The organism is Streptomyces sp. NPDC058470, from assembly GCF_042721055.1.
Classification (GTDB): domain Bacteria; phylum Actinomycetota; class Actinomycetes; order Streptomycetales; family Streptomycetaceae; genus Streptomyces.
Genome location: NZ_JBHXMF010000021.1, coordinates 1 through 85,407, shown reverse-complemented (window position 1 = coordinate 85,407; position 85,407 = coordinate 1). Strand labels below are relative to the sequence as shown.

The window sequence follows — 85,407 nt, the reverse complement described above, 5'->3', positions numbered from 1 at the left end:
GCCAGGCCCCTGCCGTCCGCGCTGCCGCGGTCCCGCTACGCCCCTGCCCTCCGCGTCGCCGCGGTCCTGCTACGCCCTTGCCGTCCGTGCTGCGGCAGCCCCGCCAGGCCCTTGCCCTCCGCGCTGCCGCGGTCCCGCTACGCCCCTGCCCTCCGCGCTGCCGCGGTCCTGCTACGCCCCTGCCGTCCGTGCTGCCGCAGCCCCGCCAGGCCCCTGCCGTCCGTGCTGCCGCGCTCCTGCTTCGCCCCTGCCGTCCGCGCAGCCGCGGTCCCGCTACGCCCTTGCCGTCCGTGCTGCCGCGGCCAGCAGCGAGGCCCAGTCCGGAAGCTTGACGATGCCCCGCCCGAGCGAGGCGCCCAGTTCGGCCTCGGCGCGCTCGATCGCCTGCCATCCCGCCCACTCGACGGGCGTCAGCCCCTCCGCGCGCAGCGCCACGAGCGGATCCTCGGGCACTTCCCGTCGTACGAGCGTCTCGGCGTCCTGGAGCAGCGAGGTCACCGTCTCCTTGGCGCACGGCCGGTTGGTGCCGATGACGCCGGTCGGACCTCGCTTGATCCAGCCCGCCACGTACTCACCGGGTGCGATCGCACCGTCCCGTACGACGCGTCCCGCGAGATGCGGCACCGTGCCGAGCTGCGCGTCGAACGGCAGCCCGTCCAGCGGCACTCCGCGATAGCCCACCGAGCGCAGCACCAACTGCGCGTCGATGTCCTCGTACCGACCCGTGCCCGTGACGCCGCCCTGCCCGTCCGGCACCGTCCGCTCGAAGCGGACCGAGCCCACCCGCCCGCCGGCTTCTTCGCCGACGAGCAGTTCGACGGGGCGCAGGAAGAAGCGCAGCCGGATCCTGCGCGCGGCGGGATCCCGTGGGGGCGCGGAGGCCCAGCCCCGCAGCACCTCCACGTTCCGGCGGTTGGCGGCCGGCAGCCCGGAGGGATCGGTGTAGGCCGGATCCAGCTCCAACTCCCGTGGATCCACGACGATTTCGGTGTCCGGCAGGGCGCCCAGCTCGCGCAGCTCCTTGGTGGTGAAGCGGGCCTGTGAGGGGCCGCGCCGCCCCACCATGCTGATCTCCGTCACCCGGCTCGCGGCCAGCGCGGTGAGCGCCGACTGCGGCATGTCGGTGGGGTTCAGCTCGGCCGCACCGCGGGCCAGGATGCGGGTGACGTCGACGGCCACGTTCCCGACGCCGATGACCACGGCGGACCGTGCACCGAGCACGAATCCCTCGGCCGCGGAGTCGGGGTGCGCGCTGTACCAGGACACGAACTCGGTCGCCGACCAGCTGCCGGGCAGCTGCTCGCCGGGCACCCCGAGGTGGCGGTCGGTGGCGGCGCCCACGCAGTAGACGACCGCGTGGTACAGCTCGCGCAGCCTGGATGCAGGCAGTGCGTCCGGGCCGATCAGGACGCCGCCGAGGAACCGCACCCGCTCGTCCTCCAGGACCGACCGCAGATTGTTCTGGAGGGACTTGATCTTCTCGTGGTCGGGCGCCACGCCGTAGCGGACCAGGCCGTACGGGCAGGGCAGCCGGTCCAGTACGTCCACCCGCACACCGGGTACCTGACTCTGCTGGACGAGACCCTGGGCGGTGTAGACCCCGCTGGGACCCGAGCCGACGACGGCGACACGCAGCACGCGGAACTCCTTGTCCGAAACCTGAACAGTTCGAGGAGATCGCTGATGGCTCTTCCAGGATCGCACCACTGGTGCTCCGCTGACAGGGTCGGCGCACGGCTCGTGCGAGCGTGTCCGTTCGTATGGAATGTGATCATGCGGTTACGTTCCGTATGTGCTAGAAGCATCCTCTCTTAATCTGTCCGATCGCCTGGGTGACTCCGACCATCGCGGTCCCGACGGTGCCGTGTCGGTGTCGCCAGCGTGGCAAGTGCGCGAGCGCGAAGGGGTGACCTCCTGGTTCGACGTCCGGCTCGCCTTCGCCGACGGCGCCCGGGTCGACCTGCTCGCCGTGGTGTGCGGGGGCGCTGTGTCGATCGAGGACGTGCGGGCCCAGCCCCCGCTCTCCCTCGGTGACCTGGATCTGCTCGCCGACTGGATCGAGGAACCGCTCGCCGAGGCGTGCGGCGCGCGCACCGCGCCGACGTGCGAAGGGGCGTGCGGGGAAGGGCTCCCGCACGAAGCGCCATGCGGGGAAGGGCTCTCGCACGACAATTCGTGCGGGGAAGGGCTCGCGCGCGACGCGTCCTGCGAGGAAGAGCCCTCGCACCGCGCCCGGCCCGCGTGGCCGCGCGGTGTCGAGGGCCGTCGGCTCGTCGCCGAGGAGTACCTCGCGGCTCAGGGCGACGGCCGCGACCCGGTGCTCGCGGTGATGGATGTGACCGGGCACAGCCGCCGCAGGTCGCTCAAGTTGATCGCCGGGGCACGCGACGCGGGGTTCCTGACGCCACGTCACGTGCGCCGCTGAGGACGACAGTTGGGCACGGCGGTCGCGGCACCGACGCCGATCGCCTCCGACAGTGCGACGGTGACCGGGTGCGGTTACGACATGTCCTGCATCCTGCCGATCTCGCTCGTCTGCTGTGCGATCACGTCGTCGGCCATTTCCTCGATCTGGATGTTGTTGCCCTGGGCCTTCACATCCGTCGCCATCGTGATCGCGCCCTCGTGGTGCGTGATCATCAGCGTCAGGAAGAGCTGGTCGAACGCCTTGCCCTTGGCCGCGCGCAACTTCTCCAGCTGCGCCTCCGTCGCCATGCCGGGCATCGCCTCGTGGGCGTGCTCCGTGGCGGCGCTCTCCCCGTCGTGCGCCTTGAGCCAGCTCTCCATGGTGGTGATCTCCGGCCCCTGTGCGGCCGCGATCCGTTCGGCGAGCGCCTTCACCGAGCTCGACTCGGCCTGTTTCGGGGCGAGTTCGGTCATCTCCAGCGCCTGAGTGTGATGCTCGATCATCATCCGCGCGTATGCGAGGTCGGCCGAGTTGGGGGTGTCGTCGTCCGTCCGTTGTTTCGCGGCGTCCTCGGCGGAGAGAGTCTGAGCCGCCTCACCGGGCTTGCCGGGCACGATCACCGAAGGCCCGCTCGTCGTGGGGGACTTGGTCTCGGTATCGGAGTCACAGCCTCCCAGCGCGAGCACGACGACCGCCAGCGACGCTGTGACCAGGGACGCGTGGGACGGACGGCGGAAGAGCACGGTGACCTCCTGAGGCGCACGAATGGGCGAACACCTCAAGGGTGTTGAGGACTTTCCTAGCACGCTTGTGAACCTGGATGATCAGAAACTTTCATTACGACTGCGTTGCCTTCTGTTGATCGGTGCATGGCGAAGACGATACTGCGGGGTGTGCGTGAACCGTTCGACTGCGAACGGCTACAAGGGAGGATGCAGTGACCCTGTTGAAAGACCCCCGAACGCGGCGCAGACGCCTCGGAGTTGCCGCGGCCGCGGCCGGACTCCTGGCCGCGCTGCTCACGGCCGGCCCGGCGGCCGCGATCCCCGACCCCGGGGACAGTCCCGCCGCGCAGGAGAAGGTCTCCCAGAGCGACGAGGCTGTCGCCGAGGCGGCCATAACGAGTGGCGAGATACCCGGGCAGGACGAGATCCTCCACTCGGACAACATCGAACCCCTCGCGAACATCCCCAAGGATGCTCTGCCCAACTTCAATTCGGACCTTGCCTTCCAGGGCAACTACGCCTTCGCCGGCAACTATGACGGCTTCCGCATCTTCGACATCCGGAACCCGAAGGCGCCCAAGACGGTCGCACAGGTGCTCTGCCCGGGCTCGCAGAACGACATCACCGTCTCCGGCAACCTGCTCTTCCTTTCCACCGACTCCTCGCGCAGCGACAACTCGTGCGCCAGCACGACGCAGCCCGTGACGGAGAAGTCGTCGTGGGAGGGCATGAAGGTCTTCGACATCACCGACAAGGCGAACCCGAAGTACGTGGCCGCCGTCGAGACCGCCTGCGGCTCGCACACCCACACGCTGGTGCCGGAGAAGAAGAACGTCTACATCTACGTCTCCTCGTACTCGCCGAACGCCACCTACCCCGACTGCCAGCCGCCGCACGACGGCATCTCGGTCATCAAGGTGCCGCGCAACGCCCCCGAGAAGGCGGCAGTGGTGGGCTTCCCCGTCCTCTTCCCCGGTGAGGGACCGGACGGCGGCGGCAACCCGGGCTCGCCCACCAACCCGGGTGTCTCCAAGACCACCGGCTGCCACGACATCACTGTCCTGCCGTCCAAGGACCTCGCCGCGGGCGCCTGCATGGGCGACGGCATCCTCTTCTCCATCAAGGATCCGGAGAACCCGAAGGTCATCGACAGGGTCCAGGACAACGTGAACTTCGCGTTCTGGCACTCGGCGACGTTCAACCAGGACGCCGACAAGGTGGTGTTCACCGATGAGCTGGGCGGCGGTGGCGCGGCCACCTGCAACGCGGCCATCGGTCCGAATCGCGGCGCCGACGGTATCTACGACATCGTTGGCAAGGGTGACAACCGCAAGCTCGTCTTCAAGAGCTACTACAAGATCCCCCGCTACCAGGCCGACACCGAGAACTGCGTCGCCCACAACGGCTCGATCATCCCCGTCGAGGGCAAGGACATCATGGTCCAGGCCTGGTACCAGGGTGGCGTGTCCGTCTGGGACTTCACCAACTCGGCCGAGCCTAAGGAGATCGCCTACTTCGAGCGCGGCCCGCTGAGCACCAGCACGTTCTCGGTCGGCGGCTCCTGGTCGGCGTACTACTACAACGGCTATATCTACTCGAACGACATCATCAAGGGCTTCGACGTGCTGAAGCTCAGCGACCGGCGCACCGACCCGGCGAAGCGGGTCAAGCTGCCCGAGCTCAACGTCCAGACGCAGCCGGACTACTTCGACTGATCGTTCAGTCGATCGGACCGGTCGTCGGACTCACCACCGGAATCACCACCGGACTGACGACCGGACTGACGACCGGACTGACGACCGGGCTGATCGGCCGGCTTTCGGTCGGTTGCGAAGAACCGTGACAGGTCCGTGTCGCACGTCCCGCCGGGCACCTCGGTGTCCGGCGGGACACCCAACGCCTTTTCCAGTCCGTACCGTTTGAACAGTTCGGCCCGCAGCGTCGGGATCGACATCGGGACGCCCGGCACCACGGCCGCGTACACCGAGCCCATGAGCAGCGCGCGCAGCATCGGGTAGTCGGTGGCGGCGTCGGGCGAGCCGAAGCACGCGACGGTCTCGCCGAGCAGCTGCGCGAGACGCTGCTGATCCGGGCACTCCACGAATCCCTCGGGCTGGAGGATCCCGGCCATGTGCTGGCGCATCAGCACCGGCTGATCGCGGGCGAGTCCCAGAATCGCGTCGATGGCCCGTGCCATCCGCTCCCGGCCGTCCTCGGTGTGCGGCTCGCGCTCCAGCGCCTCTTCCAGCGTCCGGTGCATCAACCGGTGCACGGCGGACTGCACGAGCTGGCGCTTGCCGGGAAAGTAGTACGACACCAGTCCGCGCGCCGATCCCGCGCGATCCGCGATGTCGCCGAGCGTGGTCGCCTCGTACCCCTGCTCGCTCACCAATTCCACCGCGGCCTGCAGGAGTCGTTCCCGGGAACGCCGCCGCAACTCTTCGTTGACGGACTGGCTGCGCGGGGACATTCTGAAACTCCTGCGTTGACTGGCTGTCAGCCAACTATACTCAGGTTGTCCGGACCAAGCCCCTCCGGGGGCTGTTTCGGGCTGCCGTCCGCCTCGGGTGACGCGGGGGATCATCCGAGGCGGACGTGCGGGGCGTGAGCGGTCTCCTTAGAGTGGGCTGGAGTGCCGAGGAGGCGGGTGGACATGGATCAAGATCAGATCCTGGCCAGGATCGCGGCGATGGTGGACGACGAACGACGCCTGCGCGACGCCCTCGCGTCCGGGCAGATCGACAGCTCGACCGAGCACGAGCGGCTCGGACAACTGGAGCGCGATCTCGACCAGTGCTGGGACCTGCTGCGCCAGCGGCGTGCGAAGTCCGAGTTCGGTGAGAATCCGGACGAGGCACGGCCCCGTCCTTCCTCGCAGGTCGAGGACTATCAGGGCTGAGGCGACGCTTGAAGGAGCGGCCCAGAGCGCGAGCCGCGCCGGGGCGTCAGCCGATCAGGTCGAGGACCGGCCGCAGCCCTTCCGGACGCTCGGCCACCGGCAGATGGTCCACGAAATGTATGGCGCAGCCCAGGGCCGTCGCACCGCCGTCCGCGCGCCGGTCGTCCCCGACCATCAGCGTGTCCTCGGGCGCCACCCCCAACGCGTCGCAGGCGACCGCGAACAGCCGCGTATCCGGCTTCTGGATACCGTGTTCGTACGACAGGACGTACGCGCCGATGTACGGGTCGAGCCCGTACGCACGGAAGACGGGCCGCAGATCCCAGCCGATGTTGCTGACCACACCGACGGCGATCCCGCCCTCGCGCAGCGCGCCCAGCACCCCCTCCACGTCCGGGTAGGGCCGCCAGGCGTCCGGGACCATATGGCGTTCGTACAGCGCGTCGTGCAGCCGGGGATCGGGCAGCGCCACCCGACGGGAGAGCGCGGTGTAGGCGACCCGGTGCGACTCGGCGCTCTCGTCCCGGATCGCCCACATACCGCTGAGCTCGTCCGGCAGCGGCTCTGCCGGGGAGGCCCCGCCGGGGAGCGCGCCCGCCGACTCCAGGTCCTGGGCGGCGCGGATCAACTCGGCCTCGGGCAGCGGGATGTCGGCCTCCGCGAGCACCGCCCGTAGCCAGGACTCGGTCGATTCGACGCGGAAGAGCGTTCCGGAGAAGTCGAAGAGCACGCCTTTGATCGTCATGAGGGAGATCCTTCGCGGCGCGGCCCGCACTGGTCAAGGCCGCCTTGCGGCAGGCCACCGTTCGTACGAGGCCATCGCCAGCGCGACCATCAGCGCCCCGAGAAGCCAGCCGCCCACGACGTCCGACGGCCAGTGGACGCCGAGCCAGACACGGGTCAGACCGACACCCACGACGGAGACGACGGCCAGGGCGTACGCCGTACGCCGCAGGGTGTCCCCGGCGTCGTACAGGTGCAGTAGCCACAGCAGCAGCCCGCACACCACCGCGGTCGTCATGGCGTGGCCGGAGGGGAAGGCCGCGTAGTGGGCGGAGTCGACGGGATCGGGCCAGACGGGGCGGGCGCGGCCGATTGCCGACTTCAGCCCCTGCTGCACCACTGTGCCCAGCACACATGTGGCCGCCACCCATAGGGCCAGCCACCATGCGTGCTGTCGCCACACCAACCAGACCACGGCGGCGGCACACAGTGCACGCATGGTCCAGGGGTCCCACACCCAGTCCGTCAGGATGCGGAACGCATGGGTGAGGCCGGGTTCGTCGACTGCCCAGGGGTGCATGGTGCGGGCGATGTGTCCGTCGAGGGTGAGCAGTGGCTGCCAGGAGAACGCGACCAGCAGGAGAAGGAGCAGGGAGGGCACGGTGAGCGCCGCCGCCGTGAGTGCCGCGGTCCGCGGGCCCGGTGTGCGGGGAGGTGCGTCGACAGGCGGGGAGTGCATGGGGTGATCCTCGCCGATGTACGGGGCCGGAAACCAACCTCGGGGCGCCCGGGGAACTCACGGGTCGCGCAGATGCCTGGTTACCCCAGCGCCCGCAGCCCCGGTACGAACGTCACCAGGAGCGGGATCACCGGCACCAGCGCGGCCGCCGCTGTCAGCCGCAGGCGCCGGGCCGCCGTGAGCCGGTCCGGAGGAGTGAGGAGGCGGTGGACACGGTGGGGGACATGGGCCTGCGGGGTGGGGCAGGGACCGAACACTCCCCGGTCCTCGTTGAGTTCCACCAGGGCGAGGGCGATCGTGAGGCGGCCGAAGCGGCGCGAGGCCATGTCGTCGGCGGAGAGTTCGACCAGCCGGTGCATCTCGTCGCGGAACGCGGCGAACACCGGAACCTGCGGGAATCCGTTGGCCAGCGCGCCCGAGCAGTGCAGCAGCCAGTCGTGCCGCGCCCGCGCGTGCCCCTGCTCATGGGCGAGTACGGCGTCCAGCTGAGGTCCCTTGAGGCGGCGCAACGCGCCCGTGGTGACGACCAGCCGGGGCGCCGCGCCGGGCAGCCACCAGGCGTCCGGGCGCACCCCCTCCAGGACCACCAGACGGTCGGCGGCCGGCTCCTCACCCGGCAACAGCGGGGCGCGCAGAAGGAGTTCGGCCCGGCTCTGCCGACGGCGGGCTCGGGCCCCCGCGATCTCACGGACCAGCATCGCCGCGGTCCACACGCCACCGCACGCGAGCGCCACGGCGGTCGTCGCGGCCCAGGGACTCCCGGTGCTCAACGCATAGGCGTCCACGACCGAATGCGGCGCCGGACCGAACACCTGGCCCCGCACCACCAGCCACGCGGCGGCCGCGCTCAGCGTCATCGACAGCGCGCAGCACAGCAGAACGGCCGCGACCACGCACTGCCACGCCCACAGGGCCACCACCGGTTCGCGGTCCACCCAGTCCGCCCTGGCGAGCAGCCGCGGAGCGACCACGGCAGCCAGTGCGCCGAGCAGCAACAGTGCCGCGGGGACCATCATGGCCGAAGCCTATGAGCGGGGTGTCGCCGGAGGATACGGGCCACGACGGCAAAGTGACGTACGCCACGGTCTTGTCGCGGCAACTTCCCGCGGTCGGGAGGCTTCGCTCTCAGAGCGTGACCAGCATGGCCAGCATGGCTATGCCCATGGACAGCCGACACGCCTGTGACAGTTCGGGGCGGTCGGCCCAGCCGACGGTCCCGGCGCCGCCTGCCACGCTCCCCATCGGCAGGAGGCGCAGACCCGAGCGCAGCACATACCCCGTGAAGTAGAGCAGGAGCGCCCCGGTCAGCAGCGGCACCCCCGAACCGCCGTGGCTGTGGTGGCCCGGAGCGGTGGCCATCACCTCCGCCATGTAGACCATCGCGCAGGCGCCCACCAGGTGGTGCACATGGTGCGGGCTCGTACGGGCCACCCACAGGGCGCGTACCGCCGCCGCGCCGAACACGGCCGTGTAGGCGAGCCAGGCCCAGCGCGGTGGCGCGGGCACCGCCGCGGGCACGGCCATCGCGGCCATGCCGAAGGCCATGAGCGCCTCACCGCCGGCGGCACGGCGTTGTTCCTCGACGGAACTGCGCATCCGCAGGAGGCAGTAGGCCCCGGTCGCCGCACACAGCACGACGAGCAGCCAGCCGGGCGAAGCCGGTCCACGCATCGGGCACCTCCCCGCTCGACGGGCGTCGGACAGTCGGTCAGGGCATGCCCGGCGCGGGCGGGGCGCAAGCGAGCGCAAGGGTGTACACGGGGGAGCGTTCTGAGCGCCTTGCGGGTGAGTCGGTGAAGCGCGCCTGGCCGGAGAACCGAGTGATGCCGGTGGAAGGCGCCGCACACCGTACGCTCGCGGCGTCGGTACGACGGCAGGGTCTGCACTCCTTGGAGGGCGCACAGGCATGACGGCAGCGAACGGGCGGACGACGGACGGGAACGCCCATACGGGACGGGGAGAGGGGGTGGACACCCGTGCCGGGCACGTGGGGATCTCGGAGAGCGCCTCCGAACGGGTGGTGGGATCTGACGACACCATGGCCGCGGTCGTACGACAGTGGCAGGCGGTGCGGCCCGACCTCGACACCGGACCCATGGAGATCATCGGACGTATCAACCGCTGCGCCGCCCTGCTTCAGCAGGCGGAGGACGCTCCGCTGCGCCGTGCCGGACTCACCCGCCCCGAGTTCGACGTCCTGGGCACACTGCGGCGGACCGGACATGAGCTGACCCCGAGCGAGATCGCCCGCGAGACGTTCTCCTCCGGTGCCGCCGTCGCCAAGCGCCTGAAGCAGCTGACCGAGCGAGGCCTGGTCGAACGGCGCGGCGACACCCGTGACCGCCGGGTCGCACACGTCCGGCTGACCGACGAGGGACGCGACCTGGTGGACGGCATCCTCCCCGAACAGCTCTCCTACGAGACGACAGTCCTGTCGGGCACCGATCTGGGCCGGCAGCGCGAACTGGCCGACCTGCTGGCCGAGTTGCTCGGCCAACTGGAGAGCCGACTCAGATTGCCAGGCGCCTGAGTCTCCGGGAGTCACCCAAACGACACCCCCTAGCTCTCCTCGTCCTCCACGTGGATGCCGAAGGCGGCGCCCTGCGCGTCCCGTACGACGGCGATCCGTGGGCCGTGCGGCACGGACATGGGCTCCATGAGCAGGTGGCCCCCCGCCAGGAGGGCGGCGTCCGCGGTGGCGTCCACGTTCTCGACGGCGAAGTAGGGCAGCCAGTGCGAGGGGACCTCGTGCGGGAACTTGTCGTCCATCGTCACCATGCCGCCGAAGTCGGCGCCGTCGACACCCCACTGCGTGTAGTGCTCCGAGGCGTTCACCGTCCAGCCGAACACCGTCGTGTAGAACTCGGTGACCGGGTCGGGGGCGCGGGTGAGCAGCTCCACCGAGCCGAGGGCGCCCGGGGCGTTGAACAGCCCCGCGCCGGGGAAGGACCGCCCCTGCCACAGCTGGAAGGCGGCGCCGCCCGGGTCGAACGCGACCGCGAAACGGCCCTGGTCGAGCACGTCCGTCGGGGCGAGGGCCACGGTGCCGCCTGCCGTCTCCACCGCGGCCACGGCGGCGTCCGCGTCGGCCACGGCGAACGAGACGTTCCAGGCGACGGGCTGCGACTCCTGGTGCAGCGGCGCCAGCCCGGCGACCGCGGCGTCGCCGATATGCGCCACGGTGCAGCAGCCCGCCTCCTGGCGCGCGTCCGTCTCCGGACGCCAGCCGAACAGGTCGGCGTAGAAGCGCTTGGCCGCCTCCGGATCGCTGGTCCCCAACTCCGTCCAGCAGGGCCCGCCGGTCACCGGCCTGTCGAGCTTCATGAGGTTCCTTCCGCAGCGAGCCCCCTGAAAACGCTAGTCCCGGCCTCCGGAGCGGCCATCCGAAGGCGCTGCCGCGCAGAGAAACCCGGGCCTCAGGGCCGGTGACGCAGCGGATGGTCCGCCGGGATCTGCACGATCACGATCTCGGTGCCGTCCGGATCCGCGACCCACATCTCGATCAGCCCCCACGGCTCCTTCACCGGCGGCCGCAGGACCTCGACACCGGCGGCCGTCAGTTCCTCGTACGCCGCCTTCGCGTCCGCGACCTGGAGCCACAGCTTGACCGCGGGGGACGGCCGGGACTCGGAGCGCCCCGCGACCTCCAGGAAGCCGCCGCCGAGGAAGTAGACGGTGCCGCGTTCGGGGCCCGTACCGAACTCGCGGTAGACGGCGAGCCCCAGCTTCTCGCCGTAGAAGGCACGGGAGCGCTCCGGGTCGGTGGGGCGCAGGAGGGTTCGGCTGCTCAGTACATGCACCATGCAGCGGGAGCCTAGAGGAGGGTTACGCTCGGCGGTGCCCGAGCCGCGCCACCGAACGGAGAACCGCTCCATGGACACCACCGCCTCCAGCGGACCGACCTTCCGCGATGCCACCGACAGCGACGTCGACGCCCTGGTGGCGCTGATCGAGTCGGCGTACCGCGGGGACTCCAGCCGGGCCGGCTGGACCACGGAGGCGGACATCCTCGAAGGGCAGCGGACCGATCCCCAGGGCGTGCTGACGGTCATCAAGTCGCCCGACAGCCGGCTGGTGACCGTCGAGCGGGACGGCGCGATCGTGGCCTGCTGTCAGCTCGAACACCGCGGCGACCACGCCTACTTCGGTATGTTCGCGGTCAGCCCCGCACTCCAGGGCGCGGGCCTCGGCAAGGTGATCATCGCCGAGGCGGAGCGCCACGCGCGCGAGGTCTGGGGCGCCGAGGAGATGCACATGACGGTGATCTCCGTACGCGAGGACCTCATCGCCTGGTACGAGCGGCGCGGCTACCGCCGTACGGGAAGGATGACCCCCTTCCCGTACGGCGATGAGCACTTCGGCATTCCGCAGCGCGAAGACCTGCAGTTCGAGCTGCTGGTCAAGTCACTGATGTGACGTTCACGCGGTGAAGCGGCCGGTGCGCTTGATCTCGGGATAGTCGGTGGTCGCGCCGTCCAGTCCCAGGGCGCGCACCAGCCGCAGCTGGTCCTGGGTGTTCACCACCCAGCCGATGATCCGCAGGTCGGCCTTGCGGGCGCGCTCGACGACCTCCAGGGTCAGCCGGCGGATGTTGAGACAGACGGTCGCGGCGCCTACGTCCACGGCGCGGTCCACCACGTCGGTGCCGTACCGGCTCGCGATCAGCGCGGTGCGGGCGCCCGGCACGAGCCGGGCGATCTCGTCGATCGCCTCGTCGTGGAAGGACGACACCTCGACCTGTCCGGCCAGATCCCGCCGGTGCATGACCTCGGCCAGTGCCCGCGCCGCCGCCACGTCCTTGATCTCGGCCTGGAGCGGCGTCGTGAGGGCGTCAAGGACCTCCTCGAAGACGGGAACGCGCTCACCGCGCCCCGCGTCCAGCTGGCGCAGCTCAGCGAGGGTCTTCTCGGCGATCGGCCCCGACCCGTCGGTCGTACGGTCCACTTCGGCGTCGTGCATGACGACGAGCGCGCCGTCCTTGCTCAGGTGCAGATCGAGTTCGATCAGGTCGAGGCCCGCGTGCTGGGCGGCGACGAAGGAACGGAGGGTGTTCTCGGGTTCGACACCCATGACTCCGCGGTGACCGATGGTGAGGAAGTTCAAGATGCGACTCGCTTCCGTCGACGGCGGCTCGGCTCGCGCGTGGTTCCGACGGCGGCGCCCACGCGGCAAGGCCGCAGCCTAATGGCCCTGCTGTGCGATGTACCCGCTCGTACGCGGGCCAATGACCCCGCCGGTCAGGGAAGACTCTCCCCGCGCCGCCGCGCCGGGTCACTCCGAGGTGGGCGAGTCCCGGCAACGGTTGACTCCGGCGCCGCCCGCGCCGCATCGGCGGTCGTAATCGCCTGAAGGGTTTCCAGCAGGAAAATTAGCGGTGAAGATGCTGGTGCGCAGGATAATGCCCCGAGTTCCCGCTTGTGGGAAGGAAGTCCGTTCGCATACGGTGTTCTTACGCGAGGTTCTCCTGTGGAGGGTGGGACATGACGGAAATTCTTGTGCGGGTAGGTGCGGAGGGGCAGGTTCCGTCCGTAGCCAGCGTGGTGGAGCACCCGGCATGGCCCGTGCTCAAGGGCGCGGTGGAGGAGATCCGGCCGTGGCAGGCCAAGGACGGCTCGATCGACTTCGGCGCGGAGGGCGCGCCGGACGCGTCCGACGCGGATCTGGCCGTACGCCGTGCCATTGACGCGATCGAGCGGCTCGCCCCGCTGCTGCCGCACGACGCCGCCTACCACGAGGCCCTCGTGAAGGATCTGGGCCGCTGGGCCGACGGGGGCTTCCAGGTGCCCGACTTCCTCGACTCGCTGCTGGCCTTCCGTCCCGCCGCACACCGCGAGGACGGCCTCCAGCACCTGGTCGTGTTCCCGATGTACACGCAGAACGGCAACCCGGACCGCAACTTCGAAGCGGTCGTGCTGCGCATGGTGTGGCCGGACTGGCTGGCCGACCTGGAGCGCACCCGTTACGACAACCCGCTGTTCTGCGGCATCACCTTCGAGGACTTCACCGCCGGCTACGACACCAACTCGGCCGTTCTCTTCCCGGAGACCATCGCCGTGCGCGAGGCACCCGAGCGCTTCTCCTGGGGCGGCATCTTCTGCGACCGTGAGGCCGCCCGCTTCCGCGCCGTCACCGATGCCGCCGTCGGCATCCTCGGTCTGGAGCTGCCCGCGGACATCGCCGTGATGGTCGAGGACCAGGAGCGCTGCGAGCAGGCCTTCGTGCTCTGGGACATGGTCCACGACCGCACCCACAGTCATGGCGACCTGCCCTTCGACCCGTTCATGATCAAGCAGCGCCAGCCGTTCTGGATGTACGGCCTGGAGGAGCTGCGCTGCGACCTCACCGCCTTCAAGGAGGCCGTGAAGCTTGAGGCGGACGGTTTCCCGCAGGGCCGTGACGTGCAGTACGCGGTGCTCTTCGACCGGATGTTCCGCTTCCCCGTCACCGGCGAGCGCGTCCGCAACTACGACGGCCTCGGCGGCCAGCTGCTCTTCGCCTACCTCCACAAGCACGACGCCGTCCGCTGGACCGACAACAAGCTGCACATCGACTGGCAGCGCGCCCCGCAGGTCACCAACCAGCTGTGCGCGGAGATCGAGGACCTCTACCGAGCCGGCATCGACCGCCCCAAGCTCGTCCATTGGTTCAAGGCGTACGAGCTGGTCGCCACCTACCTCCCCCCGCACCCGGGCTCCCGCTGGGCCAAGGGCCCGGACGCCCTGGACGTGACCCAACCCCCGCGCAAGCTCGTCGACGACGTGCTTCCTGACGAGTTTCCCCTGAGCATGTTCTATGAGGCGCTCGCCAAGAAGCTCAAGCACGTGATCGCCTCCACCAAGGGCATCACCGCGGCGAAGGCCGAGCAGGTCGCCGCGTGAGTGCCCGTGCCGAGGACGTATCGGAGGCGAAGGCGATGTCCAACGGAAACGGCAACGGAGCACTCGGCGGAGCGGTGATCGCGGTGGCTGGCGCCGGCGGCCCCGCGGGCCGCGCGACGCTGCTGCGGCTCGCCGAGGCGGGCGCGACCGTCGTCGGCTCGGACAACGACCCCGAGCGTCTCGCGGAGGCCGTGGACGCGGCCAGGTACGCGTACGGCGGCGCCACCGTCGTCGGTGAGACGGTCGACCTTCTCGACCTGCGGTCGACGCGTGACTGGGCCACCCGTATCGAGAAGGACTTCGGCCGCGTCGACGGCCTGGTCCACCTCGTCGGCGGCTGGCGCGGCAGCGAGACCTTCACCAAGACCGTCCTCGACGACTGGGACCTGCTCGAACTGCTGCTCATCCGCACGGTGCAGCACACCTCCCTCGCCTTCCACGAGGCGCTGCAGCGCAGCGAGCGCGGCCGGTACGTCCTGACCAGCGCCGCCGGCGCGAGCAAGCCCACCGCGGGTAACGCGGCCTATGCCGCCGCCAAGGCCGCCGCCGAGGCCTGGACGCTCGCCATGGCCGACTACTTCCGTAAGGCCGGGGGCGAGCAGGGGCCGACCTCCGCGGCTGCCATCCTGGTCGTCAAGGCACTGGTGCACGACGCGATGCGCGCCGAGCGCCCGAACGCGAAGTTCGCGGGCTTCACCGACGTCAAGGAGCTGGCCGATGCCATCGCCGGCGTCTGGGACAAGCCCGCCGGTGAAGTGAACGGAAAACGTCTGTGGCTGACCGAGAAGCCGTGAACCCTCCCAAGGCCCCAGATACAGCGGCCCGGCGTCACCACGACCCGGCCGTCCGGGGCTTCGCCAGCGACAACTACGCGGGCGCCCACCCCGAGGTGCTCGCCGCCCTGGCACTCGCCAACGGCGGACACCAGGTCGCGTACGGCGAGGACGACTACACCGCCAACCTCCAGCGCATCGTCCGCAGCCACTTCGGAGCCACGGCCGAGGCCTTCCCGGTCTTCAACGGAACGGGCGCGAACGTGGTCGCGCTGCAGGCCGTCACCGACCGCTGGGGCGCGGTGATCTGCGCCGAGAGCGCGCACATCAATGTCGACGAGGGTGGCGCCCCCGAGCGCATGGGCGGCCTCAAGCTGCTCACGGTGCCCACCTCCGACGGCAAGCTCACGCCCGAACTGATCGACCGGCAGGCGTACGGTTGGGACGACGAGCACCGGGCGATGCCGCAGGTCGTCTCGATCACCCAGAGCACCGAACTGGGCACCCTCTACACGCCCGAGGAGATCCGCGCGATCTGCGACCACGCCCACGCGCACGGCATGAAGGTCCACCTGGACGGGTCCCGGATATCGAACGCGGCCGCCTCCCTGGACGTCCCCATGCGGACGTTCACCAATGCGGTGGGCGTCGACATCCTCTCCCTTGGCGGGACGAAGAACGGCGCGCTGTTCGGCGAGGCCGTCGTCGTCCTCGACCCTGACGCCGTCAGCCACATGAAGCACCTGCGCAAGCTGTCGATGCAGCTCGCCTCCAAGATGCGCTTCGTCTCCGTGCAGTTGGAGGCGCTGCTCGCCAAGGACCTCTGGCTGCGCAACGCCCGCCACGCCAACGAGATGGCCCGGCGGCTCGCCGAGGGTGTGCGCGCGGTGCACGGCGTGGAGATCCTCTACCCGGTGCAGGCCAACGCGGTCTTCGCGCGCCTTCCGCACGACGTGAGCGAGCGCCTGCAGAAGCGCTACCGCTTCTACTTCTGGGACGAGAGCGCGGGCGACGTCCGCTGGATGTGCGCCTTCGACACCACCGAGGACGACGTGGACGGTTTCGTGGCGGCACTCAAGGAGGAGATGGCGCACCCCTAACCCGAGGATTCGATGCATAGGTATGCGGTCGCCTGAAAAGTCATTGACTCTCGGGCGATCGCGTTCCTATGCTCTGCGGGCATGGAACTGATCCAGAACACCACGGACCTGTCCGCGTACTTGGCCGCCGACGAGGTCATCGACCACCACCATCCGCTGGTACGCGAGACGGCCGCGCGGCTTGCCAGGGGATCCGTCGACTCGTATGCCTATGCGCGATCCGCCTTCGAATTCGTGCGCGATGCGATCCCGCACTCGCAGGACTCCGGTGATCCGCGCGTCACCTGGCGCGCGTCCGACGTACTGGAGCAGCGCACCGGGATCTGCTACGCCAAGGCGCACGCCCTGGCCGCGCTGCTGCGGGCCGAGGACATCCCGACGGCGCTGTGCTACCAGAAGTTCGACGAGGTGCACGGGCTCGTCGCCGTGCGGTTCAACGGTGCCTGGCATCGGCAGGACCCGCGCGGCAACAAACCGGGCGTGGATGCCCAGTTCTCCCTGGAGGGCGAACGGCTGGCCTTCACCCCCGACCCGGAGTCCAATGAGATGGACTATCCAGTACTGTACGCTGAACCTCACCCGGTTGTGCTGAGCGCCCTCAAGGCCGCCCCCGACCGGCCGTACCTCTGGCAGACGCTCCCCACCGCACTCTGAGGCAGGCCATGACCCTCACGCTCACCGTGTCCGACGAGGTGTGCGCCCTCGCACCCGGCTTCACCCACGTCGCCATCGAGGCGTACGGACTCGTCAACGGGCCCAGTACCGAAGGGACTTCGGCGCTGCTCGATGACGCGGCCCGCCGTCTGGCCGTACGACTGGACGGTCGCGCTCCGCACGAGGACCCGCACATGGCCGCCTGGCGGGAGACCTACACGGCGTTCGGCTCCAAGCCCTCGCGGACCCGCAACTCGGCGGAGGCGCTGGCCAAGCGGGCGCTCTCGGACGCCGGACTGCCCCGGATCAACGTGCTCGTCGACATCTACAACGCCATCAGCGTCGCCCACTTGGTCCCTGCGGGCGGGGAGGACATCGACCGCATCCAGGGCGGGATGCGCCTGGTTCGGGCCACCGGCGACGAGGACTTCGTGACGGTCGCGGGCGGCGAGGAGGCCGTTGAACACCCGGACGCGGGTGAGGTGGTGTGGTGCGACGACGCGGGGGTGACCTGCCGCCGCTGGAACTGGCGCCAGGGGCCGCGCACGCGGCTCACCGAGGAATCGGTCTCCGCGGTCTTCCTGCTGGAGGGCCTGGCGCCGATGCCGGTGGCCGACATCGCGCGGGCCGGAGCCGAACTCGCCGAACTCCTGGAGAAGTTCAGCCCCGGGGCGCGGATCACCGTCCACGCCCCGGAGTGACGATTCAGCGCGCCTCGGCCGCCTTCACCTCTTCGGGGGTCGGCGCGGTGCCGCCGAGGTGTGCGGGCATCCACCAGGTGTCGTCCGGCCCCTTGGGCCGCACGGGGTAGGCGCGCTGAGCGGCTTCGAGGAGCTCCTGTACGCGGTCACGCACCCGCCGGGTGATCGCCCCCGCGTACTGGTCCCTCGGGGCCTCGACCGGCTCGCCGACCCGGATGGTGATCGGGGTGTGGCTGCGCTTGAAGTTGCGCGGGTGCCCCTTGGTCCACAGGCGCTGGGTGCCCCACACCGCCATCGGGATCAGCGGGACGCCGGCCTCCTGGGCCATGCGCGCGGCACCCGACTTGAAGCTCTTCAGGGTGAACGACGGCGAGATGGTGGCCTCGGGGAAGACGCCGATGATCTCGCCGGAGCGCAGCGACTCCAGTGCGTGCTGGTACGCCTTCTCACCCTGCGTGCGGTCCACCGGGATGTGCTTCATGCCCCGCATCAGCGGCCCGGAGATCTTGTGCCGGAACACCGACTCCTTCGCCATGAAGCGCACCAGACGCTTCTGCGGCAGGGCGGCCATGCCGTCGAAGATGAAGTCCAGATAGCTGATGTGGTTGCTGACCAGCACAGCGCCGCCCGAGCGCGGAATGTTCTCCGAACCCTTGCAGTCGATCTTGAGGTCCCAGGCCTTGAACAAGATTTGGGCGAGACCGACGACGGGACGGTAGACAAGCTCTGCCATGGACGGGGTGGGCCCTTCTCTCTGCCTGGGAAGGGGCTTCCCGGCGAAAGTTACGCAGCCGTAGGTTTACGGCATTGCGCAGATCGTGCCCGAAGAACGGACGAGTGGCCAGTCCTGGTGCCCGTACCGGGCGAGATCCTCGTCACGTCACCCCTTGATCCACCTCGGAGTTTTAACTTCCCTTTACTCCGTGCGTACTGTGACTCGCCGCACCAGCAGGTACATCTCGCACCCGAGGCAGTAGCCGAACGCGGCATTGAGGAACGCGGCCGCGAGCGCGCACGCGGTGGCCGTGAGACCCAGCCACTGCGGCCCCACCACGTAGCCGACGAGCCCCACGACCGCGAACGCGAGCCCGACCGCCTGCGCGAATCGCGGCGGCTCCGGTGCCTCGAACTCCGTGGGCGGCCCGATCCGCGGCCGTACGGCCTTGCGGAACAGCCAGCCGTACGGGGAGCGCCCCACACCGCCCGCAGCGCCCAGCGCGAACGCCAGCGTCTGCCAGGCCAGCAGCCAGGCGCTGCCGGTGATCAGTACGACCGCCAGCACGAAGGTCGTCACGGCCGCACCGAAGCGCGGCCCTCTTGCGTCGATTTCCATGAACCAAGCATTCCGCACCGGGCGCGATTCCCGTAGGCGGGAATCTTTGCGGTCTTGTGAATGCTTGTCGATGTGATGACCGGACTTGTGGTGTGCGTGGTGGTGCTCGCGATGGCGAGCGCCTACGGAGTGCTGCATCGGCGGCGGAGCGGGAGGGTGAGGGTGCGCGGGCGCGACGGCGGAAAGCTGCTCGGCGCGGCGGAGTTGGGGGAGGGGCTCGGTGAGCGGGCCACGCTCGTCCAGTTCTCCAGCGCCTTCTGTGCCCCCTGCCGGGCGACCCGGCGGATCCTCGCCGAGGTGGCGGAGCTGGTCCCCGGGGTCTCCCACGTGGAGATCGACGCGGAGGGCCACCTGGACCTCGTACGCGAACTCGACATTCTCAAGACGCCGACCGTGCTCGTGCTCGACGCCGACGGGCGGATCGTGCGGCGGGCAACGGGGCAGCCGCGCAAGGCGGATGTGATCGCCGCACTGGGGGAGGCGGTGTGACCGTGGTGACCAAGGTGAGGCACCTCCCGGATACCGGGACGCACTTGACTGCACCCGCCATCTATCGTCAGCCTGACCGTATGCCCCCGGAACTCCTTCTCTTCGAGCGCGTCCACGTGGACCTGGCCCGAACCGCGAGTGCGCGCTGTCCGGGCTGCTGAGCAGCCACGGATCAGCCCGTCACCTCTCGCAGAAGGACAAGTCCATGACGGCCACGCCCGACCTCGGCACCCCCCAGCTCGCCTCCCCCGACCTGCTGCGCTCCGTCTTCAGGCGGCATGCGGCCGGTGTCGCCGTGATCACGGCTCCCGGCGGTGACGGCCCCGTCGGCTTCACCGCCACCTCGCTCAGCTCGGTCTCCGCCGAGCCCCCGATCGTCTCCTTCGGGATCGGAGTCGGCGCCTCCAGCTGGCCCGCGGTCTCCGAGTCCGAGCACATAGGCGTGCACATACTCGGGGAGCACCAGCAGGAACTCGCCGGCACCTTCGCCAGGAGCGGCGCCGACCGCTTCGGCGCGCCCACCCGTTGGCGTAACGGCCCCGAAGGTGTTCCGGTGCTCGACGACGTCCTGGCGTGGCTCGTATGCCGTGTCGTCGCGCGCGTGCCCGCGGGGGATCACCGCATCGTCCTGGCCGAGGTCGTCCTCGGCGACCCCTCGGGCTCCGGCCGCCCGCTGCTCTACCACCAGGGGCGCTTCAACGGCCTGCGCGACTGAGAGTCGAGTCCGAACCTGCTCCGCGGTCCTGCTCCGCGGTCCTGCTCTCCGGTCTACTCACCGGTCCTACTTCTCGGTTACGCAGCGTTGCGAACGTCACAGTTCAAAGCGCTTGCTTAGTGGGCACCCACTAGGTGTACTGGTGAGTAATATTTCGGTCGGAGCGCGGGCCGCCCCGACCGGGATCGGCCGCTTCAGGCGCCTATGCTGCCGTAGAAGGCAGCCAAAAATGACGATGCAGTAGGAGAGCCGGCGTGAGCTTGAGGATCGTTGTCACTGTGAAGTACGTGCCCGACGCCACCGGCGACCGGCACTTCGCCGATGACCTGACCGTCGACCGTGACGACGTGGACGGTCTGCTCTCGGAGCTCGACGAATACGCGGTGGAGCAGGCGCTGCAGATCGCCGGCGAAGCCGACGACGCCGAGATCACGGTGCTGACCGTCGGCCCCGAGGACGCCAAGGACGCGCTGCGCAAGGCGTTGTCGATGGGTGCGGACAAGGCCATCCACGTCGAGGACGACGGCCTGCACGGCTCCGACGTGATCGGTACCTCGCTGGTGCTCGCGAAGGCCATCGAGAAGGCCGGCTTCGATCTGGTCATCTCCGGCATGGCGTCCACCGACGGCACCGCCGGTGTCATCCCGGCCCTGCTGGCCGAGCGACTTGGCGTTCCGCAGGTCACCCTGCTCTCCGAGGTCTCCGTCGAGGACGGTGTGGTCAAGGGCCGCCGCGACGGCGACTCCGCCTCCGAGCAGCTGGAGGCCTCCCTGCCGGCGGTCGTGTCGGTCACCGACCAGTCGGGCGAGGCGCGTTACCCGTCCTTCAAGGGCATCATGGCCGCCAAGAAGAAGCCGGTGGAGGCCTGGGACCTGGAGGACCTGGAGATCGAGGCGGACGAGGTCGGCCTCGAAGGCGCCTGGACCAAGGTCGACTCCGCGACCGAGCGCCCCGCGCGCACCGCCGGCACGATCGTCAAGGACGAGGGCGAGGGCGGCAAGCAGCTCGCCGAGTTCCTCGCGGGCCAGAAGTTCATCTGAGAACACCGGCCTGCCGCAGGCTCCCTGACCGCCCCTCATCTTTCGCAAGCAGGAGAGAAGAAGTCCCATGGCTGAAGTTCTCGTCTACGTCGACCACGTGGACGGCGCCGTCCGCAAGCCCACCCTTGAGCTGCTGACCCTGGCCCGTCGCATCGGCGAGCCCGTCGCCGTCGCCCTGGGCGCCGGCGCGGAGGCCACCGCCCCCGCACTCGCCGAGCACGGCGCGGTCAAGGTCCTCACCGCCGACGCCCCTGAGTTCACCGACTACCTGGTCGTACCGAAGGTGGACGCGCTCCAGGCCGCGTACGACGCCGTGTCCCCGGCCGCGGTGCTCGTGCCGTCCTCCGCGGAGGGCAAGGAGATCGCCGCTCGCCTCGCGCTCCGTATCGGTGGTGGCATCATCACCGACGCCGTCGACCTGGAGGCCGGCGACGAGGGCCCGGTGGCCACGCAGTCCGCGTTCGCCGCCTCCTTCTCCACCAAGTCCCGTGTGTCCAAGGGCACCCCGGTCATCACCGTCAAGCCGAACTCGGCCGCCGTGGAGGCCGCCCCGGCCGCGGGCGCCGTCGAGGCCCTCGCCGTGACCTTCTCCGAGAAGGCCACCGGCACGAAGGTCACCGCACGCACCCCGCGCGAGGCCAGCGGCCGCCCGGAGCTGACCGAGGCCGCGATCGTGGTCTCCGGCGGCCGTGGCGTCAACGGCGCCGACAACTTCGCGATCATCGAAGGGCTCGCCGACTCCCTCGGTGCGGCCGTCGGCGCCTCGCGCGCCGCCGTCGACGCCGGCTGGTACCCGCACTCCAACCAGGTCGGCCAGACCGGCAAGTCCGTCTCGCCGCAGCTGTACATCGCCTCCGGTATCTCCGGTGCGATCCAGCACCGCGCCGGCATGCAGACGTCGAAGACCATCGTCGCCATCAACAAGGACGCCGAGGCCCCGATCTTCGACCTCGTCGACTACGGCGTCGTCGGTGACCTCTTCGAGGTCGTCCCGCAGCTCACCGAGGAGATCAAGTCCCGCAAGGGCTGATTTTCCGCCGTACGAGGCATACGAGGCCCCTGCGACCGCCGTTGGCGCGGTCGTGGGGGCCTCTGTTCATGCCGGGGGCAGAGTTGCCCAGGAGGGTGTTGACCGGCGGGAAGGTCCCCGGATAACTTCGTTCTACGGATTGTTGATTCCGTACTGCGGAAAACATGGAGGGTGTGGAATGGGTCAGGGTCAGCAGGAGAAGGTGGCGACCAGCCTCGCGGGCGCCGTCAGCGAGGAGATCAGCGCCTCCCTCGCCCCGGTCGACGCCGAGCTGGAGCGCCACTACCCCGGCGACCCGGGCACCCGGCAGCCCGTCCACACCGTGTACGTACCCGGTGACGCGTTCGCCGCCGACACCGTCCGCACCTGGGGCGACCAGGCACTCGCGGCCCTGGACGAGCACGCCCCGGACGCCGCCTCCTTCGCCGCCGTCCTCGGCCTCAGCGACGAGCTCGCGCAGCCCGTGTACGACCGCGTACGGGCCAAACTGGAGCGCGAACCGATCGAGGACCTGCGCGTCGACTTCGAGGACGGCTACGGCCCGCGTCCGGACGCCGAGGAGGACGAGACGGCGGCACGCGCGGCCGGGCTGATCGCGGAGGCGTACGAGAACGGCACGGCGGCCCCGTACATGGGCATCCGCATGAAGTGCCTGGAAGCCCCGGTCCGTGCGCGCGGCATCCGCACCCTCGACATCTTCCTCACCGGCCTGATGGAGGCCGGCGGTCTGCCCGAGGGGCTCGTCCTGACCCTGCCGAAGGTGACGTACGCCGAACAGGTCACCGCGATGGTCCGGCTCCTGGAGGAGTTCGAGAAGGCGCGCGGCCTGGAGCCCGGGCGGATCGGCTTCGAGATCCAGATCGAGACCAGTCAGTCGATCCTCGCCGCCGACGGCACCGCGACCGTCGCCCGCATGATCCGGGCCGCCGAGGGCCGCGCCACCGGCCTGCACTACGGCACCTTCGACTACAGCGCCTGCCTCGGCGTCAGCGCTGCCTACCAGGCCAGTGACCACCCCGCCGCCGACCACGCCAAGGCGATCATGCAGGTCGCCGCGGCGGGCACCGGCGTACGCGTCTGCGACGGCTCCACCAACGTCCTCCCCGTCGGCCCGTCGGAGCAGGTCCACGACGCCTGGCGGCTGCACTACGGCCTCACCCGCCGTGCCCTCGCCCTCGCCTACTACCAGGGCTGGGACATGCACCCCGGCCACATCCCGACCCGCTACGCGGCCGTCTTCGCCTTCTACCGCGAGGGTTTCGAGCAGGCCGCGGCCCGCCTCTCCCGCTACGCCAACCAGGCCGGCGGCGACGTCATGGACGAGCCCGCCACCGCCAAGGCCCTCAGTGGCTATCTGCTGCGCGGCCTGGACTGCGGCGCCCTGGACCTCGCCGAGGTGGCACGGGCGACGGGGCTGACACGGGCGGACCTGGAGGGCTTCGCGGTGCCGAGGCGGGGAGATCTGACGATCTCGGCCAAGTAGAGGTTTCCGGGGGCGCGGGGCTGTGACACTGTGCGGCTCCGTCGCGGCGGGCGGACGGTCCGTGGCTTCAGGACGGCCGTCGACTCCGGTCGCCGAGGAGCGACCACGTCACAGAGGCCGCCTCCCGACACCAGCTGTCACTGCTGCCACGTAGGGTGGACGCCATCCACTGGCGTGACCAAGGAACGGGGCAGCGGTGTCTTCGGGGGAGAACCAACAGGCGGACGGAACCGGCCGGTTGCTGGCCGGGCGCTATCGCGTGCTGTCCCAACTCGGCCGCGGCGGCATGGGTGTCGTCTGGCGAGCCCGGGACGAGGTGCTGGGCCGCGAGGTCGCCGTCAAGGAACTGCGCACCTACACGGACGCCGCCGCCCCCGAACTGGCCGACCTGGGCCGCCGGATGCAGCGTGAGGCCCGCGCGGCGGCCCGGGTGCGCCACCCCGGAGTCGTGGCCGTGCACGACGTGACGGAGGTCGACGGACGGCCGCTAATCGTCATGGAACTGGTGGACGGCCCTTCCCTGGACGACGTCCTGGGCGAGCGCGGCACTCTGGACCCCCGCGAGGCGGCCTCCATCGGCGCCAAGGTCATGGACGCGCTGGCCGCGGCCCACCGCGCAGGCGTCCTGCACCGCGATGTGAAGCCGGGCAACATCCTCCTGGACCGCTCGGGCCGCGTCGTCCTCACCGACTTCGGCATCGCCACGATGGAGGACCCGGGCGACGGCTCGGCCACCCACCTGACCCGCAGCGGTGAACTGGTCGGCTCCCTGGACTACTTGGCGCCCGAGCGAGCCCAGGGCAACGACCCGGGTCCCGCGTCGGACGTCTGGGCACTCGGCGCCACGTTGTACGCGGCCGTGGAGGGGCTGTCCCCCTTCCGCCGTACGTCGACGTGGTCCACGCTCACCGCGATAGTGGCCGACCCGCTGCCGGAACCCCGGCGGGCCGGGCCGCTGGGCCCCGTACTGCAGCAGCTCATGAACAAGCAGCCAGGGCAACGACCGGACGCGGACCGGGCACGCGAGCTGCTGGAGGCGGTCGCGGGAGCTCCTGAGACGGACTCCCGGACGACTGGGCTGAGGCTGCCGGAGCCACGGCCGCATGAGACGACGGCGCTGAGCGTCCCCTCCATACCGCCGGGATTCGGGCCACCGGAGCCCGTGGTTCCGGCGGCGCCCCCTGCTGCCGCCGGCCCTTCTCCCGCACCCCGCCGCCGAGGCCGGGCCCTCCTCGCCGCGGCGGCCGTCACCGTCGTCCTCGCGGCGGCCGGCGTCAGCGTCGCGTTGCTGAACAGCCCGGACGACACCGGCAGCGGGGCCGCAGCGACGCCGCCCCGGGCCGACGGCGCGGCGCCCTCCGACGGAGCCAGCCGCGGAGAGGTCGACCTGTCGGACGACTCCAAGCCGACCGGACAGGGCGACAAGAAGTCCAAGCCCCCGGAGCAGAAGCCCAGTCACACGGGCGAGACCACTCCGAACCCCTCAAAGGCCCCCGTCAACGGCGCCAGTACAGGCGGGACATCGGGCGGAGCCTCGGGCGGCTCCACCGACGGCGGTACAACGGGGGGCGGTTCGGACAGCTCTCCCACTCCTGACCCCCCTCCCGATCCCGTCTGCGACTCCATCGGCGGCGGCAGGTACAACTGCCAGGTCTGGCGCACCGCCACGTCCTACACCGCCTCCGGCGCCGAGGCCGGCACCCTCAACGCGGGCACCAACTACTTCTACTGCCAGCAGAACCTGGGCCGTCGCGAGACCTACGGCGAGTGGACCAACGTCTGGTGGGCCAGGACCGACGACGACAGTGGCAACGTCGATGTCTTCGTCAGCGATGTCTACATCCAGGGCGGCGACAACGACGCACCGCTTCCGGGACTTCCGGTCTGCTGAGACCCCACGTACTTCTCCAGCCCTTCCAGCTCTTCCAGGCCGGAAGGCATCGCAAGTCCTTCCTCGGCGAACAGCCGGGTGCCCCGCGCGCAGAGCGCTCTGTCGAAGCGCGCCCTGGTGCAGAGCTCCTCGGGCGTGTCCCCGAACAGCTCACGCAGGCGCGGTGGTCCGGCGAGGAGAGAGGCGAGCAGCGGACGCTCGCCCGGATGCACGCAGGGCGCACCCGAGCCGTCATGAAGGACGCCACGGCGGTTGACGTAGACGTAGGCGCCGGCGAGGAGTTCGCCGGACTCGAGCTCGATCCGGAAGTCGTCCGAGGCGAGCCGGGCGCGGTCGTACGCCTCGGTCCGCGCCGGAACTCCCTCGCTGGCGTCGACGACCGCGAGCTGGGCCTCGTCGAGCCAGGTGACGAACAACTCGCTCACGATTCCCGGCGCCTGGAAGGGCGACGCGGACACGTAACCCCTCAGGCTCACATGGGCCGAGACGCCGACGCCCAGGCCCGTGACCCTCGCCTTCACCAGCGGGATCGGGGAGGACACCTCGTACTCCGCCATCTTGTGCCGGAGTTGGGCGGGGCAGCCGATGGAGCCGACGGCGATGACGGGGACGCGGTCCTTGTGCACCAGTCGTTCCAGGGGCAACAGGCGGTTCCCGTCCAGGAGTCCGGACTCCTGAGGCCACTTTCCCGGATAACTCAGGGGGTGGTCACGTGGCGCCTCGGCGAGGCCCAGCGCTTCGAGCGTACGAGGATCCGGGCGGCCCATGGCTCAGACGGCGGGCGGCAGTTCCCCCGAGCCGCGGGTGATCAGCCGGGTCGGGAGCTGGATGCGTTCCGGAGTGATGAGGCTGCCGTCGAGCTGGCGGAAAAGGCGTTCGGCCGCGGTGCGGCCGAGGGCGGCGGCGTCCTGGGCGACGACGGTGACGCCGGGCTGGAGGAGATCGGCCAGTTCGATGTCGTCGAAGCCGACAAGGGCGACCGGACGCCCGCGCTCGGCGATGACTCGGACCACCGTGACGGTCACACGGTTGTTGCCGGCGAAGACCGCGGTGACGGGGGAGTCGCCGGAGAGCATGTCCTCGGCCGCCTTGCGCACCCGCTGCGGGTCGGTGACGCCCAGGGACATCCACGCGTCCTCGACCTCTATACCCGCGTCCTCCATCGCGGCGCGGTAACCGCGCAGTCGCTCGGCGGCCGTGTGGATGCGGGGCATGTCACCGATGAAACCGATCCTGCGGTGGCCGTGGGCGATGAGATGGGCGACACCGTCTCGGGCCCCGCCGAAGCTGTCGGACAGCACGACGTCGGCATCGATCCTCCCCGCCGGGCGGTCCACGAACACCGTGGCGACGCCCGCCTTTATCTCGGGTTCCAGATAGCGGTGGTCGTCACCGGCCGGAATCACCACGAGCCCGTCCACCCGGCGCGCACACAGCGCGAGGACCAACTCCTGCTCGCGGTCCGGGTCCTCGGCGCTGGAGCCGTTGATCAGCAGTGCGCCATGGGCGCGGGCGACCTCTTCGACCGCCCGGCTCAGCGGCCCGTAGAACGGGTCCGCGAGATCCTCCAGGACGAGTCCGATGCTTGCGGTGCTGCCCTTGCGCAGCACCCGGGCGCTGTCGTTGCGGCGGAAGCCCAGCGCGTCGATGGCCTCCTGGACGCGGCGCTCGGTGTCCGGGGTGACCCCCGGTTCGCCGTTGACCACACGCGAGACCGTCTTGAGACCGACCCCCGCGCGCGCGGCGACATCCTTCATGGTGGGACGGTTGCCGTAGCGGTTCTGGGATCGGCGGGCGGTCTCTGCCACGATGCGCTGTCCTGTCCTGTCGTCCACGGGGATGCTTCGCTCCATAAAGAATGATCCATGAGAATGGACTATGGGGATGCGTCGGTCCGTGGGGTTGTATGAGGATGTGGCGTCGAGCATAGAGCCTGGACAACGTTGTCAGATGCGGGAGACACTGTCCACCGCATTCTCCGGCCTGCGCCTTCCCCCAGAGGCGCGTGGTTCCGTCCTGTTTCCGGCCGGGGACACGGACCCGCAGCGCGGCGGGTCCGATTCAACACCGCCTTGGGAGATCTGACACTGATGCACACCGACCTCGTGGCCGCGCTCGACATCGGCGGCACCAAGATCGCCGGAGCGCTGGTGGACGGCCACGGCCGGATTCTCCTCCGCGCGCAGCGTGCGACGCCCGCGCAGGAGGACGGCGACACCGTGATGGGGGCCGTGGAGGAAGTGATCCGCGAGCTGACCCTTTCCCCTCTGTGGGGCAGGGCGGGCGCCGTCGGCATCGGCAGCGCGGGACCCGTGGACGCCTCGGAGGGCACCGTGAGTCCGGTGAACGTGCCGGGCTGGCGTGGCTATCCCCTCGTCGAGCGGGTCCGCAGGGCGACGGATGGGCTGCCCGTCGAGCTGATCGGCGACGGCGTGGCCATCACGGCGGCCGAGCACTGGCAGGGCGCGGCACGCGGCCACGCCAACGCGCTCTGCATGGTCGTGTCGACGGGGGTCGGCGGCGGGCTGGTCCTGGGCGGCAAACTGCACCCAGGGCCCACCGGCAACGCGGGTCACATCGGCCACATCAGCGTGGACCTCGACGGTGACCTCTGTCCCTGCGGATCCCGAGGTTGCGTCGAACGCATCGCGAGCGGCCCGAACATCGCGCGCCGTGCGCTGGAGAGCGGCTGGCAGCCGGGTCCGGACGGCGACACCTCGGCGGCCGCGGTGGCCGCCGCCGCCCGCGACGGTGACCCGGTCGCCACCGCCTCCTTCGAGCGCGCGGCGCAGGCCCTCGCGGCGGGCATCGCGGCGACCGCGACCCTCGTCGAGATCGACATCGCCGTCATCGGCGGAGGCGTCGGCAAGGCCGGGGACGTCCTCTTCACGCCGCTGCGCAAGGCGCTGTCCGACTACGCGACGCTGTCCTTCGTCCAGCGCCTGACCGTGGCGCCCGCGCTGATGGGCACGGACGCCGGTCTGGTCGGCGCGGCGGCGGCCGCGCTCACCCGCAAGGCGAACACGACCGCCGCAGGTGTGAGTGGCTGACCCGGTGGCGGCCGGGCGGCGCGTCAGCAGGTCAGCTGCGCGTCCGCCCAGTCGCCGTGGTCCGAGGTGCTCCCGTCGCCGCCGTCGGTGACGACGAGACGTACCAACTGGGCGCCGCTCACGTCGGCTGAAATCGCCTGCGCGGCCTGGGCGTTGGTGAGGACGCCCGAGGAGGCCACCTTCGTGCCGTCCGCCCAGATCTCGAAGGCGACGGAACCGTCGTTTCCTTCCTCGTCGTCGACTCCCACCTGTGCGCTGACGGTCTCGCATGCCTTGCCGGTGTAGTACTCGACGGTGCTGTCGGCATGTACGCCGAGCCCCTTGGCGTACACGACACCGTTGACAGTCATCGGATTACCGTCGCCCGATTCGTTCTCACCGTTGCTCGTGTTGCGCTCAACAGGACCCCAGCCATTGGTCGTCGACAGCCACGGCAGGTCCCCGAGGGAGGAGACTCCCGAAGGGGGTGCCACGACGACGGACGCGGTCAGCGGCAGCACGCTCTCGGCGCGCACTCCGGTGGGCGAGCGGTAGGTCGCCTTGAGTGTCAGGTCGTACGAGCCCGCGGGCGTGCCCTGGGGGGCGGTGACCTTCCATGCCGTACGCAGCGACCGGCCCGTCTGCAGCACGTGCGCGCCGGCCGGTGAAGTCGCCTTGACCGCCCAGCCCGCGGGCCCGCTCAGTTTCACGGAGACCTGCGTGGCGGCCGCACGGCCCAGATCGGTGACCGTTGACGTCAGCTTCACGGGCTTGCCCGCCTCGACCAACAGGCTGCCGTCGAGGCCCAGTTCGACGGCGGGCGGGTTCTTGGCCCACGTGGCGTCGGTGGAGACGCGTACGAGCACCGTGCCGTGCGCGGGAACGGTCGCCGAGATGGCGCCCGCGGTGTTGTAGCTCTTGTGCTGCCACAGGTCGCGGACGGTGTAGGCGCCGGCGGCGGGCAGACCGACGGCCCGCGCGGTGGTGGCGACGCGCTGTGCGCTGCCGCTCTCGTTGAACAGCGCCACCGTCCGGGTGCCGTCCTTCATTTCCTTGGCGACGACCCAGCGCCCGCCCTCGGAGGAGAGCACTGTGCCCTGTTTGCCGAGCGGGTCCTGGTCGACGGCGATGACCTCCTTGTTGCCGAGGATCTCGAAGGTCGCGTCGGACGCGTCGCGCAGGTCGGAGCCGATGAGCAGAGGCGCGGCCATGATCGACCACAGGGAGAAGTGCGAGCGGTACTCGGTGTCGGTCATGCCGCCGTTTCCGACCTCCAGCATGTCCGGGTCGTTCCAGTGCCCGGGACCGGCGTACTGGGCGAGCGGCAGGTTCTGCTTGAGGATCGACAGCATCGACCCCCAGTTGTCACTGATGTCACCGGTCGTACGCCACAGGTGTCCGACCTCGGACGCCCATTCCCAGGGCTTGTTCTCGCCCCACTCGCAGAGGCTGTAGACGATCGGGCGGCCCGTTGTCCGGGTGGCCGCCAACAGGGCGTCGCGCATCGTCGTATAGCGCAGGCGGGCATCCACGCCCTGGTTGTTGCAGTTGTCGTACTTCAGGTAGTCGACACCCCAGTCCGCGAACTGCTGGGCGTCGCTGTACTCGTGGCCGAGCGCACCCGGGAAGCCCGCCTCGTTGCAGGTCTTCGTGCCGGCGCTGGTGTAGATGCCGAGCTTCAGCCCCTTGGAGTGGACGTAATCGGCAACTGCCTTGAGTCCATTGGGGAATCGGACGGGATCGGGCACCAACTTGCCGTTCGCGTCGCGGGACTGCAGGGCCCAGCAGTCGTCCAGATTGACGTACTGGTATCCGGCCGCCTTGAGGCCCTTCTCGACGAAGATGTCGGCGATCCCCTTGACCATGTCCTCGTTGAACTCGGCGCGGCAGTTCGTGGAGTTCCAGTTGTTGAAGCCCATGGGCGGGGTGAGGGCCAGGCCGTCGTCCACGGCCGGGGCCACGTCCTCGGCCGAGGCGGCATCCTCGGCGGGGGCGGCCAGGGCCGGCGCGGCGAGGCCGATCGTACACAACAGTCCTGCGGCGAGTGTTCCGACCACTCTTCGGCGGGCCGTGCGGGTGTGAAGGTGACGCATCGTTACGTTCCTCCGAGCACGCGAAAGGTGGGATGACGTCATGTCTGTGTCATCCCTGTGTGCGTTTACGGTAGGACGTGTCGGACCCTGTTGGAAGGGTTGCGTCGTGACGGGTGTCAGGCGGTAGTTGGTGTTCGAAATATCGTCAGATCTCTTGACGGAGCCCTCGAATGGGAGTGAGATCCCCAATCGTGTGTTCGGTTGTGTTGGTAGATGACTGAGGAGGAAGGCAGGGCTGGGCCTGCTCTCCAGCGGCTCCTTCTGCTTGTGGGCGTGCCGGAACATCGGATGTTCCGGCGAAGTGGCTTGCGTGGCGCGGATGTTGGAGTCGGCGCGCTCGCGCTCGGCGCCCGGGGTTCGGCGTCCGGTGAGGTACCTGTCGGAAACAAAAACGAAGCCGGCGTGGAGGCCGGCGCTCCGGACGCCGTCCCCAACTCTCTGGGCTCGACGTGGCGCTGACGGCCTCTTACTCGCAGCCGACGCCGTCCCCGTCACGGTCGAGGTGGCGGCCGTAGCCGGGTTCGCCGACGTGCACGGGAGCGGCTCCCGCGGCGCGGGCGGCGGCGCAGTTGCCGTAGTAGACGTCGTCGCTGCCGCCGCCGCTGTCGTCGGTGTCGCTGCCGGCGGCGGGTTGCGCGGTGACGGTCGTTCTCACGGTCGTCGTCGCCCGGACCGTCACGGTGGCAGCGGGCTTCGGCGTGGCCGTCTCCGTTGCCGTTGCGGTGGCGGTGGCTGTCTCGGTCGCGGTGACCGTGGCCCTCGGCTGGGGATCGGCCGCTGCGGGCTCCTTGTCGTCGCCGCTGCCGCCGACACCTATGCCGATGCCTATGCCGATGAGGAACGCCACGGCGAGCGCAGGCAGGAGGAACCGTTCGCGCGCCGAGACCGGTGCGGTGCGGGCCGGTGCGTTCGATGGTGGTGTGTACGGATTGGCCATGTTGTCCCCCCAGGGATGTTTCGAGGGGGATGACGGTAGTGCTACGGATGTGCCAGGTGGTGCGAAGTCGCGTTGCGTGACCCACCCGTTACTGATGACCGGCTTCGCAGTTGATCCGGGCATGAAGAAGCGAAGCATGCTTGCCATTGCCTCCCTGGCCGCCGGATTCGTCGTCGCGGCGGTCACGCCTTCCCACGCCGACACGGACGTACTCGACAACCTGGACGTCAACGACACGCTCAGCTCCCTCGACCACACCGTCAGCAGTGACAGCCTGGCGATGGACGAGGGTGCACTGGGCAAGAACAGCTGAGAGGTTCGTTCCGCGGCGCCGGTGTCCCTGGGCGGGGGCACCGGCGCCTTGCTTTCGGCCCCCTCATCAGGGGCTGGTTTCCGTGGCAGGGTGAAGCGGGCAAGCCTCAGGGGGCCAACAGAAGAGGGGGAACCGTGATCGTCTGGATCAACGGTGCGTTCGGTGCGGGGAAGACCACCACCGCACGGGAACTGATCGAGCTGATCCCGAACAGCACGCTCTTCGACCCCGAGGTCATCGGTGGCACGCTCCCGCAGCTGTTGCCGCCCAAGCGCCTCGCAGAGGTCGGCGACTTCCAGGACCTGCCGATCTGGCGACGCCTCGTGGTCGACACCGCGGCCGCGATGCTCGGCGAACTCGGAGGTGTCCTTCTGGTCCCGATGACCCTGCTGCGTCAGGAGTACCGCGACGAGATCTTCGGCGGCCTCGCCGCGCGCCGGATCCCGGTGCGGCATGTGCTCCTCGCCCCGGCGGAAACGATCCTGCGCAAGCGAATACAGGGGCGTGAGGTGCCCCCGGAGCTGCCCGACGGTGCGATACGGGTGCGCCAGTGGTCCTACGACCACATCGAGCCCTATCGCGCCGCACTCAGCTCCTGGCTCCTCGCCGACGCCCACCCCGTGGACACCGGCGCGCTCACCCCGTACGAAGCCGCTCTGCGTATCGCCGGGGCCGTACACGCCGGGGACGTGCCCGTGTGCGAGATCGTGCAGACCCCCGAACCCACCGCGGAGACCGTCGCCGCGGGGGTGCTCCTCTTCGACGACCAGGACCGTGTGCTGCTCGTCGACCCGACGTACAAGGCGGGCTGGGAATTCCCCGGCGGCGTCGTCGAGCCCGGCGAGGCTCCCGCGCGCGCGGGCATACGAGAGGTCGCCGAGGAGACCGGCCTCCAGCTCGACGACGTACCCGCTCTGCTCGTCGTCGACTGGGAGCCGCCAGCGCCGCCCGGCTTCGGCGGCCTGCGCCTGCTCTTCGACGGCGGCCGCCTCGACACCGCCGCCGCCGGGCGCCTGCTGCTCCCCGGACCCGAACTGCGCGACTGGCGCTTCGTGAGCGAGCAGGAGGCCGCGGATCTACTGCCACCCGTGCGCTATGAGCGGCTTCGGTGGGCCCTGCGGGCGCGCGAACGCGGGGCGGCGCTGTACCTGGAGGCAGGGGTTCCGGTTGGTTGATGCCGATATGAACTGACGTCAGGTGCGCCAGGAGCTGCCGAGTCGGAGCAGCTCCTCCGCCGGATACGGGCTCTGCCGGGTTTCCTGTCGGAGCCTGCCGATGAAGTCCGTCATCACGGCGGCGAGGGGTGCGTGCCGGGTGATGATCGCGGCGGCCGGCCGCGGGATTCCCTCGGGCCGCGTCCCCTCGGCGCAGGCGCGCACCAGCTGCTCGCGTTCTTTCCTGCCAACCGTACAAGGCGGTGATCAGCCAGTTCACCAGATACGACTGCGTATACGAGCGGTCGTAGTTCGCATGCCGGGCGAAGAAGTCGGCTTCGCCCGTTGACAGTTGGAAGCGTGCGGAGAGTGAGAGGCCGTAGTCCGTGAAGTACAACTGGCGGCCGTCGGTGAGGATGTTCTCGAAGTGCGCGTCGAAGTGCAGGAGTCCTCGCGCGTTCATGAACGACACGCCGACATCCAGCCCCTCCTCGACCAGGGAGTACGCCGCTAGGTCGCCGGGCTTCTCCTGGAGCCGCGTGCCCTTCCCGCTTATGTATCACTGGCGGGTACTGCCCGACTCGGTGCACCCACTTCCCGACGAGCCCCCGAACCGCCCGCCCAGCACCCAGTTCGTCGTCATCGTGTGCACGGAGAGTTCACGCCAGGCTCCGAATCCTGGCCCACCGCCGATGCCGTACTGGCAGAAGGACGGCACTCCGAAGAGGTTGGCCGTGGACCGGACGTTCTCCGGCCGCCGCTCCAGATCCGTGAGCGGCACCCGCTTGACGAAGACCGGCTTTCCGGCGCCGCCCAGCAGCGCGGATCTCCCGCCGATGCCTGTGCCGAGGGGCTTGGCGGTCGCCACCAGGTCGCCGAGTTCGCGGTCGCCGTACTGGGCCAGGGCGGTGGATACCCCGCTGTGGGTGCCGAGGCGCATTGCGTGTGTCAGGTCGGAGGTCTCCACCGCGCCAAGATTGCCCTCTTCTGGTGGTGGTCCTGGGTCCCGCCGATTTCCGCAGTCCGGCCGACCCTCTGCGTAGCGCAGGGCCCTCACCGAACGGCAAGGGCCCTGCGCGGTGGGCAGATCGGCTCAGCCGCCCGCCCGTGTGCTCAACTCGCCGCGTAGTTCCGCAGGAAGAGTGCCTCCGCGATCGAGAGGCGTTCCAGCTCGTCCGGGGAGACGCCCTCGTTGGCCGCGTGGATCTGGGCCTCCGGCTCGCTGAGGCCGATGAGGAGGATCTCGGTCCGCGGGTAGAGCGAGGCGAGGGTGTTGCAGAGCGGGATGGAGCCACCCATGCCCGCGTACTGCATTTCCTGACCCTCGTACGCGACCGACATGGCCTCGGCCATCGACGCGTACGCCGGGCTGGAGGTGTCGGCGCGGAACGGCTGGCCCTCGCCGATCTGCTCGGTGCTCACCCGCGCGCCCCACGGCGTGTGCGCCACCACGTGGGCCTCAAGGAGCTTGGTCGCCTCGGCCGCGTCCATGCCCGGCGGCACCCGGAGGCTGACCAGTGCGCGGGCGCCCGCCTGCACGGACGGGGTCGCGCCGACGACCGGCGGGCAGTCGATGCCGAGGACGGTGACGGCCGGACGCGCCCAGACCCGGTCGGCGACGGTTCCGGAGCCGATGAGCTCGACCCCGCCCAGCACCTTCGCGTCCTCGCGGAACGCCTCTTCCTCGTACTGCAGGCCGTCCCAACGGGCGTCGTCGGCCAGCCCGTCGACCGTCGTCGAACCGTCCTCGGCGCGCAGCGAGTCCAGTACGCGGATCAGCGCGGCGAGCGCGTCGGGCGCCGCGCCGCCGAACTGGCCCGAGTGCAGGTTCCCTTCGAGGGTGTCCACCTGAACGCGTACGAGGGTCATACCGCGCAGCGTCGAGGTGACCGTCGGCAGACCGGCCCGGAAGTTGCCCGCGTCGCCGATGACGATGGTGTCGGCGGTCAGCAACTCGGGGTGCTCCTCGGCGTATGCCTGGAGACCGCCCGTGCCCTGCTCCTCCGAACCCTCGACGATGACCTTGACATGCACGGGCACGCCGCCGTTCGCCTTCAGCGCACGCAGCGCGAGGAGATGCATCACGACGCCGCCCTTGCAGTCCGCGCTGCCCCGTCCGTACCAGCGGCCGTCGCGCTCCGTCAGCTCGAAGGGCGGCGACACCCAGGCCGCTTCGTCCAGTGGCGGCTGCACGTCGTAGTGCGCGTACAACAGGACGGTCTTCGCGCCCTCGGGACCGGGCAGGAAGCCGTATACCGACTGCGTGCCGTCGGGGGTGTCGAGCAGTGCCACGTCCTGGAAACCCTCGGCGCGCAGGGCGTCGGCGACCCAGTTCGCGGCGCCCTCGCTCTCGCTCCTGGGGTATTGATCGAAGTCCGCCACCGATTTGAAGGCCACCAGCTCGGTGAGCTCCGCCTTCGCCCGGGGCATCAGGGAGGCGACGGTCTCGGCGACCGAATTCGACGACATGGGCACGCTCCTTGTGGGTGCGACGTTGTACTTCTGTGTACAGGTGATCGTGCGGTGTGTAAGCGTCTCCCGGTGTGCAGGGCGCCTACGCTGCCGATCCTCCCACAGTGGCCTGCGGCGATGGCCGCCGTAGGATGCGGGAGACACGTGCGGCAGACGGCTGGACTGGGAGCAAAAGACCATCGTGAGCAGCGAGAACTCTTCGGCGGACGACGGGCAGCGGGTGTGGGACGTCGTCGTGGTCGGCGCGGGGCCCGCAGGCGCCTCGGCCGCCTATGCGGCAGCGGTCGCGGGACGCAGCGTCCTGCTGCTGGAGAAGGCGGAGCTGCCGCGCTACAAAACGTGCGGCGGCGGAATCATCGGCCCCTCGCGCGACGCGCTTCCGCCCGGCTTCGAACTGCCGCTCCGGGACCGCGTGCACGCGGTCACGTTCTCGCTGGACGGAAAGTTCACGCGCACCAGGCGCTCCCGGCAGATGCTGTTCGGGCTGATCAACCGCCCCGAGTTCGACCAGCAGCTGGTCGAGTTCGCGCAGAAGGCGGGCGCCGAACTGCGTACGGGCGTCACGGTCTCGCGCGTCGAACAGCACGGCTCCGCCGTACCGGACCGGCGCACCGTCGCCGTCGTCCTGCAAGGCGGTGAGACGGTGCTGGGACGGGCGGTCGTCGGCGCGGACGGCAGCGCCAGCCGTATAGGAGCGCACGTCGGTGTGAAGGTCGACCAGGTGGACCTCGGCCTGGAGGCGGAGATTCCCGTCCCGGAGACCGTCGCCGAGGACTGGGCCGGACGCGTCCTCATCGACTGGGGACCGATGCCCGGCAGTTATGGCTGGGTGTTCCCCAAGGGGGACACGCTCACCGTCGGTGTGATCTCCGCGCGCGGTGAAGGCGCCGCCACCAAGCGGTACTTGGAGGACTTCATCGCCCGGCTCGGGCTCGCCGGATTCGAACCGAGCATCTCCTCCGGGCACTTGACGCGCTGCCGCGCCGACGACTCACCGCTGTCGCGCGGCCGGGTGCTGGTGTGCGGGGACGCGGCGGGGCTCCTCGAACCCTGGACCCGCGAGGGCATCTCCTTCGCACTGCGCTCCGGGCGGCTCGCGGGGGAGTGGGCGGTACGGATCGCCGAGGCGCACGACGCGGTCGACACCCGGCGCCAGGCCCTGAACTACGCCTTCGCGATCAAGGCGGGACTCGGCGTCGAGATGAGCGTCGGCAAGCGTATGCTCTCCGCCTTCGAACGCCGTCCGGGTGTGCTCCACGCGGTGATCACGGGTTTCAGGCCGGCGTGGAGTGCCTTCGCAGGGATCACGCGTGGCTCGACCTCGCTCGGCGAGGTCGTCCGCTCCCGGCCGATCATCGGGCGCGCGCTGAACGCGCTCGATCGATAGCTTCCGGGCTACGGGACCGGTGGTGGGTCACGGACCGGTGGGGGGTCACCGCTTGACCGTGATCCGGAACACCGGGTGCTTGGGCGCGGCGGCGAGGAGTTCCTCGTCGCTGGAGTTCGCCGTGACGTCGCCGAAGAAGCGGCCTACCTCCCAGCCCCACTTCTTGAGATAGGTGCGCAGGACCACCGGCTTCTCGGCGTCGGGCAGCTCGACCGCCGTGAACTCCTGGCTCCTGCGGCCGACCTGGAGCCGCCCGCCGCCGGCCGCCCGCAGATTGCGTACCCATTCGGAGTGGCCGCGGGCGGAGATGAGGTAGGGGCCGCCCTCGTACGGGAGCGGGTTGACGGGAACCTTCCGCCACTCGCCGCTCTTGCGGCCCTTGACGGAGAGTTCGGCGCTGCCGAGGAGGCTGACGCCGTGGCGCGCGAGCCAGCCGACGAGGCCGTTCATGGCCCTGTCGAAGGACTTGGGCTTGATGTAGTGGGCCGACGACGACATGGTTCCTCCTGAGTTTCGGAGAGCACTGCTCTCGCTTGAGAGCAGTCTGTACGAGATCGGTGATCCAAAGCAAGAGCACTGCTCTCGTTTTTGTGCGGCGCTCTCGTTTTGGTGCACTGCTCACGCCGGTGAGCGCCGTACTGGGAGCTGGGAGCTGGGAGCTGGGAGCTGGGAGCTGGGAGTCGGGAGCCGCGCGCAGCGTGCGGCGCGCGGCGCGCGGCGGAAGCACCGCTCCGCTTTCGGAGCACCGCTCTCCTTTGTGTGCACTGCTCCGGAAACATGACACACTGCCCCGCATGAGTACCGCACGAGGGGCACGCGCCCGAGCCAGGATCGAGGTCACCGCGGCCATCAAGGACGAGGCCCGCGACCAGCTCGCGGCGGAGGGCGCCGCCAAGCTCTCGCTGCGGGCCGTGGCCCGCGAGCTCGGCATGGTCTCCTCCGCGCTCTACCGCTACTTCCCCAGCCGCGACGATCTGTTGACCGCACTCATCATCGACGCCTACGACTCTCTCGGCGAGGCCGCGGAGTCGGCGCACGCCCGAATCGTCGGCGCCGCGCCCCGCGAGCGCTGGACAGCGGTCTGCGTGGCGGCGCGCCACTGGGCACTGGAGCATCCGCACGAGTACGCGCTCATCTACGGGTCGCCCGTGCCCGGTTACACCGCGCCGGATACCACCATCCCCGCCGCGTCCCGTGTGGGCCTGCTCCTGATCGCCATCGTCCGCGACGCGTACCAGGGCAAGGGAGTCGCCCGCCCCCGCCTGCCCGCCGACCTGCAGACCGAGGCGCGGCAGATGGCCGCCGACCTCGCGCCCGACCTCCCGCCCGAGGTCGTCACGGCGCTCGTGGCCGCCTGGGCGCAGCTCTACGGGCTGATCAGCTTCGAGCTGTTCGGCCAGTTCCATCGGGTCGTCGAAGACCGCGAAACCTTCTTCCGGCATGCGGCGGATCAACTCGCCCACGGTGTGGGCCTGGTGTTCCCTCAGCCCGCCGAAACGGTGGCCAAGGGATCCAGCGGCTCCGGGTCCTGACGCAGGATCCGCGCGTGCAGCGAGCGCAGCGCGGGCCCGGGGTCCGCGCCGACGGCCTCGACGAGACGCTGCCGTACGCCCTCGTAGGCGACCAGCGCGTCCGTGGGCCGGCCGGTCCGGTACAGCGCGAGCATCAGTAGTTCCGCGAGGCGCTCGCGCAAAGGGTGCGCGGCGACCAGCCGGACGAGCTCGTGGACGTACTCGAAGGACCTGCCGAGTTCGATCTCGCCGGCCAGCCGCGCTTCGAGGACGGTGAGCCGCTTCTCCGCCCAGCGCAGCCGCTCGGCCGCCAAGTAGGGGGCCTGCAGGCCCTCCGCGAACTCGCCGCGCCACAACTTCTCGGCGTGCGCGACCAGTTCGCCCGCGCGACGCAGTTCGCCCGCATCGCGCGCGGTCAGCGCCGCGCTCACCAGCCTCCGCCGCTCCCGCAGGTCGTCGACGTCCGCGCCGGTCAGCCGGTATCCGCTGCCCGTCCAGGCCAGCTCCACCCCGTCGCCGAGGGCGCGGCGCAGCCCGGAGGCGTACTTCTGCACGAGATTGCGCACATGTGCGGGCGGAGCACCGCCCCAGACAGCCTCGACCAGGCCGTCGTAGGAGATCGGGCGACCGTCCTGCAGCAACAGCACCGCGAGCACCGCACGTTGCTTGGGCGGGCCGAGGGGAATCTCCGATCCGTTGCGCAACGCCCTGAGCGGGCCGAGCAGTTCGAAGCGTAGGCCGTCGTGCGAACCGTACGGAGTCCCGTCACCCATGGGTTCGAGGTTAGCCCGGGCCCGGCGTTGTTCGACCCCCGCATTCCAGTGGATCTTCCAGCGGATGGTCAGCGTCGCCGGTGACCGTGGCCTGGCAAGGACTTCTGGAGAAAGGCCCTAACGAATGTTGACCCGCCTCGGCCGGCTGGCGGTGCGGCGCAGTCGCGCCGTTCTGCTCGGCGCGCTCCTCGTTTTCCTCGGTCTCGGCGCGTACGGCGCGGGCGCCCAGAATGACCTGGACCTCTCGCGCTGGAGTGCGCCCGGCACGGAATCGGTGCGCGCGGGCGACGTCCTGCGCGAGGAGTTCGGCACCGGCAACCCCAATCTCGCGCTGCTCGTCACGGCACGCGACGGCGACGTCGACAGCCCCGGCACAGCCCGTGCGGCCCGCGCCCTGGCCGCCGAGGTCGAGGATCTGCCGCTGGTCACCGACGTCACCTCGTACTGGGGTGCCGGCAGCTCCGCCCTGCGCAACGTCGACGGCACGCGAGCCCTCGTACTCGCGCGGCTCGAAGGCAGCGCGACCGAGACTCGGCAGGAACTCGCCATTCTCTCGCCCCGGTTGACCCGCGTCACACCCGAACTGACCGTGCGAGTAGGGGGACAGGAGGAGATCTCCCGGCAGGTCGGCGAGCAGGCCCGAGCCGATTTCCTGCGCGCGGAGGCGCTGGCGATCCCGGCCGTCGTGCTCCTGCTGATCCTCGTCTACCGGCGTACGGTTGCCGCTCTTCTGACCGTGGCCGTGGGCTTGTTGTCGGTGTTCGGCACGCTTGCCGGGCTGCGGCTGCTCGCGCAGTTCACCGAGGTGTCGACGTTCGCGGCGAACCTCGCGCTCGTGCTGGGCCTCGGACTCGGCGTCGACTACAGCCTGTTCGTGATCAACCGCTATCGCGAGGAACGCGCGGCCGGGCACGTGCAGCAGGCCGCAGTCGTCCGGGCGACCGCCACCGCCGGACGCACGGTCGTCTTCAGTGGAGTCACGGTGGCGGTGTCGCTGTGTGCGCTGCTGGTGTTCCCGTTCTTCTTCCTGAGCTCGTTCGCGTACGCGGGCGTCCTCGTCGTCCTCACGGCGGTCGCCGGAGCGGTGCTCTTCCTGCCTGCAGCCCTGGCCCGCTGGGGCCACCGGGTGGAACGCCCCGCCGTGCCCACCTCCGGCTTCTGGCACCGCACCGCGCTACGGGCCATGCGCCGCCCTCTCGTCACCGGTGCCGGAGTCCTCACCGTCCTTCTCCTCGCTGCGTCTCCCCTGCTGGGCCTGCGCTTCGGGCTCCCCGACGAACGGACCCTGCCCACCGGCACCTCCTCGCGCACCACGGCTGAGATCGTGCAAGAGGAGTTCCCCGCCGAACCCACCGACACCGTGCAGGTCGTCCTCGACAAGCAGGCCGACACCCGCGCGTACGCCGCCGAGCTCTCCCGGATCCCGGGGATCTTCCAGGTCGACGCCCCAGAGGGCGCCTATCGCGACGGCGGGCGCACCGGCCCGGCGGGCCAGGACGGGCTGACGGCACCCGACGGCCGTGTACGCCTCGCGCTCATCCCCACTCAGGGGGCGCTGTACGGCGACGTACCCGCGCTCGTCGAACGCGTCAGAGACACCCCGGCACCGGCCCGGGCACTCGTCGGCGGCTACCCCGGAGAGACCACCGACTTCCGCTCGACGCTCCTGAACCGGCTCCCTTTCGCGATCGGACTGGTCCTGGCGGCGACGTACCTGATCCTCTTCCTGATGACGGGCAGCGTGCTGTTGCCCCTCAAGGCGACGGTTCTGAACCTGCTCAGTCTGGGCGTGATGTTCGGCTGCCTGGTGTGGGTGTTTCAGGAGGGGCATCTGTCCGGGGTCCTGGGCTTCACCCCGACCGGCTCGATCGAGCCGAGCGTTCCGGTGCTGATGTTCTGTGTGGCGTACGGACTGTCGATGGACTATGAGGTGTTCCTGCTCGCCTGCATCAAGGAGGAACACGACAGGACCGGTGACACGGAGCGCGCGGTCGCCGAGGGCATCCGGCGCAGCGCACCGCTGATCACCGCCGCGGCCGGGATCCTCGCACTCTCCTTCCTGTCGTACGTCACCGGAGGCGTCGTCTTCCTCAAGGAACTGGGCCTCGGCACCGCCCTGACGATCCTCGTGGACGCGACCCTCATCCGGGTGGTGCTGCTGCCCGTGACGATGCGACTGGCGGGCCGCGCCAACTGGTGGGCGCCGAAGCCGCTGCGCCGCCTCCACCGGCGTATCGGGATCAAGGAAGAGCCGCAGGAGGTACTACGCGAGGAGTACGTGTGATCACCTCGCCAGGCTGACGCCCTGGGCGGCCCGGCGCGTCTAGCGTGACCGTCATGGAAGAGCAGCGCACTCCCAGGTCCCCGGCATGGGGCGGCCCACCCCCGTGGTGGCGGCACGGACCGCCGGGGTGGCACGGAGGGGACGACCAGGAGCGCCGCCCCCGCCGGCCCTGGCGCTCCACGCTGGCGCTGACCGTCTTCGTGTTCGTCGGCTCCACCTTCGCGAGCCAGGCCCAGGAGGGCGAACGCGCATCCCTGGACCTCTTCGCACGGGCGCTGCTGCTTGTGGGGTGCGGTCTGCTGCTGTGGCGGCAGCGGTACCCGGTGTTCGTCGCCTTCGGTACCGCCGCGGCGGCCATGCTCTACCTGGGCGCCGGGTACGCGTACGGGCCCGTCTTCCTCACCGTCGCCCTGGGCTGCTTCAGCGCGATCGTCGCCGGACACCGCAGAGCCGCCTGGGCGGCCGTCGGGATGCTCTGGGCCGGGCATGTGCTGGTGGCGCACTGGCTTTACCGGTGGCTGCCGCCGTCGGGGGACAAGCCCGCCGCCTGGGGGCAGGAGATGGTCGTCGCCACCTGGATCGTGGCGATCGTGGCGCTGTCCGAGCTGGTCCGGGTACGCCGTGAACAGTGGGCCCGCGACCGCGTCGAGCGGGCGCAGGCCGCCAAACGGCGCGCAGACGAGGAGCGGCTGCGGATGGCGCGCGAGCTGCACGACGTCCTGGCACACAGCATCTCGGTGATCAACGTCCAGGCGGGCGTGGGTCTCGCTCTCCTGGACTCCGACCCGGAACAGGCGCGCACGGCGCTCACCACGATCAAGGCGGCGAGCAAGGAGGCGCTCGGTGAGGTCCGCCAGGTGCTCGACACGCTGCGTGCGCCGGGGGAGGCGCCGCGCGCTCCGGCGCCTGGGCTCGACCGGCTCCCCGAACTCGTCGAACAGGCGGCGGGCGCGGGCCTGACGGTCGAGCTCCAGGGCGCGGCCCCGAAGCTGTCGCCGGGTACCGACCTGGCCGCCTTCCGCATCGTCCAGGAGGCGCTCACCAATGTCGTACGGCATTCGGGATCGCGGCACGCGCGCGTGCTGGTCGAGCGGGCAGAGAGCGCGCTACGGCTGCGTATCGACGACGACGGGCCCGCGACCGGCGCGGACGCGGGCGGCAGCGGCAACGGACTGGCCGGAATGCGGGAGCGGGCCGCGGCCCTGGGTGGCACGATCGAGGCGGGCCCGCGGGAGCACGGAGGGTTCCGCGTCATGGCCGTACTGCCGCTGAAGGCCAAGGAGGAACGGTGATCCGCGTACTGCTCGCAGACGACCAGTTGCTGGTCAGGGCAGGCTTCAAGGCGCTGCTCGACGCGCAGCCGGACATCGAGGTGGCCGGCGAGGCCGCCGACGGCGAGGAGGCGCTGCGTCAGGTGCGTGAACTGCGCCCCGACGTCGTCCTGATGGACATCCGTATGCCCCGGCTCGACGGCCTCGCCGCGACCCGCCGTGTCACGGACGACGCCGACCTCGGGGACGTCAAGGTGGTCATGCTCACCACCTTCGAGCTCGACGAGTACGTCTTCGAGGCGATCCGCTCCGGCGCCTCCGGCTTCCTGGTCAAGGACACCGAGCCGGAGGAACTCCTGCGCGCGGTAAGGGCCGTGGTCGAGGGCGACGCGCTGCTCTCGCCGGGGGTGACCCGCCGACTGATCGCCGAGTTCGCGGCCCGGTCGAAGGAGCCCGCAGCGGTCCAGTCCCTCGCTGAACTCACCGAGCGAGAACGGGAGGTGATGGCCCTGGTCGGCATCGGACTGTCCAACGACGAGATCGCGCGGCGCCTTGTCGTCAGTCCGCTCACGGCCAAGACCCACGTCAGCCGCACGATGATCAAGCTGGGTGCCCGCGATCGGGCCCAACTGGTCGTGCTGGCCTACGAGTCGGGACTGGTGCGGCCGGGCTGGCTCGGCTGACTCCCGCCCTCGTGGCCGAAGCGGAGCAGCACGCTGACCACGCGCACGGCGAAGAGGACAGCGGCGAGGACGATTCCCGATCCGAGAAGGGCCTTGCCGACCGGGCCGGGGAGATCGAAGAGCAGCGCCGGACCGGCCACGGCCCCGAACACGACGGCCCCCGCGAACGCCGCGCTCAACAGCGCGTATCCGATCTCGACGGTGATCGCGTCACGCTCGGCCTGACTCCGCCGCCCCCTGGTGAACTCCATACGCCGAGTCAAACAGGCCTGTGACCGGCGGGCAAGAACGCCCGCCGGTCACACGCCCGTTGAGGCGTCCCCCCTAGGATCTGTCCGGCCGATGAGGCCGCAGACGCGGGGTCTGGCACGCACATCTGCCGCGTTGTCGTCGGTCGCCGACTCCCCCACTCTCGGCTTCGCTCGAGCGGGGGGACCCCCATCGCGTCGACTCCCTCCTCCGCCTTGCAGCTGCACGCACCAGACCCCGCTCACGGCGTTCACAAGGCGCCGCCGATTTCCCGCGACCTGATCGGCCGGACAGGCCCTAGTCGCGAACCGCCACGCGATCCGCGCCCGCCTCCTCCTGGATGGCTGGTTCCTGGACGGACTTGACGACCACGATCGACTCCCGCGGACGCCGGGTCCGCAGCCCCGGCAGGCTGATCAGCAGGCCCACGAAGGCGATCGCGGTCACCACCACCAGGCCGGGCCGGTAGCTGTCCAGGACGGCCTGCGGCGAGGAACCCCCGGAGGAGTTCGCGGCCACGACAGCCGTCACGATGGCCAGGAAGATCGCGCCGCCCACCTGGACCGAGGTGTTGAGCAGCCCCGAGACCATGCCCTGCTCGTGGTCGTCGACGCCGTTGGTGGCCTGGATGTTGAGCGAGGGGAAGATCAGCGCGAAGGCCCCTCCGATCAACGCCATCGACGGAAGGATCAGCGTCGCGTAATCCGGGGCGAGGCTGACCCGCAGGAACAGCGCGTATCCGGTGATCATCAGCGCGAAGCCGACGACGATCAGCCGCTGAGTGCCGAACCGGTCGACGATCGCGCCCATCTTCGTCGCGGACAGCGCGACGATCGCACCCGCGGGCAGGAAGGCGAGCGCGGTGTGCAGTGCCGACCAGCCGAGCAGGGACTGCATGTAGAGCGTGACCAGGAACTGGAATCCGACGTACGAGCCGAAGAGCGTCATCGCTCCGAGCTGGGCGCGGAGTTGGGTGCCGGAGCGCAGCACGCCGAGCCGGATCAGCGGACCGGACGAGCGCTGTTCGATCCGCACGAAGACGGTCAGCAGGACGGCGACCGCGAGGAAGGACAGCAGCGTACGGGCAGAGGTCCAGCCGCTTTCCGGTGCCTGTACGACGGTGAAGACGAGCAGCAGCATCGAGGCGGTGCCGATGATCGCACCGGGTATGTCGTAGCCGTTGTGGTCCTTCTCGCGCTCGCTGCGCGGGAGGAGCTTCAGACCGGCGAACAGGGCGATCACGGCTATGGGCGCCGGCAGCAGCATGGTCAGCCGCCAGCTGGCCTCGGTGAGCAGGCCGGACAGGACGAGGCCCATGGAGAAGCCGGTGGCGGCGCAGGTGGTGTAAATGGAGAGGGCGCGGTTGCGCAGCGGGCCCTCGGCGAAGGTAGTGGTGATGATCGACAGGCCCGCGGGCGCGGTGAACGCCGCGCTCAGGCCCTTGATGAAGCGGCTGGCGATGAGCAGCGGGCCCGAGTCGACGAGGCCGCCGAGCAGCGACGCGAGAGCGAACACGCCCAGGGCCACGAGGAACACCTGGCGCCGGCCCAGGAGGTCGGCGGTGCGTCCGCCGAGGAGGAGCAGGCCTCCGTATCCCAGGATGTAGCCGCTGACGATCCATTGGAGCGTCGAGGTGGAGAGATCGAGTTCGGAGCCGATGGACGGCAGGGCGACGCCGACCATCGACACGTCCAGCGCGTCCAGGAACATCGCGGCGCAGAGCACCAGCAGGGTGCCCCACAGCCGAGGAGTCCAGCGTCCCTCGGTTGCGGAGGTGGTGAGCGGAGAGGTCATGTCGGAGACAATACATGCGCATGCATCCAATGCAAATGCATTTAATTCCGATGCAACAAAGGGGATTCTTTGCTACGGTTTCGCGCATGGCGGCGAAGAAGGCCGAGCAGGTGCTCGTCAACCAGTGGCGCGACATCCTCGCGGTGCATGCGCGCACCCTTTGCGAGCTGGACCGCGAGTTGCACCGGCATGGCCTCGGTGCCAGTGACTTCGAGGTACTCGACGTGCTGGCCGGGAGCACCGCGTCGGACGGCGGCGGCTCCTACCGTGTGCAGGAGATCGCCGAGCGCGTCCATCTGAGCCAGAGTGCGCTGTCCCGGCTGATCGCCCGCCTGGAGCGGGACGGTCTGGTGACGCGCGGGATGTGTACGGAGGACCGGCGCGGGGTGCGCGTCTGCCTCACACCGAAGGGGCGTGACCTGCACGGCGAGGTGCTGCCGGTGCAGCGTGCGGTGCTGACGCGGATGCTGGCGGGCGGAGACCAGGACGACTGACTGGGGTGGTCCGTCCGGTCGTAAGTGCCGTTCGCCCGGCCTCAGTCGACGGCGACGTGTCGTGTCGCGAAGCCGATCAGTGCGGCCGCCGCCGCGAGGGCCGCCACGCTGGTGAGGGCCACGGGCAACGAGTACCAGTCGGCCATGAACCCGATCGCGGGCGGGCCGAGGAGCATGCCGCCGTAGCCGAGGGTGGACGCGGTCGCGACCCCGCTCGGTCCGGCGAGTGCACCGGCGCGTTCGATGGCCACGGGGAAGATGTTGGCGAGCCCGAGCCCGGTGACGGCGAAGCCGAGCAGGACCGCCCACACCGAAGGTGCGAGGGAGCCGATCAGCATGCCGAGCGCCGCCGTCGTACCGCCCGCCACCAGCGTCCGGGTCCGGCCCAGCCGCTCCAGCAGCGCTGTTCCGCTCAGTCGCCCGATGGTCATCGCGAGGGCGAAGCAGGAGAAGCCCGCGGCCGCGACGCCGGGGTGCGCGTCCAGGTCCTGCTCCAGGTGCAGCGCGCCCCAGTCCGCGAGAGCCCCCTCGCCGTACGCCGTGCACAGGGCGATCAGGCCGAAGACGACGACCAGCCCGCGGGTACGGCCGTCGAGGCGCCGTTCCGGACCCTCCTCGTGCCGCATGTGATCCGGCGGCGCCGGGGCCTCGTACCGCAGCAGCGCGCGCCCGGCGACGGCCGTCACGAGCAGGCCGATCACCGTGAGCCCGAGCAGGTGGCGGGTGGGTGACAGCTGTCCTGCGACCAGACCGCCGAGCCCCGCTCCGACCACGCCTCCCAGGCTGAACGCCGCGTGGAAGCTCGGCATCACCGGTCGCCGCAGTGCGGCCACGAGGTCGACGGCCGCGCTGTTCATGGCGACGTTGAGCCCGCCGTACCCCACACCGAGCACGAACAACGCGGCGCCGAGAGCGGGGGCGGAGTGAGTGAGTGGGGGCAGGGCGATGCTGAGGGAGAGGAGGACGCCGCAGATGACGGTGATGGGGTGGCTGCCGTAGCGGCGGCAGAGCCGTCCGGTGATGATCATCGTGAGTACCGCGCCGACGGAGACTCCGAGGAGTGCCAGGCCCAGGGTGCTGGCGGAGGCGTGGGTCTGGTCCTTGATCGCGGGGATGCGGACGACCCAGCCGGCGAAGAGGAAGCCGTCGAGGGCGAAGAAGGCGGTGATGATCACCCGGAGCCGGGTGAGCGTGTTGTCGGGTGTGGTGTTGTCCGTCCCGGTTTTGTTTATTTGCGGCACAAAGTCAGGCTAGGTTGAAGCCGGGGGGAGAGCAAGGGGGTTGGGCGACCGGGGCCGCGGCGGCGAGGGGTCTCGGTCGGAGCGCGTCATTCCGGAGTTGTGGCCTGGGCCTTCCTGACCGTCTCAGTCGAGGGACGCGGAGCTTCCGTCCTGCTTGACGGTGAGGGTCGGCAGGCCGGTGCGGGCGGGTGTGCCGCTCCTGGGTTCGTCGGACGTGCCGACCGTCAAGGACCCGAGGAGGGCGAGGGAGCGGGCGGAGTCCGATCCCGGTTCGGCGTGGTGGACGACCAGGATTTGGCCGTCGGTCCCGGTGACGGCCAGTTTCTCGCGGTACAGGTCGAGGTCGCCGACCTCGGGATGGTGCAGGCGGCTCCGCGCGCCCTCGCCTCGGCGCACGTCATGGCGTGCCCACAGGCGCCGGAAGCGGTCGCTCTTGAGGGACAGCTCTCCGACCAGTGCGGCCATGCGGGGGTCGTCGGGCTCGGCTCCCGCGACGGCGCGCAGTCCGGCGACCACGGCTACCGTCGCCGTCGCCCAGTCGGTGTGGAGTTCCCGTTCCCGTGGGTCCAGGAACGCCGCGCGCAGCCGGTTCACGCCCGGGCGAAGTTCGGGGAGAGCGCACGGGCGATCGGGTTCGCGGCGAGGACGTCGAGGTACTTCCCCTGCATGATCGTCGGCATCTGCAGCTGGTCGAGCAGGAGCAGGATGCTCGTCGGTACCTTCTCGGGCTTCGGTCGGGGGGCCTTGCCTGACCGGGCCTGGGCGAGGCCGATCATGTAGGCCGTCGCGTCGGTGTCCAGGTGCAGGACGCTCGCGAGTGCGTCGAGGACCTGGACCGAGGGGTGGCGGTCGCGGCCCTGCTCCAGCCGGAGGTAGTAGTCCGAGCTGATGCCGGCGAGCATCGCGACTTCCTCCCGTCGCAGGCTCGGCACACGACGCAGCCCCGTGCCCCGCAGCCCGACGTGCTCCGGCTGAACCAGCTCCCGCCGGGCGCGCAGGAATTCACAGAGTGCATTCGTGCTGTCCATGACGACCACGGTAGGCCGGATTTCCCTCGCGGTGCAGCTGCTGTGCCGCGCGGGAGTCCGCGTCCTCGCCGTCGCGGGCAGCGCCAACCAGAACTGGCTCGCCTCCCTCGGGGCGGAGCCGGTGGTGTACGGCGACGGCCTTGAGGAGCGGCTGCGCACCAGGGCGCCCAACGGCGTCGACGCTTCCATCGACGCCTTCGGCGATGGCTACGTCGAACTCGCGATCAAGCTGGGCGTCGCCCCCGTACGGATCAACACCGTCGTCGGCTTCCTCGGCGCGCGGAGGTTCGGGACCAGGAGCGACGGCGGCATGGCTGCGGCCACCGCGGAGGTTCTCGCCGAACTCGCGGCGATGATCGCAGCCGGTGAACTCATCGTCGAGATCAGCGCCACGTTCCCCGTCGAACAAGTCCGGGAGGCGTACGCGAAGCTGGCCGAACGGCACACCCGCGGCAAGATCGCCCTGCGGATGCGCTGACCGTACCCCGGCCTCGTCCGTCAACTATGCAGAGACAGCGGAGCGTTGGGACAGTCCTTGAACTCGACGGTGGTGAAGACCAAGGTCGTGGGACCCGTGTTCTCCAGGTCGTGGAGGAGGTACTGGCCGGACCGGAAGGTGAAGTGCCGGGTGTCGCCCGGCTGGTATTCGACCTCCCGGGTGGTGCCGTCGTCGGTGTGCCGGCGACAGCACCACCCGGATCATCAGTAACAGGGGCAAAGAGTCCTACCGGACCTGGAGGCCACGAACCCGAACCGGGCTCTACAAGGAAGGTGATGGGCGGCTCACGCGAGGCGTCTGACGCCGTCGACGTGCAGCACGGTGCCGGTGGCGTACGGGTTGGTGAGAGTGAACAGCACCGCCTGGACGACATCGTCGGGGGTGCCGACGCGGCGGGCCGGGTTGCGGTCGGCGACCTGGCGCAGGGACGCCTCCTTGCCGGCGCTCATGCCGTCCCAGGCCCCTGAGTCGACGGTGCCGGGCGAGACGGCGTTCACCCGCAGCGGGGCGAGCTCCACCGCGAGCGCCTCGACGAGGAAGGCCAGCGCGCCGTTCGTGGTGGCCATCACCACCCGGCCGGGCGCGGGCCGCCATGCCGCCACACCGGAGAAGCTGCTTGCGGCGGCACGTGTCCTGGAGCGGCGCGATGTCTGATCGGGCCCACCGCGCCGTGTGGCTGCTGATCGCGCTGATCACCGTGCCGGCGTTTCAGGCATGCGTCCCGGCGGCCGACGGGCACGCCCGCAACGCCACGCTCCTACGGCGCCCCTGACGTCAGTCCGTGTAGAACAGGCGGGCAGGGGAGTCGACGAGGATCCGATGGCGGTCGGCCTCGTCGGGTGCCCAGTCGGCCAGCAGGTTCAGCAGCTCGCCGGTGTCCCGTTGGCCGTCGATCAGGTGCGGCCAGTCCGAGCCCCACACCAGGCGGTCGGGGCGGGCCGCGACGAGGGCCCGGCCGAGGGGTTCGACGGAGGACAGCGGCTTGTCCTTGGCGATGCGGTACGGCCCGGAGAGCTTGATGTAGCAGCTCCCTCCGTCGAGGACGCGCACCAGACGGTTGAAGTCCTCCTCCGTCAGCCCGTCCGACTCCTTCATGTATCCCATGTGGTCGATGACGAAGGTGTCTTCGAGGTCGCCGAGGAACGGCAGCAGATCCCGTACGACGGTCCCGGGTGTGTAGAACTGCAGATGCCAGCCGCGCGGCCGCGCACGGTCGGCCATCCTGCGGACGTAGGCGATGAGGTCGGCGATCGGCCAGTCGGCGCGGGCGAACAGGTCGAGGCGGATCGCCCGTACGCCCAGCTGGTGGTAGAAGTCGAGTTCGGTGTCGGGGGTGTCCTCCTCGATGCGCACCACACCCCGGCAGCGGGAGCCGACCTTCTTGAGCACGTCGACGAGCAGGCTGTTGTCCGTGCCGTAGTAGGTGGGCTGCACGAGGACCATGCGTTCGATGCCGAGCCGCTCGGTCAGGCGCAGGTACTGCTGGAGGGTCCCGTCCGGGAACGAGTACAACCGGTCGCGCACGTGCGCATAGCCGGGCTCGAAGACATGGAAGTGCGTGTCGCAGCTGTCGGGGGGCACCTGGAACCGCGGCAGCGTATTGCTCTCGGCGGCCCGCATCGGCGACGGCTCGGGCAGTTCTGCGGTCATGGGTCGGTCCGTCCTTACTCTGAGCGGGTCTGCTGGGTGAGCGGGGCGAGTGCCTGCTGGGCGTGGGCCTGCGCGGCCTCGAAGAGAAGTGCCGTGTCGGTGCCGGTCATGCGCAGTGAGGAGACGCCGAGCGGGACGAGCGCGTCCAGGATCGTCCGGTCGCCGATACCGCCCAGGATCATGAGCTTTCCGTGCTTCTGGCAGGCGTCCGCCAGGGTCTTCACCGCGTCGTGGACCCGTGGATCGCCGTACTGACCCGGCACTCCCAGCTCCGCGGTGAAGTCGTTCGCGCCGAGGGCGAGCATGTCCACGCCGTCCAGCGCGGCGATTTCCTCCGCGTTCGCGACGCCGTCCGGTGTCTCCAGGAGGATCTGCACGATCGTGGCGTCGTCGAGCGCCTGGTTCAACTCCCGTGTGGGCGTGGGGCGCATGCCGAGCTGAGGGACCATGTTGGTCTGCGAGCGCTGTCCGCGGGGGGCGAAGCGGCACGCGCGGGCGACGTCACGCGCCTGCTCCACCGTCTCGATGCGCGGCGCGATGATCCCGTGGGCTCCGCCGTCCAGGAGGCGGCCGATCATCCCGTACTCGCGCTCGGGCACCCGGACCAGAGCCGTGAGCCCGAGACTGTCGGCGGACGCGCACAACTGGGCGGCGACATCGATCGACATGGTGGAGTGTTCGAGGTCGACGAGGATGCTGTGGTGGCCGGTCGAGCGGGCGATGTGGACGACGTCAGTCGTGCGGCTGCCGCGGATGGCCAGCACGAGGGTGGGTTCGCCGGCGTGCAGGCGTTCCAGGAACCCGCCGGAGAAGGGGTGTTGGGGCATGGGGGAGTCGCTTTCTGGTCAGGCCGCCGCGGAGACGGAGCCGTAGGCCGGGTAGGGCTCGTCGTCGAGGCCGGGGACGGTGACGGTGAGGGGGTTGTTGCCGTGTTCGATGAGCTGCTGTGCGGCGTAGTCGGTGACGGCGCCGGACAGCAGTTGGCGGGGGTCCTCCATGACCAGGCGCAGCCGGGTGACGAGGGTGAACCAGTCCTTGGGCGAGCGGATACGGGGCTGTTCGGTGATGACCTCGTCGGCCCTGGTGACCGTCCGCTCGCCCAGCAGCCCGGCACGGTCGTCGCCGGGGGAGAACGCCGGATAGCCCTCGAACATGGCCGCGCCGAGCTCGACCGTCACCCGGGTGCCCGCCCACAACTGACGTAGCACCGGCTCCAGCGCCGTGACCTCACTCAGGTCTCCGCCGACGGGTGTGGCGAACCCGGGTGCGTGCGGGGCGATGTAGAGGCGTTCCAGCGGCAGCGTGTGCCGCGAGGCGGCCAGTACGGTGCCGGCGACACCGTTCGTACGCCAGGTCACCCCGGCGGTGGGGCGCCCTATCTGCCCGACGACGACCACCATGGTGCGGGCCCAGTCGATGTCCTGGCCGTCGCACCAGGCGATGAGCCGGTGCGCGTTGTCCATCCCGACCAGGAAGAACGTGGCGACCATGATCCGGTTGAAGGACACCGCGAGGTCCGGGCCGTCCTCCAGGTACTCCTCGCGCAGCGTCCGGTGGTTGAGGCAGGACGAAGGCTCGGCCAGCACACGCACGAGATACCGCTCGGTGACGGCACACGCGTAGTCGACCATCGTCGCGATGGCCTCCTCCCGGCCCCGGTGGGAGACGGCCGCGATCCGGTCGCGCCACAGGGCCGTGCTGTTGGCCGCACGCGAACGCCGTAGCCGGTGCAACAGCTTCTCGGCATCGGCCCGCCATACTCCGCCGGGGTCGTGGCCGTAGAGCTCGACGAGCGAGGCCAGGGCCGTGCCCAGATGTGAGACGGCGGCCAGTTCCTTGAAGCCGCGGTTGCTCAACCGGTAGGCCAGGACGGTCGGCGGCCGGCCGTCGCCCGGGTACAGCGCCATGTCCGCCCCGGTCACCACGAGCAGCGGATCCCGGGCATGAGCCCGGGCCGCGGCTGCGCGCAGATGCGCACCGATGGAATCGGGGCCGGCCGTGTATGCCGTGAACAGGTCGATGAGTTCGGGGCTCTCGTGATCAGACATGTCGGTCTCTCTTTCGCAAGGCTTCGCAAGACAAGGGGCCGACGCGGCCAAGTGAGGCTTGGCCGGCTGTTGCGCGGGCCTCAGTCCGTCAAGCAGGGTTTGGTCGGCCGTCGGCTCGGGCTTCAGTCCGTGAAGCGGTAGACGCGACTTTCGGCGGCGAAGCGCAGCTCGGCCGTCAGGGCGTTGGTCTGCACGATCAGCGGGCCCGGGGCGCTGTCCAGCACGGCGAGGTCGGTGCCGCCCGTCGTGGGGAACTCCTCGACGACGTCCAGCCGGTCCCCGTCCCACCGGTAGATCTGCGACAGCAGGGCGGACGTGGGATCGGCCCGAGGGCCCTGGATGAAGTTGACCCGGATCACATAGAGCCCGCGGGCGGTGCGTACGACGGCGAGCTCCCGCGCGCCCGCCCCCGCGAGCTTCTGGTGCTCCACGAACCGGTCCGCCCCGGCATCCCAGCGCAGCACCCGCGAACCGTCGTCGATACACGCCACCACCAGGTACGTACCGCTGCCGCCGGGGTCGTCGAAGGTGGCGAACGCCCGGCCGGCGGCTGTGGCGAGGTCCTGGTGGGGGACGAACTTCGCCCCGTCCCAGCGGTACAGGACGCTCGGCACGACATGGTCGGCGTGGGCGAGCATGGTGTGCCCTCCCGCAGTGAACAGGTGCCAGTTGTACGCCCACTCGGACGGGATGTCCTGGAAGTGCGTGAAGCGTGTGCCGTCCCAGGTGTGGATGACGGACGGCCGGTTCTGCTCGGTGTGTTGGGGGAGCGCGACTCCCTGGGCCAGCGCGAGGAAGTGCCGGCCGTCCACGGTGAAGTACCGCCACTGCTTCGCGGCGAAGGAGTCGAAGGTCTGGAAAGGCACGAACCGTGTGCCGTCCCATTCGAAGACCGTGGACGGGACGGTGTAGTCGTAGGGCCCGGCTCCGGTGCGGATGCTCGCCACCGCCAGGAAGTCCCGGTCCCCGATGGTGAAGGACTCGGCGTCCTCCCCGCCGGGCGCCTCCAGGCTTCCCCACGGCTCGAACCGGTCCCCCTCCCGGCGCAGCAGCAACAGCTCGGTCTCGCTGTCGCCGCCGTTCATATGGGCGGGCGTACCAGGGATGTCGTAGGCCAGTTGGGGGATCGCGAGCAGCTCGAGACCGCCGACGTGGACCGGTTGTGCGGCGCGGGCCCCGGAGGTCGGAATCGTCTGGATCAGGCTCAGGTATGTGCTGGTCATGGCAGCCTTCCGGCGCTAGCAGAGCTACTTCTCATCGGCGTGTACGCGCTGCCGCGGCCCAAGTGGCGTACTCATGACGCCTCTTGCCTGGGAGCGGCTCCGAAGAACAGCTGGGCCATGTCCGGGTCGGCGAGCAGCGCGTCGGCGGCGCCGGTGTGCAGGACGCGGCCGCCTTCCATGACGACCGCGTGGTCGGCGAGGGTGAGGCCGAACCGTACGTTCTGTTCGACCATCAGGACGGTGACCCCTTCCTGGTTGAGCGTGGTGACGGAGTCGGCGAGCTGTTTGGCGGCCTTGGGGTCGAGGCCGAGCGTCGGCTCGTCGAGGAGGACGACCCGGGGGCGCAGCATGAGGGCGCGCGCGAACTCGACGGTGCGGCGCTGACCGCCGGACAGGGACGCGGCCTTGTCGTCGGCGCGCTCGGCGATGAGCGGGTAGAGCTGGGTGATCTCCTCGTACCGGCGTCGGTTGCGCTCGCGTTCCTTGCGGTTGACGTAGGCGCCGAGCATGACGTTCTCGCGCACGGTCAGGGACGGGAACAGCCCGTGGTGCTGGGGTACTTGGACGACTCCGCGGCGCAGGATCTCCGCGGGGGAGTGCCCGCCGATCTCCTCGTCGCCGAGCAGGACCTGGCCCCCGCGGGGGCGCAACAGCCCGCTGCACGCTTTGAGTACGGTCGACTTTCCTGCCCCGTTGGGGCCGACGATGCAGGTGATGGCGGATTCGGCGGCGGTGAAGTCGACGCCGCGCAGGATGTCGCCGGCGCGTCCGTAGCCCGCCACCAGATTCCTGAAGGTGATCACGAGTTGGCTCCCGTGGTGGCCGGGGTGTTGCCCGGGCCCGGCGTGTGGTCGCCGAGGTAGGCGTCCAGGACGGCGGGGTCCTGTTCGATCTGTCCGGGCGGGCCGCTCGCGATGACGTGACCCTGGGCCAGGACGTGGATGTGGTCGCACAGCGACAGCACCAGCGGCATGTTGTGCTCGACGATCACCACGGTCGTTCCGGCTTCGTTGAGCTTGCGGACGATGCCGCTGAGCCGTTCCACGAGTGCCGGGTTGATGCCGGCGGCCGGTTCGTCGAGCAGCAGTATCTCCGGCTCCAGCATCAGGGCCTGGGCGAGTTCGATGAGCTTCTGCTGTCCGTACGACAGGTCGCCCGCCCGGTGTTCGGCGTACGCCTCCATACCGACGAAGTCGAGCCACTCGCGGGCCCGCGCCGCCTCCTTGCCGCTGATCGCCGAGGCGGCAAGACCCGCGGTGGAGAACGTACGGCTGGGCACGGCGAGGTTCTCCACCGCGGTGAGTTGGGGGAAGACCCTGGTGGCCTGGAAGGTACGGGCAAGTCCCGCGTGGGCCCGCTGCCAGCGCGGCAGCCGGTCGATGCGACGCTCGCCCAGGTGGATGCTGCCGCTGTCGGCCGGGAGGCTGCCGTCGAGGAGGTTGAACACCGTTGTCTTGCCCGACCCGTTGGGCCCGATGAGTCCGGTGATCGAACCGCGCTCGACGGTGAACGAGCAGTCGTCGACGGCGTGTACGCCGCCGAACGCCTTGCTCAGGTCCGCCACGCGCAGCAGTTGACCCTGCGCCGTCGTGGGGGTGCGGTCACGGACCACGGCGGCCGGAGGCAAGGTGTCGGGAACCGCGGTCAGCCGGGTGCCGGCCACCGCCTGCGGGCCGGTGCGGCGCCGACGGGCCACCCAGGCGGCGCCCTCGGTGAGCATGCCCTTGGGGAAGAACAGGACGATCGCCGCGAGCAGGGCACCGTAGATGATCAGGCGCCACGAACCGGCGTCCGGGCCGCTGAGGGTCTGGTTGGTGAGCTGGTTGAGCGACTCCAGCAGGAACGCGCCGAGGACCGGTCCCCACAGCGTGCCCACCCCGCCGAGGTGCGCGGCGAGCACGATCTGCATGGCGATGACGATGTCGAACATGGACGCCGGTTCGAGGAAGGCGATGTAGTAGGCGTAGATGCCACCGGCGACACCGATCGGGAAGGCGCTGGCCGCGAACGCGAACATCTTGTAGCGGTCGGTGCGCAGCCCGATGCCGTCCGCCTTCGACTCGTCGTCGCGGATCGCCATCAGCCCGATGCCGAACTTGGAGCGGCGGATCGCCCACGAACCCCACATGGTCAGCGCGAGCAGTGCCAACAGGTAGTAGTAGAAGGGCCAGTTGAGATACGTGCGGTCCCAGGTCGGCAGCGGCAGCGCGAGCCCGTGGTTGCCATTGGTCAGCGATCCCCAGTTGGACACCAGCAGCGCCGTGAACTCCAGGAAGGCGAAGCTGATGATGACGAAGGCGATGCCGCGGGTCCGCCGGCCGACCAGACCCAGGACGAGGGCGGAAGCCGCCGCGACGACACCGCCCACCGGCGCGGCCAGCAGCGGGGAGATGCCGGTGTGGATGGACAGCAGGGCGGTGGTGTAGGCGCCGACGCCGAGGAAGGCGCTCTGCCCGAGCGAGATGTAGCCGGTGTAACCGGAGATGATGTTCCAGCCGGAGGCCATGACGGCCAGCAGGAACGCCATGATCGCCATGTTCTGGACATAGGCGTTGTCGTTGACGAGCGGGAGGACGGCGAGGCCTGCGGCGGCGAGACCGATCCCGTACGCCCGCAGGCGGTTGATGGTCATGCGCGGCTCATGTCCTCTCGCAGGCGGGTGCCGAGCAGGCCCTGCGGGCGGACCACGAGCACCAGGATGATGGCCAGATACGGGACCGCGGCCGCCCAGTCGGGCGCCACGTAGGTGGAGGTCAGGGACTCGGCGACGGCGATGACCAGGGCGCCGAGCACACTGCCGGGCAGGCTGCCCATGCCGCCGAGCACGATGATGGCGAGCGTCAGCCCGATCCAGTGGTCGGCCGAGCTCGGCATGAACGGGTACAGCAGACTCAGCAGCGTCCCGCCCGCGCCCGCCGCCGCCACGCCGAGCGCGTAGGCGGCGGCCCACACGGAGCGGACCTCGATGCCGATGAGCCGGGCGCCCTCCGAACTGGACGCGGTGGCCTGGATGGACCGGCCCAGCCAGGTGTGGCGCAGCAGCAGATACAGACCGGTGAGGACCACCGCGGCGACCAGGCAGGCGTACACCTGGGCCTGCGGAAACTTCAGCCCCAGTGCGGAGAAGGAGCGGTTGGCGTAGCCGGGGGTGACCGACTTCGGTTCGTTGCCCCAGATCAGGGCTATGACGCCCTTGGTGACGAGGGTGAGGCCGAAGGTCGTCACCAGCGCCATCGAGGCGTCGGTGGTCCGTGACCGCTCGATGAAGATGTAGTACGTGGCCCAGCCGACGACCAGCAGACACGGCGTCGTGATGAGCACCAGGAGCAGCGGGTCGATGCCGGTGGCGTTCCACAGCGAGTACGTGAGATAGGCGCTGAGGATGAGCATGCCGCCCTGGGCGAGGTTGACGACCTTCATCACGCCGAAGATGAGGTTCATGCCGGAGGCGACCAGCGCGTACACACCGCCGACCAGCAGGCCGAGCACCAGAGCCTGGAAGAACGTACCCACTACGACCACCCGGGCTTGGGGTTGACCGCCTTGTCGACGGTCTTCTGGCCCGCCGGGGCGACGAACTCGAACTTCCCGTTCTGCCACTGGGCGAGCAGCATGTTGCCGTCCGGGACCCCGCGCTCGTCCCACTTCAGCGGGCCCACGATGGTCTTCACGGTGTGCGAGTGGAGCCAGTCGGCCAGCTTGTCCTGGTCGAGACTGCCCACGCCCTTGACCGCGGCCTCCAGCACCTGGCCGGCCGTGTACGCGTTGGCGGCGTCGTCGCCCGGCGCCGATCCGTAGGCCTTCGTGTACGCGGCCACGAACTCGGCGTTGCCCGTGTAGTCGGCCTTCGGGCTCCAGGCGGCCGAGGTGAAGATGCCCTCGGTGTTCGCCGCTCCGATCGCCTTGGGATAGGACCCGATGAGGCTCGGTGCGTTGGTCTGGAACATCATCTTGGGGCTGAACTGCTGCTTCTGCAGCGCCTTGACGAAGCCCGCGCCGTCGTTGGCCGCCACAGCGCCGTGAATGATCAGGTCGGGCTTGGCCCGTGCCACGGCGCTGGCGATGGAGTCGAAGTTGACGGTGTCCGGCGCGTACTTCTCGCTGTAGACCGTGTTCACACCGAGCTTGGTGAGTTCCTCGCGGAACTCCTCGACGGTGATGTCGGTGTTGGGGTCGTCCTGGGTGGGATAGGCGGCGGTCTTCGGCCGTTGGGCGGCCGGCAGCGACTTGACGTACTGCACGAACTGCTCGGGCAGGTCCAGCGAAGTGCTGGGCTGCGCGAAGAACAGGTAGTCGTAACCGCGGTTGAAGATCTCCTCGGCGCCGCCGGAGGGCTCGACGTAGAGCATCTTGTTGCGCTCGGCCACGGCGGAGGCGGGCAGGTTGAGCTTCGACGAGAAGGTGCCGAGCAGCAGGTCGGAGCGTTCCTGGCTGATGAGGCGGTGGTAGTTGGTGACGACGGTGTTCTGGTCGAAGCCGTCGTCGAGCACCTTCAGTTCGACGTCGCGGCCCAGCAGCCCGCCGTCGGCGTTGAGCTGGTCGAGCCACACCTTGTAGCCCTCGTACGCGGGCTTGGAGGCATCGGCGACGGGGCCCGACAGCGGCAGTGAGGCACCTATCTTGATCGCTCCGCTGCTCGAACCCGACCCCGATCCGCACGCGGAGGCGAGCAGCAGCACCGCCGCCGTCGCACTGAGCAGGGCTGAGTGTCGTCCGCTTCGGCCGATTCCTGGCATGACATTCACCTCAAGTTGGTGATCGTGATGGCGGTTCACGTGGACAGCCCCGCGGACCGGTGCCGTGCCGAATGACACGGACCCGGACGGAAGGCGCCCACCGGAAGTGGTGACGGCTCGTCAAATGCCGCTCCGGAGGCGACCGTTGGCGCCTGTTCCTGACGCCTGTCCCGGGTGCGTGGAACGTCTCCCCAGGTGTGCGGGCGACGCCCGACCGTGGGCGGTGACGGCTGGGGCGCCCGTAGGCACCCTCGCCCTTGATGTGCAATGTATACATTGCACATCAAGGGTCGACAAGGGATCGGACAAGGGTTGCCGCAAAAAGCTCTACTCGCCGGTAGGTATGGGTTCCGGCTGTGTGAACGCGTCCGGTTCGCCGACCGCGATGGCAAATCGGCGCGGTGCCGTGACGGCAGGACAGGCGCGTACCGCTACTTCAGTGGTGACCTTCTCCGTACATCTCCGCCGCCTCTCGTGCGTGCTCGGCCGCGGCGGCCTCCGCCTTCGGCGGGTCGCCGTCGACGATGGCACTGACGATCGTGTCGTGCTGGCGGGGTGTCAGGTCCTTGCGCCGGTTGATGTTACTGAGGCTCACGATGGCGAACCTGGCCCAGATGCGGTCGAGCGTGTCCTCCAACAGAGGATTGCCCGAGAGGCGGGCCAGCATCATGTGGAAGTCGAGATTCGCGCGCCAGGCCCCTGCCGGGTCGTCGGCCTCGGCCTGCTCCTCCACCCGGCGCGAGGCCTCCTTGAGCCCGCTGAGCTGCGCGGGGGACAACTGGCCGTCGCGCTGTGCGGTGGCGGCGAGCTTGGCGGCCAGCGCGTCCAGCGCGCCCTGCAGTTGCGTCGCGTGCAGCATCTCCTGCGCGGAGAGTGAACTGACCACCACACCCCGCCCCGTCGAGGTCACCAGGCCGTCGCTCTGGAGTCGGCGCAGCGCCTCGCGGACCGGCGTCCGGCTCATGCCGAGATCGTCACAGATACCCAGCTCCGTCAGCCGGTCGCCGGGCGTGTAGTGCCCGTCGATCAGCCGCTCACGCAGCCGCCGGTAGGCGAGTTCGGCTTGGTTGTGCAGCCCTGGACGTTCTTCGGGACGGGCACCGGAAGAGAGCATGTAAAACGTATACATTGCATTCAGTCATGGGGGCAATGCCATACGGAGCACGCTCCCGACCGGATGGTACGCCTGCCCCGGGTCACACTGCGGCGCTGTGGATCCGGCCGGTGACTTCGCCCAGGCCGATACGGCCCCCCGTGGTGCCGGGCGCGGTGCCGCTGACGGTGACCTCGTCGCCGTCCTCCAGGAAGGTGCGGGCCGAACCGTCGGGCAGGGTGAGGGGGCGGGCGCCACCCTCGGTGAGCTCGATGAGGGAACCGCGTTCGTCGGCACGGGGGCCGCTGACGGTGCCCGACGCGTAGAGGTCACCGGTGCGGGTGGAGGCCCCGTTGACCGTCATATGAGCCAGCATCTGTGCGCCGGTCCAGTACATCGAGGCGAACGGGGGCGTGGAGATGAGGCAACCGTTGAGGCGGACCGCCAGTTCCAGGTCCAGTCCCTGCTTGCCGGTGTCGGCGAGATACGGCAGCGGCTCGGGATCGCGAGGGGGCGGGGTGGCCCAGGCGGCGTCCAGGGCGTCCAGCGGAACGATCCACGGGGAGACCGACGTGGCGAACGACTTGCCCAGGAACGGTCCGAGGGGAACGTACTCCCAGGCCTGGAGGTCGCGCGCCGACCAGTCGTTGACCAGACAGATCCCGAAGACGCGGTCGTGGAAGTCGGCCCCGGACACCGGCTCCCCTTGACGTGAGCCGGTGCCGATGACGAAACCGACCTCGGCCTCGATGTCCAGCCGCTGGGAGGGCCCGAAGACGGGCGAGGCGGCTTCGGGGCTCTTGCGCTGTCCATTGGGCCGGGTGACGGGCGTACCCGACACGACGACGGTGCCGGCCCGGCCGTGGTAGCCGATCGGCAGATGCTTCCAGTTGGGGGTGAGCGGGTCGCTGCCGGGACGGAAGAGACGCCCCAGATTCGTCGCGTGGTGCTCACTGGCGTAGAAGTCGACGTAGTCGGCGACCTCGAAGGGCAGGTCCAGTCGCACGTCCTGGAGCTGGTGCAGATGTGGCGTGACGGCCTGCCTGTACCGGCCGTCGGTCAGCAGTTCGGTCACCCGGGCCCGCACCTGCGTCCAGCGGTCGCGGCCCTGCGACATGAACGCGTTCAGCGACGGCCGGGCGAAGACCCGGTCGTCGAGCACCGCCGCGAGATCCAGCACCTGGGCGCCCACACGGATCCCCACACGCGGGGCGCCGTCGCGCGGGGAGAACACTCCGTAGGGCAGATTGCTGATCCCGAAGAGGTCGTCGGTCGGCAGGTCCAGCCAGGTCATGGGGCGTCGCTTCCGGTGTCTGAAGAGTGGTGGGCGGACCGGGTCGGTGACGGGATCCTTCGGTCGGCGCCCGTCACGGTCTGCTCCCGGTCAGAAGTTGCCGCGCCTGGCCTGCTCGCGCTCGATCGCCTCGAACAGGGCCTGGAAGTTGCCCTTGCCGAAGCCGAGCGAGCCGTGCCGCTCGATGAGTTCGAAGAACACGGTGGGACGGTCGCCGATCGGCTTGGTGAAGATCTGCAGCAGATAGCCGTCCTCGTCGCGGTCGACGAGGATGCCCCGCCGCTGCAACTCCTCGACCGGCACCCGCACTTCACCGATCCGGGCGCGCAACTCGGGGTCCTCGTAGTACGAGTCGGGGGTCGCGAGGAACTCCACGCCTTCGGCGCGCAGGGCGTCGACCGAGGCGATGATGTCGTTGGTGGCCAGCGCCAGATGCTGCGCCCCGGGGCCTTGGTAGAACTCCAGGAACTCGTCGATCTGCGACTTCTTCTTCGCCACGGCCGGCTCGTTGAGCGGGAACTTCACGCGGTGGTTGCCGCTCGCCACCACCTTGCTCATCAGCGCCGAGTACTCGGTGGCGATGTCGTCCCCGATGAACTCGGCCATGTTCGTGAAGCCCATGACCCGGTTGTAGAAGTCCACCCAGTCGTCCATCCTGCCGAGTTCGACATTGCCCACCACGTGGTCGAGGGCCTGGAAGATCCGCCTCGGCGCACCGGGCCGCTTCACGTACGAGGACGAGCGGGTCACATATCCCGGCAGGTAGGGCCCGTTGTAGCGGGACCGGTCGATCAGCGTGTGCCGAGTCGTCCCGTACGCGGCGAGCGCGGCCCGGCGTACGGTGCCGTGCTCGTCGCTGATGTCGTGCGGCTCCTCCAGGACCGTGGCCCCTTGGGCCCGCGCGTGCCGGACGCAGCGGTCGACGTCCGGTACTTCGAGCGCGATGTCGCTCACCCCGTCGCCGTGTTCGCGGTGGACGTCGGCGAGGGTGCTGCCCGGGGCCACGGCTCCCTTGAGGACGAAGCGGATGGCACCGCTGCGCAGCACGTACGCCTGGTGGTCACGGTTGCCGGTCTCGGGGCCGGAGTAGGCGATCAGCTCCATGCCGAACGCCGACTGGTAGAAGTGGGCGGCCTGCGTGGCGTTGCCCACCACCCACTCCACCGCGTCCCAGCCCGTCACGGGGAACGGGTCGCTGTTCTCGTCGTACTCGACCAGCCCGACCAGCTGCTGAAGCTGTGTCAGGTCCAGCTCGGCCAGGCGCTCCTGGCTGGTGAGAGTCTGCTCGATGCTCATGACGGAGCTCTCCTTCAGGCGAAGGCGGAAAGGCGGACCGTCCCGGGCCCACCGAAGTCGCAGCCCGCGATGACAGACAGCACAGCTCCTGAAGCCAGCCTGTGCAAGAGTTGCTCTGAATGCTGAGCAGACTGCCCAATCTGCATAGCTGGAGCGGCTCCAGGCTGGACAGAATGTTCAGCGAGGAGCCGCTCCGACATAGGGACCGGTTTCAACCGGCGCACCCGGGGCCCATGGCTCAGCGGGACCCCACCAGTACCTCCGCGGCGGCCACCCCGGAGGCGGCGGTGGCACCGTGGGTGAAGATCTGCCGCGCTCCCGGTACCGCGGCGCCCGGCAGGCCCATCTCCACGACGATCGCGTCGGGACGCGCGGCGATGAGGTCCGCGAGGGCGCGGGCCATCCACTCGTGCCGGGAGGCATCCCTGACGACGACCACCAAGGGGCGACCCGTGGCCGATTCCAGCGCGCAGGCCTCCAGGGCGGCGCTTTGCGAGTGCAGATCCTGATGCCGCACGCGGGCGATGGTCGTGCCGGGGAGCCGTTCGAGCAGCGGGGCGGCGACACCCCACGGGGTTTCCTTGCCGATGGCCAGGTTGGTGGTGGCCACGAACTCGACCACGTGTGGTGCGGCGGACAGGGGCAGGGCGTCCTGTACCGCTCCGGCCAGCCGGATGGCGCGGCGGGCGGCCGCGAAGCCGATGTCGTTGCTGATCGTGTCGACGGTGTCGGCCTGGGTCAGGCCGGCCGACCAGCCCGCGAACTCCTGCACGCGTCCCGCCGCCTCCTCGAGTCGGTCATGGCTGAGATCGCCGCGGACCACGGCGTCGACGAGAGAACCGGCGAGAAGGCCGACTGTGGCCTCCTCGGCGTTCTCGCCGCCGACGCAGATCGCGTCGGCACCGGCGACGACTGCTCGTACCGTGGCGCCGTCGATTCCGTAGCGGTCGGCGACGGCGCCCATCTCGATGGCGTCGGTGACGATCATGCCCTCGAATCCGAGCTCCCGGCGGAGCAGGCCGTCCAGGATGCGCGGGCTGAGAGTGGCGGGCAGGTCGGGATCGTACGCGGGGACCAGGAGGTGCCCGCTCATCACCGCGCGGACACCCGCGTCCAGGGCGGCCCGGAACGGAGGCAGGGCCTGGGTGGCTATCTCGTCGCGGGTGGCACCGTAGGTGGGCAGGCCGTGGTGGGAGTCGACGGCGACATCGCCGTGACCGGGGAAGTGCTTGGCGCAGGCGGCAACCCCGGCCGACTGGAGCCCCTGGATCCACGCGGCGGTGTGCCGGGACACCACCGTCGGGTCGACGCCGAAGGATCTGACTCCGATGATCGGGTTGTCCGGGTTGGAGTTGACGTCCGCGCTGGGCGCGTAGTCGAGGCTCACTCCGGCGGCGCGCAGTTGGCGGCCGAGACCGGCGGCGACGGACTCGGTCAGATCGATGTCGTCGACGGTTCCGAGTGCGAAGTTGCCCGGCCGGGTGGAGCCGGTCGCGGACTCGATCCGGGTGACGTCGCCGGCTTCCTCGTCGATCGCGATGATCAACGCGGGGTTCTCCGCGCGTAGTTGCCCGGTCAGTTCGGCGATCTGCTCCAGCGAGACGATGTTGCGGGCGAAGAGGACGACGGACGCCAGTCCGTCACCGATCTCGCGCAGAACCCAGGCCGGTGCCTCGGTACCCACGAACCCCGGTTGCAGGACGGAGAGCGCCAGCCGCCGCAACTCCTTGCTGTGCTTGCTGGAGACCATCGAGTGCGTTCGCCTTTCGGGAAGAGTCCGCGCATCCGTGCCGCCGATGCTCGCATCGACATGACGACATGCACTTGGTACAGACCAATGAGCTTTGGCCCAAGGCTAACCATTCGTGTCAAGGCGGCCCCGGGTCCGCGCACGGCATGGCTCTGGGGCTGTTGTCCGAGGTGACCGCCTTCCTGTGTACGAGGTGACCACCTTCCGCCCGCTTTCAACCGGCCGTCCATGTAGGCCTTTTGAGTGCGACATGCACTCAAATACATGTTTGACAGGGTGAGTTGGTCTAGTCCAAATTGGTGGGGCGCGAGTTCGAAGAGGGGCTGGTGTGGCACCTGATGCAGTGACCCTGCAGGCCGACCATCCCTTTTCCCTGTTGTGCGACGTGCGCCGCGTCCGGCTCCGTCGTACAACGCCGGTGCGCGTCCGGACGGCAGGTGCGCAGACCGTCGCACGTCCGGATCCACGTGGCGAACGTGCCGCAAGTCATCGGTGACCGCGTTTCCGTCCTCGTGGACACATCTGTCGACGGGGAAGACCGAGGTCTGGAGCACTGCATGCCCACGCCTGACCGATTTCTCCATCGAGCTGCTTCTCCCGTCCCCTACTTCAGCGCGGACGCCGAGACCTATCTGGCGCAGACCCCCCTGCGCGATCTGAAGAAGACCGTCCCGCTCAGGGTGTTGTCCGAAGAGGACTTCGCCTCATGGCAGACCTATGGCTACGTCATCGTGAAGCAGGCCATACCCACCCTGGCGGCCCGGAGCCTGCTCGACTTCACCTGGGACTTCCAGGGGCTCGACCCCGAGCGCCCGGACACCTGGTACGAGGAGCGCAAGTACCGCTCGGACCTGGACCGGGACCTGCACATCTACGGGTTCGTCGAGGCGTACCACCACCAACTCCTCTGGGACAGCCGCCAGGCGCAGCGGGTCTACGACGCCTTCGTCGACGTATGGGACTGCGAAGAGCTGTGGGTCACGCTCGACCGGCTCAACCTGAACCCGCCCAACATCAAGAACCGCGACCGGGCCCTGATACCCCGCACGGACGAGGGTTTCGACATCGAGCTGCACTGGGATGTCGACACCTCACTCGGAATTCCGCCCCAGCGGGTCCAGGGGATCATCGCGCTCAACGACATCACGCCGGAACTCGGCGGCTTCCAGTGCTCTCCCGAGCTCTTCCGGCAGTTGGACCACTGGAAGGCACTCCAGCCGGACGACCGTGACCCGATCCGGCCCCGGATCGACCGGGCCGAGTTCCCCGTCTTACGCCCGGAACTCAAGGCCGGCGACCTGCTGATATTCAACGGCCTGCTGGCACACGGCGTGGCCCCCAACACCTCGCAGAACGGCGTACGGGCGGCGCAGTACCTGTCGATGATGCCGGCACTGGACACCCACCAGACCCTCAGGCGTTCACGGGTCGACTCGTGGCGCAACCTCAGCACACCGGACTGGAACGCGACACTGCTCGGCGATTCCAGGCTGCACGAAGCCTTGAGGTACGACAGGGCCGACCTCGACGAACTGGGCGCCAAGTTGCTGGGCCTCGCGTCCTGGAGCGGTGTGGAGCTGGACGAGCCGGTCGGAGAAGCAGCATGCGCCGAATATGCCTGACCCTTCCCACGAACAGACCGTGCACCGCGACGATCGAGGCCATCGCTGAGGAAGCGGCCTACGCCGCCGAGTACTTCGACGCCGAGGTGCACCTGCTGATCCTCGACTCCTGCGACACACCCGCCTATGCGGAACACGCCGAGACCGTGCGCCGCCTCCCCGCCCATGAACGGATCGTCGTCCACCACATCGACGAGGCGGAGCAACAGGACTTCCTCCAGCGGGTGATCGGCCGGGCCGGGACCATGAAGCCCGACCTCCTGCTGGACCTGATGCTCCCCGAAGGCCTCTCCTACGGCGCCTGCACCAACCGCGCGTTCCTCATCGCCGTCGCGCTCGGCTGCGAGTCCGTGCACCGCAGGGACTCCGACAGCCGGTACCAGGTCGTGAACGGCGAGACCGTCTTCCCCATTCATCACGAGCTGACGGCGCTCGGCAGACGCGCGGCCGATGTCGCGCCGTATGTCACCGAGACCACGCTGGCAGCGCAGCACGAGGACAAGCGGGTCGCGATGGTCGGCAGCTCCTTCGTGGGCGAACTGTCCGTGGACATCGGCGACATACTCCGGATCGACCCCGACGTGTACTACGACATGGTCAGCCTGTGGGCACCTGCGCACTGGTCCCGTGAGATGAAGCAGGAACTCGTCGACGACTCCTTCCGCGGCGCGGGCACGGACCCGTTCGTCAAGGACCACTCGACGCTCGCCCTCGTGGACCCCATGCGCGTGGACATGTGCAACGTCAGCTTCCACGGAGTGCACGAACGCGTGCCGCTGCCGCCCGCCACCGACACGATCGGCAGCGACTACTTCCTGATCCACCTGGTCCACGACGCCGCGTTGCCCGGTGTGCTGCACAACCGCAACATCGAGAACTTCTACACCGGCGAACGAAGAACCGACGCCGGGTTCATGGCCTACCAGCTGCGCTACGTCAAGTTCCTGCTGTCGATGCTCTACTTCAACTCCATCTACGACCAGATGGCCGCGGCAGGCCCGGCGCTGCTCGACGACGAAGGACAGCTACGCGCGTCCGTCGTCGCCCGGTTGGCGAGCGAGAGCACGGGGCTCGACCGCACCGAGAACGTCCAGCGTCTGGACATCCTGGACACCTCCTACCGCAAACTGGGCGGAATCTACGCCGAGTTCGCCGACCTTCTGGCGACGCGCCGCGAACGTCTCCTCGACGAAGCGCGCAGCGACATCGAGGACTTCGCCCTCCTGGTCGAGGCATGGGACCCGCTGGTGCGCGTGGCCAGGCGCACCCCCGTACACCTGTCACCGGGGCGGCCGGGGTGACCGAGACCATGACGCAACCGTCCGCGCCTCTGCTCGCCGCTCTGACCGCCGCCGACGAGGACCGGATCGTCCTGGACCTGGCCGGAATCGAGGAGCGGTACGAGACGCTGCAACGCGAACTGCCCGGCGTCCACGTCCGATTCGCCATGAAGGCCTGTCCGGTGGACGAGGTGCTCGCGTGCCTGGCGCGCAAGGGCGCCGGAGTAGACGGGGCAAGCCCGCGTGAACTGGAACAGGCGCTGCGGGCGGGGGTGCCGGTCGGCCGCATGCACTACGGCAACACCGTCAAGTCCGACCGGGACATCGCCGACGCCTGCCGTCTCGGCATCAGGGACTTCGCGACCGACAGCCTGGAGGACGTGGCGGCGATCGCGGCCCATGCTCCGGGAGCCCGGGTGTTCTGCAGACTGTCGACCAGCGGCGAAGGGGCGCTGTGGGGCCTCAGCAACAAGTTCGGCTGCTCGCCCGCCGACGCGGTGCAGGTGCTGGAGGCGGCGCGGGATCAGGGCCTGACACCTTCGGGCCTGTCCGTGCACGTCGGTTCCCAGCAGATGACGGCGGACGCCTGGCACAGCGCCGTCGAATGCGTGGCGGACGTCCTGACCGAGCTGGGCAGCCGTGGGATGACGCTGGACCATGTCAACCTCGGCGGCGGTCTTCCGGCGCTCGGATACCTCGACCGGTTCGGCCTGCCGCTCGACCCGCCGATGGACAAGATCTTCGCCGTGATCCGCGAGGGGATGCGGTACCTCAGGGGTGTTCACGGCGACCACTTGGAGTTCGTCATGGAGCCGGGCCGCTACATGGTCGCCGACCATGGCGCCATCCGGGCCCAGGTGGCCCGGCTGTCCGAGCGGCGGGGACCGGACGGTGAGCGTCAGTACTGGCTCTATCTGAGCGCCGGCAAGTTCAACGGCCTCTATGAGATGGACGCGTTGCAGTACCGGCTCGTGTTCCCCACGCACCGCGACGCCGAGTGCGTCCCCGCCGTCGTGGCGGGGCCCACCTGTGACAGCGACGACGCCTACCACCATGAACACGGCCTGGTCGACGTACCCAAGGACCTGATGTCGGGGGACCCGGTCTGGGTGTTGTCCAGCGGTGCCTACTCGATCAGTTACATGACCGAGGGCTTCAACGGTTTCGCCCCGCTCCCGTACACCCTGACGAACGCGGGTCGCCCATGAGCGACGTCGTACACATACGCCCCATCACGGACGCCGACTGGGACGGCATCGTGGCGATGGAGTCCTGCGCCTACACCGGACTCGGCCTGTCGGAGGGGCGGGCCGCGCTTCGGTCCAGGGCGGGCGTCTCACCGAGTACGTGCTTCGTCCTGGACGTCGGGTCCGGGCCGGCCGGCTACCTGTTGGCCATGCCCTATCCGGCCTTCCGGTACCCGGGTCTGGAACGGGCCGAGGAAACGGTGGTCCCACCGCGCCCGGGGCCCGCCTCGGGCAATCTGCACCTGCATGACATCGTTATCACGGAGGAGTTACGCGGCAGGGGACTGGCCCAGCGCCTTCTCCACCACCTCGCGTTGACCGCCCGGCGGCGTGGGGACGAGCGGATCTCGCTGATCGCCGTCGGCCACAGCGACAGCTTCTGGTCGGCGCGCGGGTTCACCGCTCACCCGGGGATCTCTCCCGGCGGTTACGGCACGAACGCCGTCTACATGTCCAAGGCGGTGCCGACCGACCTGGGTGCACAGCCTGAGCCGACCGGCGTGGTGCCGCGCGGCCCCTCCGCCCCGACGAAGCGAGCTGATGTCCGTGTCCCGTGTCCATGAACCCTCCGTCCGTGCCCACAACCCCTTTCTCCGTGCCCAGCTGGCGATCGCCGCGCTGTTCTGTTCGCTCGGTTTCCAGTACGCCACCTGGGCCGCACGGATCCCCGCCATCAAGGCGGATCTCGATCTGACCGCGGCCGAGGTGGGGGTGCTGCTGATGGCGGCGGGGATCGGCGCTGTGGCGTCGTTCCCCCTGGTCCCGGTGCTCATGAAGCGGCTGGGTTCGGCGCGACTCGCGCTTCTGTCGACCCTCGGCCTGACCCTCCTGCTCCTGGCGCTGGCCGCGGCGCCGAACTATCCGGTCGCCCTGCTGGTCATGTGTGCCGACGGCGTCCTTGTGGGATGCCTGAACGTCGCCATGAACGCGCAGGGAGCAGCGCTTGAGGCGCGGTACGAACGCAACACCATGGCCCGGCTGCACGCGACCTTCAGTGCCGGCTCGCTGCTCGCGGCACTCCTCGCGTCCGGTATGAACGCGGCGACCTCGTCGGTCGCGACGCACTTCGGCGTGGCGGCCGTGGTCCTCGTCCTGCTGGCCGCCGGCGCGCGGCCCGGTCTCCTCGCCGAGGACGCGCGTGCCGAGGACAAGGACAAGGAGGAGGAGAAGAGCCGTAGCCGTTGGACGCTTCCGTCCCGTATGACGCTGTGGATGTGCCTCGCCATGGCGTTCGGCACCGTCACGGAGGGCTCCATGAACGACTGGTCCGCCCTCTACATGAAGGACGTGGCCAAGGCGTCGGCGGAACTCGCGCCCCTGGGCATCGCCGTGGTGGCGGGAATGATGGTGGTGGCCCGCCTCTTCGCCGACGGCTGGCGCAGCCGCTGGGGCGACGGACGTGTCGTCGTCCTCGGCAGCGCGCTGGCCGCCGCCGGCCTGGCCTTCGCTCTGGTGAGCGGGGGAGTGGTGCCGGCCCTCGTCGGGTTCGCCTGTGTCGGACTGGGATGCGCGGCCGTGACCCCGTGCGTCTACGTGGCCGCCGCCAAACAGGGCTCGGACGCGCTGGCGCTCGTCGCCGCCATGGGCACGACGGGCCTGCTGGCCGGCCCGCCGTTCATCGGTTTCGTGGCGAACTCCAGCAGCCTGGTGTGGGGTCTTGGCGTGGTCGCGGCCGCGGCACTCGTGGTGACCCTGTGCGGCACGCAGATCCGCTGGACACCGGTGAGTGGCTGAGTCGTTCCGGGTCCTGTGAACGGTTCTGTGCGGGCAACCGAGACCGCTCTCGACTCCCAGTGGGCCAACTCCGGCTTTGCGGCCGGAGTTGGCCTACCGGTGACTGGCACGGCCGGGGACAATGAGGCGTTGATCGGCTGCCACTGGATCTCGTCGACCAACTGCTGCCCGCGCTCCACGACTTGTCCCCCGCCCCCTTCGGCGGGGCACCTCTCGTTGGTGTGCACGCACAGCAGCACGTACGTCGTCGGTGCGCACGACAGCATCAAGGCACGACAGCAGCGCGGCACGGAAGCACGGCACGGAAGCACGGCACGCCCGGTGTCCAGCCGCGCGTGGCGAACCTGACGGACCGTCCTCGGGAGATTCGGTGATGAGAGCACGCCGTACCACCATCAGGCGTTCCCGGCTGATTGCCTCGGGGTTGAGCCTGCTCGTCGCCGCCGCGCTCGCGGTGTCCGGCCCTCACGCGTCCGCGGCGCCCACGGCCGGCGCCGCACCCTCCACCGCCGCGGTGTCCGGCGTGACCTCGGCCGTCGAATCCCTGGGTATCGCCGGGACGACGTGGGCCGTGGACGAGGCCGGGAGACTACGGGTTCTCGCCGACTCCACGGTCGCCGAGGCGGACCTGGCCGGACTCCGCCGCGTCGGCAGCCGTTTCGCCGGTGCCATGACCCTCGAACGCCTCGACGGGCGGCTGCGCACCCTCCTCTCGGGCGGCGACGGCATCTACAGTTCCGGTTGGCGCTGCTCGGCGGGCGTCAACGTGAGAAGCGGTTCCACCTACTACTTCGTCACCGCAGGCCACTGCACCGCCGGCCTGCCCACCTGGTACACGACCTCCGCCATGACGACCCTGGTCGGCCCGACCACCGCCACCAGCTTCCCCGGCGACGACTACGGCCTCGTGAGGTACTCCAACCCCGCCGTGCCACACCCCGGGACCATCGGAACCATCTACATCTCCGGGACCGCGCCTGCCTACGTCGGCCAGAGCGTCTGCCGCCGGGGCGCCACCACGGCTGTCCGATGCGGCGTGGTCACCGGGTTGAACGCGACCGTCAACTACGGGAACGGAGACATCGTCTCCGGACTGATCAAGACCAACATCTGCGCCGAACCGGGAGACAGCGGCGGGCCACTCTTCTCGGGCGACAAGGTCATCGGCATCCTGTCCGGCGGCTCGGGGAACTGCACCACGGGAGGGACCACCTACTACCAGCCGATCCAAGAAGTGCTGAACGCCTACGGCCTGTCGCTCGCCTGACAAAGCGTCGGACCTCAGCACCTCAGCACCTCACGCCCGTCGCCGGGGCCGGCTCCGGTCGCGCGTCCGCGGCACTGCCTTGTTCGCCTCGCGGACGCGCCGGTGAGATGCCCCTGGTGGGTCGACCGACCACGCGGTCCGCTCCTCAGTCCTCCGAGGTGACCCGCCCGTCTTCGAACACCGCTGTGTGCTGAGGGACCTGGCGCCTCGGGACCCGGCCGACGCCGCGCCGGTCCGTGACCGCCGCGATGCTCCCGGACCCCCAACTCCCCCCACCCGCCGGGCTACGCCATGCGACCGGCACGCGCGACACCCGGCTGACGGCCCACCGTCCCAGCCTTCTCCCCAGCACCGGCTCACCACACGACGACACGTCGTGCGCATGCCATTGACAAACGGAACCGTAGCCAGAAATCTGTCATGCGAGAGCAAAGAGCCGATCGAATCACGCAAATTAACGACTGCCTATCGGCAATCCTCGGCAGACGGGCCCTGGTCCGCCCCTGCCACCTCGCGTACCTTCGCGCTTCACCGTTGACTTCCCGGCCCCCGGCCGGCCCCTCTGCATCTCTCAGCACGCTCCCCCGTCGTCCCCCTGCCATGGAACGAGGACGCCATGAGACGGAAGCGCTTCGGCCTACGGACGACCATCGGCCTGCTTCTGGCCGGCCTGGTCACCGTCGGTCTCCAACCCAGCACCGCCACGGCCGCACCGGCGGCGGTCCGCGGACCCAACCTGGCGCTCGGCAAGAGCGCCACGACCAGCGGGTCCCTCAGCGGCTATCCCGCCACGAACGTCACCGACGGCAGCCAGCAGAGTTACTGGGAGGGCCCGGCCGGGTCGTTCCCGCAGTGGATACGCGTCGATCTCGGCGGCACCGTCGAGGCCAACCAGGTCGTCCTGAAACTGCCCACCACCTGGGAGGCCAGGACTGAGACCCTCTCCGTCGAGGGCAGCACCGACGGCTCCACCTTCACGTCCCTGGCCGGTTCGGCCGCGCGTCGCTTCGACCCGGCCGGAGCCAACACGGTCACTCTGGACTTCACCGCCCGCAGCGTGCGTCATGTCCGCGTGCAGGTGAGCGCCAACACCGGCTGGAACGCTGCCCAGTTGTCCGAGGTCGAGGTCTACGGCACCGACGGCGGGGGCGAACCCGAGGAGCCGCCCGTCGACGGGACCAACCTCTCCCTCAACAAGCCGATCGAGGCTTCCTCGACGGTCCAGTCGTTCGTGGCGACCAACGCCAACGACGGGCAGGTGGGCACCTACTGGGAGTCCAACGGCCAGCCCGCGACGCTGACCACCAAACTGGGCGCCAACGCGGACCTCAGCGGAATCACCGTGAAGCTCAACCCGAACGCGGCCTGGGCGACCAGGACACAGAACATCCAGGTCCTGGGACGCGAGCAGTCCGCGAGTGGATTCACCTCGGTCAAGGCCGCCGCCGACTACACCTTCAACCCCGCCACCAACGCCAACTCGGTCACGATCCCGGTCAGCGGCCGTTACGCGGACGTGCAGTTGAGGTTCACGAGCAATTCGAGCGGATACGGCGCGCAGGTCGCGGAGTTCGAGGTCATCGGCGCCGCGGCCCCGAACCCCGACCTCGTCGTCACCGACCTGACCTGGACGCCGGCCGCACCCACCGAGTCGGACACCGTCACGGTCCAGGCGACCGTGCGCAACTCCGGTACGGCCGCCGCCCCCGCCACCACGGTGAACGTCAGCCTGGAGGGCACCGTCGCAGGCAGCGCCCCGGTCGGCGCGCTCGCAGCGGGCGCCTCCCAGACCGTTTCCGTGGCCGTGGGCAAGCGGGCCACCGGGACCTACACGGTCTCCGCCGTGGTCGATCCGACGGACACCGTGCCCGAGCTGGACAGCACCAACAACAGCCGTACCGCGGCGAACAAGCTGACCGTCACCCAGAGTCCCGGACCCGACCTTGAGGTCACCGGCATCACGACCAACCCGGCCAGCCCCGCGGCCGGCGCGTCCGTGTCCTTCACCGTCGCGGTGCACAACCGGGGCATCTCGCCCACGCCCGCGGGCTCCGTGGCACGCCTCCAGGTGGGCGGCACCACACTCAACGGCACGACGGGTGCGATCGCAGCGGGTGCCACCGCCAACGTCACCATCAGCGGGACGTGGACCGCCACGAGCGGTGCGAGCGTGCTCACCGCGACCGCCGACGCCACGAACACCGTCACCGAGACCAACGAGAACAACAACATCTTCTCCCGCTCGATCGTGGTCGGCCGCGGAGCAGCGGTGCCCTACATCGAGTACGAGGCGGAGGACGGGACGTACCAGGGCACCCTTCTGACGACTGATCAGCTGCGGACCTTCGGTCACACCAACTTCGCCACCGAGTCGTCGGGTCGTGCCTCGGTGCGTCTCAACTCCACCGGACAGTACGTCCAGTTCACCTCGACCAGCCCGGCCAACTCGATCGTCGTACGCAACTCCATCCCGGACGCGGCGGGCGGCGGGGGCACCGACGCCACCCTGAGTCTCTACGCGAACGGCACCTTCGTACGGAAGATCAACCTCAGCTCCAAATACAGCTGGCTGTACGGCAACACCGACTCACCCGAGGGGCTCACCAACACCCCGGGGACCGACGCTCGCCGACTCTTCGACGAGTCGAACGCGCTGCTCACACAGACCTACCCGGCGGGCACCACCTTCCGGCTGCAGCGCGACGCGGGCGACACCGCGTCCTTCTACATCGTCGACCTGATCGACCTGGAGCAGGTGGCCCCGCCCGTCTCCCAGCCGGCCGGCTGCGTCTCGATCACGCAGTACGGTGCGGTGCCGAACGACGGCATCGATGACACGGACGCCATCCAGCGTGCCGTGACCGCCGACCAGAACGGCCAGATCGACTGCGTGTGGATCCCGGCGGGCCAGTGGCGCCAGGAGCAGAAGATCCTCACCGACGACCCGCTCAACCGCGGTGAGTACAACCAGGTCGGCATCAGCGACGTCACCATCCGCGGTGCCGGCATGTGGCACTCGCAGCTCTACACACTCACCCCGCCCCAATCGGCGGGCGGCATCAACCATCCGCACGAGGGCAACTTCGGGTTCGACATCGACGACAACACCAAGATCTCGGACATCGCCATCTTCGGCTCGGGCACCATCCGGGGCGGCGACGGCAACGCCGAGGGCGGGGTCGGCCTCAACGGCCGGTTCGGCCAGGACACGAAGATCACCAACGTGTGGATCGAGCACGCCAACGTCGGGGTGTGGGTGGGCCGCGACTACAGCAACATCCCCGAGCTCTGGGGGCCGGGCGACCGGCTGGAGTTCACCGGGATGCGGGTCCGCAACACGTACGCCGACGGCATCAACTTTGCCAACGGAACGCGCAATTCGACGGTGGAGAACTCCTCGTTCCGCAACACCGGTGACGACGCCCTCGCCGTGTGGGCCAGCAAGTACGTCAAGGACCAGGCGGTCGACATCGGCCACGACAACCACTTCCGCAACAACACGGTCCAACTGCCGTGGCGGGCCAACGGCATCGCCGTCTACGGCGGCTACGGCAACACCATCGAGAACAACCTGATCTACGACACCATGAACTACCCGGGCATCATGCTGGCGACCGACCACGATCCGTTGCCCTTCTCCGGGCAGACGCTCATCGCCAACAACGGGCTGTACCGCACGGGCGGTGCGTTCTGGAACGAGGATCAGGAGTTCGGAGCCATCACCCTGTTCGCCCAAGGGGTGAACATCCCAGGGGTCGTCATCCGTGACACCGACATCCGTGACTCGACGTACGACGGCATCCAGTTCAAGACCGGCGGCGGCACGGTGACCGCTCAGATCACCAACGTCACCATCGACAAGTCCAACAACGGATCCGGCATCCTCGCCATGGGCGGCGCCCGCGGCAGTGCCACTCTCAGCAACGTCACCATCACCAACTCGCGCGACGGGAACATCCTCATCGAACCCGGCTCACAGTTCGTGATCAACCAGAGCGTCACGAGCAACGGCCTCAGGCCTCCACAGCCGTAGGGGATCCCCGGGCACAGAACCGGACTTGATGGGCTCGCTCCGGAAAGGGGGCGGGCCCATCAGCCTGTGGTCGCAGTCACGGGGCGATCGCATTGAGCGCGTCGAGCAGGCGAGGGCTCGCGGGCGAACGCTCGTCGGGGTCGCCCGGTGTGGCGAGGGAGTTCGCCGTCGATGATGTCGCAGTGGCCGATGGCCCGGATGGGCGACGAGCAGACGTGGACGATGATGGCGCCGGCGTCGTGGTCCATCCGCGGACGCCCGATCCCGGGAACGCGAACGACTCGTCGGCCCCGAACCGGCGAGCGCGGCGCGGGCCCCCACCGGCAACCCCTCCTGCCAGGCGGAACCGACGCGCCGCGCGTTGCTGATCGCGTCCGCGATGGTGGTGCCCGCCCGGTCGGACGCGGCGGAGTTCCGCCGCCCGGAGAACGCCGGGCTCACCATGTACGCGCAGATGACGGCCGCGTCCTGGTTCCACATCGGTACCCAGGGCGTTCCTGGCTTCACCCACGAGATCTTCGCGGCCATCACCCGCCGCCACTTCGGCGGCTCGCTCGCCGGACGGCGGGTGGTCACGGCCGGGCTCGGCGGCACGGGCGGCGCACAGGGTCTCTCGCATCGCGAACCGGGGGAGCCGGGGCCTGATCGTCGAGGCCGAGCACGAACGCGCGCGGCGCAGACTCGGCGCGGGCTGGGCGCGGGCTGGGTCGACCGCATCGCACCGGACTACGGAGCGGCGGTCGCCGACCTCACCGGCTCGTCCGTCCCCCGCCGCCGTCGCCTCGCCGTCCCGGGAGACCGAGGGGATGCTCGACGGCAGCTACGCGATCGCCGACCGGCCCGTCCTTGCCGCGCTGCTCAACGCCGGGCAGGGCGCGACCTGGGTGTCCGTCGGCAACGGGGGCGGCGTCGGGGTGGGCCGGAGCATCCACACCGGCCTCACCCTGGTCGCGGACGGCACCGACCTCGCGGAACGCAAGATCCGCCGGATGTTCTGGACCGACCCCGCCCTGGGCGTGGCCCGCTACGCCGACGCCGGATACGAGGAGGCCGTCCGCAAGGCCCGGGAGGCGGGCCTCGATCTGGGCTCGGTCACTCCTTTCCGGTGAGCAGGCGCCACGGATTGGCGACCCGGAAGGCGTGCTCCGCGCCTGCGCCCAGTCCGAAGCCGGTGAGTTGCGGCGGCTCCGCGTAGGGCCGGTCCGTGCCCTGGACGACGGCTTCGGCACCAAGGGCACGGACGATCGCGTCGACAGCGCGCGGACCGTACGAGGACGTCTCCACGAACACGCCCGGATCCACCCCGTCCCGGCCACCGCCCCGGGCCGCGAGGCGCTCCCCGTGCAGCGGGGCGAGCCCGGCCAGCAGCGCGAAGCACACCCGAAGCCGCGGATGGCGAGGCCGGCCGAAGGCCCGGAAGGCGAACCAGGCGGCGTGCATCTGCTGGACGTAGGGGACCAGCGCGGGCCACCAGCCCGGCGCCGAGGACTCGCCGGACGCGGGCCCCGGGTGGACGAACAGCGGGAGGCCGCGCGCTTCGACCAGGTCGAGCAGCGGGGCACACCGCGCATAACCGGCCGCGTCGGCAAGGGCGTTCGCCGGCAGCTGCAGCCCGGCGAACCCCCGGTCGAGTACGGCGGCCGTCGCGTCGGCGTCGATGTCCCGGACGCAGGCGGCGGCCCAGGCACCGAACGGTTCGGGCAACCCGGCCGCGTCCTCGTGGTAGGCGTCGAGCAGAGGCCGTGCCTCCTCGGCGGGCAGCCACTCCACCCCGAGCGGGGCGGACAGCGAGACGAGTGCCAGGCCCAGGCCGTCGGCGGCGGCGACTTCCGTACGCCGGGCCACGTCATGGTCGGCGGGGGAGACCTCGTAGGGCGGCTCGCCCTCGACGTACAGCGTCCATCCGTCGAGGAACGGCGGCCTGTCGCGCGCCCGCAGTGCCGCCACGAACGAGCTGCTCCACAGATGCTGGTGCACGTCGATATTGGTCACGACGCTCCCCCTGCCATAGCGCGCAGGGCGCTTCGGACATCGGCGGACCCCAGCACGTCGCTGCTCACGCGTTCCACGTCCACTCCACAGGGCCGGTCGTCGTCCAGCGGGGGGACGACGTTACGGACCGCGCGGTGCAGGAGCCCCGGCCCCTGTCCGAGGGTGGTCAGTGCGGCCAGGTCCACCGCCTGGGTGGCCACCAGGGCCTCCACGGCGAGCAGTTGACGCAGCCGGACGAGCATCGTCGTCAACCGCCTTGCCCCGAGCGCCGCGTTGGTCGAGTCGTCCTCGACGGCGTCCGCGCCGTGCCGGGGGTCGGTGGACACCGGTGCGGACAGCATGCGGATCTCGGCGACGAGCGCCTGTGCCGTCTTGGACAGCGGGGCGAAACCCGAGCGCTCCGGGCCGTACGACGTGAGGTTCGCGGGCAGTCCGCTGACGGTCGGGTTGAGCAGCCGCCGCATGCGTTCTGCGGAGATCGCCGCGGTCTGCGTCAGGGCCAGCGCGAGGGTGTCGAAGGCGAGGGCCAGGGCGGGGGTGTGGAAGTTGCCGGATGAGAGGATCTCTCCGGTGTCGGCCAGCACCACCGGGTTGTCACCGCAGCCGTTGAGCTCCGGTTCCAGCGCGGCGACGGCGAAGTCCAGTGCGGCGTACAGAGCGCCGTGCACCTGGGCCGCGCAGCGCAGGCTGACGGGATCCTGGACCCGCCGCGCGCTCCGGGGATCGCCCAACTCGCCGCCGTCCAGCAGGGCGAGCAGCTCACGCGCCGCCCGCGACTGTCCCGGTGCCGGACGCAATTCCAGCACGCGGGCGTCCAGCGGGCTGGTGTTGGCGCGGAAACCCTCGAAGGTCAGCGCGGTGACCGCCTGGGCCAACGTGAGGACGGCGGCCGTCTCGTGGAGGGCGAGGGCGCCGTTTCCCGCCGCCAACGGGCTTGCGCTGCACAGCACATGGCCGTCCTTCGGACCCAGTTCGGCCGGGGCGAGACCGGCCCGTCGCAGCGCCGCGGCGCCGTCGAGCACCTCACCGTCGAACTCGGCACGGCCCTCGCCCATCACGACCAGACCGACATGGGCCATCTGACACAGGTCGGACGCGCCGATCGACCCGACCTCGGGTATCACCGGATGCACACGCGAGTTGAGCAGGGCGACGAGCAGGCTCAGGATCTCCGGCCGGACTCCGCTGCCGCCGCCCGCGATCCCGTTCACGCGGGCGAGCAGGGCGGCGCGTACGACAGGGACGGGCAGCGGATCGCCGATCCCGTTGGCTCGGCCCCGGACCGTACGGACGCTGAACTCTGTGAGTTCGTCGCGCGGCAGGGCGTACGACGACCGGTTGCCCAGCCCCGTCGTCAGGCCGTACGTCGGCACCTGGCGGTCGACGACATCGTCCACGACGGCGCGGTCGCGGACCAGCCGGGGGAACACGTCGGCGGCCAGGGTGACTTGGGCGCCGTGGTGGGCGACGGCGACGACGTCGTCGTAGGAAAGCGTCCGCCCGTCGACGACGACGGAGGATGCCCGCTCGCCGGCGCCGGCCGAGCCGTCGGAGAGTGTCCGCCCGTCGACGGCGACCGAGTCACTGGAGAGGCTCCGCCTGTCGGATGCGATCGCATCACCGGAGAGGCTCCCCTTGCCGGCTGTGATCGCGTCACCGGAACGCGCGCCCGTCATGAGAACCGCAGCTTCTGGCCGAGGCCGCGCTCCTCGGCCTTCGCCAGCATCGCAGCGCCCAGCGCGATGTCGGATAGGGAGAGCCCGCGATGCCAGAAGAGCGTTGTCTCGTCCGCGCGTTCACGGCCGGGCTTGTCACCGACGATGATCTCGCACAGCTCGCCGTGCAGGGTCTCCTCGCTGAGCCTGCCGGACGCGACGTGGGCGCGCAGCGCACCGAACGGCCCGGACCGGCACTGGCCCCAGTCGTCGACGACGATCTTGTCCATGACGTCGGTGAGGGAGAGTTCGACCGCGCTCATCGTTCCGTACGGCACGACCAGGGTCCCGGGGGTGATCCATTCGGTCTTCAGCAGCGGCTCCGGGCGCTCCAGCCTGGAGGCCTCCACCACGATGTCCGCGCCTTCGACACAGGTCCGCCAGTCCTCGGTCACGATGACGGGCTTGCCGAGGTCGCGCTCCAGCCGCTCGGCGAAGGCCTTGCGGCTCTCGGGACGGCGCGAGTGGACACGTATCTCGGTGAGGTCGAAGATCCGGTCCAGCAGGCGGACATTCCAGTACGAGGTGGCGCGGGCGCCGATGTGACCGAGCACCTTGGAGTCCGGGCGGGCCAGATGGCGTGCTCCCAGCGCGGTGAGGGCGCCGGTGCGCATCTCCGTGATGGCGGTGGCGTCGAGGATGGCCACCGGCATACCGGTGCGCGGGTCGAAGAGGTTGAGCAACGCCATCTCGGAGGGCAGCCCGGCCTTGTAGTTGTCGACATAGTCACCTACGATCTTGACTCCGGCCAGCCCGAGCGGGGCGACATAACCGCGCAGGACGTTGAAGTGGCCGTTGAACGCGGGATCGGGCGTGAGGTGGACGCGCGGTTCGATGACCGTCTCTCCGCGGCCCTGGGCGCGTAGCCCCTGCTCGACGGCGTCGAGCACCTCGGTGTCGGACAGCTCCAGCTGCTCGATGTCCGAGCCGTTCAGGAAAGTGAACCGGACCGGTTCCATGGGGTGGCTCCCTGCCTGGGGGATGGCTGGTGGGGGACGGCGCGACGGGGGCGGTGTGGCCGAGACGTGACCGTCGACGACAACTGTCGGGGTGGATGTGGTTTACATGGAAAGGCATATGGAGTCATCAATCGGCACATTTCGCGAGCTCCGATCTCGCCTTCGCAGGAACGTAACGCGCCGTTTACGAAAGAGCATTGACTGCCATTCAGTCACGGGCAACTCTGCATGACCATATGCAGTCGGGGTAAGGGGCAGCCTTGATCAGGTTCGACGCGGTAAGCAAAAACTATCCAAACGGCACGACAGCCGTGGACGAGCTGTCCCTGGAACTGGAAGAGGGCGGCATCACGGTTCTGGTGGGTCCTTCAGGCTGCGGCAAGACCACGACCCTGCGCATGGTCAACCGCATGGTGGAGCCGACGGCCGGCACGGTGAGCCTGCGGGGCCAGGACATCCGGGAGGTCAACGCCCCGGAGTTGCGCCGCGGCATCGGTTACGTGATCCAGCACGCCGGGCTGTTCCCGCACCGCACCATCCTCGACAACATAGCCACGGTGCCGCTGCTGCTCGGCTGGAGCCGGAAGAAGGCGCGTGCCCGGGCTGCGGAACTGCTTGAACTGGTGGGACTGCCGGGCGAGATGGCCAAGCGCTACCCGTACCAGCTCTCCGGCGGACAGCAGCAGCGCGTCGGGGTCGCCAGGGCGCTGGGTGCCGACCCGCCGGTCCTCCTGATGGACGAGCCGTTCAGCGCGGTCGACCCGATCGTGCGGGGAGAGCTCCAGGCGGAGTTCATCCGGCTGCAGAAGGAGCTCCACAAGACGATCGTGTTCGTCACCCATGACATCGACGAGGCGATCAAGCTCGGCGACAACATCGCGGTGTTCCGAACCGGCGGCAAACTCGCGCAGTTCGACACCCCCGAGCGTCTTCTCGCCCATCCCGCCGACGAGTTCGTGGCCGACTTCGTGGGCCAGGACCGCGGTATCCGCCGACTGTCCTTCGTCAAGGCGGCCGATCTGCCACTGCGCGACGGTCCGGTGCTGCCGGCGACCTCTTCCGTGGCGGTGGCCCGGGCGGCCACCGACCCGTGGGTGCTCGTCGTCGACGGTGACCGGCGACCGCTCGGCTGGACCGCGGTCGCCGAGCTGCCGGAGGGCGGCACGCTCGCGGACGCACCTTTGACACCGCTCGGCCACACGTTCAGCCTTGTCGGCGACTCGGCGCGGGCCGCCCTCGACGCGGCGCTCCTGTCGCCCTCCCGGCTCGCGGTGGGCGTGGACGGACAGGGCGCGGTCATCGGCGTCGCGGACGCCTACGAGCTGTCCGCGGCGATGGCCGGGGGCGAGGCCGGGGGCCAGTCGGCCGCGGGAGAGGCCGCCGTGGCGAAGACGGCCGGGGGTGAACGATGAGTGAGGGGGAGCCCCTGGTCCGGTGGGACTGGATCGGAGATCATGTCGACGAACTGGCCCACTACACCGGTGTCCATCTGCAACTGGGCCTGCTGCCGGTGCTGTTCGGCCTGATCATCTCGGTGCCGCTCGGCATCCTCTGTCATCGCTGGCGATGGCTGTATCCAGCGGTTCTGACCGTGACCAACGTGGTGTACGCGATCCCGTCGCTGGCCATGTTCATGATCTTCGTCCGGTATACGGGGCTCACCGAACGCACGGTGATGATCCCGCTGACGCTCTACACACTGTCGGTCCTCGTGCCCAACGTCGTGGACGGACTCGCCTCGGTTCCCGAACCGGTCAGGCAGGCGGCCACCGCGATGGGATTCAGCACGGTGCGCCGTGTCGTCCAGGTCGAACTGCCGATCGCCGTACCGGTCGTCGTGGCCGGTGTACGCGTCGCCGCCGTCTCGTCCATCAGCCTCGTCGCCGTGGGGCAGTTGATCGGGCAGGGCGGTCTCGGCTTCTACATCACCCGGGGCCTGCAGCTCGACTTCCCGACCCCGATCATCACCGCGATCGTCCTGATCATGCTGCTCGCACTCGTCACCGACGCGGTGCTGGTCCTCGCGCAGCGGCTGCTCACACCCTGGGCCCGGGGCAAGGGGGCGGCGGCATGAACGACCTGGTGAACCAACTCCAGCTGGTCGGCGACTGGTTGACGTCCTCGCAGCAGTGGCACGGCGACGACGGAATCCCCCAGCGTCTCCTGGAACACCTCACCTACAGCGGCATCTCGCTGCTGTTCGCCACCCTGATCGGGCTCACCTTCGGGCTCCTGGTCGGACACACCGGCCGTGGGGCCTTCGCCGTCGCCAGTGTCGCGAACCTGGCGCGGGCGATCCCCACCTTCGGCCTGGTGGTCCTCGTCGTCACGCTCGCCGGACTCAGCACCACGCCCGTCCTGGTCGCCCTGGTCGCGCTGGCGGTCCCGCCGATCCTCATCAACACCTTCGAAGGCGTCCGCGGTGTGGACGCCGACACCCGGGATGCCGCACGCGGGGTCGGCATGACCGAGTGGGAGGTACTGGTGCGGGTGGAGGTGCCGATGGCGCTGCCGCTGATCCTGCTCGGGCTGCGGGTCGCCGCGATCCAGGTCGTGGCCACCGCGACCATCGCCGCCTATCCCGGCCTTGGAGGCCTGGGCCGCTTCATCGTCGACGGGCTCGCCCGCAACGACTACGAACTGGTCATCGGCGGCTCCACCGTCGTCGTCGTGCTGGCTCTCCTCGTCCAGGTTCTCTTCACCGCGCTGCGGCGCGTCATCGTCTCGCCGGGACTTCAGGGCCCGGCAGCAAAGTCATGAGTTTCTGAGCTCCAGGGCTCTTGAGAGAGGAAAAACCCATGAGAAGCATGATCCGTGGCGCTGCGTTCGGCCTGATCGCCGCGCTGTCCCTGAGCGCCTGCGGCGGCAGCGACAGCGACGAGAACCCGCTGACGGGGAGCAGTGGCGACAGCGACAGCAAGGCCCTGGTCGTCGGCTCGGCGAACTTCCCGGAGAACCAGCTGCTCGCCGAGATCTACGCCCAGGCCCTGGAGGCCAAGGACCTGAAGGTGACCCGTAAGTTCGACATCGGGGCCCGAGAGGTCTACTACGACCAGATCGTCAAGGGCGGCATCAGTGTCTTCCCCGAGTACAACGGCGCGCTGCTCGCCGTCGCGGTCGACAAGGAGAGCACCGCGACCAGCACCGCGGATATCAACACCCAGCTGAAGGCGAAACTCCCCTCGTCGGTGGAGATACTCGACTCCGCCGCGGCCGAGGACAAGGACTCGGTCACGGTCACCTCCGAGACTGCCGAGAAGTACAACCTCAAGACGCTCGCCGACCTCAAGCCTGTCGCGGGCGACATGACCATCGGCGCCGGCTCCGAGTTCAAGACCCGTACGCAGGGTGCGGTCGGTCTGAAGACGATCTACGGCGTGGAGTTCGGGAAGTTCCAGCCGCTGGACGCGGGTGCCCAGAGCACCCTGCTCGACCTGCTGAAGAAGAACACGGTCCAGGCCGCCAACCTCTACACCACCGATCCCGCCATCGTCGAGGACAAGCTGGTGGTGCTTGAGGACCCGAAGAACCTGTTCTCCTCGCAGAACATCACGCCCCTGGTCTACAAGTCCGCGGTCAACGACACCGCCAAGGCGGCGCTCAACGGAGTCTCGGCCAAGCTCACCACCGAGGACCTGCTGGAGATGATGAAGAAGCTCGTCAACGACAAGGAGGACGCCAGCACCGTGGCCAAGGAGTGGCTGACTCAGGTCGGCCTCGTCAGCTGACCGAGGTGGTCCCCGGACCGTTCCTGGGGCAGGCCGGCCCGGAGCGGGCGGTACCGGCCGTGGGTCCGACCACCCGGCCACCGCCCGCCCGGCCGTGAGTCCCACCGGGCGGGACCGAGAGCCAGGCAGGAACGAGGTGATGCGTGCGACCGGCTGACGAGGAGTTGCGTGCGACCGGCTGGGGGATCGAGATGAGCGAGAGCGATGTCGACGAGGCCGGCACACCCGGCGCCTCCACCCGGCTGCACCAGCTCTTCGAGGGGCGTCGGCTCACCCCCACGCAGCGCCGCATCGCGCACTGCCTGGTCCGGCAGGCGGCGGCCGTGCCCTTCCTGTCGAGCGTGGAGCTGGCCCAACTGGCCGGGGTGAGCCAGCCGTCGGTGACCCGCTTCGCGGTCGCCCTCGGCTTCGACGGATACCCGGCACTGCGCCGACATCTGCGGGAGGTCGCACCCGCCGCTGTCGCCGTGGACGCGCGGCCGAGCAACCAGTACCAGCAGGCGGTACAGGCCGAGATCGACAACCTGCGGCAGCTGGCCTCCCTGCTCGCCGACTCCGGGCCGGTGGAACGCGCGGGCCGGCTGCTCGCCGCCTCGCGCCCGCTGCCGGTACTCGGGCTGCGCGCCTCCGCCGCCCAGGCTCGCGGCTTCGCCTACTTCGCCGCGAAGGTGCATCCCGACGTACGACTGCTCGACGAAGGCGGGTCCTTGCTCGCCGACCGCATCGACACCGCCCGGCACGCCGGGGCGAGCGCACTCCTGTGCTTCGCGCTGCCGCGTCATCCGCGCGAGCTCCTGGACGCGCTCGGCCACGCCCGGGCCACCGGACTGACCGTGGTGACGATCGCCGACGGCACGTTCGCCCCGGTGGCCGCGCACAGCGACCTGCTCCTCCCGGCCGCGGTGGGCACCGGCCTGGTCTTCGACACGGTGAGCGCTCCCATGCTGCTGGGCCAGGTCCTCCTGGAGGTGATGTGCGACGGTCTGCCGGACGCTCAGGTCCGCCTGGAGGAGTTCGACGCACGGGCGGCGGCGCGAGGGCTGTTCGTCGACTGAACGATCCACCTGTCGATGCGTCAGTCCCCTGACAGCCGAATGCCGTCGAGGTATCGGCAGCCGCATCATGCGGGCGGAAGATGCTGGTCAGCGCCTTGTCGGCGAAGCACTGGGGCCGAATGGCGGATACGTGATCGGTTGCGGGAAGGAGCGGTGGTTCCCACGGTGGCCCCAGGAACTGCAGCTCTCGAAAGGACTGTGCATGCGTGCCCTTGTTTCCCGCGGACTCCTCCTGTCACCTCTGGTCTGCGCCGCTCTGGTCTTCGGTCCGCTCGGCACCGCCGCTGCCGCTGTCGACGTGTCCCGGACGGCTCCGGGCGGTGCCGCCGCGGCATGGTCCTCCGCCGAGGCGGACGCAGTACTGGAACGGCTTGACGTACTGGACAGGGTGAACCACCACGACGACCTGCTCGACCCTCTGCTGGACGTGCTGTCCACCCTCACCGCACGGCCCGCCGGCCCTCTCGACGCGGTCGAGGCGGCCGGTCTCGCGACAGCGGTGGAGACGGCGAACGCCTCACTCCAGCAGCGGCTGAAGGAGCGGGCCGGTATCACCTCGAACACGACGGACCGAGCCGGTATCACCTCGAACACGACGGATCGGGCCGGCGTCACTTCGAGCACGACGGATCGGGCCGGGGTGGCCGCAGCCGACCCGGTCTCCGATCTGGTGGCCCAGCTCCAGGCGGCGATCGACAGCCTGGTCAAGGCGCTGACCTCGCTCGACCTGGGCGCGGTGCTCGGCGCGGTCACCGGCTTGCTGTCGCCGGTGCTCGGCCTGGTCACCGGGCTCCTGGGCGGCGCGACGTCCGCGCTTCCGGCGCTGCCCGCCGCGGGCAGCCCGGCGACCGTTTCGTAGCGGTGGCGGTGTGAGTGGCGGGGTGCGGAGGAAC

At 69.8% G+C, this 85,407-nt stretch carries 83 protein-coding genes and 1 pseudogene; 42 read left to right on the top strand and 42 right to left on the bottom strand.

Annotated elements, in window-relative coordinates; genetic code table 11:
* Window positions 1-273 precede the first annotated feature (273 nt).
* Window positions 274-1,638, bottom strand: a complete 1,365-nt coding sequence (locus tag ACFWP7_RS17720; RefSeq protein WP_384382441.1) for an FAD-dependent oxidoreductase — start codon at window positions 1,636-1,638, stop codon at window positions 274-276.
* Between the two features lie 226 nt (window positions 1,639-1,864).
* Here ACFWP7_RS17720 and ACFWP7_RS17715 point away from each other — a divergent pair, with 226 nt between their 5' ends.
* Entirely contained in the window at window positions 1,865-2,425 is a 561-nt protein-coding gene (locus ACFWP7_RS17715; protein WP_384382440.1) for a DUF6214 family protein, read from the top strand.
* 74 nt (window positions 2,426-2,499) lie between these two features.
* Here ACFWP7_RS17715 and ACFWP7_RS17710 read toward each other — a convergent pair whose 3' ends face one another.
* Window positions 2,500-3,150 carry a DUF305 domain-containing protein gene (locus tag ACFWP7_RS17710; RefSeq protein WP_384382439.1) on the bottom strand — a complete coding sequence of 217 codons (651 nt, stop codon included), beginning with the start codon at window positions 3,148-3,150 and terminating at the stop codon, window positions 2,500-2,502.
* 194 nt (window positions 3,151-3,344) lie between these two features.
* Here ACFWP7_RS17710 and ACFWP7_RS17705 point away from each other — a divergent pair, with 194 nt between their 5' ends.
* On the top strand, window positions 3,345-4,847 hold the full coding sequence (locus ACFWP7_RS17705; protein ID WP_384382438.1) for an LVIVD repeat-containing protein: 1,503 nt from the start codon (window positions 3,345-3,347) through the stop codon (window positions 4,845-4,847).
* On the opposite strand, the gene ACFWP7_RS17700 is transcribed toward ACFWP7_RS17705, so the two are convergent.
* Window positions 4,835-5,602 (bottom strand): TetR/AcrR family transcriptional regulator, encoded by a 768-nt coding sequence (locus ACFWP7_RS17700; RefSeq protein ID WP_384382437.1) that lies wholly within the window; start codon window positions 5,600-5,602, stop codon window positions 4,835-4,837. The two genes, ACFWP7_RS17705 and ACFWP7_RS17700, sit on opposite strands and share 13 nt — an antisense overlap.
* Before the next feature lie 183 nt (window positions 5,603-5,785).
* On the opposite strand from ACFWP7_RS17700, the gene ACFWP7_RS17695 reads away from it, so the two are divergent.
* Complete coding sequence (locus tag ACFWP7_RS17695; RefSeq protein WP_384382436.1) at window positions 5,786-6,031, top strand: DUF2630 family protein; 246 nt, start codon at window positions 5,786-5,788, stop codon at window positions 6,029-6,031.
* 46 nt (window positions 6,032-6,077) lie between these two features.
* On the opposite strand, the gene ACFWP7_RS17690 is transcribed toward ACFWP7_RS17695, so the two are convergent.
* The 4 genes from ACFWP7_RS17690 to ACFWP7_RS17675 form a co-directional block, all read right to left on the bottom strand.
* Complete coding sequence (locus tag ACFWP7_RS17690) at window positions 6,078-6,776, bottom strand: HAD family hydrolase (RefSeq protein ID WP_384382435.1); 699 nt, start codon at window positions 6,774-6,776, stop codon at window positions 6,078-6,080.
* A 33-nt stretch (window positions 6,777-6,809) separates the two neighbouring features.
* Window positions 6,810-7,493 (bottom strand): phosphatase PAP2 family protein, encoded by a 684-nt coding sequence (locus ACFWP7_RS17685; protein WP_384382434.1) that lies wholly within the window; start codon window positions 7,491-7,493, stop codon window positions 6,810-6,812.
* Window positions 7,494-7,573: 80 nt separating this feature from the next.
* Window positions 7,574-8,509 (bottom strand): M56 family metallopeptidase, encoded by a 936-nt coding sequence (locus tag ACFWP7_RS17680; protein ID WP_384382433.1) that lies wholly within the window; start codon window positions 8,507-8,509, stop codon window positions 7,574-7,576.
* A gap of 109 nt (window positions 8,510-8,618) precedes the next feature.
* A complete protein-coding gene (locus ACFWP7_RS17675; protein ID WP_384382432.1) occupies window positions 8,619-9,164 on the bottom strand; it encodes a DUF5134 domain-containing protein in 546 nt (181 codons plus the stop codon).
* A gap of 235 nt (window positions 9,165-9,399) precedes the next feature.
* Between ACFWP7_RS17675 and ACFWP7_RS17670 the strand changes: the two genes are divergently transcribed.
* Window positions 9,400-10,023: a MarR family winged helix-turn-helix transcriptional regulator gene (locus tag ACFWP7_RS17670; protein ID WP_384382431.1), complete on the top strand. Its 624-nt coding sequence runs from the start codon at window positions 9,400-9,402 to the stop codon at window positions 10,021-10,023.
* Between the two features lie 29 nt (window positions 10,024-10,052).
* On the opposite strand, the gene ACFWP7_RS17665 is transcribed toward ACFWP7_RS17670, so the two are convergent.
* Both ACFWP7_RS17665 and ACFWP7_RS17660 read right to left on the bottom strand, forming a co-directional pair.
* Window positions 10,053-10,817 (bottom strand): VOC family protein, encoded by a 765-nt coding sequence (locus ACFWP7_RS17665; protein ID WP_384382430.1) that lies wholly within the window; start codon window positions 10,815-10,817, stop codon window positions 10,053-10,055.
* A gap of 92 nt (window positions 10,818-10,909) precedes the next feature.
* Window positions 10,910-11,296: a VOC family protein gene (locus ACFWP7_RS17660; RefSeq protein WP_384382429.1), complete on the bottom strand. Its 387-nt coding sequence runs from the start codon at window positions 11,294-11,296 to the stop codon at window positions 10,910-10,912.
* 70 nt (window positions 11,297-11,366) lie between these two features.
* Between ACFWP7_RS17660 and ACFWP7_RS17655 the strand changes: the two genes are divergently transcribed.
* Complete coding sequence (locus ACFWP7_RS17655; RefSeq protein ID WP_384382428.1) at window positions 11,367-11,909, top strand: GNAT family N-acetyltransferase; 543 nt, start codon at window positions 11,367-11,369, stop codon at window positions 11,907-11,909.
* Between the two features lie 3 nt (window positions 11,910-11,912).
* On the opposite strand, the gene ACFWP7_RS17650 is transcribed toward ACFWP7_RS17655, so the two are convergent.
* The gene (locus ACFWP7_RS17650) at window positions 11,913-12,596 is read right to left on the bottom strand and encodes a glycerophosphodiester phosphodiesterase (RefSeq protein ID WP_384382427.1); all 684 of its coding nucleotides are present in this window, start codon (window positions 12,594-12,596) and stop codon (window positions 11,913-11,915) included.
* A 377-nt stretch (window positions 12,597-12,973) separates the two neighbouring features.
* Here ACFWP7_RS17650 and ACFWP7_RS17645 point away from each other — a divergent pair, with 377 nt between their 5' ends.
* The 5 genes from ACFWP7_RS17645 to ACFWP7_RS17625 all read left to right on the top strand — a co-directional run bounded on the left by ACFWP7_RS17645 (window position 12,974) and on the right by ACFWP7_RS17625 (window position 17,599).
* Complete coding sequence (locus ACFWP7_RS17645) at window positions 12,974-14,371, top strand: DUF6421 family protein (RefSeq protein ID WP_384382426.1); 1,398 nt, start codon at window positions 12,974-12,976, stop codon at window positions 14,369-14,371.
* Between the two features lie 35 nt (window positions 14,372-14,406).
* Window positions 14,407-15,165, top strand: a complete 759-nt coding sequence (locus ACFWP7_RS17640) for an SDR family NAD(P)-dependent oxidoreductase (protein ID WP_384382481.1) — start codon at window positions 14,407-14,409, stop codon at window positions 15,163-15,165.
* Window positions 15,162-16,244, top strand: a complete 1,083-nt coding sequence (locus ACFWP7_RS17635) for a threonine aldolase family protein (RefSeq protein WP_384382425.1) — start codon at window positions 15,162-15,164, stop codon at window positions 16,242-16,244. Before ACFWP7_RS17640 ends, ACFWP7_RS17635 begins: the two co-directional genes overlap by 4 nt.
* A gap of 81 nt (window positions 16,245-16,325) precedes the next feature.
* Entirely contained in the window at window positions 16,326-16,898 is a 573-nt protein-coding gene (locus ACFWP7_RS17630; protein WP_384382424.1) for a transglutaminase domain-containing protein, read from the top strand.
* 8 nt (window positions 16,899-16,906) lie between these two features.
* A complete protein-coding gene (locus tag ACFWP7_RS17625) occupies window positions 16,907-17,599 on the top strand; it encodes a B3/4 domain-containing protein (RefSeq protein ID WP_384382423.1) in 693 nt (230 codons plus the stop codon).
* A gap of 4 nt (window positions 17,600-17,603) precedes the next feature.
* Here the strand turns inward: ACFWP7_RS17625 and ACFWP7_RS17620 are convergent, their stop codons facing one another.
* Entirely contained in the window at window positions 17,604-18,332 is a 729-nt protein-coding gene (locus ACFWP7_RS17620) for a lysophospholipid acyltransferase family protein (RefSeq protein ID WP_384382422.1), read from the bottom strand.
* A gap of 183 nt (window positions 18,333-18,515) precedes the next feature.
* On the bottom strand, window positions 18,516-18,932 hold the full coding sequence (locus ACFWP7_RS17615) for a DUF4395 domain-containing protein (RefSeq protein ID WP_384382420.1): 417 nt from the start codon (window positions 18,930-18,932) through the stop codon (window positions 18,516-18,518).
* 75 nt (window positions 18,933-19,007) lie between these two features.
* Here ACFWP7_RS17615 and ACFWP7_RS17610 point away from each other — a divergent pair, with 75 nt between their 5' ends.
* From ACFWP7_RS17610 to ACFWP7_RS17585, 6 genes are all read left to right on the top strand, one after another.
* Window positions 19,008-19,421, top strand: coding sequence for a TlpA family protein disulfide reductase (locus ACFWP7_RS17610; protein ID WP_384382480.1), 414 nt, complete (start codon window positions 19,008-19,010; stop codon window positions 19,419-19,421).
* A gap of 205 nt (window positions 19,422-19,626) precedes the next feature.
* Window positions 19,627-20,136 (top strand): flavin reductase family protein, encoded by a 510-nt coding sequence (locus ACFWP7_RS17605; RefSeq protein WP_384382418.1) that lies wholly within the window; start codon window positions 19,627-19,629, stop codon window positions 20,134-20,136.
* A gap of 254 nt (window positions 20,137-20,390) precedes the next feature.
* The gene (locus ACFWP7_RS17600) at window positions 20,391-21,176 is read left to right on the top strand and encodes an electron transfer flavoprotein subunit beta/FixA family protein (protein WP_384382416.1); all 786 of its coding nucleotides are present in this window, start codon (window positions 20,391-20,393) and stop codon (window positions 21,174-21,176) included.
* 67 nt (window positions 21,177-21,243) lie between these two features.
* On the top strand, window positions 21,244-22,206 hold the full coding sequence (locus ACFWP7_RS17595) for an electron transfer flavoprotein subunit alpha/FixB family protein (RefSeq protein WP_384382414.1): 963 nt from the start codon (window positions 21,244-21,246) through the stop codon (window positions 22,204-22,206).
* Between the two features lie 178 nt (window positions 22,207-22,384).
* Complete coding sequence (locus ACFWP7_RS17590) at window positions 22,385-23,689, top strand: DUF6986 family protein (protein WP_384382412.1); 1,305 nt, start codon at window positions 22,385-22,387, stop codon at window positions 23,687-23,689.
* 196 nt (window positions 23,690-23,885) lie between these two features.
* Window positions 23,886-25,580, top strand: coding sequence for a serine/threonine-protein kinase (locus tag ACFWP7_RS17585; RefSeq protein WP_384382410.1), 1,695 nt, complete (start codon window positions 23,886-23,888; stop codon window positions 25,578-25,580).
* On the opposite strand, the gene ACFWP7_RS17580 is transcribed toward ACFWP7_RS17585, so the two are convergent.
* Both ACFWP7_RS17580 and ACFWP7_RS17575 read right to left on the bottom strand, forming a co-directional pair.
* The gene (locus ACFWP7_RS17580; RefSeq protein WP_384382408.1) at window positions 25,526-26,347 is read right to left on the bottom strand and encodes a hypothetical protein; all 822 of its coding nucleotides are present in this window, start codon (window positions 26,345-26,347) and stop codon (window positions 25,526-25,528) included. The genes ACFWP7_RS17585 and ACFWP7_RS17580 overlap by 55 nt on opposite strands.
* Before the next feature lie 3 nt (window positions 26,348-26,350).
* Complete coding sequence (locus ACFWP7_RS17575) at window positions 26,351-27,433, bottom strand: LacI family DNA-binding transcriptional regulator (protein WP_384382406.1); 1,083 nt, start codon at window positions 27,431-27,433, stop codon at window positions 26,351-26,353.
* 237 nt (window positions 27,434-27,670) lie between these two features.
* On the opposite strand from ACFWP7_RS17575, the gene ACFWP7_RS17570 reads away from it, so the two are divergent.
* The gene (locus tag ACFWP7_RS17570) at window positions 27,671-28,630 is read left to right on the top strand and encodes an ROK family protein (protein ID WP_384382404.1); all 960 of its coding nucleotides are present in this window, start codon (window positions 27,671-27,673) and stop codon (window positions 28,628-28,630) included.
* 23 nt (window positions 28,631-28,653) lie between these two features.
* On the opposite strand, the gene ACFWP7_RS17565 is transcribed toward ACFWP7_RS17570, so the two are convergent.
* Together ACFWP7_RS17565 and ACFWP7_RS17560 are read right to left on the bottom strand one after the other, a co-directional pair.
* A complete protein-coding gene (locus tag ACFWP7_RS17565; protein WP_384382402.1) occupies window positions 28,654-30,702 on the bottom strand; it encodes an NPCBM/NEW2 domain-containing protein in 2,049 nt (682 codons plus the stop codon).
* 466 nt (window positions 30,703-31,168) lie between these two features.
* Window positions 31,169-31,639 (bottom strand): excalibur calcium-binding domain-containing protein, encoded by a 471-nt coding sequence (locus ACFWP7_RS17560; RefSeq protein WP_384382400.1) that lies wholly within the window; start codon window positions 31,637-31,639, stop codon window positions 31,169-31,171.
* 121 nt (window positions 31,640-31,760) lie between these two features.
* On the opposite strand from ACFWP7_RS17560, the gene ACFWP7_RS17555 reads away from it, so the two are divergent.
* Window positions 31,761-31,952 (top strand): hypothetical protein, encoded by a 192-nt coding sequence (locus ACFWP7_RS17555; RefSeq protein ID WP_384382398.1) that lies wholly within the window; start codon window positions 31,761-31,763, stop codon window positions 31,950-31,952.
* Window positions 31,953-32,086: 134 nt separating this feature from the next.
* Window positions 32,087-33,127, top strand: coding sequence for an NUDIX domain-containing protein (locus tag ACFWP7_RS17550; protein WP_384382396.1), 1,041 nt, complete (start codon window positions 32,087-32,089; stop codon window positions 33,125-33,127).
* Window positions 33,128-33,145: 18 nt separating this feature from the next.
* Here the strand turns inward: ACFWP7_RS17550 and ACFWP7_RS17545 are convergent, their stop codons facing one another.
* The 3 genes from ACFWP7_RS17545 to ACFWP7_RS17535 form a co-directional block, all read right to left on the bottom strand.
* Window positions 33,146-33,331, bottom strand: a complete 186-nt coding sequence (locus ACFWP7_RS17545) for a hypothetical protein (protein ID WP_384382394.1) — start codon at window positions 33,329-33,331, stop codon at window positions 33,146-33,148.
* Between the two features lie 334 nt (window positions 33,332-33,665).
* Window positions 33,666-34,073 (bottom strand): hypothetical protein, encoded by a 408-nt coding sequence (locus tag ACFWP7_RS17540; protein ID WP_384382392.1) that lies wholly within the window; start codon window positions 34,071-34,073, stop codon window positions 33,666-33,668.
* 146 nt (window positions 34,074-34,219) lie between these two features.
* Window positions 34,220-35,575 (bottom strand): dipeptidase, encoded by a 1,356-nt coding sequence (locus ACFWP7_RS17535; RefSeq protein ID WP_384382390.1) that lies wholly within the window; start codon window positions 35,573-35,575, stop codon window positions 34,220-34,222.
* A gap of 184 nt (window positions 35,576-35,759) precedes the next feature.
* Between ACFWP7_RS17535 and ACFWP7_RS17530 the strand changes: the two genes are divergently transcribed.
* Window positions 35,760-36,965, top strand: coding sequence for a geranylgeranyl reductase family protein (locus ACFWP7_RS17530; RefSeq protein ID WP_384382388.1), 1,206 nt, complete (start codon window positions 35,760-35,762; stop codon window positions 36,963-36,965).
* Between the two features lie 45 nt (window positions 36,966-37,010).
* On the opposite strand, the gene ACFWP7_RS17525 is transcribed toward ACFWP7_RS17530, so the two are convergent.
* Entirely contained in the window at window positions 37,011-37,463 is a 453-nt protein-coding gene (locus tag ACFWP7_RS17525; protein WP_384382386.1) for a nitroreductase family deazaflavin-dependent oxidoreductase, read from the bottom strand.
* Window positions 37,464-37,759: 296 nt separating this feature from the next.
* Between ACFWP7_RS17525 and ACFWP7_RS17520 the strand changes: the two genes are divergently transcribed.
* Complete coding sequence (locus ACFWP7_RS17520) at window positions 37,760-38,497, top strand: TetR/AcrR family transcriptional regulator (protein ID WP_384382384.1); 738 nt, start codon at window positions 37,760-37,762, stop codon at window positions 38,495-38,497.
* Here the strand turns inward: ACFWP7_RS17520 and ACFWP7_RS17515 are convergent.
* Window positions 38,449-39,249 (bottom strand): BTAD domain-containing putative transcriptional regulator, encoded by an 801-nt coding sequence (locus ACFWP7_RS17515; protein WP_384382382.1) that lies wholly within the window; start codon window positions 39,247-39,249, stop codon window positions 38,449-38,451. The two genes, ACFWP7_RS17520 and ACFWP7_RS17515, sit on opposite strands and share 49 nt — an antisense overlap.
* A 124-nt stretch (window positions 39,250-39,373) precedes the next feature.
* Between ACFWP7_RS17515 and ACFWP7_RS17510 the strand changes: the two genes are divergently transcribed.
* From ACFWP7_RS17510 to ACFWP7_RS17500, 3 genes are read left to right on the top strand one after another with little or no spacing between them, the layout of a single operon-like run.
* Window positions 39,374-41,533 (top strand): MMPL family transporter, encoded by a 2,160-nt coding sequence (locus tag ACFWP7_RS17510; RefSeq protein ID WP_384382380.1) that lies wholly within the window; start codon window positions 39,374-39,376, stop codon window positions 41,531-41,533.
* 53 nt (window positions 41,534-41,586) lie between these two features.
* Entirely contained in the window at window positions 41,587-42,825 is a 1,239-nt protein-coding gene (locus ACFWP7_RS17505) for a sensor histidine kinase (RefSeq protein ID WP_384382378.1), read from the top strand.
* Window positions 42,822-43,487, top strand: coding sequence for a response regulator (locus ACFWP7_RS17500; protein WP_384382376.1), 666 nt, complete (start codon window positions 42,822-42,824; stop codon window positions 43,485-43,487). The genes ACFWP7_RS17505 and ACFWP7_RS17500 overlap by 4 nt, the downstream gene beginning before the upstream one ends.
* On the opposite strand, the gene ACFWP7_RS17495 is transcribed toward ACFWP7_RS17500, so the two are convergent.
* Together ACFWP7_RS17495 and ACFWP7_RS17490 are read right to left on the bottom strand one after the other, a co-directional pair.
* Complete coding sequence (locus ACFWP7_RS17495) at window positions 43,448-43,738, bottom strand: DUF6332 family protein (RefSeq protein WP_384382374.1); 291 nt, start codon at window positions 43,736-43,738, stop codon at window positions 43,448-43,450. The two genes, ACFWP7_RS17500 and ACFWP7_RS17495, sit on opposite strands and share 40 nt — an antisense overlap.
* A 295-nt stretch (window positions 43,739-44,033) precedes the next feature.
* Window positions 44,034-45,530 (bottom strand): MFS transporter, encoded by a 1,497-nt coding sequence (locus ACFWP7_RS17490; RefSeq protein WP_384382372.1) that lies wholly within the window; start codon window positions 45,528-45,530, stop codon window positions 44,034-44,036.
* An 86-nt stretch (window positions 45,531-45,616) separates the two neighbouring features.
* On the opposite strand from ACFWP7_RS17490, the gene ACFWP7_RS17485 reads away from it, so the two are divergent.
* A complete protein-coding gene (locus ACFWP7_RS17485; RefSeq protein WP_384382370.1) occupies window positions 45,617-46,024 on the top strand; it encodes a MarR family winged helix-turn-helix transcriptional regulator in 408 nt (135 codons plus the stop codon).
* Between the two features lie 41 nt (window positions 46,025-46,065).
* Here the strand turns inward: ACFWP7_RS17485 and ACFWP7_RS17480 are convergent, their stop codons facing one another.
* From ACFWP7_RS17480 to ACFWP7_RS17470, 3 genes are all read right to left on the bottom strand, one after another.
* On the bottom strand, window positions 46,066-47,265 hold the full coding sequence (locus ACFWP7_RS17480; protein ID WP_384382368.1) for an MFS transporter: 1,200 nt from the start codon (window positions 47,263-47,265) through the stop codon (window positions 46,066-46,068).
* Between the two features lie 123 nt (window positions 47,266-47,388).
* The gene (locus ACFWP7_RS17475) at window positions 47,389-47,859 is read right to left on the bottom strand and encodes a hypothetical protein (RefSeq protein ID WP_384382366.1); all 471 of its coding nucleotides are present in this window, start codon (window positions 47,857-47,859) and stop codon (window positions 47,389-47,391) included.
* Window positions 47,856-48,293 (bottom strand): helix-turn-helix domain-containing protein, encoded by a 438-nt coding sequence (locus ACFWP7_RS17470; protein WP_384382364.1) that lies wholly within the window; start codon window positions 48,291-48,293, stop codon window positions 47,856-47,858. Before ACFWP7_RS17470 ends, ACFWP7_RS17475 begins: the two co-directional genes overlap by 4 nt.
* On the opposite strand from ACFWP7_RS17470, the gene ACFWP7_RS17465 reads away from it, so the two are divergent.
* Entirely contained in the window at window positions 48,292-48,771 is a 480-nt protein-coding gene (locus tag ACFWP7_RS17465; protein ID WP_384382362.1) for a zinc-binding dehydrogenase, read from the top strand. The genes ACFWP7_RS17470 and ACFWP7_RS17465 overlap by 2 nt on opposite strands.
* Window positions 48,772-49,076: 305 nt before the next feature.
* On the opposite strand, the gene ACFWP7_RS17460 is transcribed toward ACFWP7_RS17465, so the two are convergent.
* A complete protein-coding gene (locus ACFWP7_RS17460) occupies window positions 49,077-49,394 on the bottom strand; it encodes an SDR family oxidoreductase (protein WP_384382360.1) in 318 nt (105 codons plus the stop codon).
* Between the two features lie 44 nt (window positions 49,395-49,438).
* Between ACFWP7_RS17460 and ACFWP7_RS17455 the strand changes: the two genes are divergently transcribed.
* Window positions 49,439-49,564 carry a hypothetical protein gene (locus tag ACFWP7_RS17455; protein ID WP_384382358.1) on the top strand — a complete coding sequence of 42 codons (126 nt, stop codon included), beginning with the start codon at window positions 49,439-49,441 and terminating at the stop codon, window positions 49,562-49,564.
* A 2-nt stretch (window positions 49,565-49,566) separates the two neighbouring features.
* Here the strand turns inward: ACFWP7_RS17455 and ACFWP7_RS17450 are convergent, their stop codons facing one another.
* The 12 genes from ACFWP7_RS17450 to ACFWP7_RS17395 form a co-directional block, all read right to left on the bottom strand.
* Window positions 49,567-50,442 (bottom strand): amidohydrolase family protein, encoded by an 876-nt coding sequence (locus ACFWP7_RS17450; RefSeq protein WP_384382356.1) that lies wholly within the window; start codon window positions 50,440-50,442, stop codon window positions 49,567-49,569.
* A gap of 14 nt (window positions 50,443-50,456) precedes the next feature.
* On the bottom strand, window positions 50,457-51,269 hold the full coding sequence (locus ACFWP7_RS17445; RefSeq protein ID WP_384382354.1) for an HpcH/HpaI aldolase/citrate lyase family protein: 813 nt from the start codon (window positions 51,267-51,269) through the stop codon (window positions 50,457-50,459).
* Window positions 51,270-51,287: 18 nt separating this feature from the next.
* Complete coding sequence (locus ACFWP7_RS17440; protein ID WP_384382352.1) at window positions 51,288-52,490, bottom strand: DUF5624 domain-containing protein; 1,203 nt, start codon at window positions 52,488-52,490, stop codon at window positions 51,288-51,290.
* Between the two features lie 122 nt (window positions 52,491-52,612).
* A complete protein-coding gene (locus tag ACFWP7_RS17435; protein ID WP_384382350.1) occupies window positions 52,613-53,713 on the bottom strand; it encodes a hypothetical protein in 1,101 nt (366 codons plus the stop codon).
* A 71-nt stretch (window positions 53,714-53,784) separates the two neighbouring features.
* A complete protein-coding gene (locus ACFWP7_RS17430; RefSeq protein ID WP_384382348.1) occupies window positions 53,785-54,516 on the bottom strand; it encodes an ABC transporter ATP-binding protein in 732 nt (243 codons plus the stop codon).
* A complete protein-coding gene (locus ACFWP7_RS17425) occupies window positions 54,513-56,345 on the bottom strand; it encodes an ATP-binding cassette domain-containing protein (protein ID WP_384382346.1) in 1,833 nt (610 codons plus the stop codon). Before ACFWP7_RS17425 ends, ACFWP7_RS17430 begins: the two co-directional genes overlap by 4 nt.
* Window positions 56,342-57,226 (bottom strand): branched-chain amino acid ABC transporter permease, encoded by an 885-nt coding sequence (locus tag ACFWP7_RS17420; RefSeq protein WP_365430740.1) that lies wholly within the window; start codon window positions 57,224-57,226, stop codon window positions 56,342-56,344. The genes ACFWP7_RS17425 and ACFWP7_RS17420 overlap by 4 nt, the downstream gene beginning before the upstream one ends.
* Window positions 57,226-58,449: an amino acid ABC transporter substrate-binding protein gene (locus ACFWP7_RS17415; RefSeq protein WP_384382344.1), complete on the bottom strand. Its 1,224-nt coding sequence runs from the start codon at window positions 58,447-58,449 to the stop codon at window positions 57,226-57,228. The genes ACFWP7_RS17420 and ACFWP7_RS17415 overlap by 1 nt, the downstream gene beginning before the upstream one ends.
* Before the next feature lie 436 nt (window positions 58,450-58,885).
* A complete protein-coding gene (locus ACFWP7_RS17410) occupies window positions 58,886-59,563 on the bottom strand; it encodes a GntR family transcriptional regulator (protein WP_384382342.1) in 678 nt (225 codons plus the stop codon).
* Between the two features lie 82 nt (window positions 59,564-59,645).
* Window positions 59,646-60,836, bottom strand: coding sequence for a fumarylacetoacetase (fahA, locus tag ACFWP7_RS17405; RefSeq protein WP_384382340.1), 1,191 nt, complete (start codon window positions 60,834-60,836; stop codon window positions 59,646-59,648).
* A gap of 90 nt (window positions 60,837-60,926) precedes the next feature.
* Window positions 60,927-62,132 (bottom strand): 4-hydroxyphenylpyruvate dioxygenase, encoded by a 1,206-nt coding sequence (gene hppD / locus ACFWP7_RS17400; RefSeq protein ID WP_384382338.1) that lies wholly within the window; start codon window positions 62,130-62,132, stop codon window positions 60,927-60,929.
* Between the two features lie 238 nt (window positions 62,133-62,370).
* On the bottom strand, window positions 62,371-63,882 hold the full coding sequence (locus ACFWP7_RS17395) for a glycoside hydrolase family 3 N-terminal domain-containing protein (protein WP_384382336.1): 1,512 nt from the start codon (window positions 63,880-63,882) through the stop codon (window positions 62,371-62,373).
* Between the two features lie 557 nt (window positions 63,883-64,439).
* Here ACFWP7_RS17395 and ACFWP7_RS17390 point away from each other — a divergent pair.
* The 9 genes and pseudogenes from ACFWP7_RS17390 (at window position 64,440) to ACFWP7_RS17350 (ending at window position 76,174) form a co-directional block, all read left to right on the top strand.
* Window positions 64,440-65,504: a phytanoyl-CoA dioxygenase family protein gene (locus ACFWP7_RS17390; RefSeq protein WP_384382334.1), complete on the top strand. Its 1,065-nt coding sequence runs from the start codon at window positions 64,440-64,442 to the stop codon at window positions 65,502-65,504.
* The gene (locus tag ACFWP7_RS17385; protein WP_384382332.1) at window positions 65,486-66,805 is read left to right on the top strand and encodes a DUF6271 family protein; all 1,320 of its coding nucleotides are present in this window, start codon (window positions 65,486-65,488) and stop codon (window positions 66,803-66,805) included. The genes ACFWP7_RS17390 and ACFWP7_RS17385 overlap by 19 nt, the downstream gene beginning before the upstream one ends.
* 8 nt (window positions 66,806-66,813) lie before the next feature.
* The gene (locus ACFWP7_RS17380) at window positions 66,814-67,992 is read left to right on the top strand and encodes a type III PLP-dependent enzyme (protein ID WP_384382330.1); all 1,179 of its coding nucleotides are present in this window, start codon (window positions 66,814-66,816) and stop codon (window positions 67,990-67,992) included.
* Window positions 67,989-68,594 carry a GNAT family N-acetyltransferase gene (locus ACFWP7_RS17375; protein WP_384382328.1) on the top strand — a complete coding sequence of 202 codons (606 nt, stop codon included), beginning with the start codon at window positions 67,989-67,991 and terminating at the stop codon, window positions 68,592-68,594. The genes ACFWP7_RS17380 and ACFWP7_RS17375 overlap by 4 nt, the downstream gene beginning before the upstream one ends.
* A complete protein-coding gene (locus tag ACFWP7_RS17370) occupies window positions 68,572-69,765 on the top strand; it encodes an MFS transporter (RefSeq protein WP_384382326.1) in 1,194 nt (397 codons plus the stop codon). The genes ACFWP7_RS17375 and ACFWP7_RS17370 overlap by 23 nt, the downstream gene beginning before the upstream one ends.
* A 373-nt stretch (window positions 69,766-70,138) precedes the next feature.
* Window positions 70,139-71,032: a S1 family peptidase gene (locus ACFWP7_RS17365; RefSeq protein WP_384382324.1), complete on the top strand. Its 894-nt coding sequence runs from the start codon at window positions 70,139-70,141 to the stop codon at window positions 71,030-71,032.
* Between the two features lie 616 nt (window positions 71,033-71,648).
* Window positions 71,649-75,065 (top strand): CARDB domain-containing protein, encoded by a 3,417-nt coding sequence (locus tag ACFWP7_RS17360; RefSeq protein WP_384382322.1) that lies wholly within the window; start codon window positions 71,649-71,651, stop codon window positions 75,063-75,065.
* 361 nt (window positions 75,066-75,426) lie between these two features.
* Window positions 75,427-75,669, top strand: a pseudogene (locus ACFWP7_RS17355) (urocanate hydratase); the annotation flags it as partial.
* Window positions 75,563-76,174 (top strand): hypothetical protein, encoded by a 612-nt coding sequence (locus tag ACFWP7_RS17350; protein WP_384382479.1) that lies wholly within the window; start codon window positions 75,563-75,565, stop codon window positions 76,172-76,174. The pseudogene ACFWP7_RS17355 and the gene ACFWP7_RS17350, both read left to right, overlap by 107 nt.
* Here the strand turns inward: ACFWP7_RS17350 and ACFWP7_RS17345 are convergent.
* The 3 genes from ACFWP7_RS17345 to ACFWP7_RS17335 are packed head-to-tail and all read right to left on the bottom strand — an operon-like array spanning window position 76,158 to window position 79,731.
* Window positions 76,158-77,057 (bottom strand): amidohydrolase family protein, encoded by a 900-nt coding sequence (locus ACFWP7_RS17345; protein WP_384382320.1) that lies wholly within the window; start codon window positions 77,055-77,057, stop codon window positions 76,158-76,160. The genes ACFWP7_RS17350 and ACFWP7_RS17345 overlap by 17 nt on opposite strands.
* Window positions 77,054-78,733: a histidine ammonia-lyase gene (hutH, locus tag ACFWP7_RS17340; protein ID WP_384382318.1), complete on the bottom strand. Its 1,680-nt coding sequence runs from the start codon at window positions 78,731-78,733 to the stop codon at window positions 77,054-77,056. The genes ACFWP7_RS17345 and hutH overlap by 4 nt, the downstream gene beginning before the upstream one ends.
* On the bottom strand, window positions 78,730-79,731 hold the full coding sequence (locus ACFWP7_RS17335) for an ornithine cyclodeaminase family protein (RefSeq protein WP_384382316.1): 1,002 nt from the start codon (window positions 79,729-79,731) through the stop codon (window positions 78,730-78,732). The genes hutH and ACFWP7_RS17335 overlap by 4 nt, the downstream gene beginning before the upstream one ends.
* Before the next feature lie 260 nt (window positions 79,732-79,991).
* Here ACFWP7_RS17335 and ACFWP7_RS17330 point away from each other — a divergent pair, with 260 nt between their 5' ends.
* From ACFWP7_RS17330 to ACFWP7_RS17305, 6 genes are all read left to right on the top strand, one after another.
* The gene (locus ACFWP7_RS17330) at window positions 79,992-81,143 is read left to right on the top strand and encodes an ABC transporter ATP-binding protein (RefSeq protein ID WP_384382314.1); all 1,152 of its coding nucleotides are present in this window, start codon (window positions 79,992-79,994) and stop codon (window positions 81,141-81,143) included.
* Entirely contained in the window at window positions 81,140-81,805 is a 666-nt protein-coding gene (locus ACFWP7_RS17325; RefSeq protein ID WP_384382312.1) for an ABC transporter permease, read from the top strand. The genes ACFWP7_RS17330 and ACFWP7_RS17325 overlap by 4 nt, the downstream gene beginning before the upstream one ends.
* A complete protein-coding gene (locus ACFWP7_RS17320) occupies window positions 81,802-82,491 on the top strand; it encodes an ABC transporter permease (protein ID WP_384382310.1) in 690 nt (229 codons plus the stop codon). Before ACFWP7_RS17325 ends, ACFWP7_RS17320 begins: the two co-directional genes overlap by 4 nt.
* Before the next feature lie 47 nt (window positions 82,492-82,538).
* The gene (locus tag ACFWP7_RS17315; protein ID WP_384382478.1) at window positions 82,539-83,459 is read left to right on the top strand and encodes an ABC transporter substrate-binding protein; all 921 of its coding nucleotides are present in this window, start codon (window positions 82,539-82,541) and stop codon (window positions 83,457-83,459) included.
* Window positions 83,460-83,650: 191 nt separating this feature from the next.
* Window positions 83,651-84,514: a MurR/RpiR family transcriptional regulator gene (locus ACFWP7_RS17310; protein WP_384382477.1), complete on the top strand. Its 864-nt coding sequence runs from the start codon at window positions 83,651-83,653 to the stop codon at window positions 84,512-84,514.
* A gap of 202 nt (window positions 84,515-84,716) precedes the next feature.
* A complete protein-coding gene (locus tag ACFWP7_RS17305; protein ID WP_384382308.1) occupies window positions 84,717-85,373 on the top strand; it encodes a hypothetical protein in 657 nt (218 codons plus the stop codon).
* Window positions 85,374-85,407 lie beyond the last annotated feature (34 nt).

Bases quoted from the DNA above. Each gene is read 5' to 3' on its own strand.
- ACFWP7_RS17570 (WP_384382404.1), top strand. From the start codon at position 27,671: ATGCACACCGACCTCGTGGCCGCGCTCGACATCGGCGGCACCAAGATC.
- ACFWP7_RS17465 (WP_384382362.1), top strand. From the start codon at position 48,292: ATGACGACCACGGTAGGCCGGATTTCCCTCGCGGTGCAGCTGCTGTGC.
- ACFWP7_RS17325 (WP_384382312.1), top strand. From the start codon at position 81,140: ATGAGTGAGGGGGAGCCCCTGGTCCGGTGGGACTGGATCGGAGATCAT.
- ACFWP7_RS17700 (WP_384382437.1), bottom strand. From the start codon at position 5,602: ATGTCCCCGCGCAGCCAGTCCGTCAACGAAGAGTTGCGGCGGCGTTCC.
- ACFWP7_RS17305 (WP_384382308.1), top strand. From the start codon at position 84,717: ATGCGTGCCCTTGTTTCCCGCGGACTCCTCCTGTCACCTCTGGTCTGC.
- ACFWP7_RS17390 (WP_384382334.1), top strand. From the start codon at position 64,440: ATGCCCACGCCTGACCGATTTCTCCATCGAGCTGCTTCTCCCGTCCCC.
- ACFWP7_RS17485 (WP_384382370.1), top strand. From the start codon at position 45,617: ATGGCGGCGAAGAAGGCCGAGCAGGTGCTCGTCAACCAGTGGCGCGAC.
- ACFWP7_RS17455 (WP_384382358.1), top strand. From the start codon at position 49,439: ATGTCTGATCGGGCCCACCGCGCCGTGTGGCTGCTGATCGCGCTGATC.
- ACFWP7_RS17630 (WP_384382424.1), top strand. From the start codon at position 16,326: ATGGAACTGATCCAGAACACCACGGACCTGTCCGCGTACTTGGCCGCC.
- ACFWP7_RS17615 (WP_384382420.1), bottom strand. From the start codon at position 18,932: ATGGAAATCGACGCAAGAGGGCCGCGCTTCGGTGCGGCCGTGACGACC.
- fahA (WP_384382340.1), bottom strand. From the start codon at position 60,836: ATGACCTGGCTGGACCTGCCGACCGACGACCTCTTCGGGATCAGCAAT.
- ACFWP7_RS17520 (WP_384382384.1), top strand. From the start codon at position 37,760: ATGAGTACCGCACGAGGGGCACGCGCCCGAGCCAGGATCGAGGTCACC.
- ACFWP7_RS17495 (WP_384382374.1), bottom strand. From the start codon at position 43,738: ATGGAGTTCACCAGGGGGCGGCGGAGTCAGGCCGAGCGTGACGCGATC.
- ACFWP7_RS17655 (WP_384382428.1), top strand. From the start codon at position 11,367: ATGGACACCACCGCCTCCAGCGGACCGACCTTCCGCGATGCCACCGAC.
- ACFWP7_RS17385 (WP_384382332.1), top strand. From the start codon at position 65,486: ATGCGCCGAATATGCCTGACCCTTCCCACGAACAGACCGTGCACCGCG.
- ACFWP7_RS17445 (WP_384382354.1), bottom strand. From the start codon at position 51,269: ATGCCCCAACACCCCTTCTCCGGCGGGTTCCTGGAACGCCTGCACGCC.
- ACFWP7_RS17315 (WP_384382478.1), top strand. From the start codon at position 82,539: ATGATCCGTGGCGCTGCGTTCGGCCTGATCGCCGCGCTGTCCCTGAGC.
- ACFWP7_RS17610 (WP_384382480.1), top strand. From the start codon at position 19,008: ATGACCGGACTTGTGGTGTGCGTGGTGGTGCTCGCGATGGCGAGCGCC.
- ACFWP7_RS17360 (WP_384382322.1), top strand. From the start codon at position 71,649: ATGAGACGGAAGCGCTTCGGCCTACGGACGACCATCGGCCTGCTTCTG.
- ACFWP7_RS17450 (WP_384382356.1), bottom strand. From the start codon at position 50,442: ATGACCGCAGAACTGCCCGAGCCGTCGCCGATGCGGGCCGCCGAGAGC.
- hutH (WP_384382318.1), bottom strand. From the start codon at position 78,733: ATGACGGGCGCGCGTTCCGGTGACGCGATCACAGCCGGCAAGGGGAGC.
- ACFWP7_RS17535 (WP_384382390.1), bottom strand. From the start codon at position 35,575: ATGTCGTCGAATTCGGTCGCCGAGACCGTCGCCTCCCTGATGCCCCGG.
- ACFWP7_RS17680 (WP_384382433.1), bottom strand. From the start codon at position 8,509: ATGATGGTCCCCGCGGCACTGTTGCTGCTCGGCGCACTGGCTGCCGTG.
- ACFWP7_RS17370 (WP_384382326.1), top strand. From the start codon at position 68,572: ATGTCCGTGTCCCGTGTCCATGAACCCTCCGTCCGTGCCCACAACCCC.
- ACFWP7_RS17510 (WP_384382380.1), top strand. From the start codon at position 39,374: ATGTTGACCCGCCTCGGCCGGCTGGCGGTGCGGCGCAGTCGCGCCGTT.
- ACFWP7_RS17685 (WP_384382434.1), bottom strand. From the start codon at position 7,493: ATGCACTCCCCGCCTGTCGACGCACCTCCCCGCACACCGGGCCCGCGG.
- ACFWP7_RS17320 (WP_384382310.1), top strand. From the start codon at position 81,802: ATGAACGACCTGGTGAACCAACTCCAGCTGGTCGGCGACTGGTTGACG.
- ACFWP7_RS17575 (WP_384382406.1), bottom strand. From the start codon at position 27,433: ATGGAGCGAAGCATCCCCGTGGACGACAGGACAGGACAGCGCATCGTG.
- ACFWP7_RS17425 (WP_384382346.1), bottom strand. From the start codon at position 56,345: ATGACCATCAACCGCCTGCGGGCGTACGGGATCGGTCTCGCCGCCGCA.
- ACFWP7_RS17560 (WP_384382400.1), bottom strand. From the start codon at position 31,639: ATGGCCAATCCGTACACACCACCATCGAACGCACCGGCCCGCACCGCA.
- ACFWP7_RS17625 (WP_384382423.1), top strand. From the start codon at position 16,907: ATGACCCTCACGCTCACCGTGTCCGACGAGGTGTGCGCCCTCGCACCC.
- ACFWP7_RS17665 (WP_384382430.1), bottom strand. From the start codon at position 10,817: ATGAAGCTCGACAGGCCGGTGACCGGCGGGCCCTGCTGGACGGAGTTG.
- ACFWP7_RS17595 (WP_384382414.1), top strand. From the start codon at position 21,244: ATGGCTGAAGTTCTCGTCTACGTCGACCACGTGGACGGCGCCGTCCGC.
- ACFWP7_RS17675 (WP_384382432.1), bottom strand. From the start codon at position 9,164: ATGCGTGGACCGGCTTCGCCCGGCTGGCTGCTCGTCGTGCTGTGTGCG.
- ACFWP7_RS17525 (WP_384382386.1), bottom strand. From the start codon at position 37,463: ATGTCGTCGTCGGCCCACTACATCAAGCCCAAGTCCTTCGACAGGGCC.
- ACFWP7_RS17365 (WP_384382324.1), top strand. From the start codon at position 70,139: ATGAGAGCACGCCGTACCACCATCAGGCGTTCCCGGCTGATTGCCTCG.
- ACFWP7_RS17565 (WP_384382402.1), bottom strand. From the start codon at position 30,702: ATGCGTCACCTTCACACCCGCACGGCCCGCCGAAGAGTGGTCGGAACA.
- ACFWP7_RS17435 (WP_384382350.1), bottom strand. From the start codon at position 53,713: ATGACCAGCACATACCTGAGCCTGATCCAGACGATTCCGACCTCCGGG.
- ACFWP7_RS17690 (WP_384382435.1), bottom strand. From the start codon at position 6,776: ATGACGATCAAAGGCGTGCTCTTCGACTTCTCCGGAACGCTCTTCCGC.
- ACFWP7_RS17395 (WP_384382336.1), bottom strand. From the start codon at position 63,882: ATGGTCTCCAGCAAGCACAGCAAGGAGTTGCGGCGGCTGGCGCTCTCC.
- ACFWP7_RS17335 (WP_384382316.1), bottom strand. From the start codon at position 79,731: ATGGAACCGGTCCGGTTCACTTTCCTGAACGGCTCGGACATCGAGCAG.
- ACFWP7_RS17580 (WP_384382408.1), bottom strand. From the start codon at position 26,347: ATGGGCCGCCCGGATCCTCGTACGCTCGAAGCGCTGGGCCTCGCCGAG.
- ACFWP7_RS17660 (WP_384382429.1), bottom strand. From the start codon at position 11,296: ATGGTGCATGTACTGAGCAGCCGAACCCTCCTGCGCCCCACCGACCCG.
- ACFWP7_RS17620 (WP_384382422.1), bottom strand. From the start codon at position 18,332: ATGGCAGAGCTTGTCTACCGTCCCGTCGTCGGTCTCGCCCAAATCTTG.
- ACFWP7_RS17415 (WP_384382344.1), bottom strand. From the start codon at position 58,449: ATGCCAGGAATCGGCCGAAGCGGACGACACTCAGCCCTGCTCAGTGCG.
- ACFWP7_RS17375 (WP_384382328.1), top strand. From the start codon at position 67,989: ATGAGCGACGTCGTACACATACGCCCCATCACGGACGCCGACTGGGAC.
- ACFWP7_RS17695 (WP_384382436.1), top strand. From the start codon at position 5,786: ATGGATCAAGATCAGATCCTGGCCAGGATCGCGGCGATGGTGGACGAC.
- ACFWP7_RS17410 (WP_384382342.1), bottom strand. From the start codon at position 59,563: ATGCTCTCTTCCGGTGCCCGTCCCGAAGAACGTCCAGGGCTGCACAAC.
- ACFWP7_RS17505 (WP_384382378.1), top strand. From the start codon at position 41,587: ATGGAAGAGCAGCGCACTCCCAGGTCCCCGGCATGGGGCGGCCCACCC.
- ACFWP7_RS17440 (WP_384382352.1), bottom strand. From the start codon at position 52,490: ATGTCTGATCACGAGAGCCCCGAACTCATCGACCTGTTCACGGCATAC.
- ACFWP7_RS17590 (WP_384382412.1), top strand. From the start codon at position 22,385: ATGGGTCAGGGTCAGCAGGAGAAGGTGGCGACCAGCCTCGCGGGCGCC.
- ACFWP7_RS17670 (WP_384382431.1), top strand. From the start codon at position 9,400: ATGACGGCAGCGAACGGGCGGACGACGGACGGGAACGCCCATACGGGA.
- ACFWP7_RS17645 (WP_384382426.1), top strand. From the start codon at position 12,974: ATGACGGAAATTCTTGTGCGGGTAGGTGCGGAGGGGCAGGTTCCGTCC.
- ACFWP7_RS17380 (WP_384382330.1), top strand. From the start codon at position 66,814: ATGACGCAACCGTCCGCGCCTCTGCTCGCCGCTCTGACCGCCGCCGAC.
- ACFWP7_RS17640 (WP_384382481.1), top strand. From the start codon at position 14,407: ATGTCCAACGGAAACGGCAACGGAGCACTCGGCGGAGCGGTGATCGCG.
- ACFWP7_RS17490 (WP_384382372.1), bottom strand. From the start codon at position 45,530: ATGACCTCTCCGCTCACCACCTCCGCAACCGAGGGACGCTGGACTCCT.
- ACFWP7_RS17555 (WP_384382398.1), top strand. From the start codon at position 31,761: ATGAAGAAGCGAAGCATGCTTGCCATTGCCTCCCTGGCCGCCGGATTC.
- ACFWP7_RS17515 (WP_384382382.1), bottom strand. From the start codon at position 39,249: ATGGGTGACGGGACTCCGTACGGTTCGCACGACGGCCTACGCTTCGAA.
- hppD (WP_384382338.1), bottom strand. From the start codon at position 62,132: ATGAGCATCGAGCAGACTCTCACCAGCCAGGAGCGCCTGGCCGAGCTG.
- ACFWP7_RS17605 (WP_384382418.1), top strand. From the start codon at position 19,627: ATGACGGCCACGCCCGACCTCGGCACCCCCCAGCTCGCCTCCCCCGAC.
- ACFWP7_RS17310 (WP_384382477.1), top strand. From the start codon at position 83,651: ATGAGCGAGAGCGATGTCGACGAGGCCGGCACACCCGGCGCCTCCACC.
- ACFWP7_RS17470 (WP_384382364.1), bottom strand. From the start codon at position 48,293: ATGGACAGCACGAATGCACTCTGTGAATTCCTGCGCGCCCGGCGGGAG.